This window comes from Stenotrophomonas sp. CFBP 13725 (assembly GCF_014841935.1).
GTDB lineage: Bacteria > Pseudomonadota > Gammaproteobacteria > Xanthomonadales > Xanthomonadaceae > Stenotrophomonas.
The window spans coordinates 172691-288033 of record NZ_JACYUV010000002.1 but is presented as its reverse complement, the minus strand read 5'-3'; the positions used below and the strand labels follow the sequence as shown (position 1 = coordinate 288033).

94 protein-coding genes, 3 tRNA genes and 2 pseudogenes (2 of these 99 running past the window's edge) are annotated in these 115343 nt (G+C 66.5%); 62 read left to right on the top strand and 37 right to left on the bottom strand.

Annotated features, from left to right (window positions below; genetic code table 11):
• From IFT65_RS04350 to IFT65_RS04305, 10 genes are all read right to left on the bottom strand, one after another.
• A protein-coding gene (locus IFT65_RS04350; protein WP_192080450.1) for an NAD-dependent succinate-semialdehyde dehydrogenase crosses the window boundary here: on the bottom strand, positions 1–194 show its 5' end (the start). It extends 1171 nt beyond the left edge of the window; the window shows 194 of its 1365 coding nt (coding positions 1–194); it begins with the start codon at positions 192–194; the stop codon falls past the left edge of the window.
• A 142-nt stretch (positions 195–336) separates the two neighbouring features.
• Complete coding sequence (locus IFT65_RS04345) at positions 337–1182, bottom strand: ABC transporter permease subunit (protein ID WP_188324500.1); 846 nt, start codon at positions 1180–1182, stop codon at positions 337–339.
• Complete coding sequence (locus IFT65_RS04340; RefSeq protein ID WP_188324501.1) at positions 1179–2090, bottom strand: ABC transporter permease subunit; 912 nt, start codon at positions 2088–2090, stop codon at positions 1179–1181. The genes IFT65_RS04345 and IFT65_RS04340 overlap by 4 nt, the downstream gene beginning before the upstream one ends.
• Positions 2087–3223, bottom strand: a complete 1137-nt coding sequence (gene potA / locus IFT65_RS04335; RefSeq protein WP_192080448.1) for a polyamine ABC transporter ATP-binding protein — start codon at positions 3221–3223, stop codon at positions 2087–2089. The genes IFT65_RS04340 and potA overlap by 4 nt, the downstream gene beginning before the upstream one ends.
• Before the next feature lie 174 nt (positions 3224–3397).
• Entirely contained in the window at positions 3398–4945 is a 1548-nt protein-coding gene (locus IFT65_RS04330) for an efflux transporter outer membrane subunit (RefSeq protein WP_192080446.1), read from the bottom strand.
• Positions 4945–6507, bottom strand: coding sequence for a DHA2 family efflux MFS transporter permease subunit (locus IFT65_RS04325; RefSeq protein WP_192080444.1), 1563 nt, complete (start codon positions 6505–6507; stop codon positions 4945–4947). The genes IFT65_RS04330 and IFT65_RS04325 overlap by 1 nt, the downstream gene beginning before the upstream one ends.
• Positions 6504–7679: an HlyD family secretion protein gene (locus IFT65_RS04320; RefSeq protein ID WP_192080442.1), complete on the bottom strand. Its 1176-nt coding sequence runs from the start codon at positions 7677–7679 to the stop codon at positions 6504–6506. The genes IFT65_RS04325 and IFT65_RS04320 overlap by 4 nt, the downstream gene beginning before the upstream one ends.
• Before the next feature lie 213 nt (positions 7680–7892).
• A complete protein-coding gene (locus IFT65_RS04315) occupies positions 7893–9008 on the bottom strand; it encodes a polyamine ABC transporter substrate-binding protein (protein WP_188324506.1) in 1116 nt (371 codons plus the stop codon).
• Between the two features lie 360 nt (positions 9009–9368).
• A complete protein-coding gene (locus tag IFT65_RS04310) occupies positions 9369–10766 on the bottom strand; it encodes a glutamine synthetase family protein (RefSeq protein ID WP_188324507.1) in 1398 nt (465 codons plus the stop codon).
• Positions 10763–11524, bottom strand: coding sequence for a gamma-glutamyl-gamma-aminobutyrate hydrolase family protein (locus IFT65_RS04305; protein ID WP_192080440.1), 762 nt, complete (start codon positions 11522–11524; stop codon positions 10763–10765). The genes IFT65_RS04310 and IFT65_RS04305 overlap by 4 nt, the downstream gene beginning before the upstream one ends.
• A gap of 102 nt (positions 11525–11626) precedes the next feature.
• Between IFT65_RS04305 and IFT65_RS04300 the strand changes: the two genes are divergently transcribed.
• The 3 genes from IFT65_RS04300 to IFT65_RS04290 all read left to right on the top strand — a co-directional run bounded on the left by IFT65_RS04300 (position 11627) and on the right by IFT65_RS04290 (position 14921).
• A complete protein-coding gene (locus IFT65_RS04300) occupies positions 11627–12928 on the top strand; it encodes an FAD-binding oxidoreductase (RefSeq protein ID WP_249405039.1) in 1302 nt (433 codons plus the stop codon).
• Between the two features lie 68 nt (positions 12929–12996).
• Positions 12997–14322: a diguanylate cyclase gene (locus IFT65_RS04295; RefSeq protein ID WP_192080437.1), complete on the top strand. Its 1326-nt coding sequence runs from the start codon at positions 12997–12999 to the stop codon at positions 14320–14322.
• A 137-nt stretch (positions 14323–14459) separates the two neighbouring features.
• Positions 14460–14921 carry a bacteriohemerythrin gene (locus IFT65_RS04290; RefSeq protein WP_188324511.1) on the top strand — a complete coding sequence of 154 codons (462 nt, stop codon included), beginning with the start codon at positions 14460–14462 and terminating at the stop codon, positions 14919–14921.
• On the opposite strand, the gene IFT65_RS04285 is transcribed toward IFT65_RS04290, so the two are convergent.
• Positions 14922–16214: an MFS transporter gene (locus IFT65_RS04285; protein WP_192080433.1), complete on the bottom strand. Its 1293-nt coding sequence runs from the start codon at positions 16212–16214 to the stop codon at positions 14922–14924.
• 694 nt (positions 16215–16908) lie between these two features.
• Between IFT65_RS04285 and IFT65_RS04280 the strand changes: the two genes are divergently transcribed.
• The 10 genes from IFT65_RS04280 (at position 16909) to IFT65_RS04235 (ending at position 28186) form a co-directional block, all read left to right on the top strand.
• Positions 16909–17322, top strand: a complete 414-nt coding sequence (locus IFT65_RS04280; protein ID WP_192080430.1) for a hypothetical protein — start codon at positions 16909–16911, stop codon at positions 17320–17322.
• A gap of 141 nt (positions 17323–17463) precedes the next feature.
• The gene (locus tag IFT65_RS04275; RefSeq protein WP_188324514.1) at positions 17464–18816 is read left to right on the top strand and encodes an aspartate aminotransferase family protein; all 1353 of its coding nucleotides are present in this window, start codon (positions 17464–17466) and stop codon (positions 18814–18816) included.
• A 63-nt stretch (positions 18817–18879) separates the two neighbouring features.
• Complete coding sequence (locus IFT65_RS04270; RefSeq protein WP_192080428.1) at positions 18880–19746, top strand: plasmid replication/partition related protein; 867 nt, start codon at positions 18880–18882, stop codon at positions 19744–19746.
• Positions 19747–20178: 432 nt separating this feature from the next.
• On the top strand, positions 20179–21480 hold the full coding sequence (locus tag IFT65_RS04265) for a DUF445 family protein (RefSeq protein WP_188324516.1): 1302 nt from the start codon (positions 20179–20181) through the stop codon (positions 21478–21480).
• Positions 21481–21754: 274 nt separating this feature from the next.
• Positions 21755–22894: a peptidoglycan DD-metalloendopeptidase family protein gene (locus IFT65_RS04260; RefSeq protein ID WP_192080426.1), complete on the top strand. Its 1140-nt coding sequence runs from the start codon at positions 21755–21757 to the stop codon at positions 22892–22894.
• Between the two features lie 66 nt (positions 22895–22960).
• Positions 22961–23347, top strand: coding sequence for a DUF4124 domain-containing protein (locus IFT65_RS04255; RefSeq protein ID WP_192080425.1), 387 nt, complete (start codon positions 22961–22963; stop codon positions 23345–23347).
• Positions 23348–23630: 283 nt separating this feature from the next.
• Complete coding sequence (locus IFT65_RS04250) at positions 23631–25853, top strand: TonB-dependent siderophore receptor (RefSeq protein WP_192080423.1); 2223 nt, start codon at positions 23631–23633, stop codon at positions 25851–25853.
• A gap of 55 nt (positions 25854–25908) precedes the next feature.
• The gene (locus IFT65_RS04245; protein ID WP_188324520.1) at positions 25909–26241 is read left to right on the top strand and encodes a DUF3649 domain-containing protein; all 333 of its coding nucleotides are present in this window, start codon (positions 25909–25911) and stop codon (positions 26239–26241) included.
• On the top strand, positions 26238–27860 hold the full coding sequence (locus IFT65_RS04240) for a PepSY-associated TM helix domain-containing protein (RefSeq protein WP_192080421.1): 1623 nt from the start codon (positions 26238–26240) through the stop codon (positions 27858–27860). Before IFT65_RS04245 ends, IFT65_RS04240 begins: the two co-directional genes overlap by 4 nt.
• The gene (locus tag IFT65_RS04235; RefSeq protein WP_192080419.1) at positions 27857–28186 is read left to right on the top strand and encodes a DUF3325 domain-containing protein; all 330 of its coding nucleotides are present in this window, start codon (positions 27857–27859) and stop codon (positions 28184–28186) included. Before IFT65_RS04240 ends, IFT65_RS04235 begins: the two co-directional genes overlap by 4 nt.
• 140 nt (positions 28187–28326) lie before the next feature.
• Here the strand turns inward: IFT65_RS04235 and rlmKL are convergent, their stop codons facing one another.
• Both rlmKL and IFT65_RS04225 read right to left on the bottom strand, forming a co-directional pair.
• Positions 28327–30462 (bottom strand): bifunctional 23S rRNA (guanine(2069)-N(7))-methyltransferase RlmK/23S rRNA (guanine(2445)-N(2))-methyltransferase RlmL, encoded by a 2136-nt coding sequence (rlmKL, locus tag IFT65_RS04230; protein ID WP_192080417.1) that lies wholly within the window; start codon positions 30460–30462, stop codon positions 28327–28329.
• A 206-nt stretch (positions 30463–30668) separates the two neighbouring features.
• Entirely contained in the window at positions 30669–31214 is a 546-nt protein-coding gene (locus tag IFT65_RS04225) for a hypothetical protein (protein WP_192080415.1), read from the bottom strand.
• A gap of 22 nt (positions 31215–31236) precedes the next feature.
• On the opposite strand from IFT65_RS04225, the gene IFT65_RS04220 reads away from it, so the two are divergent.
• Complete coding sequence (locus IFT65_RS04220) at positions 31237–31818, top strand: N-acetylmuramoyl-L-alanine amidase (RefSeq protein ID WP_192080413.1); 582 nt, start codon at positions 31237–31239, stop codon at positions 31816–31818.
• Between the two features lie 94 nt (positions 31819–31912).
• Here the strand turns inward: IFT65_RS04220 and IFT65_RS04215 are convergent, their stop codons facing one another.
• Positions 31913–32818 carry a sulfurtransferase gene (locus IFT65_RS04215; RefSeq protein WP_192080411.1) on the bottom strand — a complete coding sequence of 302 codons (906 nt, stop codon included), beginning with the start codon at positions 32816–32818 and terminating at the stop codon, positions 31913–31915.
• On the bottom strand, positions 32815–33597 hold the full coding sequence (locus tag IFT65_RS04210; RefSeq protein WP_342365861.1) for a CoA pyrophosphatase: 783 nt from the start codon (positions 33595–33597) through the stop codon (positions 32815–32817). Before IFT65_RS04210 ends, IFT65_RS04215 begins: the two co-directional genes overlap by 4 nt.
• Between IFT65_RS04210 and IFT65_RS18475 the strand changes: the two genes are divergently transcribed.
• Complete coding sequence (locus tag IFT65_RS18475; protein WP_197974026.1) at positions 33481–33783, top strand: hypothetical protein; 303 nt, start codon at positions 33481–33483, stop codon at positions 33781–33783. The two genes, IFT65_RS04210 and IFT65_RS18475, sit on opposite strands and share 117 nt — an antisense overlap.
• On the opposite strand, the gene IFT65_RS04205 is transcribed toward IFT65_RS18475, so the two are convergent.
• Positions 33776–34477, bottom strand: a complete 702-nt coding sequence (locus IFT65_RS04205; protein WP_192080407.1) for an FKBP-type peptidyl-prolyl cis-trans isomerase — start codon at positions 34475–34477, stop codon at positions 33776–33778. The two genes, IFT65_RS18475 and IFT65_RS04205, sit on opposite strands and share 8 nt — an antisense overlap.
• A 166-nt stretch (positions 34478–34643) precedes the next feature.
• On the opposite strand from IFT65_RS04205, the gene IFT65_RS04200 reads away from it, so the two are divergent.
• From IFT65_RS04200 to rnt, 11 genes are all read left to right on the top strand, one after another.
• Entirely contained in the window at positions 34644–35426 is a 783-nt protein-coding gene (locus tag IFT65_RS04200) for an enoyl-CoA hydratase-related protein (RefSeq protein WP_192080405.1), read from the top strand.
• Positions 35427–35429: 3 nt separating this feature from the next.
• Entirely contained in the window at positions 35430–35786 is a 357-nt protein-coding gene (locus IFT65_RS04195; RefSeq protein ID WP_192080403.1) for a hypothetical protein, read from the top strand.
• Positions 35787–35836: 50 nt separating this feature from the next.
• Positions 35837–36475, top strand: a complete 639-nt coding sequence (nth, locus tag IFT65_RS04190) for an endonuclease III (RefSeq protein ID WP_188324531.1) — start codon at positions 35837–35839, stop codon at positions 36473–36475.
• 183 nt (positions 36476–36658) lie between these two features.
• On the top strand, positions 36659–37870 hold the full coding sequence (locus IFT65_RS04185) for an OprO/OprP family phosphate-selective porin (RefSeq protein ID WP_188324532.1): 1212 nt from the start codon (positions 36659–36661) through the stop codon (positions 37868–37870).
• A 332-nt stretch (positions 37871–38202) separates the two neighbouring features.
• On the top strand, positions 38203–39222 hold the full coding sequence (gene pstS / locus IFT65_RS04180) for a phosphate ABC transporter substrate-binding protein PstS (RefSeq protein ID WP_192080401.1): 1020 nt from the start codon (positions 38203–38205) through the stop codon (positions 39220–39222).
• A 283-nt stretch (positions 39223–39505) separates the two neighbouring features.
• Positions 39506–40597, top strand: a complete 1092-nt coding sequence (pstS, locus tag IFT65_RS04175; protein WP_192080399.1) for a phosphate ABC transporter substrate-binding protein PstS — start codon at positions 39506–39508, stop codon at positions 40595–40597.
• Between the two features lie 85 nt (positions 40598–40682).
• Positions 40683–41651 (top strand): phosphate ABC transporter permease subunit PstC, encoded by a 969-nt coding sequence (pstC, locus tag IFT65_RS04170; protein ID WP_188324535.1) that lies wholly within the window; start codon positions 40683–40685, stop codon positions 41649–41651.
• A complete protein-coding gene (gene pstA, locus IFT65_RS04165; protein ID WP_188324536.1) occupies positions 41651–42514 on the top strand; it encodes a phosphate ABC transporter permease PstA in 864 nt (287 codons plus the stop codon). The genes pstC and pstA overlap by 1 nt, the downstream gene beginning before the upstream one ends.
• A 19-nt stretch (positions 42515–42533) precedes the next feature.
• Positions 42534–43364: a phosphate ABC transporter ATP-binding protein PstB gene (pstB, locus tag IFT65_RS04160; protein ID WP_192080397.1), complete on the top strand. Its 831-nt coding sequence runs from the start codon at positions 42534–42536 to the stop codon at positions 43362–43364.
• 32 nt (positions 43365–43396) lie between these two features.
• Positions 43397–44104, top strand: a complete 708-nt coding sequence (phoU, locus tag IFT65_RS04155) for a phosphate signaling complex protein PhoU (RefSeq protein WP_188324538.1) — start codon at positions 43397–43399, stop codon at positions 44102–44104.
• Positions 44105–44361: 257 nt separating this feature from the next.
• A complete protein-coding gene (rnt, locus tag IFT65_RS04150; RefSeq protein ID WP_188327320.1) occupies positions 44362–44946 on the top strand; it encodes a ribonuclease T in 585 nt (194 codons plus the stop codon).
• A 51-nt stretch (positions 44947–44997) separates the two neighbouring features.
• Here rnt and IFT65_RS04145 read toward each other — a convergent pair whose 3' ends face one another.
• The 3 genes from IFT65_RS04145 to IFT65_RS04135 form a co-directional block, all read right to left on the bottom strand.
• A complete protein-coding gene (locus IFT65_RS04145; protein ID WP_249405038.1) occupies positions 44998–47940 on the bottom strand; it encodes a ligand-binding sensor domain-containing diguanylate cyclase in 2943 nt (980 codons plus the stop codon).
• Positions 47941–48182: 242 nt separating this feature from the next.
• The gene (locus IFT65_RS04140) at positions 48183–49589 is read right to left on the bottom strand and encodes an ATP-binding protein (RefSeq protein ID WP_192080393.1); all 1407 of its coding nucleotides are present in this window, start codon (positions 49587–49589) and stop codon (positions 48183–48185) included.
• Positions 49586–50314, bottom strand: a complete 729-nt coding sequence (locus IFT65_RS04135) for a response regulator transcription factor (protein ID WP_192080732.1) — start codon at positions 50312–50314, stop codon at positions 49586–49588. Before IFT65_RS04135 ends, IFT65_RS04140 begins: the two co-directional genes overlap by 4 nt.
• A gap of 202 nt (positions 50315–50516) precedes the next feature.
• On the opposite strand from IFT65_RS04135, the gene IFT65_RS04130 reads away from it, so the two are divergent.
• From IFT65_RS04130 to IFT65_RS04120, 3 genes are read left to right on the top strand one after another with little or no spacing between them, the layout of a single operon-like run.
• Positions 50517–51755 carry an efflux RND transporter periplasmic adaptor subunit gene (locus tag IFT65_RS04130; RefSeq protein WP_192080391.1) on the top strand — a complete coding sequence of 413 codons (1239 nt, stop codon included), beginning with the start codon at positions 50517–50519 and terminating at the stop codon, positions 51753–51755.
• Positions 51756–51760: 5 nt separating this feature from the next.
• The gene (locus IFT65_RS04125; protein ID WP_192080731.1) at positions 51761–53719 is read left to right on the top strand and encodes a MacB family efflux pump subunit; all 1959 of its coding nucleotides are present in this window, start codon (positions 51761–51763) and stop codon (positions 53717–53719) included.
• Between the two features lie 8 nt (positions 53720–53727).
• The gene (locus IFT65_RS04120) at positions 53728–55161 is read left to right on the top strand and encodes a TolC family protein (RefSeq protein ID WP_249405037.1); all 1434 of its coding nucleotides are present in this window, start codon (positions 53728–53730) and stop codon (positions 55159–55161) included.
• Between the two features lie 183 nt (positions 55162–55344).
• Here IFT65_RS04120 and rlmB read toward each other — a convergent pair whose 3' ends face one another.
• Genes rlmB through rnr form a run of 3 tightly spaced genes read right to left on the bottom strand, consistent with a single transcriptional unit; the run spans position 55345 to position 59155 of the window.
• A complete protein-coding gene (gene rlmB / locus IFT65_RS04115) occupies positions 55345–56091 on the bottom strand; it encodes a 23S rRNA (guanosine(2251)-2'-O)-methyltransferase RlmB (RefSeq protein ID WP_101099975.1) in 747 nt (248 codons plus the stop codon).
• Positions 56092–56146: 55 nt separating this feature from the next.
• Positions 56147–56629, bottom strand: a complete 483-nt coding sequence (locus tag IFT65_RS04110) for a GFA family protein (protein WP_188324543.1) — start codon at positions 56627–56629, stop codon at positions 56147–56149.
• A gap of 57 nt (positions 56630–56686) precedes the next feature.
• Complete coding sequence (gene rnr, locus IFT65_RS04105) at positions 56687–59155, bottom strand: ribonuclease R (protein ID WP_192080386.1); 2469 nt, start codon at positions 59153–59155, stop codon at positions 56687–56689.
• A gap of 128 nt (positions 59156–59283) precedes the next feature.
• On the opposite strand from rnr, the gene IFT65_RS04100 reads away from it, so the two are divergent.
• Positions 59284–59370 (top strand) — tRNA-Leu (locus IFT65_RS04100).
• 142 nt (positions 59371–59512) lie between these two features.
• A tRNA-Leu gene (locus tag IFT65_RS04095) sits at positions 59513–59599 on the top strand.
• A 65-nt stretch (positions 59600–59664) separates the two neighbouring features.
• On the opposite strand, the gene IFT65_RS04090 is transcribed toward IFT65_RS04095, so the two are convergent.
• Positions 59665–60411, bottom strand: coding sequence for a sulfite exporter TauE/SafE family protein (locus IFT65_RS04090; RefSeq protein ID WP_192080384.1), 747 nt, complete (start codon positions 60409–60411; stop codon positions 59665–59667).
• Positions 60412–60503: 92 nt separating this feature from the next.
• Here IFT65_RS04090 and IFT65_RS04085 point away from each other — a divergent pair, with 92 nt between their 5' ends.
• Both IFT65_RS04085 and IFT65_RS04080 read left to right on the top strand, forming a co-directional pair.
• Positions 60504–61400 (top strand): LysR substrate-binding domain-containing protein, encoded by an 897-nt coding sequence (locus IFT65_RS04085; RefSeq protein WP_192080382.1) that lies wholly within the window; start codon positions 60504–60506, stop codon positions 61398–61400.
• A gap of 64 nt (positions 61401–61464) precedes the next feature.
• Positions 61465–61551 (top strand) — tRNA-Leu (locus tag IFT65_RS04080).
• Positions 61552–61662: 111 nt separating this feature from the next.
• Here the strand turns inward: IFT65_RS04080 and IFT65_RS04075 are convergent.
• From IFT65_RS04075 to IFT65_RS04060, 4 genes and pseudogenes are all read right to left on the bottom strand, one after another.
• Complete coding sequence (locus tag IFT65_RS04075; protein WP_188324548.1) at positions 61663–63246, bottom strand: DHA2 family efflux MFS transporter permease subunit; 1584 nt, start codon at positions 63244–63246, stop codon at positions 61663–61665.
• 96 nt (positions 63247–63342) lie between these two features.
• A pseudogene (emrA, locus tag IFT65_RS04070) lies at positions 63343–64503 on the bottom strand (multidrug efflux MFS transporter periplasmic adaptor subunit EmrA); the annotation flags it as partial.
• A gap of 11 nt (positions 64504–64514) precedes the next feature.
• Positions 64515–66008 (bottom strand): efflux transporter outer membrane subunit, encoded by a 1494-nt coding sequence (locus tag IFT65_RS04065; protein ID WP_192080379.1) that lies wholly within the window; start codon positions 66006–66008, stop codon positions 64515–64517.
• Positions 66005–66448, bottom strand: a complete 444-nt coding sequence (locus IFT65_RS04060; protein ID WP_188324551.1) for a MarR family transcriptional regulator — start codon at positions 66446–66448, stop codon at positions 66005–66007. Before IFT65_RS04060 ends, IFT65_RS04065 begins: the two co-directional genes overlap by 4 nt.
• A 241-nt stretch (positions 66449–66689) precedes the next feature.
• Between IFT65_RS04060 and IFT65_RS04055 the strand changes: the two genes are divergently transcribed.
• Both IFT65_RS04055 and parC read left to right on the top strand, forming a co-directional pair.
• On the top strand, positions 66690–67520 hold the full coding sequence (locus tag IFT65_RS04055) for a helix-turn-helix transcriptional regulator (protein ID WP_249405055.1): 831 nt from the start codon (positions 66690–66692) through the stop codon (positions 67518–67520).
• 58 nt (positions 67521–67578) lie between these two features.
• Positions 67579–69822, top strand: a complete 2244-nt coding sequence (gene parC, locus IFT65_RS04050) for a DNA topoisomerase IV subunit A (protein WP_192080375.1) — start codon at positions 67579–67581, stop codon at positions 69820–69822.
• A 317-nt stretch (positions 69823–70139) separates the two neighbouring features.
• Here parC and bfr read toward each other — a convergent pair whose 3' ends face one another.
• Positions 70140–70628 carry a bacterioferritin gene (gene bfr, locus IFT65_RS04045; RefSeq protein ID WP_188324554.1) on the bottom strand — a complete coding sequence of 163 codons (489 nt, stop codon included), beginning with the start codon at positions 70626–70628 and terminating at the stop codon, positions 70140–70142.
• A 151-nt stretch (positions 70629–70779) separates the two neighbouring features.
• Here bfr and IFT65_RS04040 point away from each other — a divergent pair, with 151 nt between their 5' ends.
• Positions 70780–73089, top strand: coding sequence for a penicillin acylase family protein (locus IFT65_RS04040; RefSeq protein WP_192080373.1), 2310 nt, complete (start codon positions 70780–70782; stop codon positions 73087–73089).
• A gap of 254 nt (positions 73090–73343) precedes the next feature.
• On the opposite strand, the gene asnB is transcribed toward IFT65_RS04040, so the two are convergent.
• Entirely contained in the window at positions 73344–75035 is a 1692-nt protein-coding gene (asnB, locus tag IFT65_RS04035) for an asparagine synthase B (protein ID WP_192080371.1), read from the bottom strand.
• Between the two features lie 551 nt (positions 75036–75586).
• On the opposite strand from asnB, the gene IFT65_RS04030 reads away from it, so the two are divergent.
• Positions 75587–76444, top strand: coding sequence for a tetratricopeptide repeat protein (locus tag IFT65_RS04030; RefSeq protein WP_192080369.1), 858 nt, complete (start codon positions 75587–75589; stop codon positions 76442–76444).
• A gap of 328 nt (positions 76445–76772) precedes the next feature.
• On the opposite strand, the gene dapE is transcribed toward IFT65_RS04030, so the two are convergent.
• Genes dapE through map form a run of 5 tightly spaced genes read right to left on the bottom strand, consistent with a single transcriptional unit; the run spans position 76773 to position 82759 of the window.
• The gene (gene dapE, locus IFT65_RS04025; RefSeq protein ID WP_188324558.1) at positions 76773–77903 is read right to left on the bottom strand and encodes a succinyl-diaminopimelate desuccinylase; all 1131 of its coding nucleotides are present in this window, start codon (positions 77901–77903) and stop codon (positions 76773–76775) included.
• Positions 77900–78262: a Spx/MgsR family RNA polymerase-binding regulatory protein gene (locus IFT65_RS04020; RefSeq protein WP_188324559.1), complete on the bottom strand. Its 363-nt coding sequence runs from the start codon at positions 78260–78262 to the stop codon at positions 77900–77902. Before IFT65_RS04020 ends, dapE begins: the two co-directional genes overlap by 4 nt.
• Positions 78263–78267: 5 nt before the next feature.
• The gene (gene dapD, locus IFT65_RS04015) at positions 78268–79344 is read right to left on the bottom strand and encodes a 2,3,4,5-tetrahydropyridine-2,6-dicarboxylate N-succinyltransferase (protein ID WP_188324560.1); all 1077 of its coding nucleotides are present in this window, start codon (positions 79342–79344) and stop codon (positions 78268–78270) included.
• A complete protein-coding gene (locus tag IFT65_RS04010; protein WP_192080367.1) occupies positions 79344–81980 on the bottom strand; it encodes a [protein-PII] uridylyltransferase in 2637 nt (878 codons plus the stop codon). Before IFT65_RS04010 ends, dapD begins: the two co-directional genes overlap by 1 nt.
• Before the next feature lie 2 nt (positions 81981–81982).
• Positions 81983–82759 (bottom strand): type I methionyl aminopeptidase, encoded by a 777-nt coding sequence (map, locus tag IFT65_RS04005; protein ID WP_197973995.1) that lies wholly within the window; start codon positions 82757–82759, stop codon positions 81983–81985.
• A 224-nt stretch (positions 82760–82983) separates the two neighbouring features.
• Here map and IFT65_RS04000 point away from each other — a divergent pair, with 224 nt between their 5' ends.
• From IFT65_RS04000 to IFT65_RS03890, 23 genes and pseudogenes are all read left to right on the top strand, one after another.
• Positions 82984–83526 (top strand): spore coat U domain-containing protein, encoded by a 543-nt coding sequence (locus IFT65_RS04000; RefSeq protein ID WP_192080363.1) that lies wholly within the window; start codon positions 82984–82986, stop codon positions 83524–83526.
• A gap of 14 nt (positions 83527–83540) precedes the next feature.
• Entirely contained in the window at positions 83541–84278 is a 738-nt protein-coding gene (locus IFT65_RS03995) for a molecular chaperone (RefSeq protein ID WP_192080362.1), read from the top strand.
• 7 nt (positions 84279–84285) lie between these two features.
• Positions 84286–86640, top strand: a complete 2355-nt coding sequence (locus IFT65_RS03990; protein WP_192080360.1) for a fimbria/pilus outer membrane usher protein — start codon at positions 84286–84288, stop codon at positions 86638–86640.
• Complete coding sequence (locus IFT65_RS03985) at positions 86637–87671, top strand: spore coat protein U domain-containing protein (protein ID WP_249405036.1); 1035 nt, start codon at positions 86637–86639, stop codon at positions 87669–87671. The genes IFT65_RS03990 and IFT65_RS03985 overlap by 4 nt, the downstream gene beginning before the upstream one ends.
• A gap of 79 nt (positions 87672–87750) precedes the next feature.
• Positions 87751–88035, top strand: coding sequence for a hypothetical protein (locus tag IFT65_RS03980; RefSeq protein WP_192080358.1), 285 nt, complete (start codon positions 87751–87753; stop codon positions 88033–88035).
• Positions 88035–88745, top strand: coding sequence for a fimbria/pilus periplasmic chaperone (locus IFT65_RS03975; RefSeq protein ID WP_192080356.1), 711 nt, complete (start codon positions 88035–88037; stop codon positions 88743–88745). The genes IFT65_RS03980 and IFT65_RS03975 overlap by 1 nt, the downstream gene beginning before the upstream one ends.
• 237 nt (positions 88746–88982) lie before the next feature.
• The gene (gene rpsB / locus IFT65_RS03970; protein ID WP_188324569.1) at positions 88983–89795 is read left to right on the top strand and encodes a 30S ribosomal protein S2; all 813 of its coding nucleotides are present in this window, start codon (positions 88983–88985) and stop codon (positions 89793–89795) included.
• Between the two features lie 124 nt (positions 89796–89919).
• Complete coding sequence (gene tsf / locus IFT65_RS03965; RefSeq protein ID WP_192080354.1) at positions 89920–90798, top strand: translation elongation factor Ts; 879 nt, start codon at positions 89920–89922, stop codon at positions 90796–90798.
• A gap of 280 nt (positions 90799–91078) precedes the next feature.
• Entirely contained in the window at positions 91079–92617 is a 1539-nt protein-coding gene (locus tag IFT65_RS03960; RefSeq protein ID WP_192080353.1) for a GGDEF domain-containing protein, read from the top strand.
• A 121-nt stretch (positions 92618–92738) separates the two neighbouring features.
• On the top strand, positions 92739–93473 hold the full coding sequence (pyrH, locus tag IFT65_RS03955; RefSeq protein ID WP_188324572.1) for a UMP kinase: 735 nt from the start codon (positions 92739–92741) through the stop codon (positions 93471–93473).
• A 90-nt stretch (positions 93474–93563) separates the two neighbouring features.
• Positions 93564–94121, top strand: a complete 558-nt coding sequence (gene frr, locus IFT65_RS03950) for a ribosome recycling factor (RefSeq protein ID WP_188324573.1) — start codon at positions 93564–93566, stop codon at positions 94119–94121.
• Positions 94122–94126: 5 nt separating this feature from the next.
• Positions 94127–94894, top strand: coding sequence for a polyprenyl diphosphate synthase (gene uppS / locus IFT65_RS03945; RefSeq protein WP_192080351.1), 768 nt, complete (start codon positions 94127–94129; stop codon positions 94892–94894).
• Positions 94891–95733 carry a phosphatidate cytidylyltransferase gene (locus IFT65_RS03940; RefSeq protein ID WP_192080349.1) on the top strand — a complete coding sequence of 281 codons (843 nt, stop codon included), beginning with the start codon at positions 94891–94893 and terminating at the stop codon, positions 95731–95733. The genes uppS and IFT65_RS03940 overlap by 4 nt, the downstream gene beginning before the upstream one ends.
• Before the next feature lie 2 nt (positions 95734–95735).
• Positions 95736–96926, top strand: a complete 1191-nt coding sequence (gene dxr, locus IFT65_RS03935; RefSeq protein ID WP_192080347.1) for a 1-deoxy-D-xylulose-5-phosphate reductoisomerase — start codon at positions 95736–95738, stop codon at positions 96924–96926.
• 37 nt (positions 96927–96963) lie between these two features.
• Positions 96964–98322 (top strand): RIP metalloprotease RseP, encoded by a 1359-nt coding sequence (rseP, locus tag IFT65_RS03930; RefSeq protein WP_192080345.1) that lies wholly within the window; start codon positions 96964–96966, stop codon positions 98320–98322.
• A gap of 89 nt (positions 98323–98411) precedes the next feature.
• Entirely contained in the window at positions 98412–100772 is a 2361-nt protein-coding gene (gene bamA, locus IFT65_RS03925) for an outer membrane protein assembly factor BamA (protein WP_192080343.1), read from the top strand.
• Positions 100773–101104: 332 nt separating this feature from the next.
• Complete coding sequence (lpxD, locus tag IFT65_RS03920) at positions 101105–102127, top strand: UDP-3-O-(3-hydroxymyristoyl)glucosamine N-acyltransferase (RefSeq protein WP_192080341.1); 1023 nt, start codon at positions 101105–101107, stop codon at positions 102125–102127.
• Positions 102124–102594, top strand: a complete 471-nt coding sequence (fabZ, locus tag IFT65_RS03915; protein ID WP_188324581.1) for a 3-hydroxyacyl-ACP dehydratase FabZ — start codon at positions 102124–102126, stop codon at positions 102592–102594. The genes lpxD and fabZ overlap by 4 nt, the downstream gene beginning before the upstream one ends.
• A gap of 19 nt (positions 102595–102613) precedes the next feature.
• Complete coding sequence (gene lpxA / locus IFT65_RS03910; RefSeq protein WP_188324582.1) at positions 102614–103405, top strand: acyl-ACP--UDP-N-acetylglucosamine O-acyltransferase; 792 nt, start codon at positions 102614–102616, stop codon at positions 103403–103405.
• A gap of 83 nt (positions 103406–103488) precedes the next feature.
• Positions 103489–104652 (top strand): annotated as a pseudogene (lpxB, locus tag IFT65_RS03905) (lipid-A-disaccharide synthase); the annotation flags it as partial.
• The gene (locus IFT65_RS03900; RefSeq protein ID WP_192080338.1) at positions 104649–105326 is read left to right on the top strand and encodes a ribonuclease HII; all 678 of its coding nucleotides are present in this window, start codon (positions 104649–104651) and stop codon (positions 105324–105326) included. The pseudogene lpxB and the gene IFT65_RS03900, both read left to right, overlap by 4 nt.
• A gap of 684 nt (positions 105327–106010) precedes the next feature.
• On the top strand, positions 106011–109589 hold the full coding sequence (dnaE, locus tag IFT65_RS03895) for a DNA polymerase III subunit alpha (RefSeq protein ID WP_192080336.1): 3579 nt from the start codon (positions 106011–106013) through the stop codon (positions 109587–109589).
• 74 nt (positions 109590–109663) lie between these two features.
• A complete protein-coding gene (locus IFT65_RS03890; protein ID WP_188324586.1) occupies positions 109664–110623 on the top strand; it encodes an acetyl-CoA carboxylase carboxyltransferase subunit alpha in 960 nt (319 codons plus the stop codon).
• A 620-nt stretch (positions 110624–111243) separates the two neighbouring features.
• Here IFT65_RS03890 and IFT65_RS03885 read toward each other — a convergent pair.
• Positions 111244–111699 (bottom strand): CopD family protein, encoded by a 456-nt coding sequence (locus tag IFT65_RS03885; protein ID WP_188324587.1) that lies wholly within the window; start codon positions 111697–111699, stop codon positions 111244–111246.
• 63 nt (positions 111700–111762) lie between these two features.
• Between IFT65_RS03885 and IFT65_RS03880 the strand changes: the two genes are divergently transcribed.
• Complete coding sequence (locus IFT65_RS03880) at positions 111763–112353, top strand: class I SAM-dependent methyltransferase (protein WP_192080729.1); 591 nt, start codon at positions 111763–111765, stop codon at positions 112351–112353.
• A 96-nt stretch (positions 112354–112449) separates the two neighbouring features.
• On the top strand, positions 112450–113757 hold the full coding sequence (gene phaZ / locus IFT65_RS03875) for a polyhydroxyalkanoate depolymerase (RefSeq protein WP_192080334.1): 1308 nt from the start codon (positions 112450–112452) through the stop codon (positions 113755–113757).
• Positions 113758–114147: 390 nt separating this feature from the next.
• Here phaZ and IFT65_RS03870 read toward each other — a convergent pair whose 3' ends face one another.
• A complete protein-coding gene (locus IFT65_RS03870; RefSeq protein WP_192080332.1) occupies positions 114148–115158 on the bottom strand; it encodes a sensor domain-containing protein in 1011 nt (336 codons plus the stop codon).
• Positions 115155–115343: the 3' portion of a PadR family transcriptional regulator gene (locus IFT65_RS03865; RefSeq protein ID WP_057508663.1), read on the bottom strand. Its footprint extends 177 nt past the window's final position; 189 of the gene's 366 nt are visible here — the last part of the coding sequence; its start codon lies beyond the right edge, outside the window; the stop codon is at positions 115155–115157. Before IFT65_RS03865 ends, IFT65_RS03870 begins: the two co-directional genes overlap by 4 nt.

Here is a 115343-nt window from a genome sequence, read left to right as displayed (position 1 = left end):
ATCTCATCGCGACGTGTACGCAGCTGCGTGGCGATCGCCCGCAGCACGTCGGCGCGCTGCGCCAGCGATTGTGCGGCCCAGCCCGGAAACGCAGCAGCGGCCGCGACCAGGCGCTGCTCGATACCCGCCTTGTCCAACAGCTCATGGCGGTAATCCACCTGCCCGGTGGTGGGGTTGACGATTTCAACAGTCATCGCAGGTCTCCTCGAATCAGGCGACCATTCTGCGCCGGCCCCCGTGAGCCAGACGTTGCCGGATCGGGCCACCCCACGCGACACAGTGTCGCGGCCTTCACCTGCCGTTACCGGGTGCGGCGATCCGATGCCCCGCTGGCCGTCAGCCGTTGTCCTGCCGTGCCATCAACAGGTCACGCTGGCGGCGTTTCTCGGCCCGCGCGGTGAAATACCAGCCGATGAACGCCGCCACCGCCACCGCCGACACCATCAACGTGGCCAGTGCATTGATCTTTGGGCTGATGCCCATCCGCACCGAGGCGAATACCTTCATCGGCAGCGTGGTGGAACTGGGCCCGGCCACGAAGCTGGCGATCACCACATCATCCAGTGACAGGGTGAAAGCCAGCAGCCAACCGGCCAGCAGCGCCGGCGCGATGATCGGCAAGGTGATCTTCAGGAACACGGTGAGCCGGCTGGCACCGAGGTCCATCGCGGCTTCCTCCAACGAGATGTCCAGCTCCTGCAGGCGCGAGGACAGCACCACGGTGACGAAGGACAGGGTAAAGGTAACGTGCGCGATCCAGATCGTCATCGCGCCGCGCGCCGGGAAGCCCGGGATGCCGCCCATCGACACCAGCAGCGTCATCAACGAAAAACCCAGGATGACATCGGGCATCACCAGCGGCGCGGTGATCAGCGCACTGAACGCGGACTTGCCACGGAAGCGTCGGAAACGGGTCATCACCATGGCCGCCATGGTCCCGAGCACGGTGGCAGCGCAGGCTGTCCAGAACGCCACTTTCAGGCTCATCCACAGCGCGTCCATCAACGCGCGGTCGTTGAACAGTTCGCCATACCAGCGCGTGGAGAAACCCGCCCACACCGTGGCCAGCCGTGAGCTGTTGAAGGAGAACACCATCAACAACAGGATCGGCAGGTACAGGAAGGCGAACCCCAGCGCCAACGCGCCCCAGCCCATCCAGCGGTAACCGCGCATCGTGCTCATGCCTGCTTTCCTTCCAGCACGCGCTGCTGGGACCGGTTGAACAGGAAAATCGGCACCAGCAGCAGCAACAGCATCACCACCGCCACCGAGGAAGCCACCGGCCAGTTACGGTTGTTGAAGAACTCACCCCACAGCACACGCCCGATCATCAGCGTGTCCGGCCCACCCAGCATTTCCGGGATCACGAACTCGCCCACCGCCGGGATCATCACCAGCATGCAGCCGGCGATGATGCCTGCCTTGGACAGCGGCAGAGTGATGCGCACGAACGCCTGCCACGGCTTGGCACCCAGGTCGTAGGCCGCTTCCAGCAGACGCTGGTCGTGCTTGACCAGGTTGGCATACAGCGGCAGCACCATGAACGGCAGATAGCAGTAAACGATGCCGATGTAAGCCGCCACCGGTGTGTAAAGGATGCGCAGCGGCTGGTCGATCAGACCGATCTTCAACAGCACCTGGTTGAGCAGGCCATTGCGGTCGAGGATGCCGATCCAGGCGTACACGCGGATCAGGAACGACGTCCACGAGGGCAGCACCACCAGCATCATCATCACGTTGCGGGTGGAGGGCTTCATGCGTGCGATGGCGTACGCCATCGGATAGCCGATGATCAACGTCAGCAACGTGGAAATCGCCGCGATCTTGAAACTGCTGGCATAGGCCAGGACGTACTGCTGGTCGCGTACCAGTTGCAGGTAGTTTTCCAGGTTGAGCTTGAGCGAGAACGCGCCGTCCACGTACTGCAGCAACCACGTGTAGGGCGGCGAGCCAACCTGGGTGTGGGCGAAGGAGATCATCAGGATCAGCGCGAACGGCACGGCGAAGAACAGCAGCAGCCACAGGTAGGGCACGCCGATCACCGCACTGCGTAGTCCGGGCAGCCAGCGCTTCGGGGCTGCCGCGCTCATGAGCTCAGCACCACGCCGTCGTTGTCGCGCCAGTGCACCCACACGGCGTCGCCCCAGGTCAGGCCATCACTGGCCCAGCGCTGCGAATTGGCGAAGTTCGCCATGACCGTGGCGCCGCTCGGCAGGCGCACGTGATAGACCGAGTGGCTGCCGAAGTAAGCGATATCTTCGATCACGCCCTGCGCCTTGTTGACGTGCCCCTCCGGCTCGTCCTTGCCGATTATGATTTTCTCTGGACGCACCGCGTAGGCCACGGGCTGGCCTTCGTAACCGGTGATGCCGTGTCCAATGTAGATTGGCGCCGGGAACGCCGAGGTGCGCACGGTGGCATGTTCCGGCAGGTCCTCGTCGATCACCCCTTCGAATGAATTCACCGAGCCGATGAAGCTGGCCACGAACCGATTGGCCGGCTGCTCGTAGACCTCATCCGGCTTGCCCACCTGCTGGATCCAGCCGGCATCCATGACCGCAATGCGGGTGGCCATGGTCATGGCTTCTTCCTGATCATGGGTGACCATCACGCAGGTCACTCCGGAGGTTTCGATGATGTTCACCAGCTCCAGCTGCATCTGCGAGCGCAGCTTCTTGTCCAGCGCGCCCATCGGCTCGTCCAGCAGCAGCAGTTTCGGGCCCTTGGCCAACGACCGCGCCAACGCAACGCGCTGCTGCTGGCCACCGGACAACTGATGGGGACGGCGCTTGGCCAACTGGGACATCTGCACCAGCTCCAGCATCTCGCCCACCCGCCGGCGGATCGCATCGCTGGCCATGCCGTCCTGCTTCAGGCCGAAGGCGATGTTCTGCTCCACGCTCATGTGCGGAAACAGCGCATAGGACTGGAACATCATGTTGACCGGCCGCTTGTACGGCGGCAGCGCGTCCAGGCGCTGTCCATCGACGACGATGCTGCCCTTGGTCGGGGTTTCAAAGCCGCCCAGGCAGCGCAGCAGGGTCGATTTGCCACTGCCTGACCCGCCGAGCAGCGCGAAGATCTCGCCCTTGCGCACATCCAGGTTGACGTCGTCCACGGCCACGAAGCCATCGAACTCCTTGCGCAGGTCACGGACGGACAGGTAGCCGGGCTCACCGTGGACATCGACGGCGGCGGCTTCCGGCTGGGCAACAACGGACATGGGGGGCTCCGACGGCGGTCAAGGGGATGGCGGCGCCATTCTAACGGCGGTGGTGCCGACGTGACATGACGGCAGCTGGCGCCTTGCGCCGATCGCGTCTGCACTGCGGTCGCGCGTGCTGGGGGCGTTCACCGCGCCACGGTACGGCGGGCGATGCAGGCCGTCAGCCACAGCTCATCGCGACACCGCCGCTTCCGGCGCTTCCTGCCAGCCCAATCCGAGGCTCTTCTGCAGCGCCACGTAGCGGACCAGCAGTTGCAGCTGCGCCTGGGCCAGCCCGTCCTGCGCATCGAGCTGCTGCCGTTGCACGTCCAGCAGATCGATCTGCGACGCGGCACCGGCCTGCCTGCGTTGCTGCATCAACCGGTCGGCACGCGTGGCCGACGCTTCGGCACGGGTGGTCGCCTGCACCTGCTGGCGCGCGGCGCCGAATCGCGCCAGCGCGGTGTTGGCATCCTGCAGCGCGGCCAGCACGGTGCCTTCATAGGCCGCCATGCGTGCCTCGTTGCCTGCCCGCGCCTGCGCGACACGCGCCTTGTTGCGGCCGAAATCGAAGACAGACCAGCGCAGGAACGGGGCGACGATCGTGGCTGCCGAATCCGAGCCCAGATCGGACAGCGAACCCGCGCCGGCGCCGACCGTGCCCAGCAAGGTCACCTGCGGAAAATAGGCTGTCAGCGCCTGGCCGATCTGCGCCGACGAAGCGGCCAGCTCGCGCTCCGCCTTGCGGATGTCCGGCCGCCGACGGATCAGGGCCGCCGCATCGTCCACGGCAATCCGCGCAGGCAACACAGGCAGTTCCGCGCCCTGCCCCAACCGCCCGTCCAGCGCGCCGGGCTCGCGTCCCACCATGAGCGCCAGCACATCGCGGGCCTCATCGGCCTGCGCCCTCAACGGCGGGATGCGTGCCTGCTGCTGCTCGCGCTGCGCCTGCGCGCGCTCGACCTGCAGGTCGGAATCGGCGCCGCGCTCGCGCCGTTGCCGTGACAGCCGCAACGCCTCATCGGCTGCCCGCAGGTTGTCCTCCGCCAGCGCGATGCGTTGCTGGCTGCTGCGGTAGCTCAGGTAGACCTGGGTAAGTTCGGCGGCAAGCTGCACCTGCGCATCGGCCAACGCCGCCGCATCGGCGCCGGCCTCGGCGGCCGCCTGCTCGGCAGCGCGCCGGCGCCGGCCGAACAGGTCCAGCTCCCAGCTTGCATCGAAGCCGACCACGTACAGTTCGGTGTCCAGGTCGACATCGGCGAACTGCTGCCGCAACTGCGCGGCCTCCTGCGGCCGGCCGTTGGCCTCGGCGACCTGGGCCACGTTCTCGCCCAGGCCCCGCACGCTGTCGTTCAGCGAATCCGGCGCCTGCACGTTCGCATAGCCAGCGGCAGCACCCACGCTTGGCAGCTGCTCGGCACGTCGCTGACGCTGCAGCGCGCGCGACGCCACCACCTTCGCCTGCGCCGCACGCAGATTGGGGCTGTTGCGCAACGCCTCGTCCACCAGTTCGTCCAGCAACGGATCGCGCAGCTCACGCCACCACTGGCTGGGCGGGGCCGCCGCCACCACGCCGGCCTGGTCGGCCCGCGGCAGCGCCGCCTGCGCGGTCGCCGGGCGGGCCACGTCCGGGCGCGTGTAGTCCGGCCCCAGCATGCAGCCGGCGAGCAGCAACGGCAGCAGCGCGAAAGACAGTGGGCGCAGCCGTGCAGCAGGTTGGAAGGAGTTCAATGGGGTCATCAGTGCATCGCCAGGGGAACGCCCTTCGGCAAGGGCTTGAGCAGGAAGACCAGTGGCAGCGTCGCCACCACGATCAGGCCGAAAATCCAGAACAGGTCGTTGTAGGCCATCACCATCGCCTGCATCTGCACGGTCTGCGCCAGCACGGCCATGCCCTGCATCGGGTCACCCAGCTGCTGGCCGTAAGCGCCCAGTGCATCCTGGGCTACCTGCGAATTGGCCGTGATACTGCTGCCGATGGCATCCACGTGCAGGGTGGTCCGGCGGTCCTGGAAGGTCGAGATGATGGCCAGGCCGATCGACCCGCCCAGGTTGCGGGCGGCGTTGAACAGGCCGGAGGCATCGCTGGTGAACTCGCGGGGAACCGAGGTGATGGCCGCCTGGTTGAGCGCCATCATGGCCAGCGCCAGGCCGCAGCCCTGCAGCAGCTGCCCCAACACGAAGTGCGGGCCGATGCTGTCCGGCGTCAGCCCCAGGTTGACGAAGCACGCCGCGGCGAAGCACAGCATGCCGCCGAACACCATGATCCGCACATCCACCGTTTCCAGCATCTTCGGCATCAGCGGCATCAGCAGGATGGTCGGCAGGCCCGCCAACAGCAGCACGTAGCCGGCCTGCTCGGTGTTGTAGCCGGCGATGATCGCCAGGAACTGCGGGATCATGTACATCACCCCGAACAGGATCATGCCCACCGCCATCACCATCACGAACACCGCGCCGAAGCTGCGGGTGAACAGGATTTTCAGGTGGATCACCGGCTCCTTGCTGGTGAACTGGGACAGCGCCAGCAAGGCGAACCCGGTCAGCGAAACCAGGCTCAGGATGATGATCAGCGTGGATTCGAACCAACGCTCGCGCTGCCCGTCCTCCAGTACCACCGTCAATGCGGACAACCCCGCCGTCATCCCGATGATGCCCAGCCAGTCGGCACGCAGCAGGCCCCACCAGTTGGATTTTTCATGCGGCAGGCCGAGCAGCAGCAGCGCGACCAGGCCGGCGCAGATCGGCACGTTGATGAAGAAGGCATAGTGCCAGCTCACGTTTTCCGTCAGCCAGCCGCCCAGCAGCGGACCAATGACCGGCCCGAGGATCACCGTCATGCCGAACAACGCGGTGCCCAGTGGCTGCTGTTTGGGAGGCAGCCGCGTACCGACGATGGTCAGCGCAGTGGGGATCAGCGCACCACCGGCGAAGCCCTGGCCGATGCGGCCCACGATCATCATGGGAAGGGTATCGGCGAAGCCACACATCACGGAAAACGCGGTGAACAAGGTGGCGCAGATCAGCAGGAAGGTGCGCAGCCCCAGCGTCCGCACGAACCAGCCGGTCAGCGGGATCATCACGATCTCCGACACCAGGAAGGCGGTGGATATCCACGTGCCTTCGGTGCCGCTGGCGCCGACTTCGCCCTGGATGGTCGGCAGCGCCGCGTTGACGATGGAAATGTCCAACGTCGCCATGAACGAGCCGATGGTGCCAGCGGCCACCGCCAGCCACGCGCCCGCGTCGGCCTTCTGCGGCGCCGCGTCGGCCGGCCCTGCACTGGCCGCGCTGCTGCTCATCGGTCCTTGCCGGCCTCGGCTTCGTCCTGGGTGCGCTCACGCGCGTCCTTGTTGCCCCGCGTATCCACGGTGACATCCACCGACATGCCCGGCACCAGCACCTGGCGCGCCTCGGTGCCTGCATCCACTTTGATCCGCACCGGCACGCGCTGCACTACCTTGGTGAAGTTGCCGGTCGCGTTCTGCGGTGGCAGCAGCGCGAACTGCGATCCGGTGCCCGGCGAGATGCTTTCTACCGTGCCGTGCAGATCCACGCCGGGCAGCGCGTCGACCTTGATGGTCGCGGGCTGACCGGGGCGCATCAGGCCCACTTGGGTTTCCTTGAAATTGGCCGCGATGTACAGCGATGCCACCGGCACCACGGTCATCGTGCGGGTGCCGGCGGCGACGAACTGGCCGACCTGCACCGTCTTGTTGCCGATGCGGCCGTCGATGCGCGCGCGCAGCTCCGTGTCTTCAAACGCGACCGCGGCCTGCGCGGCATCGGCCTGCGCTTGCTTCAACCCGGCCTGGGCCTGCTCCAGCTGCGCCTGACTGGCCTGTATCTGGCTCTGCGCCCCGGTGATCTGCGCCTGCGCCGCGTCGTACTGCGCCTGCGCCCGCTGCAGGTCATGGCGCAGGCTCTCCACGTGTTCATGGGTATCGGCACCGCTGGCAGCCAACGGCGCGAACCGGGCCACTTCGGCCTTGGCGAAACGCAGCGTGGCAGCGGCGGCGACGGACTGGGTGCGTGCCTGTATCAAGCTGGCCTGCTGGCCCTGCACACCCGCGGTCGATGCAGCAATATCGGCCTGGCGCACGGCAATGACCGCTTCGGCCTGGTCCAGGGTGGCGCGATAGGTACGCGGATCGATGCGCAGCAGGGGCTCACCGGCCTTCACCTGTTGGTTGTCCTGCACCAGCACTTCGGTCACATACCCGTTGATGCGCGGCGCCACGGCGACCGCGTCCGCCTGCAGATAGGCGTTGTTGGTGTCCTGCAGGTAACGCCCCACCAGCAGGTGGTAGAACAGCCAGATCACCAGCGCGGCAAGCACGAGGATGCCGCCGATGATCAGCGTCCAGCGCACTTTGGGATTCTTCAGCGGCGAGGGTTTCTTGTCTTCCGCCTCATGCTCGGGCGGGTCCTGCTGCGCGGGCGCATCGTTGTGCCGGCTGGGCTGTTCGCTCATCGTCTGGTCGCGGGGGTGGTCAGGTCCATACGCGACGGTAGGGGAAGCGATGCACAGAAAACGTGAAGTGCCTGGCCGAGCGCATACCGTTGAAAGGGGTCCCTTCCACTGAGGGGAAGGGATCCGTGTGCAGGGCTGCCGGGCCGGGCCGGGCCGCGAGCAGATCGCGCGGCCCCGGCATCCCGCCGAGCGTCGCTCGGCGCTACCGATGACTCAACGGCCGGTTTTGATTTCCGTCCACAAGCGGGTGTAGAGCTTGTCGGTTTCCGGCGTATTGATCGAGTAGGTGAACATCTTTTCCGCAACGTCCGCCGGCGGATAGATGGTCGGATCGGTGCGGATCGCTTCATCGACCAGCGCGGTGGCATCGGTCACCGGATTGGCGTAGTGGATGAAGTTGGTGTTGGCCGCCGCGACCTTCGGTTCCAGCAGGTAATTGATGAAGGCGTAGGCTGCCTCGGGGTGCTTGGCATCCTTCGGGATCGCCAGCATGTCGAACCACTGCGGCGCGCCTTCGCGCGGAATCGAGTACGCCACGTGGACGCCGTTGGCCGCTTCCTCGGCACGATCACGCGCCTGGATGATGTCACCCGACCAGCCCACCACCAGGCAGGTGCCGCCGTTGGCCAGCGACCCCACGTACTGCGACGAGTGGAAGTTCTGCACGTACGGGCGGATCGACTTCAGCAGTTCGGCCGCTTTCTGGATGTCGGCCGGATTGTTGCTGTGCGGGTCCAGCCCCAGGTAATGCATCGCCACCGGGATCATGTCGGCGGGCGTGTCCAGGAGGGTCACGCCGCAGTCCTTCATCTTGGCGATGTTCTCCGGCTTGAAGATCAGGTCCCAACTGTTGGCGATGTCGGCGCTGCCGCCGAAGCGCTCCTTCACCATGTCCACGTTGTAGCCGATGCCGGTGGTGCCGATCATGTACGGCACGCCGTACTTGTTGTCCGGATCCTGGGTGGCGATGCGCTCCATCACCTTCGGGTCCAGCTTGGCCAGGTTCGGGATCTTCGCCTTGTCCAGCGGCAGGAACACGCCGGCCTGGATCTGCCGGCCGAAGAAATTCAGCGTCGGCACCACCACGTCGTAGCCACTGTTGCCGGCCAGCAGCTTGGTCTCGACCATCTCGTCACTGTCGAACACATCGTAGGTGACCTTGATCCCGCTCTGCTTCTCGAAATCCGGGATGGTGTTTTCGGCGATGTAATCGCTGTAGTTGTAGACGTTCAGGACTTTGCTGTCCTGCGTGCTTCCCGCGCCATCACCGCCGCCACAGGCAGCAAGCAGGGCAACGGACAGACCGAGCGTGAGGGTACGCAGCTTCATGGGAGGGGGCTCCAGAAAAGGATGGGGGCCGATTCCGGCCAACAGACGGACCCAGCCTAACGCCCGGACGCCGGATCATCCAGTGACGCACGGGTGACGGATTGGCGACGGCGCTTCGGGCGGCCCGGTGACACGTCCGGTGACACGTCCGGTGACCCCACCGAATAAAACCGGAATCGGTAGCGCCGAGCCGTGCTCGGCGAGCGCGCAGCGCGGCCTGTGCCAGGCATCGCGGTGCCGGACGGATTCCGCCGAGCGTGGCTCGGCGCTACAACGGGGATGCTGCCCGCTCTGTAGCGCCGAGCCATGCTCGGCGGGACGTCTCCGGAGCACGGGACAACGGGCATCCGCTTTCAATGTCTAGACATTCAGCAGCAGGAACTCACGTTCCCACGAGCTGATCACCCGGAAGAACGTCTCGTATTCCTTTCGCTTCACCGAGATGTAGGCCTTGCAGAATCGCTCGCCCAACAGCGCCTGCAGCTCACTGCAGCGCTCCAGCCCGTCCAGCGCCTCACCCAGCGACCGTGGCAGGTTGTAGCCCAGCTCCTTGGCACTGCCACTGACCGGGGCATCCGGCGCCAGTTGGCCGCGCAGCCCCAGCAGCCCACAGGCCAGCGTCGCCGCCATCGCCAGGTAGGGATTGGCATCGGAGCCGGCGAACCGACTCTCCACCCGCATGTTGTCCGGTGTATCCATCGGGACCCGCAGGCCGCAGGTGCGGTTGTCGAACCCCCAGTGCACGTTGCTCGGCGAAACCTCGCCAAACACCAGCCGCCGGTAGGAATTCACGTTCGGCGCGAAGAACGCCATCGCCTGCGGGGCGAACTTCTGCAGCCCGCCCAGGTAATGACCGAACACCGGACTGAACTCGCCCTCGGCATTGCCTTCGCCGGCGAACACGTTGCTGCCATCACTGCGACGGAGCAGGCTCTGGTGGATGTGCATCGCACTGCCCGGCTCGTTCTCCATCGGCTTGGCCAGGAACGTGGCATACACCCCATGGCGCATCGCCGCCTCGCGCATGGTGCGCTTGAACAGGAAAACCTGGTCGGCCAGGTTCATCGCATCGGCGTGGGTGAAATTGACTTCCAGCTGCGCTGCACCGGACTCGTGGATCAGCGTATCCACGTCCAGCTTCATCGCATCCGCATAGTCATACATCAGGTCCAGGATCGGATCGAACTCGTTTACCGCATCGATGGAGTACGACTGCCGTGCTGTTTCCGGCCGTCCTGAACGACCCGCCGGCGGCAGCAGCGGAAAATCCGGATCGGTGTTCTTCTGCACCAGGAAGAACTCCAGCTCCGGTGCGACGACCGGTCGCAGGCCGAGTTCCTCGTACGCATCCAGCACCCGGCGCAACACATTGCGCGGGGCCAGCTCATGCGGCTTGCCGTCCTTGGTGTAGCAGTCGTGGATGATCTGCGCGGTCGGGTCGGTCGCCCACGGGACCACCCGCACGGTCTCGGGATCGGGCCGCAGCACCATGTCCGAATCCGACGGCGAGGTCAGCTCGTAATAGTCATCGGGGTAGTCGCCGGTCACCGTGGTGGCGAAGATACCCTCCGGCAACCGCGTGCCGTAATCGTGCGAGAACTTGTCCGCCGGGATGATCTTGCCGCGCGCAATGCCGGTGATGTCCGGCACCAGGCACTCCACCTCGGTGATGCGCCGCTCTTTCAACCAGCGCAGCAGGCTGCTTTCCTGTCCGTCGTCCACGGTCGGCGGTTTTCGCGAGCGGGTGTCCGTACTCATGGGGAATCCTGTTGAAGTCGTTGACGCTGCCGACAAGCATCGCCGAATGCGCGGAACACAGCGTGATAGAAGGGATTGTGGGTCACCCGCCATTCGGGATGCCACTGCACGCCGAGCACGAAACCATGACGGGGACTGCGTGCCGCTTCGACCAGTCCATCATCGGCGTGCGCCTCGGCCACCAAGCCGTCGGCCAGCACGGCGACGCCCTGCCCGTGCACGGAATTGACCACTGCCGAGCGGCTGCCGTGCCATTGCGACAGCCAGCCACCGGCAACCAGTGAAATGCTGTGCGCGGGGCCATACTGCGACTCGGCGGACGCCGCGTAATCCTCGCGGTGGTCATGCAGACCCTCCACCCGGTGCAGCCTGGGATGCAGGCTGCCACCCAGCGCCACGTTGAGTTCCTGGAAACCACGACAGATCGCCAACACCGGCAGGTCGATGCGCAACGCATGCTCCAGCAGCGAAAACGCACCGGCGTCGCGCGCCGCATCATGCAGGTTGCCGGGCCAGGTCTGCCCGCCGGGGTAATGATGGGGTTCGATGTTGCTGACGGCACCGGTCAGCAGCAGGCCGTGCAGCCGCCCGAGCCAGTCGCCGGCAGGCAGCGCGGGCTGCAGGGAGGGCAGCATCACCGGCGTCACCGCAGCGCCATCGACCAGAGCGCGCACATACTTCTCGCCGGCCATCAGGAAGCGGTGATGTCCCTGCAACGTGCTATCGGTCGGCAATCCCACAAGGGGAGGAAGGCGCATCTGCAAGTCCTCGGCGCTGCCGACACGGTAGCGCCGCATGATGACGCCAGCAAGCGCGGCATAGTCACACCCTTGCCGCGCCATCTGCGCCAGACTATGCGGATGGACCCTACGCATCCCCTGCGCGAAGACCCTTCCCTGCCGCCCAGCTGGTATGCCGCCAGTGTCGCGCCGCGCACGCCATTGCCCGCACTGGACGGCGATACCCATGCCGATGTCGCCATCCTGGGCGCAGGCTACACCGGGCTGTCCGCCGCGCTCGAGCTGGCATCGCGCGGACTCAAGGTGGTAGTGCTGGAAAGCTGCCGGGTAGGCTGGGGGGCCTCGGGCCGCAACGGTGGCCAGGTGCTGTCCGGCTATGGCTGCGAAGTCGATGTGCTGGAATCGCTGGTCGGCCCGGACGATGCGCGTACCTTGTTCGATCACTCACGCCAAGGCGTGCAACTGGTGCGGGATCGCATCGCGCACCACGGCATCGACTGTCACTGGGTTGCAGGCCACGCCAACGTACCGATCACCGCACGCCAGGCGCGCACCCTGCACCACGACATGGAGCGGCTGACCGGGCACTACGATTACCCCATGCAATGGTGGGACCAGGCCACCCTGCGCGAGCAGCTGGACAGCCCCCGCTACCGGGGTGCCATGTTCGATCCGCTCAGTGGTCACCTGCACCCATTGGCGTTCGCGCATGGCCTGGCCGACGCCGCCCTGGCCGCAGGCGCCACCGTCCACGAGCAGACGCCGGTGCTCGAACTGCAACGGCATCCGCGACCGGCGCTGCGCACGGCCACCGGCACCGTACACGCCGACCACGTGCTGCTGGCGGGCAACGCATGGCTGGAGGGCATCGCGCCCGAGCTGGAGCGCTACATCATGCCGGTGGGGACCTACATCGGCGCGACGCCGGTGCTCGGCGGCGAGCGTGCGCGCGCGTTGATCCGCAACGACATGGCCGTATCCGATACGGGGCTGGTGCTGGACTACTTCAGGCTCAGCCACGACCACCGCGTGGTGTTCGGCGGCGGTGCCAGCTATTCCTCGCGGCCACCACCGGGGCTGGCACAGGTGATGCAGCGCCGCCTGTGGCAGGTGTTCCCGCAGCTGCATGGCGTCCCGATGGAGTACCTGTGGGGCGGCTATGTGGACATCACCACCCGCCGCGCTCCGCATTGGGGACGACTCACCCCGGACATCTACTTTGCCCAAGGGTTTTCCGGCCATGGCGTAGCAGCGGCCAACCTGGCCGGTCAGGTCATCGCCGAGGCCATCGCAGGCCAGGCGGGACGACTGGATGTGTTCGAACGCATCCCCCAACGCCCCTTCCCGGGCGGCCGCCTGCTGCGGACGCCGCTGCTCGTAGCGACCATGGCATTTGTGAAGCTGCGCAATTTAATTTGGTGATGGAGTTCAAGTTTTTGAGCCGCAGGCCGCTAGTACCTACGACCCAGCCCGTTCCGAGCGCACGCCTCATGCCCGCCTTGCTGCAGGGCGCTTTCGAAAGCGACCCCGGTGTTGACCCCCTGCCCCAGCGCGTCCTGCTGGTGGAAAACTCCCGCACGTTCACCACCCTGGTGCGTGAGGCCATCGAGCAGCGGCTCGATGTGACCGTGACCGTGGCCTCCACGCTGGCCGAAGCCGGCCGGCTGCTGGAAGAACAACAGGGCTGGTTCCTGGTATTGACCGGCCTGGTGCTCGCCGATGGCGACCGCGACGGCGTGGTGGACTTCTTCGTGTCCCGAGGCATGCCGACCGTCGTGGTCAGCGGCGTGTACGACGAGGACGTGCGCCGACGCGTTCTGGAACAGAAAGTCATCGATTACGTGCTCAAGAACACACCGGGTAGCGTGGATTATCTGGTGTGGCTGGTGCAGCGGCTGGACCGCAACCGGCGCATCGCCGCACTGGTGGTGGACGATTCACCGTCCGCGCGCGGTTATGCCGCCGCGCTGCTGCGCATGTACGGCCATGAAGTGTACGAAGCCGCGGACGGCGAGCAGGGACTGGCCGCCATCGAGGCCCATCCGGCGATCCGGCTGGCTGTAGTGGACCAGGAAATGCCCGGCATGCAGGGCGTGGAGTTCACCCGCCGGCTGCGCATGCAGCGTTCGCGCGACAAGGTGGCGGTGATCGGCCTGTCCGGCAACACCGACGTCACCCTGATCCCGCGCTTCCTGAAGAACGGGGCCAACGATTTCCTGCGCAAGCCGTTCTCGCGCGAAGAGTTCTTCTGCCGTGTTTCGCAGAACGTGGACCAGCTTGAGCTGATCGGTACGCTGCAGGACCTGGCCACGCGCGACTTCCTGACCGGCCTGCCCAACCGCCGTTATTTCCTGGAACACAGCCAGCGCCAGCTGCCGCAGTTGCAGCAGGACGACGAGTGGGTGGCGGTGGCGATGGTCGACATCGACCATTTCAAGCACATCAACGACAGCTTCGGCCACGATGGCGGCGACGAAGCACTGCGCGCGTGCGCCGATGCCGTCGCGGCGCATGCACGCAGCGGCGATCTGGTGGCGCGTTTCGGTGGCGAAGAGTTCTGCCTGATGGTGCCGGGGCTGGACCCGGAGGGCGCGGTCTCCTACTTCGAAGCCTTGCGCCATGCGATCGCGATGCTGCGCGTGCCGATCGGCGACACCACGCTGCGCATGACCGTCAGCATCGGCTTGTGCTGCCTGCGGCCACGCCGTGACAGCCTGCATGCGTTGATCACCGAAGCCGACCGCCAGCTTTACCTGGCCAAGGCCGGTGGCCGCAACCGCGTATGCGGCGCCAACGCGGCAGCCACTGTCGCCTGAGGCAGACGCTCGGTAGTGCCGCGCACTGCCCGGCGCTACCGGTCACGTCGCCACGCCGTCATCCGCTTTGATCCAGATCAGTGCCCGGCGCTCTACAGCCGTCGACACTCGCGCCATCGGTCACATGGAGCGCGCACATGGCACTACTGGTCTGGCAGGACGACCTCAACATCGGCATCGACGTCATCGATCATCAGCACATGCGGATCGTGGAGATGCTCAACCAGCTGCATGTTGCCCAGCAGGGCGTGCAGCGCGCTGCCGTGGCGGACGTGATGGGGGAACTGGTGGATTACACCATGTCCCATTTCGCCTTCGAAGAGGAGCTGATGGAAGAAGCCGGCTACCCGTTCTGTGCCGCACACAAACGCGTGCACGAGATATTCGGCAAGCGCGTGTCGGATTACCGTCTGCGTTTCCAGGCGGGGGAGGATGTCACCGATGAACTGCGCAGCATGCTGTCGCGGTGGCTGTTCAACCATATCCGCGGCGATGACAAGGCGTACGCCGAGCAGGTGAAACAGCATCTCAACCAGTTCACCCGCCAGCACCAGGGCGGCACATGGCTGGGCCGCACGTTGAAACGCTTCTTCAGCTGATCAGCGCACGCGCCGCTGCAGCGCCAACAGGGCACAGATGGTGATCAGCGCGGCAATGCACAGGTAGTAGCCGACGGCCACCAGGCCGAAGCGTTCGGCCAGCCAGGTGGCCAGGTAGGGCGCGGGGGCCGCACCCAGGATGCCGGCCAGGTTGAACGACAACGAGGCCCCGGTGTAACGCACCTCCACCGGATAGATCTCGGCCAGGAAGGTGCCGCACGGACCGTAGGTGAGCCCCATCAGGAACAGGCCCAGCGACAGGAAGCCCAGCACCATCCACGGACTGCCGGCCTGGAACAGCGGCGCCAGCAACACCCCGAAGCCCACGATCAGGCCGCTGGCGATGATCATCGTGCGGCGCGTGCCCCAGCGGTCGCCGTAGCGCGCGGAAATGGGAATACCGGCGGCGAAGAACAGGATGCCGACCATCTGCAGCAGCAGGAACTGCTCGCGGCTGTAGCCCAGCACGGACGTACCATGACCCAACGCGAACACCGTCATCAGATAGAAAAGCACGAAGGTGGCGAACACGCCCAGCGTGCCCAGTACCATCGGCACGGCGTGCTCGCGCAGCACGGTCATCATCGGCAGCTTGACCCGCGCATGGGTATCGAGCGCTTTCTGGAACGCCGGCGTCTCGTGGATGTTCAGGCGCACCCACAGTCCCAGCCCGACCAGCAGCGCACTGGCGATGAACGGAATGCGCCAGCCCCACTGCAGGAAGTCGTCGGTCGACAACAGCCGCCCCAGCAACAGGAAAATGCCCGCAGACAACAGAAAGCCCAGCGGTGCACCCAACTGAGGAAACATGCCATACCACGCGCGTTTGCCCGGTGGCGCGTTCTCGGTTGCCAGCAGCACCGCCCCGCCCCACTCCCCGCCCAGCCCCAGGCCTTGGCCGAACCGGCACAGCGCCAGCAGCGCCGGTGCCCACAAGCCGATCTGCGCGTGCGTGGGCAACAGACCGATCAGTACCGTGGACAGCCCCATCGTCAGGAGCGCAGCGACCAGCGTGGCCTTGCGACCGATCCGGTCACCGAAGTGGCCGAACACCGCCGAGCCCACCGGACGCGCGATGAACGCGACCGCGAAGGTGGCCAGCGACTGCAGCAGCGCGGCCTGGTCACTGCTCTCCGGGAAGAACAGGTGCGGAAACACCAGCACCGCCGCCGTGGCGTAGATGTAGAAGTCGAAGAACTCGATGGTGGTGCCGATCAGGCTGGCCAGCAGCACGCGCCGCGGCGAATTGGCCGGCACGGGTGTGGGCGGAGCAGGTGCAACGGTGGACGACATGGAAGGGGAATCGCTGGGCAGGAAGCGTTCCGGATTCTGCCACGGGCTCCCGGCCGGGGGGCACATTGGTTTCAGCCGACACGGCCCGTGCGCGCGCGCACCTCGGTAGCGCCGAGCCACGCTCGGCGAGCGCAGCGGGCCCCTACAACGAACGCACCGCGTCACCCCGCGCGGATTGGCGCACACGCCGCGCCGTGATCGCCCCATACGAACCGCAACTTTGCCCATGGACGCAGACAGCGTCTTCTCCGCGGCACGCACACCCTTGGTAGCGCCGAGCCACGCTCGGCGAGCGCAGCGGCCCCCCAGCCGAACGTACCGCGTCACCCCGCGCGGATTGGCGCACCCGCCGCACACCCGCACAATCCGATCGCGACATGCTGCCAACCCCGTGATCGCCCAACACGAACCGCAACTTTGCCCATGGACGCAGGCAGCGTCACATCCGCACGATGATGACGCTGACGACGTAGAAGCGTCAGCCGGGATTGGCATCCCGTTCGTGACTTTCCTTGCACTCCGTTGCTGCCCTCATGGGCCCGGCGGAGAATGCACTGTCTTGCCGGTCATACGGCGGGCGGTGCGTGGGGATCCAGATCCGCCGGTTTTGGAAAGTCACGCCGGTATGCCAACCCGCATCGTCCGCCACCCTCGCCTCGGCGCAGGTGGCCTTCCTGCCGAGCGAGGTTGACCGATGTCCGACCAACTCCTGAGCGGTGCACGCCTGCATTCCCTGCTGGGCGACCGCATGCACGACCTGCCCCGTCCCTTCATCGACACGCTGGAGCGCATCCTGATGGCCAATGGCGTGCCACACCCGGCAGCGGGGCAGCGCCCTGCTCTGCAGCTCGTGTCTGCCTGCATTGACCGCCGCGACGACGACGCAACGCAACGCGCAGCGTCCGCTGTGACGTTGCCGGAACGCGCAGTGCCCGGCCTGCAGGAGGGCACCCGCCAGGCCTTGGACGCGATCCTGGAAATCCTGCACGCGGTACACGACAGCCAGCACGATGGCTCCAACGAGGTGCTGCTGTGCGAGCGTCTGGTCGAGGGCCTGATCGTCGCGGGACGGCAGCTGGTCAGGGAGGCCTCGCCCAGCGCGCGATGATCCCGTGTAGCGGCGTACTTCAGCGGGGGCAAGGCGTTCGTGCCGCGCGGGAACGCGGCCCTCATGCGCCGCGCACAGTGCAGACAGCGCCTCGACCCGCCCAGCGGTACCGTTCGCCTACCTGCCCCGCTGGAGCGTTCGATGCCTTCTTCCGCCGCCTCCCTCACCACGCTGGCCACCACACAACCGGAGACGCTGGACGCGTTCTGGATGCCGTTCACCGCCAACGCGCAGTACAAAGGCGCGCCGCGCATGCTGGTACGCGCCGAAGGCATGTACTACGAAGACGTGGACGGTCGGCAGATCCTGGATGGCACGGCCGGGCTGTGGTGCTGCAATGCCGGTCATGGGCGGAAGAAGATCGTCCAGGCCATCGCCGAACAGGCCGGTACGCTGGACTTCGCACCCACCTTCCAGATGGGATCGCCTTTGCCGTTCGTGCTCGCACAACGGCTCGCCGCGCTGGCGCCGGCAGGATTGAACCATGTGTTCTTCACCAATTCCGGCTCGGAAGCGGTGGACAGCGCGATGAAGATCATCCTCGCCCACCATCGCGCGCGCGGCGAGGGCCAGCGCACGCGCTTCATCGGGCGGGAAAAGGCCTATCACGGCGTCGGCTTCGGCGGCATGGCGATCGGCGGCTTGGCCAACAACCGCCGTCAGTTCGGCCTGCAGCTTGGCGGCACCGCCCACCTGCCACACACCCTCGATCTGCAGCGCAACGCGTTCACGCAGGGCCTGCCTCGGCATGGCGCCGAGCTGGCCGACGCACTGGAGCGACTGATCGCGCTGCACGACGCGTCCACCATCGCCGCGGTGTTTGTTGAACCCATCGCCGGGTCGGCCGGTGTCATCCTGCCCGCGCCCGGCTACCTGCAGCGGCTGCGCGAAATCTGCGATCACCACGGCATCGTGCTGGTGTTCGATGAAGTCATCACCGGCTTTGGCCGCGTCGGGATGCCCTTCGCGGCACAGCGTTTCGGCGTCACCCCTGACCTGATCACCTTCGCCAAGGCGGCCAGCAACGGCGCGGTGCCACTGGGCGGCGTGCTGGTCGCCGATGCCATCCATGCCAGCCTGCAGCAGGGCCCGGCCCAGTCGATCGACCTGTTCCACGGCTATACGTATTCCGGCCATCCATTGGCCTGCGCGGCCGCCTTGGCCACGTTGGAGGTGTATGCCGAAGAGCGCCTGTTCGAGCGTGCCATCGAACTGGGTGACCACTGGCAGCAGGCCCTGCATCGCCTGCACGACCTTCCCAACGTGATCGACATCCGCAACTTCGGCCTGGTGGGCGCGGTGGAGCTTGCGCCGCGCCGAGATGCCCCTGGCAGCCGCGGCCACGAGGTGTTCCGGCGATGTTTCCATGATGGCGACCTGCTGGTGCGCCAGACCGGCGACATCATCGCGTTGTCGCCGCCCCTGATCGTGGAACCGGCGCAGATCGACCGGATCGCCGACGTGCTGGGGGCCATGATCCGCGCCACCGCCTGAGCCGGGACGCGCCAGCGCGAGCCGGTACAATGGGCGGTTCCGCTCCACGACCGCCCGTTGCCCATGAACATCGTCGTCAAAGAAGAACTCAAGGCCTACATCGACCCGCTCACCGCGGACGAGTACGAAGCGCTGGAGCGCAGCATCCTGGCCGAAGGCTGCCGCGATGCGCTGGTGCTGTGGGGTGATGTACTGGTGGACGGACACAACCGGTACGGCATCTGCCAGAAGCACGACCTGCCGTTCAACACCGTGCAGAACACCCGCTTCCAGAGCATGGATGATGTCCACCTGTGGATGATCGAGCAGCACCTGGGCCGACGCAGCGTGTCCGACTTCCAGCGTGGTGAGCTGGCGCTGCGCAAGCGTGAGATCCTGGCTGCGCGCAAGCGCGTCGAGCAGGAGCAGCTGCAGCGCGAGAGCGATGGCACCAGCGAGGGCCAGGATGAGGACCAGGACAGCCCCCCGTGGGACCCGGCACCGACGTTCAGCCGTGCCGAACTGGCCCGCGAAGCCAAGCTGAGCAGCAACCAGATCAGCATGATCGAACGCATCCGTGCGCAGGCTGCGCCGGAAGTGGTCGAAGCGGTGAAGAACGGCCAGCTGTCGATCAGCGCGGCAGCCGCCGTGTCGTCGCTGCCGGAAGACGAACAACGTGCAGCCGCCACCGGTGGCAAGGACGAACTGAAGCAGGCCGCCAAGCGCGCGCGCGAAGCCAACCGCAAGCCACGCGCCGCCAAGCCGGACGCGGTGATCGAAGCTGATGCGGTCAGCGAGGATGAGCAGGCGCTGCGCGATGCCGAAGTGCTCACCGCCCTGGAGCAGCTGGGTGAAGGCCCGCCCGCGCTGCGCGCCCGCATTGTCAGCCTGACGCGTGAGAACGACGCCCTGCGCCAGCAGCTGGCGGCCCTGCGCGCCCAGTTGGCGTAGAGCCGACGGGCATACCCGACCGGTGGACCTGACCGGTGGACCCGACTGGTGGACCTGACTGGTGGACCCGACTGGTGGACCTGACTGGTGGACCCGACGGGTGGACCTGACTGGTGGACCCGACTGGTAGAGCCGACTGGTAGAGCCGACTTCAGTCGGCTGATGCTGGTTACCTCGTACAAACAGCAGCCGACTGAAGTCGGCTCTACCCGTCGGCTCTACCCGTCGGCTGACGTCGGTCGCCCCCACCCGCCGGCCGTCACCGTCAGCCGCATCGGTCGACCCCACCCGTCCACCATTACCGGCGACCGACTTCGGTCGCCCCCACCCCTCGGCCATCACCATCAGCCGCGTCGGTCGGCTCCACCTTCACCCGCCGCCCCGCCGCAGGCCGTCAACTGCGCCCAACATCCACCCCGTTAGACTGCGCGCATGAAGCCCTCCCTGCCCTCTGCTCCCCACGATCCTCGCCGCGCCCAACTGCGCCGGTTGAAGGCCATCGCCTTCGGCATGCTGCTGGTCATGCTGGCCGGATTCGCCGTCAGCCACTGGCAGGGAGAGCGCGGCGCCTGGGCATGGGTCTCTGCGTTCTGCGAGGCGGCCGCTGTCGGCGCGATGGCGGACTGGTTCGCCGTGGTGGCACTGTTCCGCCGCCCCATGGGCCTGCCGATTCCGCACACCGCCATCATCCCGCGCAGCAAGGAACGCATCGGCGACAGTCTGGCGGTATTCGTGCGCGATCAGTTCCTCGCCCCGGACATGCTGCTGGCACGATTGAAGGTGTTTGATCCGGCGGCACGCCTCGGCAGCTGGCTGTCCGCGCCGGAACAGGTACGCATGCTGGCCGATATGGCGCGCACGTGGGCGCTGCAGGCGCTGGACTTCTTCGATGAAACGGCCGTACGGCGGCAACTGCACGCGTTCGTGGTGCAGCAGTTGCGGCAGTGGAATGCGGCCTCCACCGCGGGTGAGCTGCTGGCCCTGCTGACCGCCGATGGCCGCCATCAGCGCGTACTGGACGAAGGCCTGCAACGCGTCGCACGATGGCTGGAGCAGCCGGAAGTGAAGGAGCGCGCATCGCAGCTGATCGTGCGCTACATCCAGCGTGAGTGGCCCACCCTGTCCAGCACCGTGAACTGGATCAAGCCGATCGACGAGATCGGCGACAGCCTGGCCGAGCGACTGGCAGGCGCAGTGCTTGAAGAAATGCAGCAGGTGCTCGCCGAACCGATGCATCCGCTGCGCCAGGATTACGAGGCCTGGCTGGGCAATTACGTACAGCGGCTGCGCGAAGACCCGGCGCTGGCCGAACGCATCGAGCAGTTGAAGCAGGAAATGATCGACCACCCGGCCTTGCAGGACTATGTGCAGGGGCTGTGGTCGCGCATCCACGCCAGCCTGCGCGCCGATCTGCAGAGTGAGACCTCCGCGTTGGCAGGCTATCTGGAACGCAGCATGGCGGCGCTGGGCCGCAGCCTGTCATCGGATCCGGCGCTGCGTGATGCGCTCAACCAGCATCTGCTGGAAGGTGCCCAGCGCTTGACCTCGCGCCTGCGCGATGGAGTCACCACGCATATCGCCCAAACGGTAAAAGGCTGGGACGAGCGCCACCTGGTGGAGCAGCTGGAGCTGAGCGTTGGCCGCGACCTGCAGTTCATCCGCTTCAACGGCACGCTGGTCGGTGGGCTGATCGGTCTGTTGCTGCATGCCGCCACGACGTTCCTGCCTGGGTAAGCCGCGTTGCGTACGGCGCGCGCGCAGGGCCGCGCCACCGATTGATCCTGAAGCAGAGACTGATGCCTGCGATCGATCTTTTCGACACCATCCGCTTTGTGATTAGCGACAAACTCCGCACCGTCGCACCCGCCTAGCATTGGCCGTGCCCGCCCGCCAACAGCGGCAGCAGCGAGCCAGTCCTTGATCACCCTGAGAGGCCCGCTTCGTGCAGGGCCAGGAGACGTTGCGGCCTGAACATCCCTGCCGCTCTGCCTCAGCCGGATCCCTCACCATGACCGTCTACAAGCGTCCTCTGTTCAGACCCTTGCTGCTTGCTGTTCTCTGTGCTGCGTCCACGCTGTCGATTGCGCACGCCAGCACGCCCTCCCTGCACAGCCAGCACCTTGTCTACCAGTACGACGAAATGTTTGATTTCGATATCGGCGAGTGGCTGGAAACGCATGCGCCACCACTGGCTGCGCAGGCAGAGACGCTTTCCCACTGGTCGGGCTACAGCGGGATCAGCCCGCGTGTGCTGCTTGCGCTGATGGAGCTGCAGACGGGCGTGTTGAGCTCCCCCCAGCCGAGTGCGGCGCGGCTGGAGCGGCCGTTTGGCACGCTTGTCGCCACGACGGGTTTCAGTGCGCAGTTGCGCGATGTTGCCGAGACGCTGCGCGATGCGATGTACGACGCCGCTGACAGAAGCACCGGTGGTCCTGTTGCGCTTTCTACCGGCAATCCGCTGCGTACGTTGTATGCACTGGCAGGAACCGAAAGCGTGCGTGCGGCGCAGTTGGCGGATATCGGATTCGTTGATGTCTACCGCCGTCTGTTCGGAACCGAGCCAACGCAGGTATCGCGTACGGCGCAGCCCCGCGCCGACGCTCCACCGACGAACCTGCTGCAGTTCCCCTACCCGCTCAACGCCCGCTGGTACGTCGGAGGAGCGCACACCAATTCCGGTAGCGGCAGCTTTCCGATGTCTTCGCTGGACATGGGCGTGGGCGGGTGGTGGGGCAGCGACCAGAGCCGCAACTGGGTATCCGCCTCCGCTGCCGGAAAATTCAAACGCCACTCTTCCTGCATGGCTGAAATCGTGCACGACGGGGGCTGGTCCACTACCTACTACCACCTGATGAACATCCGCCCCGCCACCGGCGACACCGTTACGGCCAACGACCCCATCGCGAACCCCGCGAACAGCCTGGTGCAGGCATTGTGCAATGGGGGTGCATCGACCGGCCCACACCTGCATTGGTCACTGAAGTCCAACGGAAGCCACCACCATCTGAACGGCATCACCCTGTCCAGCTACGTGATAACCGCCACGGGTTCCAGTTATGACGTCAATTGCCAACGCTTCAATCTCAGCCGAAACGGCAGTCGCTCCTGTTTCGGCTACTACACCAACATAGGTGTCGACGCTCCCTGAATAGGGTATTCTCCCGCGCATCGCGCGCCAAGGCGGTGCGCCGGGGGAACCATGACCAGGATGTTGGTGACGCTGGCGCTGTGCGCGCTGGCAACGCAGGCGCATGCGCAACGCGTGTACAAATGCAGCGACGGCAAGCAGACCATCTACCAGTCCGTGCCGTGCCCGAAAGAGCTGGACACCGGCATCAGCCGCCCTATCGTGCGCGACCCCAACCTGACCTCCGCCGACCGCGTGCGAGTGGCCCGCGAGACGTCGCAGGCGCGCCGTTGGGTCCGCGAAAGCGTCGGCTATGACCAGCCGGACATACGCGGCACGGTCATCGACAACGTCGTCGATGCGGAAGCGTGCGAGGACGCGCGCGTCCGCAAGGAAATGACCGAGGTGTTCACGGGACGCACGGCGCCCGAACGCGTCAACAAGGAAATCCACCGCGCGTGCGCGGTTCGCTGACCGACGGATGCGCCATCCGTTCGTCCATGGGACCGTACTGAAAACGCTTGCTTAACTAAATGCGAATACTTATCATTTAAGCATTGTCGTACGCCCAGCCAGTCAGTTGCGGATGCTCTGCTTCCGTCTCCGCCGCCCCGTGTACCCACACCACTGTCTGCCGCTCGGGCCCTGCGCCCGCGCGGCGACGATGGGAGCGGGCGCTGACTGCAGCGCTGAGCGCACGCGTCCACGCGGCCGCTTCCATCGCCGGCTTTTCTACCTGCATGGATACGCATCCCTCATGTCGTCCCCGTTCGTTGCACCCGCTCCATCGCGCCTCGCCGTCGCCATCACCAGCCTGCTGTTGGCCGCCACCGCCCACGCCGAGGCGCCTGCTGCCGATGCCGCGCGCACCCTCGATGCCGTACAGGTGACCGCCGACGGTGAAATCGACAACGGCTATACGGTGAAGCACGCGCGGACCGCGACCAAGCTGGACCTGTCGCTGCGCGAAACCCCGCAATCGGTGACCGTGATCACCCGCCAGCGCCTGGACGACATGGGCCTGTTCGCCCTGTCCGATGTGATGGCCCAGGTTACCGGCGTGCATGTGTCGGTCACCGACAGCGAACGCATCAACTATGTGTCGCGTGGCTACAACATCACCAATTTCCAGGTCGATGGCATGCTCAACACCTTCGGCGGTTCGATCAAGACCAACACCGACAGCGTGATCTACGAGCGTATCGAGGTGATCCGCGGTGCCACCGGCCTGACCACCGGTGCCGGCGATCCGTCGGGCACCATCAGCTTCGTGCGCAAGCGCCCGACCGACACCTTCCAGGCCGGGGCCAACCTGACCCTGGGTCGCTGGGGCAACCAACGCCTGGAAGCCGATCTCGGCGGCCCGGTGGCGCTGGACGGTCGCGTCCGCGCGCGCGTGGTTGCGGCCAAGCAGCAGAGCGATTCCTTCCGCGATGTCTACACGCTGGACAAAGACGTGTTCTACGGCATCGTGCAGGCCGACGTCACTGACAGCACACTGCTTGAACTGGGCTACGAGTACCAGTCACCGCATACCCGCGGTGTGACGTGGGGCGTGGTGCCGTACTGGGGCGCCGATGGCACGCCGGCGAACTTGCCGCGCTCGACCAACCTGTCCGCCTCGTGGAGCAGCTGGCCGATCATCGAGAAAACGCGTTTCATCCGCCTGGAACAGCAGCTCGGCAACGGCTGGTCGGCCAAAGCCAACGTCACCCATGCCGACCGCGATACCGACGGCAGCGTCTGGTACGGCGCATCCGGTTACCCGCGCCCCGATGGCACCGGCGTGGTGGCCTACATCTCGCACTTCAACGAAAAGAGCACGATGTCGGTGTTCGACCTCAACGTCAGTGGCCCGTTCAAGCTGTTCGGACGGGACCATGAACTGGTGTTCGGCGTGGGCCAGTCGGTGCGCAAGGGCGAATCGGACGCCATCGATTTCGACTACAGCGATGCCTACGCCAGGGTGCCGGACTGGCGACACTGGACCGGCGAGGTGCCGCGTCTGCCGGTGACCCGCCTGGGCTATCTCGCTTCGGAGAACGAGCTGAAGCAGCGCGCTGCCTATGTGGCCGCACGCCTGCAGCTGGCCGACCCGCTGCTGGCGGTGGTCGGTGCGCGCTACGGCAGCTGGGAAACCACGAGCTGGCGCTATACGCACGACACCGCGGGCGCGCTCACCGCCACCACGCGCACCGGCTACAAGCCCGACGACTCCCTGACCCCGTATCTGGGCCTGGTCTACGACTTCAATCGCAACTTCAGCGGTTATGTCAGCTACACCGACATCTTCCAGCCGCAGAACTACCGCGACCGCGACGGTGATTACCTGGAGCCGGTGGTCGGCAACATGTGGGAGGGCGGCCTGAAGGCGGAGTTCTTCGATGGCCTGCTCAATGCATCGGCCGCGGTCTTCGAGGGCGAGCAGGACAACGTGGCGGAGATCGATGATTCGGTGCCGCCGTCGTCGCTGCCCGATGGCAGCCAGGCCTATCGATCCACCGGCAAGGGCAACAAGGTGAAGGGGTGGGAACTGGAGACCCAGGGCAGCATCGGCGAGCACTGGAACCTGTCCGCCGGCTTCGCCCACACCACCATCCGCAACCGTGCCGGCGTGCTGCAGAAAACCACGACGCCGCAGGATACGTTCCGCCTCAACACCAGCTGGCGTCCGGGCGGCATCGAGGGCCGGTTCTGGCTGGGCGGTGGGGTTACCTGGCAGAGCGGCATCTGGAACAACAGCAGCAAGCCGCGCGCGGATTACCTGACCACGGGTCGGACCGAAACCGCGCGCATCGAACAGGACGCGTTCTACCTGGTCAACCTGTCGGCGGGCTATCGCTTCAACGAGAACTTCAGTGCCCAGCTCAATATCAACAACCTGCTGGACAAGGCGTACTACAACAATGTCGGCTTCTACCAGGGCGTTTATTGGGGCGAGCCGCGCAACGTCACCGTGACGCTGCGCTGGAAGCTCTGAACCCCCTCACGTTTCCCTGGGGCAGCACTGCCTCCAACCGCAACGCAGGATCACCGTGGACCGCTCGCCAACTTCCGCCAGCACGACCGCCAGCCCCCGCCTGGCCGCGTTCTTCGCCCGCCCCGGCTGGGGCGTGTTTTCGCGCAGCATGGCGGCCATTTTCGGTGGCTACGCGCTGGCCGCAGTGACCAGCGTGTTCTGTGCGCTCGTCGTGCCCGGCCCGCGCGGCCAGGCCGTGTTGACCGGCATGCTGGTCGCCATCGTGGTCTGCGCCTGCGCGGCCTTGTGGGCGTTCGCCACCCGCACCGCGCTGCGGGCGTGGGTCGGGATTCTGCTGCCCACCCTGCTCATGGCGGCGGTGGCACGGGCACTGGGAGCATGGGCATGAAGAACGGATTCCGCCAGTCGATGGCATGGCTGCATACCTGGACCGGATTGCTGGTCGGCTGGCTGCTGCTGTTGATTTTCATGGCCGGCACGGCGAGCTATTACCGCGAGGAAATCAGCCGCTGGATGCGCCCTGAGCTGCCGGCCACCACGGTCAGTACCGATGTCGCCGCCGAACGGGCAGTGGGTTACCTGCAGACCCATGCCGGCCAGGCCGAAACGTGGTTCGTCACCCTGCCCGATCCGCGCAACCCGGCCATGCGGATGTTCTGGCGCAACCCCGAATCGATGGTCAAGCCGCCGGTGGAAGGCGAGCGACGGCGGCGTGGCGGCGGTCGTTTCGGCGATGCGACCATTGATCCGAACACCGGCGAAAAACTGGAAGCACGCGAGACCCGCGGCGGCGAGTTCTTCTACCGCCTGCATTTCGACCTTCATTACATCCCGGTGTTGTGGGCGCGCTACCTGGTCGGTTTCTGCGCGATGTTCATGCTGGTGGCGATCATCACCGGTGTCATCACGCACAAGAAGATATTCAAGGACTTCTTCACCTTCCGCAAAGACAAGGGGCTGCGCTCCTGGCTGGATTTCCACAACGTCAGCGCGGTGATGGCGCTGCCGTACCACGCGATGATCACCTATACCGGCATCGTCACCCTGATGGTGATGTACCTGCCGTGGGGCGTGAAAGTGGCCTACCCGACCGACGAAGACGCGTTCTTCAGCGAGGCCTTCGGTGGCATGCCCGAGATCAGTGCGCCGGCCGAAGGACGCGCTGCCGCCCTGCCGATCCAGCAATTGCTCGACAGCGCGCGGACGCATTGGAAGGGCGTGGACGTGTCCGGGTTCAGCGTCACCAGCCCTGGCGCGGCCAATGCGGTGATCGACATCCGCCAGCGCGATGGCCGTCGCCTGTCCACCGATACGCCGGCGCTGCGCTATGACATGGTCAGCGGCGAACTGCTGATGGAGACGCCGGCGTCCGGCGCGGCCACCGCCACCCGTGGCGTGATGTATGGCCTGCACCTGGCACGCTTCGCCGACTGGGGCCTGCGTGCGCTGTTCTTCCTGTCCGGGCTGACCGGCTGCCTGATGGTGGCCAGCGGCGTGGTGCTGTGGGCGGTCAAGGAGCGCCCCAAGCACGCGAAGACCGGCAGGATCGGCTTCGGCCTGCGCCTCGTCGATGCATTGAACATCGGGGCGGTGGCCGGCCTGCCGATCGCGTTCGCGTCGTACTTCTGGGCCAACCGGCTGCTGCCGCTGCAGACCGCCGAGCGCGCCGATGCGGAAGTGAGCGTGTTCTTCTATGCGTGGGGCACCGCGTTGTTGGCCGCCTTCATCTGGCCCAAGCGCGTGATGTGGACGTGGCAGTTGTACCTGGGTGCGGCGCTGTTCGCGCTGTTGCCGCTGCTCAACGCACTGACCACCCACGCCCACCTGGGCGTCACGATTCCGGCCGGTGACTGGGTGCTGGCCGGCTTTGACCTGGTAATGCTGGCGTTCGGCGCCATGCTGGCGATGTGTGGCTGGCGCATGCAGCGCTGGACGCCGCCACTGACGGCCGCGGAGAAGAAGAAGCGCGCTGCCGCAGCCGCCGTTGCAGCGGAGGCGCAGGCATGATGCTGCTCGCCCTGTGCCTGTCCTTCAGTGCGTTCACCGCGCTGTCGCTGGCGATGGAAAAGCACCAGATGGACCTGCATGGACGGCAGGCCGCACCGGTGTCACGGAGACGCATGTGGTCCGTGCTGGGCTGGCTGCTGCTGGCGGCAGCCTTCGCCCTGTGCGTGGTCGATCATGGCTGGGCGCTGGGCCCGGTGCTGTGGCTGGGCGCGATGACCCTGGGGGGCCTCCTGCTGGCGTTTGGCCTGTACCCGTGGAAGCCACGCTGGATCGTGCCGCTGGCCGTGGCGTTGCCGGTGATGGGCCTGGTCGCGGCGGTGGTCTGACCAAGGCGATGGTCTGACCACGGCGCCGCTGCGCTCGCCGAGCATGGCTCGGCGCTACCACCGTGTTACCCCATGACGGCCGCCGGCCGTCATGCGTCATGTGCGACGGCAGTGACGGCCGCCGGCCGTCACTGAGCTGCTCACAGTGCGCGCAGTTCCCACGCGCGGTGGATGCGCGCGTTGCGCTCGAAATCCGGTCCGATGGTGCGCGGGCTGATCTCCCGGCAACTGGCGAACTCGGCAATCGCATTTTCTTCCAGCTTGAAGCGGCGGAAGTTGTTGGAGAAATACAGAACACCACCGGGCGCGAGGCGCGCAACGGCCGCACGCAGCATCCGCACCTGCTCGCGCTGGACATCGAAGTCTTCCGCACGAGCCGAGTTGGAGAAGGTCGGCGGATCGCAGAAGATCACGTCGTACAACCCTTCATCGGCCTCCAGCCACGCCATGGCGTCGGCCTGCACCAGCAGATGCTGGTTGCCGCCCTGCCCGTTCAACGCCAGGTTGTCGTAGCACCACTGCAGGTACGTGGCGGACAGATCCACGCTGGTCGTGCTGGCCGCCCCCGCCACCGCCGCCTGCACGCTGGCGACGCCGGTGTAGCAGAACAGATTGAGGAAGTGCTTGCCGCGGATCTGTTCGGCCATCGTCCGGCGCAGCGGGCGGTGGTCCAGGAACAGACCGGTGTCCAGGTAATCGAACAGGTTCACCCGCAGCAGCGCATCGTTTTCGCGCACGACCAGGAACTCATCCCGACGCTCGAAGCGGCCGTACTTGCTGCCGCCCTTGCCGCGCTCGCGCGACTTCAGCGCCACCTGTTCCGGCGGCACCTGGAATACCTCGCGCGCGGCCGACAGCAGCTCGTTGCGGCGACGGCGCACGTCATGCTCGGGAATGGTCGCCGGCGCGGCGTACTCCTGCACATGCAGGAACGTGCGGCCCTTGCCACCGTCCTCTTCGTATACGTCGATGGCGGCCGCATATTCCGGCAGGTCGGCATCGTAGGCGCGATAGCAGGTGATCTGCTCACGGCCACGCCACGTCTTGAATTTCTTCAGGTTCTTGCGGATACGGTTCGCCACCATCTGCGCGCCTTCGCTCAGCTCGCGCGGAATGGCCGGGTCACGCTTCGGCACGGCGACCGGATCGCAGACGATCAGCGCACATTCCAGTGCGCCATTGAACATCTGGTATTTCTTGCCAGCACGCAGGCCGGTAGCGAACGCCAGATCGTCATTGCCGCACAGCAGGCTGGCCCGCCATTGCGGCACCGCCTTCTGCAAGGCGTCGCCGAGGCGGCGGTACAGCGCCGGATCGGCCGCCAGGCGCTCGTCATAGGGCGGGTTGCAAACCACCGTACCGATGTCCAGCGGGGGGGCCGGCAGGTCGACGATGTCGGCGCGGGTGAAGGTGATGGCATGCGAAACACCAGCCACTTCCGCGTTCTCGCGTGCGGCCGCGATGGCGAGCGGATCGATGTCACTGCCGAACACCACCGGCTTCAGCGCGGCCAGGCCTGCGGTTTCACGCTCACGGGCTTCGGCCAGCAGGGTCTTCCAGTTGTCCTTGTCAAAACCCAGCCAACGGCTCGGCGGCAGGCTGCCATGGCGCATCAGACCGGGCGCCACGTCGGCGGCCATCAGGGCACCTTCGATCAGCAGGGTGCCGCTGCCGCACATGGGATCCAGCAGGCCGCCACCGGCCGCATGCAGGCGCGGCCACTGACCGCGCAGCAGCACGGCCGCCGCCAGGTTCTCACGCAGCGGCGCCTCATGCGCCGCGCCGCGCCAACCCCGGCGATGCAGCGGGCCGCCACCGAGATCGATGGAGATCGTCGCACGTCCCTTGCGCAAGGACAGGTTGATGCGGATATCCGGCAGGTCGGTGTTGACCGACGGACGTTCCAGTCCCTCACTGCGCATGCGATCGACGACCGCGTCCTTGATCCGCTGCGCGGCAAAGCGGGCGTGGGTGATCTTGTCGCCGGATACGTGCGCGTCCACGGCCAGGGTCATTTCCGGCTTCATGTGGTCCTGCCACGGCATCAGGTGCACGCCGTCGTACAGGGCCTGCTCATCCGGGCACTCGAACTCGGCCAGGGGCCACAGCACGCGGCTGGCCAGACGCGACCACAATATGACCCGCTGCGCCTGGGCCAGATCGCCCTCGGCATTGGCACCGGCGATGGTGGCAGTGGCCTTGGCAAGGCCCAGGGCCGACAGTTCGTCGGCAAGCAGGTATTCCAGGCCCTTGGCGCAGGAGACGAAGAAATTCACAGGATCGGTTTCGCAGGTGGGGCAGCCGCTTGCGCGGCGCAGGAACGGGCAGGCCCTGGCAACAGGCCCGCGCCCATGCCGGCGGCACGGGGACCCCATTGTAATCGCTGGCGCCCCTACCGGTCCGGCCCGCGCTGTGGCAACGCAGGCGGCCGGGTCACGTTGCCTCGCGCATCGGCCGGGTCCCGCCCTCTGCGCCTTTTACCTCAGATCCGGCGCAGCAAGGCCTCGAACGCGGCGGCCGACTCGGCGACGTGGTCATTAAGGCGGTGGCCGTCGTTGACCAGCAGCAGCGACGCAGAGCGGGCACCCGCCCAGGCGATGACCTCCGCTGCGGGGATCAGTTCGTCATGCCATGCGTGCACCACGCTGGTCGGCACATCGGCCGCATCCAACGCGGGCATGGGGCCCATGGACGTAGGCGGCACCATCAGGAACAGCCCCTTCACCGGCACATGCAGCGATGCAAGCGCGGAAACATAGGCGCCGAGGCTGGACCCGGCCAGGACCACCGGGCCGCGCGCGGCGGCCGACGCAGCCAGCGCGATCAGGCGCTGCAACCGGGCCGGCACATCACCTACGCGGCTGATGTCGGACTTCGCGTCCAGATCGGTGTAATCGGGCCGCTCGTGGCTCCAGCCCAGGCGGGTGGCGACCTCCGCCAGTGCGGTCACCTTGGTGGCCTCCGGGCCGCTTTCAAAGCCATGCGAAAGAATGCAGTGGCCGGTACTGTCTGGGAGATCATGATTCATGACGCAATGCTAGCATCGGCGCATGCCGAGTCTTCTGCTCCCCGACCTGCGGGTCGCGCCCCTGCCCTATCACGACCTGCTGCCCCTCCGCGCGACAGATGCGCTGGACATGGTGGTGATCCATTGCACTGAACTGCCGGACCTGGCGACGGCGCGGGAATACGGCGAGAAGGCGCTCTATCCCAGCGGCACGGGCAACAGCGGCCATTTCTACATCGACCGCGATGGCAGCGTGCACCAGTACGTAGCCCCGGATCGCAGCGCGCACCATGTGCGCGGGCTCAATGCGCAGTCGATCGGCATTGAGCTGGTCAACAGCGGACGCTACCCCGCGTGGTTCGACAGCCGTCGTCAGCAGATGCACGAGGCGTACCCCGAGGCACAGATCGCGTCGCTGCTGCGGCTGCTGCATGCACTGTGCGCACGCTACCCCTCGCTGCGGCGGATCGCCGGCCACGACGAGCTGGACCTGGAGCAGGTGCCGGCCACGGACAATGCCCAGGTGACCGTGCCGCGCAAGCGGGATCCCGGCCCGTTGTTCCCGTGGGACACCGTGCTGGCGACCCTATCGCTCGTCCGCGAGACGACCTCTCAGCCCCGGTAGCGCCGAGCCATGCTCGGCGGAGTGCGCGATCAGGCCGCTGCTGCGCTCGCCGACCATGGGTCGGCGCTACAGGACCGTGGCCGTTGCTATCGGCTCAGGCGCCCGTCGCCACGGGGCGGCCTTCGTCGCTGATCCAGCCACTCCACGAATCCGCGTAGATACGCGCACCGCCCAACCCGGCCGATTCCATCGCCAGCAACAGATGGCAGGCGGTAACGCCCGACCCACACATCAGCACCACCTGGGACGGTTCGTGCTGGCCGATCACCTGCTGCAGCTCCGCGCGCAACTCCTCCGCCGGCCGCAGATGGCCGTCGACCACATTCAACGCGAAGGGGCGATTGACCGCGCCTGGCACGTGACCGGCAATCGGGTCCAAGGGTTCGACTTCGCCCCGGAAACGTTCGTTCGCACGCGCATCCACCAACCACCCGGGACTGTGTTTCAGACGCGCTGCGACTTCGTCTGCGCTCGCGATCTGGGTGACATCCAGGCGTCCGGGATACGGGGGCAGGGGCGCAGGTGCGACCGCATCGGTCACCAGCGGCAATCCGGCGCGCTGCCATGCCGCCGCCCCGCCATCCAGCACGGCTGCCTGCCGATGTCCCATCAGGCGCAGCAGCCACCACAGGCGGGCGGCGGCCATGCTGCCTTCGGCCCCGTCATAGACCACCACCTGCGTGTCAGGGCCAATGCCCCAGCGCCCCAGCGTGGCCGCGAACACGTCACTGTCCGGCAGCGGATGACGGCCGTGGCCGGTCGTGCTCTTGTCTGACAGGTCGCGATCCAGGTCGGCGCGGACGGCACCCGGCAGATGGCCGACAGCAAACTGTGCCGCGCCCGATTGGTGATCTGCGAGGGAGAACCGCGCATCGACGATACGCAGGGCCGTGCCCGGCATCGCGCGCGCATCCACCAGGCGCACACCTTCCTGCGTCAATCCAGCCTGCAGGGACGCTACGTCCACGACAGTGGTCCACGGGGTATCGATCACGCTCATTGCAGTTGCTCCAGACGTCGACGCAGGTTGTACAGGATGGCCGCCGTGGCCCCCCAGATGCGGTGGCCCGGCCAGCCGTACTCCAGTACATGGCGGACGCGGCCACGATGGACTATTTCCACGTGCCGCAGGTTGTCGGCCGTCATCAGGTACTCGAGCGGCACTTCGAAGACATCAGCCACTTCGTCCGGTGACGGCACCGGCGTGAAGTGCGGATCGACAACCGCCACCACCGGCGTCACCCGATAACCGGTAATGGTGACGAACGGATCCAGATAGCCCAGCGCCTGTACCTGCTCGGCGGGGAGTGCGATTTCCTCGTTGCTTTCGCGCAGGGCGGCGGCCACTGCGTCGGCATCGTCCGGCTCGGTGCGCCCGCCAGGAAACCCTACCTGCCCGCCATGCTGGCGAAGGGTTTCCGTGCGTCGGGTGAGGATGACCTGGGCCCCGGTGGCACGCGGCACGATGCCCGCCAGCACCGCCGCTTCCACCAACGGACCGTCTGGCAGCAGATCGTCGAGCTCACTGCGATTCCAGCCATCGCCCATCGGCGGCGCGTGCAGCGGATGCAGCGCGCGCATCAACCGTCCATCGTCGGCCAGTGTTCCCGACAGTGACGCCCGAAGCTGCTCACGCAGGGGCAGGCGGTGATGCAGCACGTGGTGGCGTTCGCGCTCGCTCATCGACGACCATCGCGCAATTTCGTCGATATCGCGCAGGCAGCCGATGCAGGATCGATGATGATCAAGCTCGCATTTTCCAACGCAGGGACTGGGCACCGCACGCGTGTTTTCTTCCGTGGTCTGCACCGATGTAATTTACCGCGAAACGGCGAGGGAGGGATGGAAGGCAGCCGACTGAAGTCGGCTCTACCAGTCGGCTCTACCGGGCTGCCGAGCGGCATAAAAAACGCGCCGGTGGAAGCCACCGGCGCGTCGGGTCAAACGATGATGCGGATTACTTGACGCTGACCAGCTTGATCTCGAACTGCACGGCCACGTTCGGCGGGAACGGGGTACGCGGGTCGGCACCGTAGGCCTGTTCCGGCGGCAGGGTGACTTCCCACTTCGAGCCGGCCGGCATCTGCAGCAGCGTTTCGCGCATGGCCTTCATTTCCACTTCGCTCAGCTTCATGGCAGGAATCTGCTGGGCCGGGCGGGCTTCGGTCGGACGCTGGCCGTACGGGAACGGACCGGCCACTTCCAGCTGCACGCTGCTGGCCTGGGTCGGCTTGGCACCGGTGCCGGCTTCGATCACGCGGTACTGCACGCCGCTGGCAAGCGTCTGCACGCCCGACTTGGCCTTGTTGGTGGCCAGGAACTGCGTGCTCTTGGTCTTGTTCTCAGCCGCAGCCTTGTCGTACTCGGCCTTGGCGGCCTGTGCACGACCCTGCTCGCGCTTCTGGAACGCTTCAACGGCCGGCTTCAGCTGGTCGGCGGTGATCGCCGGCTGCTTCTTGGCGTAGGCGTCCTGCAGACCCTTCACCACCGAGTTGATGTCCAGCTGCTCACCGCGACCGGTCAGCTCCGCAAGGTTGTTGCCGTAGTCATAACCGAAGTAATAGCTCAGCTTGCCCTTTTCGGACGCGACGTCCTGGGCGAAGGCATTGCCCGTCAGGGCCAGGGCCGCAACGGCGACCGCGATAGAACGCAACTTCATCAAACAATTCTCCAGGGGTGGTAACTCAGGGGGCGTTTTCGCCGCCCTGAGGCGACGGGTTAGGATAGCGGTCGCACGGGTGATCCGCTACTGACGACGTAGGCTTTGACCTGTCTGCGTTTCAAGAGTTCAACATCACTGTTTTTTAACGTTCAGGAGCACCTGCGTGTCACATTCCCCGATCATCGTCGCTGACCGCGGTGCCGTGCGCACGCTGACCGTGAACCGGCCGGACAAGCTGAATGCCCTCGACGGCGCGACCCTGCGGGCGCTGTCGGAGGCCTTCACCGCCGCCTGCGAGGCTGACAGCGTAAGGGTCGTGGTGCTGACCGGCGCGGGGCAGAAGGCGTTCGTGGCCGGTGCCGACATCAGCGAAATGAGCGGACTCAGCGCTGTGCAGGGACGCGATTTCTCGCTGCTGGGACAGCGCCTGATGCGTCAGATCGAGCGCATGCCCAAGCCCGTGATGGCCCGGATCAACGGCTTCGCGCTGGGGGGTGGGTTGGAGTTGGCGATGGCCTGCCATCTGCGCATCGCGGCTGATAGCGCCAGATTGGGCCTGCCCGAGATCACTCTCGGCCTGATTCCCGGGTTCGGCGGCAGCCAGCGCCTGCTGCGCCTGTGCGGGCGCGCGGCCACGCTGGAACTGTGCCTGCTGGGCAGCCCGGTTGACGCCAACCGAGCGCTTCACCTCGGTCTGGTCAACGAGGTGGTTTCCGCCGACGCGCTGGATGCGCGGGTGGATGAGCGCGCCGACCAGTTGGCGCGCGCCGCGCCATTGGCCGTCCGGGCGCTACTGGACGCGGTTCACGTGGGCGGCGAATGCAGCCTGGAGGCGGGCCTGGACTACGAAAGTGCGCAGTTCGGCCTGCTGTTTGCCACCGATGACATGCGCGAGGGCACCCGCGCCTTCCTTGAGCGTCGCCCCGCCCACTTCGAGGGTCGCTGACGGATGGCCCGCCGACCGGACCCCGTGGCGCTGTACGAGCGGCTGCAGGCTGATGACCTGGACGGTGCGCTGCTGGCCGGGCTGATGGACTACGTGCCCGATGCGGCCGATGCCCGCCAGCTCCCCGGCCATGCGGACCTGCCCGATCGCCTGCAGGCGGTGCAGCGCCAGTTGCAGCGCGCCTGGCAGGCACGAGAACGGTACCGCGACCGTGCCGTACGGCTGGCGCGACGTGATGCCGAACGCGATGCGCGGCGTTCGCCGCCCCCTGCCCCCGACCACTTCCCCGCCCTGCCCTCTGCCGCTGCCGCCATCCTGGCGCGGGCGAAGGCGCGTGCGGCCGCGCCGCGGGGGTCGTGATGGCGGTTGCAGGTTTGCCCACGCGCACGGCTGCGCGGCGCACGACGAAGATGCCACGCGCCGATGTGCTGGAAATGTTCACCCGGCTGCGCGAACTCAACCCCCATCCGAAAACCGAGCTGGAATACAGCAGTCCGTTCGAACTGCTGGTGGCCGTCGCGCTGTCTGCGCAGGCCACCGATGTCGGCGTCAACAAGGCGACCCGGCGCCTTTTTCCGGTGGCCAACACGCCACAGGCGATTCTCGACCTGGGGGAGGAAGGGCTGAAGCCGTATATCTCCACCATCGGATTGTTCAACGCCAAAGCGAAGAATGTGATCGCCGCCTGCAGGCTGCTGGTGGAGCAGCACGGCAGCGTGGTGCCGGAGGACCGTGCCGCCTTGGAGGCCCTGCCGGGAGTGGGGCGCAAGACGGCCAACGTGGTGCTCAATACGGCGTTCGGCCAGCCGACGATGGCCGTCGACACCCACATTTTCCGCGTATCCAACCGTACCGGCCTTGCCCCGGGCAAAGACGTGCGTGCGGTCGAAGACGGTCTGATGAAAGCCATCCCTGCCGAATTCCTGCTCGACGCGCATCACTGGCTGATCCTGCATGGACGGTACGTGTGCAAAGCGCGCAAACCCGATTGTCCGCAGTGCGTCATCCGTGACCTCTGCCGCTTCAAGGACAAGACCGCGTCGGTCTGATCCGCCGCGCAGACTGCCATCGCCGCGCCATCCGGACGTCACAACCACAGGGCATCAATAGCTCCGGCGAAGAGGGGCAAGGGGTGCTGCGGGCGCACGGCGTTCGCAAACTGTCACATTTACGCAATCTTCACGTTCTAGCCTGCGCGCATCTTCCCACCTGCCTGCAAGGCTACTCTCTCCATGAAACTGCATCGCCAACTTCTCACTGCGGCCGTTGCGGCTGCGCTGTTCGTGCCGGCCGCCCACGCTGAAGTGGCCATCGATGTGATCGGCGGTTCGGAGATCACGTTCGAAGGCCTCGTCCAGGCCGACGGCAACTGGTTCGACAACGATGTAGCCGACCTCAATGGCGGCGATGCAGCCAACGGCAAGGACAGCGAATTCGAGCTGCGCCGTGCCGAGCTGGTGCTCAAGGGCAAGGGCCCGGGCAACGTGGAATGGGTGGTCGGGTATGACGCCAAGGCCGACAAGTTCCTCGACACCAACGTGAAGTACAAGCTGGGCGGCAACAGCAACCACTTCGTGCAGCTGGGCCAGTACAAGCAGCCCAACAGCCTGGAAGAACTGTCCAGCACCAAGAACAACGACTTCATCTCGAAGGCCGCCGTGACCAACACCTACGCGGTGGCCCGTCGCCTCGGTGGCGCGTGGGGCTATGCACAGGACAACTGGTCGGTGACGGCCAGCGCGTTCGGTCGCGAGCTGACCCGCAACCTTGCGCACGGCAGCGGTTACGGTGCACGCGGTACCTTCGCGCCGATCAACGAAAAGGGCCAGGTCCTGCATTTCGGCCTGAGCTACGTGGCGTATGACACCGACGCCGATACCCTGCGCGTGCGTGCCCGTCCCAACGCCGACCTGGCCACCGTGCGCCTGGTCGACAGCGGCAACATGGTCGACACCGACCGCGTGACCACGCTGGGCCTGGAAGCGATGTACATCGGCGGCCCGTTCAAGGCCCAGAGCGAGTACTACAGCAGCAAGGCCAAGCGCCTGGCCAACGACAACTACACCAGTGACGGTTACTACGTCAGCGGCCTGTGGAACATCACCGGCGAAAGCTGGGGCTACAAGGGTGGCGTACCGGGCACCGGCCTGCCGGACAACCCCGCCGGCGGCATGTGGCAGCTGGGCGCGCGTTTCGACCATATGGATCTCAACGACGGCAACCTGAGCGCGAACCCCGTCGCCGGTCGTCCGCCGATCGTGGACGGCGTGCTGGGCGGCAAGATGGATATCTGGACCGTGGGCGTGAACTATTACTGGCGCTCCAACACCAAGTTCGCCCTGAACTACGTGATGGTGGACAGCCAGAAGTACAGCTCCAGCGCACGCGGCTTCGTCAATGACGATCCGAACATCCTGGAAGCCCGCGCGCAGTTCTTCTGGTAAGACCTGCAGCACGTGAAAATGGAAGGGCACGGCATGACGCCGTGCCCTTCCGCGTTTGCGGCCCGCGCGTTTGGTAGAGCCGACTTCAGTCGGCTGCGGCGGCGTTTGGTAGAGCCGACTTCAGTCGGCTGCGGCGGCCAGCCGACTGAAGTCGGCTCTACCCTGGGGGCTGCGCCAGCCGACTGAAGTCGGCTCTACCCCTGGCTCTGCCCGCCTCTGGCGACGCTGTCATCGATGCGTCATGTGACAGACGCGGCGGTGTCACGCAATCGTTATGGAATGTGCACCGACACGACGGGTAATCGCCCGTCTACCACCCAGGAGCCATTCCCGTGATCCACGCCTTCAAGTCGCGCGCCGCCGTTGCCATCCTCGCCGCGTCGTCCGTCTTCGCCGCCAACGCTGCCGATGTGACCGGTGCCGGCGCGTCCTTCATCTTCCCGGTGATGTCCAAGTGGTCGGCCGACTACACCGTGGCCACCGGCAAGAAGGTCAACTACCAGTCCATCGGCTCCGGTGGTGGCATCGCGCAGATCAAGGCCGCCACGGTGGACTTCGGCTCGTCCGACGCCCCGTTGAAGCCGGAAGAACTCGCTGCTGCCGGCCTGGCCCAGTTCCCGTCGGTGATCGGCGGCGTGGTGCCGGTGCTCAACGTGGCCGGTGTTGCACCGGGCGCGCTGAAGCTGGATGGCCCCACTCTGGCCAACATCTTCCTCGGCAAGATCAAGACCTGGAACGACCCGGCCATCGCCGCGCTGAACCCGGGCCTGACCCTGCCGTCGGCCAAGATCACCATCGTGCACCGCTCCGACGGTTCGGGCACCACCTTCAACTTCGTCAACTATCTGTCCAAGGTCAGCCCGGAGTGGAAGACCAAGGTCGGTGAAGGCACCTCGGTCCAGTGGCCGGCCGGCATCGGTGGCAAGGGCAACGAAGGCGTCGCCGCGTACGTGAAGCAGATCAAGGGCGGCATCGGCTACGTCGAGCTGTCCTACGCGCTGCAGAACAAGATGTCCTATGCGTCGATGAAGAATGCCGCCGGCAACGTCGTGCAGCCGTCGGACACCACCTTCGCCGCCGCGGCCGCCAGCGCCGATTGGGCCAACGCCAAGGATTTCTACCTGGTGATGACCAATGCACCGGGCGCCCAGGCCTGGCCGATCACCGCCACCAACTTCATCCTGGTGCGCAAGCAGCCGCGCAACGTGGCCAACGCGAAGGCAACGCAGGACTTCTTCCGCTGGATCTACAAGAGCGGTGACGAGCAGGCCAAGCAGCTGGACTACGTGCCGCTGCCGGACACCCTGGTCCGCCAGATCGAGACCTACTGGACGCAGAACCTGAAGTACTGATACACCCAAGGGCACGGGGCCAGCGGAGACTCTCTCCCTCCGCTGGCTCCACCGGGCGCGCGATCCCTCAGGATCCCGCGCCTTTTTTTGTTCCAGGACGCGCTCGAATCCGCGCAGTTCGACCGCTTCCCCGCTGCGGCCAGTACCCGCCAACACCGTGAAAAGCCCGTCAAACCGTGACGTGGGCTTCGCCCGTGACCTGAGTCATCAGGCTGTAACAAAAACATCATTTCATAGCCGCAACCGCCGGATGGACCGGCAACTTCCCGCTATGGAGTGACGCATGAATCTGCAGAAGGCCGGCCTGGCCACCCTTTCCCTGGCCATCGCCCTCGGCCTGTCGGCCTGCGGCGGCAGCGAGTCGCCGACCGCCCAGCAGCCCGCCGCCGGTGCAACCGCCGCCGCCCCGGCCGCCGGTGACAAGGTCAGCGCCGAAGTGTCCGGTGCCGGCGCTTCCTTCATCTTCCCGCTGGTGTCCAAGTGGTCGGCCGATTACAACGCCGCCACCGGCGCCAAGATCAACTATCAGTCCATCGGCTCCGGCGGCGGCATCGCCCAGATCAAGGCCGGCACCGTCGACTTCGGTTCCTCCGACAAGCCGCTGAGCAGCGAAGAGCTGGCGCAGGCCGGGCTGGCCCAGTTCCCGTCCGCCATCGGCGGCGTGGTGCCGGTCGTCAACATCGAGGGCCTGGAGCCGGGCAAGCTGCGCCTGAGCGGCACCCTGCTGGCGGACATCTTCCTGGGCAAGATCAAGACGTGGAACGACCCGGCCATCGTCGCCGCGAACCCGGGCGTCACCTTGCCGGACGGCAAGATCACCCTGGTCCACCGTTCGGACGGTTCGGGCACCACCTTCAACTTCACCAACTACCTGTCCAAGGTCAGTGCGGACTGGAAGGGCAAGGTCGGCGAAGGCACGTCGGTACAGTGGCCCGACGGCGTGGGCGGCAAGGGCAACGAAGGCGTCGCCTCGTACGTGAAGCAGATCAAGGGCTCCATCGGCTATGTCGAGCTGGCCTATGCGCTGCAGAACAGCATGCCGTACAGCGCGATGCAGAACGCTGCGGGCAGCTGGGTGCAGCCGAGTGCTGAAACCTTCGCCGCCGCGGCCGCCAGCGCCGATTGGGCGAGTGCCAAGGACTTCAACCTGGTCATCACCAATGCGCCGGGCGAGCAGGCATGGCCGATCACCGCGACCAACTTCATGCTGATGCAGAAGAAGCCGAAGGACGCCAAGCGCAACCAGGATGCCCTGGCGTTCTTCAAGTGGGCCTTCGAAAGCGGCCAGACGCAGGCCAACGAACTGCACTACGTACCGCTGCCGGCCGAACTGGTCACCCAGATCGAAGCCTACTGGGGTACCGAACTGAAGTGATGCAGGAACGGTGCCCGCCCTGCGCGGGCACCGTCCTTTTCCACCCCGCGTCACCCCGCCCCCTACTGGCCGCGTCGCCCATCCCATGAATGCCATCGCACAGCCTGCAGCCGCACCTTCCACGCGTGATACGCGTGATGCCCGCAACGACCGCCTGTTCCGATGGGTGCTGGTCGGCACCGTCATCTTCGTCCTCGCTGCCCTCGCCTGCGCCGCGCTGTCGATGCTCTGGGGCGGCCGTCATGCCCTGGAAGCCCAAGGGCTGAGTTTCTTCTATTCCGCCGAATGGAACCCGGTGGAGAACAAGTTCGGCGCACTCGCGCCGATCTACGGCACCCTGGTGACCGCGCTGATCGCGATGGTCATCGCCGTGCCGGTGAGCTTCGGCATCGCCTTCTTCCTCACCGAAGTCGCCCCGCGCTGGCTGCGTGGGCCGGTCGGTACCGCCATCGAACTGCTGGCCGGCATCCCCTCGATCATCTACGGCATGTGGGGCTTGTTCGTGCTGGTGCCGGTGATGACCGAGTACGTGACGCCGTTCCTCAACGAGACACTGGGCGAGTGGCCGATCATCGGGCCGATGTTCCAGGGCCCACCGCTCGGCATCGGCATGCTGACCGCCGGCTTCGTGCTGGCGATCATGGTGATCCCCTTCATCTCCTCGGTGATGCGCGAAGTGTTCCTGACCGTGCCTACCCGCCTGAAGGAGTCGGCGTATGCGCTGGGCTCGACCAAGTGGGAAGTCAGCTGGGACATCGTGCTGCCCTACACCCGCTCGGCGGTGATCGGCGGCATCTTCCTGGGCCTGGGCCGCGCTCTGGGCGAGACCATGGCAGTCGCCTTCGTCATCGGCAACAGCGTGCGCTTGTCGCCGTCGCTGCTGGAGCCGGGCACCACCATCGCCGCGTTGATCGCCAATGACTTCGGCGAGGCCACCGAGACCTACCGCTCCGCCCTGCTGCTGCTCGGCTTCGTGCTGTTCATCGTCACCTTCGTGGTGCTGGCCATCGCCCGCCTGATGTTGATGCGTCTGTCCCGCAAGGAGGGCAACTGATGTCCACCGCCGCTCAATCCCTGTACCTGCGCCGCCGCATCGGCAATATCGTTGCGATCCTGATGTCGGTGGCCACGGCGCTGTTCGGCCTGTTCTTCCTGGGCTGGATCCTGTGGACGCTGTTCTCCAAGGGTCTCCCGGGCATCAACTGGGCACTGTTCACCCAGTCCACCCCGCCGCCCATGCAGGAAGGCGGCCTGGCCAATGCCTTCTACGGCACCGCCGTGATGTGTGCCATGGCCATCGGCATCGGCACCCCGCTGGGCGTGCTGGCCGGCACCTGGCTGGCCGAGTACGGCAACTTCCGCAAGGCGGGCACGGTCGTGCGCTTCGTCAACGACATCCTGCTGTCGGCCCCGTCCATCGTGCTCGGCCTGTTCGTCTACACGCTGTTCGTGATGCAGACCGGCGGCAGCTTCTCCGCCTTCGCCGGTGCGCTGGCACTGGCCTTCATCGTGCTGCCGGTGGTGGTGCGCACTACCGACGAGATGTTGCGCCTGGTGCCCTCGCAGATGCGCGAAGCGGCCCTTTCGCTGGGCATCCCGCAGTGGAAGGTCACCGTGCAGGTGCTGTACCGCAGTGCATCCGCTGGCATCGTCACCGGCATCCTGCTGGCCCTGGCGCGCATTTCCGGCGAAACCGCCCCGCTGCTGTTCACTGCCTTCGGCAACCAGTACTGGAGCAGCAACGTGTTCCAGCCGATGGCCTCGGTGCCGGTGGTGATGAACCAGTTCGCCGGCAGCCCGTACGAATCCTGGCAGGTGCTGGCCTGGGCCGGCGCCCTGGTGCTGACCGTCTTCGTGCTGCTCATCAGCCTCAGCGCACGCGGCATCCTGCTGCGCAATCGTATCTCCCATGACTGACCTTTCCGCGGACACTGCCATGAACGATCTTTCCAATGCCGTGCCGATGCAGCGCATCGTGGTCCCGGCCTCGCATGAATCGCTTGCCACCCCGGCGCCGGTCAAGCTGGCTGCGCGCGGGCTGGACTTCTACTACGACAAGTTCCACGCCCTGAAGGGCATCAACCTGGAAGTGCCGGAGAAGCGCGTCACCGCGCTGATCGGACCGTCCGGCTGCGGCAAGTCCACCCTGCTGCGCATCTTCAACCGCATTTATGCGCTGTATCCGAAGCTGGAAGCGCGTGGCGAAGTGCTGTTGGATGGCGAAGACATCCTGTCGCCGAAATATCCGATGAACCGACTGCGCAGCAAGGTCGGCATGGTGTTCCAGAAGCCGGTGCCGTTCCCGATGACCATCTTCGAGAACGTGGCCTACGGCATCCGCCACCACGAGAAGCTGTCCAAGGCGGACATGAACGACCGTGTGGAAAGCGCGCTGCGCCAGGGCGCGTTGTGGGATGAAGTGAAGGACAAGCTGGGCCAGAGTGCGCTGGGGCTGTCCGGCGGTCAGCAGCAGCGCCTGTGCATCGCACGTGCCGTCGCCCTGCGTCCGGACGTGCTGTTGCTGGACGAGCCGACGTCCGCGCTCGACCCGATTTCCACCAGCCGCATCGAGCAGCTGGTGGAAGAGTTGAAGCACGACTACACCATCGTCATCGTCACCCACAACATGCAGCAGGCCGCGCGCGTTTCCGATTACACCGCCTTCATGTACCTGGGCGACCTTATCGAGCACGACCGCACCGAAGTGATCTTCTCGCAGCCCAGCAAGCAGCAGACCGAAGACTACATCACCGGCCGGTTCGGCTGATCCGTCGAACCACCCCATCCGAGAGCACCGACATGAATCTACCCAACGACCACATCGTCAAGAGCTACGACGAAGAGCAGCAGCGCCTGGTGGCCGAGATCGTGCGCATGGGCGAGATGGCCGTCGCGCAGCTGGAGGCGTCGATGGACGTCATCGAGAAGCGCGACGAAAGTGCCGCCCGCCGCATCATCGCCAACGACGAAGCCATCGATGCGCTGGAGCAGCAGATCAGCCATGACGTCATGCGCTTGTCGCTGCGTGGCCCGATGGCCCGCGACCTGCGCGAGATCCTTGCCGGCCTGCGCATTCCGGCCGATATCGAGCGCATCGGCGACTACGCGGCCAACGTCGCCAAGCGCTCCATCGCGCTGGGCAAGGTCCCGCCGTTGCCGCAGATCCAAGGCCTGCGTGCACTGGGCCGGTTGGCGGCAGTGCAGGTCCGTCGCGCCATCGAGGCGTATCGCGACAATGACGTCGAAGCGGCGCTGGCGCTGCGCGAAGACGATGCACGGCTGGACGCACAGTACACCGCGCTGTTCCGCGAGCTGCTGACCTACATGATGGAAGACCCGCGCAACATCACCCCGTGCACCCACCTGCTGTTCATGGCCAAGAACCTGGAGCGTGTGGGCGACCACGCCACCAACATCGCCGAGAATGTGTGGTTCCTGGTGCATGGCGAGCAACCGCTGCCGCCGCGCGAGAAGCGCGACGAAACCTCCAGCGCCGGGGAACCCTGAGCGCGGGAAGGTCTGCAACCGCGCCCCCCACGGCGCGGCCCGTGGGCGCGCGATGGCACGCCCTCCGCCTGCGGCCGGGGGATGCGCAGCGCTTCGTTGCTCGCAGGGCAGCGGCCGGAAAGGTGCGCTGGCGCACGCAGATGGCCCGTACTGACACCGGGTCTGCGAGGCCGCTCTGTTAGAATTCACCCATGAACGATGTCCCCCTGCCTGTACCCGCTCCCTCCGATGCACCACCTGCTGCCATGCACCGGGTGATGTCCCAGCGCTTCCGAGGCTTCCTGCCCGTCGTGGTGGACGTGGAAACCGGCGGGTTCGACTGCCGGCGCAATGCGCTGCTGGAGATCGCGGCGGTGCCCATCGAAATGGACGAGAACGGCCTGCTGTATCCCGGCGAGACCGCAAGCGCGCATGTCGTGCCGGCGCCGGGGCTGGAGATCGATCCGAAATCGCTGGAAATCACCGGCATCATCCTTGACCACCCGTTCCGCCTGGCCAAGGAAGAGAAACCTGCGCTGGACCACATTTTCAGCCCGGTGCGTGCGGCGATGAAGAAGTACGGCTGCCAGCGCGCGATCCTGGTCGGTCACAACGCCCATTTCGACCTGGGCTTCGTCAACGCCGCCGTCGAGCGCGTTGGCCACAAGCGCAACCCCTTCCACCCCTTCAGCGTGTTCGACACCGTCACCCTGGCCGGTATCGCCTACGGCCAGACCGTGCTGGCGCGCGCCGCGACAGCGGCCGGGCTGGGGTGGGATGCGGACGAGGCCCACAGTGCGGTGTATGACACCGAGCAGACCGCCAAGCTGTTCTGCACCATCGCCAACGCCTGGCCGCGCTGAGCGCGGGGACAAGGTGGAATGCGTGGATCAGCATCGGCTGACCCGGGTGGATCAGCCGACGCTGGTCCGGTCGCGGCCGTCGCGCTTGGCGCTGTAGAGGGCCCGGTCAGCGCGCTGGTACAGCAGTTTGGGCGTGCGGTCAGTGGCGTCCAGTTCGACCAGGCCCGCACTGAAGGTCACCCGCAGGTCGGCGATGCCGGCCCAGTCCGGGTGCGCGTGGAACAGACCGTGCAGACGCGCGCAGACCTGTTCGGCTTCGTCCAGCCGGGTGTCGTTGAGCAGCAGCGCGAACTCCTCGCCGCCGGTGCGCGCCGGCATGTCCGAATCCCGGCATGCCGACGCCAGAAGCTGCGCGACCTCGGCCAGCACGACGTCGCCCACGCTGTGCGAGTACTGATCGTTGACGGCCTTGAAGTGATCCACATCCAGCACCACCAGGCACAAGGGATGGCCGCTGCGCTGTGAGCGGGCGAAGTCACGCGCCAACGTTTCGTCGAACGCCCGCCGGTTCGGCAGCCCGGTCAGCGCGTCCTCGCGCGCCTGCCGTTCGAACTGCTCGGATTGCAGTGCCAGGCGATCCACCAGCTGGGTCTTCTCCGAGTTCAGCGCCTGCAGGTGGACGGTCTGTGCCTGCAGGTCACGCGTCGCCTCATCCACCAGCTTCGCCAGGCGGATGTTCGACCGCTTGTAGCGGTTGATCAGGAACCGGTACAACGCCACCAGCGCGGCCAACAGCAGCAGGGCGGCCACGGCCTGCACACTGTGCCGCTGCCACCAGAACGGTTCGACGCTGAAATTCCATACCGCCTCACTGTCACTCCAGGCACCGCCGGGGTGGGCGGCGGAGACATGCAGCGTGTAGGTGCCCGGTGGCAGGCCGATGAATTCGACGCTGCGCTGCTGCCCACGCTCCACCCATCCGTTGTCCAGGCCTTCCAGACGCGTGCGGTAGCGGATGCGTTCGGACATCAGGTAGCTCAGTCCAACGAAACTCACGGTCAGCCGGCGCCCCCCTTCAATGTGGTTGCGTTCGGCCCCCTCCCAGTGGATCGGCGCGCCGTCCACCTGCACGCTTTCGATGGCGGCAGGGGGCGCCAGCCGCTCGCGGAACCGCTGCAGGCGCAGGGGATCCACCGTACTGAGTCCACCGGCGGTGACGACCCAGAACGTCCCGTCCTGGCGTAACAGGGCGGCCGGGCCCGAGCTGCCGTTGGCCTGCGAATTGGCCATGCCGTCGATTTCGTTGTAACGCTCCACGTCCACGCGCGGCGCGCGACCGTCGGCGACCTCGTTGAGCATGCCCATGTCGGTGCGCAGCACGCCGCGGTTGCTGCTGATCCAGACGTTGCCGACCCGATCAGGGACCAGCTGGAAGACGGTGTCCACCGGCATCCCCTGCTCCAGGCCGACCCGCGACAGCTTTCCGTCCTGATAGCGGTACAGGCCGCGATCGCTGCTGATCCACATCGCATCGCCGATCTGCTGGAAGCCGAACACGCTGCGACCGCCGCCCAACGGGGCCAGGTCGATGGACTGCACGTGATCCCCCCGCAATACCTTGATGCCTTCGATCGTGCCGATCCACAGGTTGCCCTGCCTGTCGTGCGCCAAGGCGGTCACCAGGCCGCCCGGCATGCCCGGCACCCGCGGCACGCTGACGCCCTGCGCATCGATCCGCACGACACCTTTCTGGGTACCGGCCCATACCTCGCCCCGCGCGTCGATGCTGATGGCGCGCACATTGCCCCCCGGCATGCCGTCGCTGGTATCGAAGGTGTGCTTCGGCTTGCCCTGCGCGTCGAGACGGAACACGCCGTCACCGAACGTGCCGACCCAGACGTCACCGTCGCGACCCTGCGCCAGGCTCAGTACCGAAGGGGCCTTGCCGCCGCGGTTGTGCAGGATCACCGGCGCGAAGTGACCGTCCGGTGCACGCCGGTCCAGGCCGCTGGCGCTGCCCACCCACAGGCCGCGCGCATGGTCTTCCAGCACCGTGCGGATGTAATCACCGCTCAGTCCGTCGCGCTCGGTGTAACTGGCAAACAGGGTCTCGCGCAGTCGGTACAGACCGCCGTTGGCGCCCACCCAGATGCTGCCCTCGGCGTCTTCGCGCAGGCTGACCACGCGGCCGCCCGGCAGGTTCAGCCCCGCCGGCAGGCGTTCGAGTCCGTGCCGTGAAATCCGCAGCAGGCCCTGGTTCTCCGTACCAAGCCACAAATCACCATGGCGATCCTGCAGCATGGCGGTCAGGTGGATCTGCCCGGGCAAGCGGTGCATCAGTTGCGGCACGTCATCCTGCATCCGGTAGATCCGCTCGCCGCCGACGATCCACATCACGCCGTCTGGCGCGCGATACGGCCAGACCAGTCCGCGGCCCAGGTCCCATGCCGCAGGCGCGCGCTTCAGTTCGCCATCGGCCTCGCGCAGCACCAGGCCGTCCAGCGTGCCGATCCAGACCCTGTCCTGTGCGTCGACGACCAGCTTGGTGAAATTGAGGGCCAGCGGCAGGTCCGGCGGAGGCGGCTGGTAGACCATCTGCCCATCGGGGCCGAGATACCCCACACCCTTGCCTTCGTACAACAGCCACAGGCGCCCGTGGCTGTCCATATGCATGGCCTGCACGAGCACCTGGGGGGTGTCATCCTGGCGCTTCCAGACCTGCCAGCGGCCATCCGCGGAACGACGGGTGATGTTGCCGCGTGAATCGCTGATCCACAGCCCGCCCTGCCGATCGACCAGCAGCGCACCCACGCCATTGTCGAGCAGCCCCGGCCGCGTGCTGCGGTCGAACACGGTGAAGTCCAGTCCGTTGTAGCGCACCAGGCCTTCCCAGGTGGCGAACCACAGATGGCCTTCCGGCGTCTGCGCGATGTCGCGCAGTGAGTTGTGCGGCAACCCGTTGCGCGAGGTCCACACGTCGATGGCGTAGTCACGCAGGGGCGGTGAACCGCCTTCCTGGGCCGCTGCGCGCGCACAGGCCAGCAGCGCCAGCATGGCGAGCAGGACGCACAGGCCCAGGCGCAGAACGCCCGCTGATGGCCCACCGCGCCGCCACGCGGTGGCTGGATTCCCCCGACACCTCATCGCCGCACGGTGTCTCCGGGCACGCCGCAGGACCGGCGCACACACACGGTGGCGCACCGGGCACCCTTGCTGGCAGGGGCGGACAGGGTGTTTTTCATCGGGCTGACGCTGGGAGGATGTGCGCATGATAGGCAAATCCGCGCCGCCGTGTGTCAACCGTGCCCGCGCGCCGCGGCCACGACCGGTGCCGCCCAGTACACCACGGCATCCAGCCCGCCACCCTCCCGGTTGTGCAGGCTGACCTTCGCCCCGTCCTTGCCCGCCAGTGCGCGGGCAATGGTGAGCCCCAGTCCAGCGCCACCGGTCTGCCGCGAGCGCGAGGTTTCCAGCCGCACGAAGGGATCGAACACGCTCAGCAGCTCATCCTCGGCCAAGCCCGGCCCGCGGTCGCTGATCACCACCCGCACGCCCTTGCCATCGCGCTCGGCGCGCACGCTGGCGCTGTGGCCATACATCAGGGCGTTGTCGAGCAGGTTGGAAAACAGGCGCCGCATCGCCAGCGGGCGCAGCATCAGCACCGCCGCACACCCACTTTCGAAACGCGCGTCCGCGCCGGCTTCCGCCGCGTCTTCCACCAGACTTTCCAGCAACGAGTCCAGGTCCAAGGGCGCGCGCTGCTCGGCGCTTTCGGCGCTGCGGGCCAGCTCCAGGCCCTCACGGATCAAGGCCTGCATCGCTGCCAGGTCGGCGACCAGCCGCTCGCGCAGGCCCTCGTCCTCTACGTTCTCCAAGCGCAGGCGCAACCGGGTCACCGGCGTCTGCAGGTCATGCGTGATCGCGGCCAGCATGTGCGTGCGCTCGGCAAGGTGCCGCTGCAACTGCTGCTGCATGGCATTGAAGGCTTCAGCGGCGTGCTGGACCTCCAGCGGGCCGGCGACGGCCATCGGCGCCCGGTGCAGGTCCACGCCCAGTTCCTGCGCGGCGCCGGCCAACCGCCGCAAGGGCGCGCTGGCCATCCTCGCCACCACGTAGGCCAGCACCGCGATCGCCAACACCAGCAGCGTCAGGAACAAGGGGTCGACCGCCAGCACGCCATTGTGTGCCACCGCAGGCGACTCCAGCGCCAGCGCCAACGACGCACCGTCGGACAAGGTCAGTTGCACCGCCCGGCAGCGCGGTGGGATGAAGGCGGGGTCGCGCTCGCGGGGCGGTCGGCCACGATGCCCGTCGGACGGCGGCAGCAGATCTTTCAGCCGCGGCAGGCAGGCCCGGAACGAGGTGAAGCGTACCTGCGCGCTGGCCACCGGTCCGGGACGTGCGGCCAGTACGCCCATCAACGCGTCGTCCGGTCGCCCCTGCCGTGCGTCCGGCAGCAGGCGGCGCACACTGGGGCCGCCGGCATCCAGCAACCGCTCACGCAGCTCCGGATTGCCGTCCAGCAGATTCACGTAGCCCTGCAACCGGTCGGCGATGCGGTTGAGGTTCTGCCGCTCGAACTCCTGTTGCCGTTTCGCACCGGCCAGCATCGTCGCACCGATCGCCGCCACGCCCATGCCCAGCAGCAGGATCACGAACAGGCGCCCCACCATCGAGGACAGGAAGCGACGCAACCGGTTCATTCCAGGGTGACCGCCGCCGCCAGTACGTAGCCTTCGTTGCGCACGGTCTTGATCAGCCCATCCGGACTGCCATCATCGGCCAGCTTGTTGCGCAACCGGCTGACCTGCAGATCGATCGCCCGATCCTGCGACTCATAGTTGCGCCCGCTGCTGAGCGCCACCAGCTGCTCCCGCGACAGCACCTTGTTGGCATGGCCGACGAACACCCGCAGCAGGCGGAACTCGGCACCGGACAGCACCACCACCCGCCCATCGGGATCCACCAGATGGCGGTGCTCCAGATCGAACGTCCAGCGCGAAAAGCGCGCACGGCGGATCGCCAGCGGCTCCAGGTTGGCAGGCAAGGCTTCGGTCCGGCGCAGTACGTTGCGGATGCGCGCCAGCAGCTCGCGCGGTTCGAACGGCTTGGCCAGATAATCGTCGGCGCCCATCTCCAGACCGAGCACGCGATCGATGGGTTCGGCACGCGCGGTCAGCATGATCACAGGCGTGGAGGATCGCGCGCGCAGATCGCGGCACAGGGTCAGGCCGTCTTCGCGCGGCAGGTTCAGGTCAAGCACGATCAGGTCGACGTGCTCCCGCTCCAGCACCTGGCGCATGGCAGCGCCGTCGGCGGCGGTACTGACCTGATAGCCGGCACGTCCCAGCTGTTCGGCCAGCAGGTTGCGGATGTCGTTGTCGTCATCGACGATGAGCAGGCGGTGCATCGGGTTGGCGGTCTCCATGTCGGCATCATCCCCTGTCGGCAGCTGAACCGCACGCAGGCCAATGCGTTGCACTGTATCCAGCGGCATACGTGATACACATTGAAACAGACAAGGCGCTGCAATGTTACACATGGACACACGCTGAGGATTGAGCCTGCAGGGCAAGCGTCACCACAATGGATGCGACGCCGCTGGAGCGGCTTGCCGAGTATCACCGATCGTGAACTTCCACCTGCTGCCCAGAACCCGTCGCGGTCGCCTGCTGCTGTCCCTCCTCGTGGTGGTGCTGCTTGCCATCGGCGCGTGGTTCTTCCTGCGCAAGCCCGCGGCACCTGCCCTGGCGACCTCGCCGGCCACGCGTGGCGATGTCGAACAGACCGTCGAGGCGACCGGCGTGATCGATGCCTACAAGCTGGTCAGCGTGGGCGCGCAGGCGTCCGGCCAAGTGAAGTCACTGAAGGTGCAGCTGGGCGACACGGTGAAGGAAGGCGACCTGATCGCCGAAATCGACGCGACGACCCAGCAGAACACGGTACTGCGGGCAGAAGCCACGCTGCAGCAGCAGCGCGCCCAGCTGGCGGTACAGCAGGCCAGCCTGCGGCAGAGCGAGCTGAACTTCGCGCGCCAGCAGGAGATGCTTGCCGCCGAAGCGACCTCGCGACAGGAATACGATGCGGCCGAGGCGGCGCTGAAGACGGCCCGCGCACAGATCCAGTCGAACCAGGCCCAGATCAAGGGCAGCGAAACCGAGGTGGCGACCGCGCGCGCCAACCTGGCCTACACCCGCATCACCGCACCGATGGATGGCACCGTGGTGGCAGTGGTCACCGAAGAAGGCCGCACGGTCAACGCCAACCAGACCGCCCCGACCATCGTGATGCTGGCGCGCCTCGACCTGGTCACGGTCAATGCGGAAATCTCCGAAGCCGACGTGGTCAAGATCAAGGCGGGCATGCCGGTGTACTTCACCACCCTGGGTGAGCCGGACCGGAAGTATCACGCCAAACTCCGGCAGATCAATCCGGCACCGGCCTCCATCTCCAGCGACAGCGCGTCCAGCTCCAGCAGTTCGTCCAGTTCGTCCAGCGCGGTCTACTACAACGCGCTGTTCGATGTGGAAAATCCCGACGGCACGCTGCGCATCGACATGACCGCGCAGGTTTCGGTACTGCTCAAGCAAGCCAAGGGGGTGATCCTGGTGCCGTCGGTGGCATTGGGTGCAAAGACGCGCGACGGCCAGCAGGTGGTCCGCGTGGTCGGTGAGGACGGCCAACCGCAGCCGCGGCGGGTGAAGGTGGGCATCAACAACGGTGCCAACGCGGAGATCCTGTCCGGGCTCGCCGAAGGCGACCGCGTGGTGGTCGGCGAAGGCGGCGGCGCGGCCGCGAGCGGTGGCGGTGCGCGCGGTGGTCCCAGCATGCGCATGGGTCCGGGGATGGGCGGCGGGCCGCGTCGATGAATACCGTGGGCTCTTCCAGCGTCCTGCTGCGGCTGCGCGACCTACGCCGCGAATTCCCAGCCGGCGATGAAACCATCGCCGTGCTGCGCGACGTCAACCTGGATATCCATGCCGGTGAAATGGTCGCCATCGTCGGCCAGTCCGGCTCGGGCAAATCCACCCTGATGAACATCCTGGGCTGCCTGGATCGGCCGACGCGCGGCAGTTATCAGGTGGCTGGTCGCGAGACCGGCAGCATGGGTCCGGACGCCTTGGCCGAACTGCGTCGAGAGCACTTCGGTTTCATCTTCCAGCGCTATCACCTGTTGGGCGACCTGGATGCACGGGGCAACGTGGAAGTTCCTGCGATCTATGCCGGCAACCCCAGCGAACAACGCAGCGCGCGCGCGGTGCAGCTGCTGCAGCGCCTGGGGCTGGGCGACCGCATGCAGCACAAGCCCGGGCAGCTGTCCGGCGGCCAGCAGCAGCGCGTGTCCATCGCGCGTGCGCTGATGAACGGCGGCGAGGTGATCCTGGCCGACGAACCGACCGGCGCACTGGATACCCGCTCGGGTGAGGAAGTGATGGGCATCCTGGGCGAACTGCACGCCGAAGGCCACACCATCATCATCGTCACCCACGACATGAGCGTGGCCGAGCACGCCCAGCGCATCATCGAGATCCGCGACGGCGAAATCATCGCCGACCGCATCAACGAGAACGCGCCCCGATTCCGCGCACAGCGCGCACCGAGCATCGACGCCGGCAAGGGCAACAGCTGGCGCGCGGCCCGCGACCGTTTCACCGAAGCCTTCCGCATGGCGCTGCTGGCGATGAACGCTCATCGCCTGCGCACCTTCCTGACGATGCTCGGCATCATCATCGGCATCGCGTCGGTGGTCTCGGTCGTGGCGCTGGGCAACGGGTCGCAGCAGCAGATCCTGCAGAACATCAGCTCGTTGGGCACCAACACGATCGATGTCTATCCAGGGCGTGGTTTCGGTGACATGCGTTCGGCACGGGTGCAGACGCTCAAGGCAAGCGATGCCTACGCGTTGGCCGAGCAAAGCTATGTAGACAGCGCCACGCCCAACGTCTCCACATCGGTGACAGCACGGTTCCGCAACCTGTCCGCCACCGCATCGGTGAGCGGGGTCGGCGAACAGTTCTTCCGGGTCAAGGGCGTCAGCCTGGTAAGCGGCAGCTTCTTCGATGCGGACGCGGTGAGATCGCTGGCGCAGGTGGCGGTCATCGACGAAAACACGAAGACCCAGTTCTTCCCGGACAGCGATCCGATCGGTCAGGTGATCCTGCTCGGCAACGTGCCGGCGCGGGTGGTTGGCGTGGCAAAGCGGCAGAGTTTCGGCTTCGGTGGCAGCACCAGCCTGAGCGTCTGGGTGCCCTACACCACCGCGATGTCGCGCATGCTCGGCCAGAACCATATCTCTGGCATCACCGTGCGGGTGAAGGACGATACGCCGATGGACGCTGCGCAGGCCGCGATCACCAACCTGCTCACCCTGCGCCATGGCACCGAGGACGTGTTCCTCAGCAACAGCGCGGAGATCCGCCAGACCATCGAACAGACCACGCGCACGATGACCCTGCTGATCGGCGCCATCGCCGCCATCGCGCTGCTGGTCGGCGGCATCGGCGTCATGAACATCATGCTGGTGTCGGTGACCGAGCGCACCCGCGAGATCGGGGTACGCATGGCGGTGGGCGCACGCCAGAGCGACATCCGTCAACAGTTCCTGATCGAAGCGGTACTGGTCTGCCTGCTGGGTGGTCTGATCGGCGTCAGCCTGGCGCTGGGGCTGGGATGGGCCTTCGGTCGTCTGTCCAGCGAGTACCTGATGGTGTTCTCCACCAGTTCCATCGTGGCGGCGTTTGCCTGCTCCACCCTGATCGGCGTCGCCTTCGGATTCCTGCCTGCGCGCAGCGCCGCGCAGCTGGACCCGGTCGACGCCCTTGCACGCGAATGAGGACCACCATGACGTTTTCCTGCTCGACCCCTGTGCGCGTGCTGTTGGCCAGCGCGCTGCTAACTTCATTGGCCGCATGCGCCACCGCGGGCCGCTATCCGGTGCAGGCTGCAGCGGTACCGTCCAGCTACGGTGCCGACAGTGCCAGCCTTGCTGCAGGCACCACCCTGCCCACCAGTGGACTGGACCGGCCGCGCGCCGACGTGCGCGCCGACCGCTGGTGGACGGCATTCGGCGATGAGCGGCTCGACCGCCTGGTCACGCAGGTGCTTGCCGCCAACAACGACCTCGCCGTCGCCGGCCTCAACGTCCAGCGCGCACGCCTGGAGGCCGGGCTGGCGAACAACGCACTCTGGCCGAATCCGTCGCTTTCCGGCGTCAGCACCAACAGCTCGCGCGCCATCGACCGCAGTGACGATTGGCGTTCGAGTGACTACGCCACCAACGTATCGCTGCAGTGGGAAGTCGACCTGTGGGGCAAGCTGCGCACGCAGCGCGATATCGCGGTGTGGTCCGCGCAGGCCAGCGAAGAAGACCGACAGAACACCGCGTTGATCGCGATCAGCGACGCGGTGAACTACTACTGGAATCTCGCCTATCTCAACCAGTCGATTGGTTCGGCTGCTGCAGACATGGCGCGGTTGGTGAGAACGCTGGAGCTGGTGCAGGCGCGATTCGATGCGGGGGCTGCATCCGGCTTGGAAGTGCGCCAGGCGCGACAGGGTCTGGAGGCACAGCGCGTCACGCAGTCGGCGTTGGAGCAGCAGCGGGTGGAAGCGCGCAACGCGCTGACGGTGCTGCTGGATGGCCAGGCCTGGTCGCAGGCGGATGAGCCGCAGAGCCTGTCGGGCGCGACCAGTCCACCGCTTGAAGCGGGCCTGCCCGCCGACCTGCTGGCGCGCCGCCCGGACCTGCGGGCGGCCGAGTTGGGTCTGCGCAACAGCCTGAAACAGATCAAGGTGACCGCTGCCAGCTATTACCCCACGCTGAGCCTGAACGGTAGCGTGGGCACCAGCGGGCCGACCCTGGGGGATGTGCTGCGCAATCCCGTGGCGACGCTGGGCGCGGGGCTCACCCTGCCCTTCCTCAACGTGCAAAAGGCACAGCTGAACACCGATCTGGCCGGTACCGATTACCAGATCGCCGCGACCCGCTTCCGCAAGACCCTGTACACGGCACTGTCGGAAGTGGACAACGCGCTGTCGGCGCGGGACCAGTTGGCGATCCAGGTCGCGGCGTCGCAGGCATCGTTCGATGAGGCCGTGGCGGTGGAGCGGGCCGAGGAGGTGCGTTACCGCGTCGGCGCCACCGCCCTGCGCGACTGGCTGCTGGCGCAGCAGACCCGGCGCGGTGCGGAGCTGGCGCTGGCAGGCGTACGGCGAAGCCAGTTGATCAACGATGTCACCCTGTTCAAGGCATTGGGCGGCAGCGCAGCCCGGTAGTGACGGCCGCTGGCCGTCTGGTTTCTCGCCCTGGTGGATGACGCACGTTGCGTTACCGCTGCGCTCGCCGAGCATGGCTCGGCGCTACTCGTTGCGATTCAACTGCACGGCGTGGCACCGGTAGCGCCGAGCCATGCTCGGCGGAATGCCTCAACGTGATGCGGCGCTACCGGGCCCAGCCACTCAACCGCGCTGGCGTACCACTTCGAACAGGCTCACGCCGGTGGCCACCGACACGTTCAGGCTCTCGATCTCACCCGGCATCGGGATCTTGACCAGACCGTCGCAGTTCTCGCGGGTCAGGCGGCGCAGGCCGTCGGCTTCGCCGCCCAGTACCAGCGCGATGTTGCCCTTCAGGTCCAGGTCGTACAGCGACGCGGTTGCTTCGCCGGCCAGACCGTAAATCCACACACCCTGCTTCTGCAGGTCCTTCAGGCAGCGCGACAGGTTGGTCACCGCGACCACCGGTATCCGATCAGCCGCGCCGGCCGAGGTCTTGCGCACGGTCGCGTTGACCGTGGCCGACTTGTCCTTCGGAATGATCACCGCCGTCGCACCCGCAGCGGCGGCACTGCGCAGGCAGGCGCCCAGATTGTGCGGATCCTGTACTTCGTCCAGCACCAGCAGCAGCGCCTTGCCCTCGGCTGCCTCCACGAGAGCTTCCAGCTCATTCTCGTTGTACGTGCGCGCTGCCGCGTAACGCGCGGCCACGCCTTGATGCCGCACCGATCCGCCGACACCGTCCAGCGCCTGGCTGTTCACCTTGCGCACGTCGATACCCTTCCGGCGCGCGTTCTCCTCGATCTCGACCAGCCGCGGATTCTTCGCCCCGGCCTCGACCAGGACTTCGCGGACGTTCTCGGCGTCGTTCTCGATGGAAGAGGCGACGGCGTTGACGCCGACGATCCACTGGCTGCTCTTGCTGCTCATGCGCGGCGTGACCGGTAAGGGGGGTGGGTATGGTAGAGCATCTGGCGGACAGGGGTCAGCGGCTCTGCGGCGGCCAGTGCGGTGTGTCGTGGTCCGGATGCTGGTGTGACACGATGCGGGCGAGGAAATCCAGCGCTTCCCCATCCTGCTCGGTCCGCGTGGACGGCAGCGCGCCCAGCGTGTCGACGAACGGCAGCTGCGCCTCCATGCCGTATTGGCGGGTCGGCGGCAACCGCTCCGGCTGGTCGAACGCACCGGCGGCCACCGCGATCCCGTCCGGGGCCTCGTAGGTCAGCGGCGTCCCGCAGAGCGCACAGAACCCCCGCTGGACCAGATTCGACGATTGGAAATGGGTCGGCTGGCCCCGGGTCCAGCTGAACTGCGCGCCGCGTACCGACACCAACGGCGCGTAATACGCGCCGAAGGCCTTCTGGCACATCCGGCAATGGCAGATCGAGCTGTCCGTCAGCTCGCCACGGACTTCGAAGCGGACGGCACCGCACTGGCAACCGCCACTGTGTTCGGGTTGGCCCTGCATCGTTCTCGTCTCCTCTGCTGCGGACGCCGAGCGTGGCTCGGCGCTACCCGCGATGTCTCAGTACTTCTTCTTGCTGCGCTTGGCCGGCTTGCCGTGCTCGGGCAGCGGTGCCGCGCGCGGCGCCTCTTCTTCCTCGCCCTTGTGCTCGACCAGACGGAAGTCGATCTTGCGCTCTTCCATGCTGGCCTTGAGCACCAGTACGCGGACGCTGTCGCCCAACCGGTAACTTGTGCCGCGACGCTCACCGCCCAGCGTTTTGCGCACCGCATCGAACTTGTAATAGTCATGCGGCAGCTGGGTGACATGCACCAGACCCTGCACCTTGGAATCGGTCAGCTCGACGAACAGGCCGAAGCTGGTGACACCACTGATCACGCCGTCGAACTGGCCGCCGACATGCTTTTCCATCCAGGCAGCGCGGTAGCGCTCGTCCACCTCGCGCTCGGCCTCGTCCGCACGGCGCTCGCGCTCGGAACACTGCAGTGCCAGCGCGGCCATCTCGCGCGCGGTGTAGAGGTACTTGTCCGCGCGTGCGCCGGTGAGTGCGTGCTTGATCGCACGGTGCACCAGCAGATCGGGGTAACGACGGATCGGCGAGGTGAAATGCGCGTACGCCTCCAGGGCCAGCCCGAAGTGGCCATTGTTGTCGGGGTGGTACACCGCCATGCTCTGGCTGCGCAGCAACACCGACTCCAGCAGCGCCGCATCGGGGCGATCACGGATCTTCTTCAACAGCTTCGTGTAGTCGCCCGGCACCACCTTCGACCACGGCGGCAGGCTCAGCTTGAATTCCTTCAGGAACTCCAGCAGGTCCGCGAACTTGGTTTCCGGCGGCTTGTCATGCACGCGGTACGGGGCCGGTACGCCGTTGGCCAGCAGGTAGCGCGCGGCCTCCACGTTGGCGGCGATCATGCATTCTTCGATCAGCTTGTGCGCATCGTTGCGCATCAGCATGCCGGCCTGCGTGACCTCACCGGTATTGTCCAGCACGAAGCGGACTTCACTGGATTCGAACTCAATGGCACCGCGCTTGCTGCGTGCCTTGGCCAGCACGTGATACAGCTGGTACAGGCGCTCGACCTGCGGCAAAAGCGGACCGATCACTGCCTTGGCACCGGCATCGTCCTCACCCACGGCCTGCCACACCTGGGTGTAGGTCAGTCGCGCGTGTGAGTTCATCACCGCTTCGTAGAATTTCGAGCTGCTGACCTGGCCATCGCGATCCACCTGCATGTCACAGACGAAGCACATGCGGTCGACCTTCGGCATCAACGAGCAGATACCGTTGGACAGGGTTTCCGGCAACATCGGCACGACGAAGCCCGGGAAGTACACCGAGGTCGCGCGCTTCTGTGCTTCATCGTCCAATGGCGTGCCAGGACGCACATAATTGGACACATCGGCGATTGCCACCACCAGCCGGAATCCGTTGGCATTGGGCTCGCAGAACACCGCGTCATCGAAGTCCTTCGCATCTTCGCCATCGATGGTGACCAGCGGCGTCGTGCGCAGGTCCACCCGATTGCCGATCATCTGCGGCTCGACCACCAACGGCACCGAAGCGGCCTCATCCAGCACCTCCTGCGGGAACTCGAACGGCAGTTCGTGGCCGTGGATGGCGGTCTCCACCACCAGCGAGGCAGTCAGCCTGTCGCCCAGCACGGCAATGATGCGCCCGATCGGCGGCCGACGGCTGTCCGGCGCCTGGGTCAGTTCGCACACCACCAACTGGCCGTCACGCGCGCCGCCGATCTGGTCCGGCGGCACCTGCACGTTGCGCTGGATGCGCTTGTCATCAGGCACCACATAGTTGATGCCCATTTCCACGCTGAAGCGACCGATCAGGCGGGTCATGCCGCGCTCAAGCACGCGGGCGATGCTGCCTTCGCGGCGGCCGCGGTGATCGATACCGGTCACGTTGGCCAGCACCTTGTCGCCGTGCATGACCTTGCGCATTTCATACGGCGGCAGGAACAGATCCTCACCACCCTCCACCGGGCGCAGGAAGCCGAACCCTTCCGGGTTGGCGATCACCACGCCAGTGACCAGGTTCAATGCCTGGATGGGCGCGAACCCGCCGCGCCGGTTCTGCACCAGCTGGCCATCACGGACCATCGCACCCAGTCGGCGCGACAGCGCCTCGGCACGGTCCGGAGCACTCAGGCCAAGACGGGCACCGACTTCCTCGGCGGTCTGCGGGCCTTCGCAGCGCTCCAGCAGGGCAAGGATCGCCTCACGGCTGGCGATGGGCTGTTCGTATTTTTCTGCTTCGCGCGCGGCATGCGGATCATCGACCGGCGCGCCCAGTGGCGGCAACGGGCGGCGGCCACGCGGGGGGGACGGGGCCGGCCCGCGTCGGCTGTTGCCTCGCGACGGGGCCGGAGCACCGGCATTGCCGGTCAGGCTGTCCGGCATCCACGGCGGCAGACTCTTCTTCTTCGGGCCCTTGGGCGAGCCAGCGGGGGCGCCCGAGGGCGGCGTCGTGCGGGAGCTCTTCCCGCCCTTGCTTGGTTTTTTGGTATTCATCGCCCTCCATGGTAGCCGCTGTGGGCGTGCAGAACGGGTCATGGCCAGCCGTAAATGAATGGCCGCCGCAATTTGACGAAAACCGTTGACAACGGCTCGCGGCATCTTCAAAATCGCCCGTTCTGCAAGCCCAGATGGCGGAATTGGTAGACGCACTAGCTTCAGGTGCTAGCGGGGGCAACTTCGTGGAGGTTCGAGTCCTCTTCTGGGCACCAAAACAAACAACCCTCGCGGAAGCGGGGGTTTTTTGTTGGCCGCGATCCGGGGGGCTGGATCGCACTTTCGTCCGATCACGCGCATCAGCGCTCACACGTGTTGACAGCCCCTGTCCACGTCCTCATAATTCGCCCCCTCGATGCCCAGGTGGCGGAATTGGTAGACGCACTAGCTTCAGGTGCTAGCGGGGGCAACTTCGTGGAGGTTCGAGTCCTCTCCTGGGCACCATCGATAAAAAGAACCCCGCTGACGCGGGGTTTTTTTTTGCCTGTTTTCCCCGGTCGGGTACAACGTCACCAGAAGGGACGCGTGGCCAGTTCGATCCCGAGCAGCAACAGGAAGCCCAGAAAGCACAGGCGGAATGCCTTCGCGCTGATGCGGCCCCGGATTTTCTGCCCCAGCCACATTCCCGCCAGCGCCGGCGCGATGGCCAGCGCACTCAGGCCCAACTGCTGCACACCAAAGGCGCCGTGCACCAGAAGACCACTGGTCAAGGAAATCGTGGACACCGTGAAGGCCAGCCCCAGCGCCTGCACCAGTTCGTCCCGATCCAGCCCCAGTGACTGCAGGTAAGGCCCCGCCGGCATGACAAAGACGCCGGTAGCGCCGGTGACCACGCCAGACACCGCGCCGACCAGCGGCGACAGCCAGCGTTCCTTGCTGGCGGGCACCCGGAACGCGGGAGCAAAGGCGGAGTACACCGCATAGAGGATCAACGCCACACCCAGCGCCATGCCCGACCATCGCGGCTCGACACGGACCAGCAGCGCAGCACCAGCGACGGTCGCCACCACCACGCCGAGCATCATCGGCCACAGCCGCCGGACGATACGGCCGAGCGAGGGTCCGGCGATGATCTGCCACACATTGGTCACCAAGGTGGGAACGAACAGCAGGGAGGCCGCCGCCACCGGGGACAATGCACTGCCCAGCAGGCCCATCGCCACGGTAGGCAGGCCCATCCCCGTCACGCCCTTGACCACCCCGGCCAAGACGAACACCCCGATGAGCAGGACATAGAAGTACAGCGAATCGTTCATGGCGCCATTAGGACCTGCCCTGCCCCTTTGGCACAATGCGGGATTCCCCACCGAGCCTTCGGCTGCACCGAAGGCAGACACGAGGTTCCAGCATGCGGATGGACCTGGCGGATCTGCGCCTGTTCTTGCTGGTGGTCGACGCCGGCACCATCACTGCCGGTGCCAGCCGCGCCCACCTGGCCCTGGCATCAGCAAGCGAACGGCTGCGGACGATGGAACGCGAGGCCGGCATCGCGCTGCTTGTACGCCATCCGCGTGGCGTCACCACGACCGAGGCCGGCGAAGCGCTTGCCCACCATGCGCGCCTGATGCTGCGGCAGCAGTCCCTGTTGCGCGAGGAACTGCAGGAGTTCGCCAGTGGCGCGCGCGGCACCCTGCACCTGTATGCCAATACCGGAGCGCTGACCACCTTTCTGCCGGGGCGGCTGGCGCCGTGGATGGCCGCGCGTCCGCGCCTGCAGGTCGACCTGAAAGAACGCACCAGCGTGGAGATCGTGCGCGCCGTGCGCGGCGGCCAAGCCGAAGCGGGCATCACCTCCAATGCAGTGGACAGTACGCCCCTGCACCTGCAGCCGGTCGCGGATGATCCGCTGATGCTGATCTTGCCGCCTGCCCATCGGTTCGCCCACCGCGCCTCGCTCTCGTTCGTGGACGTACTCGGTGAGGACTTCGTGGCGCTGGCCGATGGCAATGCGCTGCAGGAACATATCGAAGACCACGCGCGCGCTTTGGGGCGCGTCCTGTCACCCCGGATCCGCATGAAGACCTTTGAAGGCGTATGCGAGATGGTCGGGCACGGCATCGGCGTCGGCATCGCACCCCGATCAATCTGTCGGCAGCATCGGCGTCGCTACGGCTTCCACGCCATCGCACTGGACGATGCCTGGGCACGCCGCCAGCTGAGCCTGTGCTTCGTTCGCTGGAACGGGCTGTCGCGTTCGATGCAGAGCCTGCTGCTGCACCTCGGCGGGCACGCCGTGGATGACTAGCAGGACGGCATTGAAATCTTGTTGACATGAATTAATTCGTTGCCCATAATTCTCCTCCTGAGTCGCCCAGGTGGCGGAATTGGTAGACGCACTAGCTTCAGGTGCTAGCGGGGGCAACTTCGTGGAGGTTCGAGTCCTCTCCTGGGCACCACGACTCAGAAAATGATCAAACCCGCGCAAGCGGGTTTTTTCATGTCCGGCGTTCGGGTTTCATGCCGGTGGAGAAAAGCGCCGAGCGGGGCTCGGCGCTACCGATACGGGATCAGTGACCGCCCGCGGCGGCGGAACTGCCTGCGCCCGCGCCGAACGGCGGCTTGGCCAGCCACAGGAACGCGATGATGGCCAGGAAGATCCAGCCCAGCAGGAAGAAGATGTCATTGAAGCCCATCTGCGATGCCTGATGGTTGATCATCGTGTTCAGTGCTGCCGCGCCGTGCTGCAGGTCGCCCTGCCCCATCGCGGTGACCTGTTCCTGCATGCCTGGCCGGTACACGGAGATGTGCTCGGTGATGTCCGCATGATGCACTTGCGTGCGGCGCGCCCACAGCCACGTGGTCAGTGACGCGGCAAAGCTGCCGCCCAGCGTACGCAGGAAGGTGGCCAGCCCGGAACCCGCGGCGATCTCGCGCCCGTCCAGGTCCGACAGCAGGATCTGCAGCACGGGCATGAAGAACAGCGCCACGCCAACGCCCATCAGCAGCTGCACGCCTGCTACATGCTGGAAGTCCACCTGCAGGTTGAAGTCCGAACGCATGAAGCTGGTGAAGGACAGGAAGACGAAGGCCACCGTCGCCAGCATGCGCATGTCGAAGCGCGACGCGTACTTGCCCACGAACGGCGTCATGATCACCGGCAGGATGCCGATCGGCGCGGTCGCCAGGCCGGCCCAGATCGCGGTGTAGCCCATGTCCCGCTGCAACCACTGCGGAATGAGCAACGACACGCTGAAGAACGCGGCGTACGCCACCACCATCGCCATCGTGCCCGCGCGGAAATTGCGATGGCGGAACAACCGCAGGTCGACGATGGGGTCCTTGTCGGTCAGCTCCCAGATCAGGAACACGGCCAAGGCCACGACAGACACGCACGCCAGCGCGACGATCATCGGCGAACTGAACCAGTCTTCGTCGTTGCCCAGATCCAGCACCAGCTGCAGGGCGCCGACACCGATCACCAGCGTGACCAGGCCGACGTAATCCATCTTCGGCTTTTCGATCTGCTCCGGCCGCCCCTTCATCTGGTTGCCGACCACCAGCGCCGCGAAAATGCCCAACGGCACGTTGATCAGGAAGATCCATTCCCAGCTGTAGTTGTCGGTGATCCAGCCGCCCAGGATCGGCCCGCAGATGGGTGCCACCACGGTGATCATGGCCAACAGGGCCAGCGCCTGGCCGCGTTTCTCACGCGGATAGATCGACACCAGCAGCGACTGGGTGATCGGGTACATCGGGCCGGCGACGAAGCCCTGCAGGGCGCGTGACACCACCAGCATGCCCATGCTCTGGGCAAGGCCGCACAACAGCGAGGCAATGGTGAAGGCCAATGTGGCCCATACAAACAGCTTGGTTTCGCCGAAGCGGCGGCTCATCCAGCCGGTCAAGGGCAGCGCGATCGCGGTGCTGACCGCGAACGAGGTGATGACCCATGTCGCCTGCTGCGAGCTGGCGCCGAGATTGCCGGCGATGGTCGGCAGCGACACATTGGCGATGGTGGTGTCGAGCACCTGCATGAACGACGCCATCGCCAGGCCAGCCGTGCACAAGGCGATGTTGGGTGGCAGGAAGCCAGCGGCCGGGGCCGCCGGTGCACCCGGCGTACCGGGTGCGGCAGGGGCTTGGGAAGACATGGGCCGTCAGCCTGCCTTGGCTGTGCGCGGCGGCGTGGCCGGCGCGGTGGAGGGCGACGGACGGCCCGCAGCCGACACCACCGGCGCACCGGCCGTCTGCGGCAGGTTGCCCTGGATGATCGTATGGATCATGTCGTCGGCATCATGCAGCTGCTTGGCATACACGTCCGTGTCGAACACCGAACCGGTCGCTGCCTGGCTGGGCAGCACTTCGCCCTTCTGGTCACGCAAGCTGACCTCGGCCTTCATCGACAGGCCGATGCGCAGCGGGTGCTCGGCCAACTGCTTGGCATCGATGGCGATGCGCACCGGCACGCGCTGCACGATCTTGATCCAGTTGCCGCTGGCGTTCTGTGCCGGCAGCAGCGAGAACGCCGAGCCGGTACCCATGCCCAGGCTGGTCAGGCGTCCCTTGTAGCTGACATCGCCGCCATACAGATCCGAACGCAGCTCCACTTCCTGGCCCAGGCGCATGTGCCGCAGCTGGGTTTCCTTGAAGTTGGCTTCCACCCACATCTGATCGGTGGGCACCACCGCCATCAGCGCATTGCCCGGCTGCACGCGCTGGCCGACCTGCACCGAGCGACGCGCCACGTAGCCGGTGACCGGCGAGACGATGCCGGCGCGCGCATTGTTGAGCCACGCCTGGCGCAGCTGCGCAGCGGCGGCCTGCACGTCGGGCTGGGTGGCGATCACCGTGTCATCGACCAGTGCGCGGCTGCGTTCGAACGTCTCGCGCGAACCGGCAACGGCGGCTTCCGCAGCGGCCAGTTCATTGCGCGCATGCGACAGCTCTTCATCGGAAATGGCGCCGGTGGCGGCCAGGTCCTTGCGGCGGGCGAAATCATCGCGTGCGCGCTTCAACGTGACCTGCCGTGCATTCAACTCGGCCTGTGCACCTTCGGCGCTGCGGTACAGGCCACGCACCTGGCGCACCGTACCGGCAAGCTGGGCTTCTGCCTGTTGCAGCGCTACCTCGGTATCGGCTGGATCCAGCTGTACCAGCAACTGACCGCGCTCGACACGCATGCCATCGTCGGCCGCGATACCGACCACCGTGCCGGTGATCAGCGGGGTGATCTGCACCTGGTTGCCGCCCACGTAGGCGTCGTCGGTTTCTTCGAACCAGCGGCCGAACATGAAATACCACAGGGCCGCTGCGGCGATCAGCAGCAGCACGATCACAAGCAGTCCGCGCAGCAGCTTGCCGCGACGGCTGGGAGCGGCGGGCGCCGCGGGGGTAGAGGTCTGGCTCATGGGAGATGTCTTCAGGAATGCGAGGAATCGGAAAGAGGGGCAGCACGCACGGTGTCATCGGCAGCCGGCTGGAAGCCGCCGCCCAACGCCTGGCTGAGACGCACCGATGACAACAGCTGCTGCGACTGCAGGCCGGCCAGCCGCTGCTGCGCCTGCAGCAGGGTGGACTGCGCGGTCAGTACATCCAGATAGCCGCCGATGCCGGCGCGATACCGCTGGTCAGCCAGACCGTGCGCAGCGCGCGCGGTATCCACCGCCTGCTGCTGCGACTGCGCCTGCTGCTGCAGCGAGCGCACCGCGTTGACCTGGTCGGCCACCTGGTGCAATGCGTCCACCAGCCCTTGGTTGTACGTGGCGACGGCGAGGTCGTACTCGGCGTCACGGCTGTCCAGGCCCGCGCGCAGACGCCCACCCTCGAAGATCGGCAGGCTCAGCGCCGGGCCGATGTAGGCAAACGTGGATTCGCGCTGCAGCAGGTCGCCGAGGTTCGGTGCGACGACGCCGGCCAGCGCGGTGAGATTCAGGCTCGGATAGAACGCCGCCTTGGCCGCATCGATCTGCCGGCCGGCCGCTTCCACCCGCCAGCGTGCCGCCACGATGTCCGGGCGGCGCCCCAGCAGTTCGCTGGGCAACACGCCCGGCAGCTGCAGCGCCATCGGGTCCAATGCATGCGGACGCCCAATCTGCAGGCCCCGGTCCGGCCCCTGCCCGACCAGCGCCGCCAGTGCGGTACGCCCTTCATCAATCTGCTGCTGGGCGGCCTGCAGCTGCTGCTGCGCCGCCGGTACGCGCGATTCGGCCTGGCGCACCTGCAGGTCACTGTCGATGCCGGCGGCGCGGCGCTGGCGGGTGAGCTGCAGGGTTTTCTGCGAACGCGCCAACTCTTCCTCGGCCACATCGTGCAACTGCCATGCGTAGGCCAGCCCGGCGTAAGCCTGGGCGATGTTGGAGGACAGATTCAGGCGCGCCGCCTGCGCGTCGATCTCCGCCGCATGCGCGCTGTCCACCGCCGCTTCCCAGGTGGCGCGCTTGCCGCCCCACAGGTCCACGCCGTAGCTGAAGTTGAGGGCGAGCTGGCTGCTGCCCACGTAGTGACCGCCGGTTTCATCGCCCAGCATGGATTCGGGCAGGCGCAGACCCGTATAGCCGCCGGATACCGAGAGACTGGGCAACTGGTCGGCACGCGCGCCCCCCACCTGCGATCGTGCCTGGCGCAGCCGCGCATCGGCCGCATCCAGGCTGGGGTGGCTGGCCAACCCTTCTTCGATCAGGGCATCCAGCTGCGGGTCCCCCAGTGCTTTCCACCAGTCCTGCGCGGGGAAGCCGGCCGCGCCCAGCGAGGCGCCCGTCAACGTGCGGCTGCTGTGCAGCGCATCGGCATCCAACAGCGCGCCGTGCGGCTGCAGCCCGCGGCTGCTGGCACAGGCGGCGAGTGCCAACACCAGGCCGGCCAACAACAGGGGCCGGCCCTGGCGCCATGTAGAAACAAGAAGGATGGAAGTCATGGGGTCGTCAATGAGTCGCGGATTCGGGTCAACAGGGAGAGCAGCTGCGCACGTTCGTCGGCGCTGAGCTCGCGGGAGGCGTAATCGATCACATCCTCGCCGCGCTTCTGCAGGCGAGCCCACAGCGCGCGACCTTCATCGGTCAGCACGATCTGCAGCGCACGCCGGTCCATCGCATGTGCTTCGCGGCGCACACAGCCCAGCGCCTCCAGCTTGTCCAGCAGGCGCGTCACCGCGCTGGGCACCTGGTCGATGGCCTTGGCCAGTTCGTTCGCCGTGCACGGTGCGGTCCGGGACAGGACCTTCAGGCCGATGTAATGGGTGAAATTGAGGCCGAGGTTCTCTTCGGCCATGGAAGCGTCCAACTGCCGGACCAGGCCATCGCGCACCTGGCGCAACAACAGGCCGAAACTGGGAGGTGTTGTATCGGGACAGATCATGCCGCACATTCTCTTCCAAAAAATATATTTCTCAATGGAAATATTCGATCTGGCACCGAATGCTGTGTTGCAACAATGTGAGTGATCGGGAGACGGCTACCTTAATGAGCGTGCGCGCTGGCCCGGTAGTACAATCCAGCCAATGAATGGTGTTATCGAGCCACTTGTGGCCCTTATCAGTCCACCGGACGTGCCGCTGCCGGTACGCCAGGGTCCGGACGTCGTGGCCGCCCGGCAGGTGATGCGGGAAAGCGCGCTGGAGTGGTTCGAGCGCCTCGATGGCCTGCCCGTGGTGGGCTTCCACATCGACAGTGCGAAGGGGTTGGCGCATGAGGTGGATTGGCATGCCCATGGCCGCGCCCAGCTTATCTGCGTGGAAAGTGGTCTGCTGACCACGCGTACGCGTCACGGCACGTGGTCGCTGGCGCCCGGCTCGGCGGGCTGGATGCCTGCGGGCGAACCGCACACCGTGGCCATTGACGGGCCTCTGCGGGGCTGGGGCATGGTGCTGGCGCCGACGTTGTGCCATGACCTGCCCGCTGATCCCTGTGTGATCGGCATCTCCCCCCTGCTGCAGGCCGTGGCCTTGCGGGTATGCGAATGGACACCTGCCGAGCGCGTCACTTCGCGCCAGCAGCACCTGGTGGAGGTGCTGCTTGACGAGCTGCGCACGGCCCCGCGACAACGGATGCACCTGCCCATGCCGCGCGACAGGCGCCTGCTGAAGATCGCCTCGCAGCTGCTCGCCGACCCCGCCGATGACCGCAGTCTTGCGCAATGGGCCGCGTGGGCAGGCCTGTCGACCCGTTCATTGACCCGCCATTTCCGCGAGGAGACCACGCTCAGCTTCGCCCATTGGCGGCAACAGGCCCGCCTGGCCGAGGCACTGCGCCAGCTCAGCGAGGGACGGCCGGTGGCCGATATCGCCCACGGGCTGGGCTTCAGCAGTTCCAGCGCGTTCGTCACGGTGTTCCGCCGCCACTTCGGCGTGCCGCCGGGACGCTATCTTGCACGGGCAGCGCAGGGACTCGATCCACCGCGCGGCTTGGCTTCTCCGGCCGCATCCGGATAATCACCCTATTGCGAGGGCGACGGCCGTCGCCGCCTCCGAACACAGGTAACAACCCCGCATGACCGATCTTGCCCGCCCCGTCTTCCACGGCTTCGAACAGCTGCCGCTGCGCGAATATGCCGAGCGCGCCTACCTCGACTACTCGATGTATGTGGTCCTGGACCGTGCGCTGCCCTTCCTCGGCGACGGCCTCAAGCCCGTGCAGCGCCGCATCATCTATGCGATGAGCGAGCTGGGCTTGAACGCAGGCTCCAAACCGAAGAAGTCCGCGCGCACCGTCGGCGATGTCATCGGCAAGTACCATCCGCATGGCGACAGCGCCTGCTACGAGGCACTGGTGCTGATGGCCCAGCCGTTCTCGTACCGCTATCCCCTGATCGAAGGCCAGGGCAACTTCGGTTCCAGCGATGACCCGAAGTCGTTCGCCGCGATGCGCTACACCGAATCCAAGCTGACCCCGATCGCGGAAGTGCTGCTGGGCGAGCTCGGCCACGGCACGACCGACTGGACGCCGAACTTCGACGGCACCATGCAGGAGCCGACCTGGATGCCGGCGCGGCTGCCGCACCTGCTGCTCAACGGCACTACCGGCATCGCCGTGGGCATGGCCACCGATGTGCCCCCGCATAATCTCAACGAGATCGTCAGCGCGCTGCTGCATCTGCTGGAAGATCCCGATGCCAGCGTGCGCGACCTGTGCGAGCACGTGAAGGGGCCGGACTACCCGTCCAACGCGGAGATCATCACCCCCGCCGCCGATCTGCTGCACCTGTATGAAACCGGCCACGGCAGCGTGCGTGCGCGGTCGACCTACCTGAAAGAGAACGGCAACGTGGTGGTCAACGCCCTGCCCTTCCAGGTGTCGCCGTCCAAGGTGATCGAACAGATCGCCGCACAGATGCGGGCCAAGAAGCTGCCGTGGATCGAAGACGTGCGCGATGAGTCCGACCACGCCAACCCGGTACGGGTGGTGCTGGTGCCGCGTTCCAACCGCGTCGATGCCGACCAGCTGATGGGCCACCTGTTCGCCACCACGGACATGGAACGCAGCTACCGGGTGAACCTCAACGTGATCGGCCTGGACGGCCGCCCGCAGGTGAAGAACCTCAAGACCCTGCTCAGCGAATGGCTGGCGTTCCGCAGCAGCACCGTGGTCCGCCGCCTGCAGCATCGCCTGCAGAAGGTCGAGCGTCGCCTGCACCTGTTGGAAGGCCTGCTGGTCGCCTTCCTCAACCTGGATGAAGTGATCCACATCATCCGGACCGAAGACGAACCGAAGGCCGCACTGATCGCGCGCTTCGGCCTGTCCGACGACCAGGCCGAGTACATCCTGGAAACCAAGCTGAAGCAGCTTGCGCGCCTGGAAGAAATGAAGATCCGCGGCGAGCAGGATGAGCTGGCCAAAGAGCGCGACAAGATCCTCGGCATCCTGGACAGCAAGGCCAAGCTGAAGAAGCTGATCAAGGACGAACTGACGGCCGATGCCAAGAAGTTCGGCGACGCACGTCGTTCGCCGCTGGTGCAGCGCGGTGCGGCGCAGGCCATCGATGAAACCGAGCTGGTACCGAGCGAGCCGATGACCGTCGTGCTGTCGGAGAAGGGCTGGATCCGCGCGGCCAAGGGCCACGACGTGGACCCGTCATCGCTGAACTACCGCGACGGTGACAGCCTGTTGGCTTCGGTCCGCGCCCGCAGCACGCAGCAGGTCGCCTTCCTCGACAGTGAAGGCCGCGCCTATTCCACCGCGGTGCACACCCTGCCTTCGGCCCGCGGCAATGGCGAGCCGCTGACCGGGCGCTTTTCGCCTGCATCGGGGACGAGTTTCGTCACCCTGGCGAGCGCCGAACCGACCGGACGCTTCGTGCTGGCCTCCACGCACGGCTATGGCTTCGTGACCCGCTTCGAGAACCTGATCGGCCGCAACAAGGCCGGCAAGGCGATGCTGAACCTGGCGTCGGGCTCGTCGGTGCTGCAGCCGGCCGTATTGGCCAACGTGGACACCGACCGCATCGTCGCTGTGACCAGTTCGGGCAACCTGCTGGCGATCGCCGCCAGCGACCTGCCGGAACTGGACAAGGGCAAGGGCAACAAGATCATCGAGATCCCGAAAGCCAAGCTGGCCACCGAGCGGGTGGTGGCAGTGGTGGCGATCAGCCCTGGCCAGACCCTGCAGGTCCGCAGCGGACAGCGCACGATGGGCCTGAAGTTCAGCGAGCTCGACACCTACCTGGGCACGCGTGCCACGCGCGGCCACCTGCTGCCGCGCGGCTGGCAGAAGGTGGAAGGGCTGTCGGTGGAGTGAGCTGACTCCGTGCTGCCTGCGGGTAGAGCCGACTTCAGTCGGCTGGTCTCTGGTAGAGCCGACTTCAGTCGGCTGGTCCGGAGAAGCCGACTAAAGTCGGCTCTACCAGTCAGCCCCACCAGTCGGTGCCACCCGTCGCCCCCACCAAACGGTGTGACCCGTCGCCCCACCAGTCGGTGCCACCCGTCAGCCCCACCCATCGGTGCCGCCCATCAGCCCCGCCAATCAGCTCCACCAACGCATTGTCAGACACAAAAAAGCCGGGGAATCCCCGGCTTTTTCATTGCTGGCTGGCGCGAGGCTGGCTGGCTACACGGTCAGTGCGCGACAGCGCCCTTGCCGTCGATCTTGCTCAGCTGGTAAAGCTCCAGGCCGATGCGCTGGATCAGACCCAGCTGCTGCTCCAGCCACCACGCGTGGTCTTCCTCGGTGTCCTTCAGCTGTACCAGCAACATGTCGCGGCTGACATAGTCACCGTTGGCTTCGCACAGCTTCATGCCGGCAGCCAGGTTGTTGCGCACCGCGTACTCGGTATCCAGGTCCTTGCGCAGCATCTCCTCGACGGTGACGCCGGGCTCGAAGGCGTGCGCGCGCATGTCCGGGTCGCCGCCCAGGAACAGGATGCGCCGCAGCAGCGCATCGGCATGCTCGGTCTCTTCCTGCATTTCGTGGTTCAGGCGTTCGTACAGCGCGAACAGGCCCTGGTCCTCGTAACGGCGGGAATGGATGAAGTACTGGTCGCGGGCGGCAAGCTCGCCGCGCAACAGTTCTTTCAGGCAGGCGATGACGTCCGGATTGCCTTTCATGGGGGATGCTCCTGTGACTCGATGACGCCATGGTGCCCTATCCAGAAATACGGTGATCTAATCGGAATCAATCGCAGTCGCGTCTCTCCTGCGATCTGTCCTGAAGGGTGGCTACAATCGGTTCACCCCCGGTCCGGCAAGGAAGCGTCCCATGCGTCGATGGTTGTTGCGCTTGTTCTGGTTGTTCGTCGTCGTGCTGGTGGCTGCGGGTAGTTCGGCATGGTGGATGCTGCGTGGCAGCCTGGCGCCGCTGGACGGCGAGGCCTCCCTTACCGGGCTGCAGGCACCGGTGACGATCACCCGCGATGCATTGGGGGTCGTGACCCTCGAAGGCAGCAGCCAGATCGATGTCATGCGCGCGCTGGGCCAGGTGCATGCGCAGGAACGCGGCTTCGAGATGGACCTGATGCGGCGCAGTGCCGCCGGTGAATTGTCCGCCCTGTTCGGTCCTGCTGCACTGGATCTGGACAAGCGCATGCGCGTGCATCGCCTGCGTGACCGGGCAGCGCGCGAGCCGGTCAGTGCCGAGCTGCGCGCGTACGTCGAGGGCGTGAACGAGGGCATGTCCGGGCTGCGCGTGCGGCCCTGGCCCTATCTGCTGCTGCGCCAGCGCCCCACCCCGTGGCAGGCCAGCGACAGCCTGCTGACCGGCTATGCCATGTACGCCGACCTGCAGGATCCTTCGAACCAGAACGAGCTGGCCTACCGTCGCCTGCGCGAGGTGATGCCACCCGCGCTGTATGGGCTGCTCAGCCACGGCGGCAGCAGCTGGGACGCACCGTTGATGGGTGATGCGCGCGGCGATGCGACGCTGCCCGGTGCCGAGGTGCTGGACCTGCGCGCACTGCCCTCCGGGCCGGTGGCCCCTGCTGCGGAAAAGGACGTCACCGGCAGCAACAATTTCGCCGTGGCCGGCGCGCTGACGGCGGATGGCCGCGCCATCCTGGCCGACGACATGCACCTGGGACAGCGCGCCCCGAATATCTGGTTCCGCGTGCGCCTGCGCTACCCCGATGCCCAGGCACCGGGTGGGCGGGTGGATGTCAGTGGGTTCTCACTGCCCGGCCTGCCCGCCATCGTCGTCGGCAGCAACGGCCACGTCGCCTGGGGCTTCACCAACAGCTTCATCGATACCGCCGATTTCCAGCCGGTCCCCGCAGGGGCCTCGATGACCGAACATCGCGAACGCATCGAGGTGGCAGGCGGCGATCCCGTGGACTTCATCGTGCGCGAGACGGCGTGGGGGCCGGTGCTGCATCAGCGTCCTGATGGCTCGGGCGAGGCACTGCGCTGGGTCGCACACCAGCCCGGTGCGATCAGCCTGGCGCTCGCTGATCTGGCGCGCGCGGGAGACCTGGACGCCGCGCTGCGCGTCGCCGACCGCACGCGCATTCCGGCGCAGAATCTGTTGCTGGCCGACAGCAGTGGACGCATCGCGTGGCGACTGCTGGGTGCACGGCCTGCGCGCACGGCTGACTGCCTGCCGGCCGACATGCATGCGCTGCCGCATGCCGGTTGCGCCGCGTGGACGATCCGCAGTGATGCAGCCCCTTCGTTGATCGATCCCCCCGGGCAGCGACTGTGGACCGCCAACGGGCGTGTGCTGGAGGGTGCCGAGCTGACGATTGCCGGTGACGCAGGGTATGACCTCGGTGCACGTGCGGGACAGATCCGCGATGCACTGCAGGCCAGCGAGCGCTTCACGGAGAAAGACCTGCTGGCCATCCAGCTCGACGATCGGGCGTTGTTCCTGCAGCGCTGGTGGGTCGTGCTACGCACTGTGGTGAAGGATTCGCGGGATCCAGCGCTGCAACGGCTGGAAGCCGTCACCCGCGTCTGGGACGGCCATGCGTCCGTGGATTCGGTGAGCTACCGGATGGTCCGCGGATTCCGTGGCAGGGTGCAGGATGCCGTATCCGCCGGACTGTTGGCACCGGCGAAACAGGCACTGGGCGAGGAATGGCTGGAGCCGAATCTGGTGCAGTTCGAAGGGGTGCTGTGGCCGTTGGTCAGTCAGCGCCCGGCGCATCTGCTGCCGGCGACGTATGCCACGTGGGATGCCCTGCTGATCGATGCGGCGAAGGGCCTGGAAACCAGTCTGTCCGCGCAGGGACCGCTGGCCGAGCGCACGTGGGGCGAACGCAATACGGCGGCGATCTGTCACCCGATCAGCCGCGCGCTACCTGCGCTGGCGCAGCGCTGGCTGTGCATGCCAGCCGATCCGCTGCCTGGCGACAACAACATGCCGCGTGTGCAAGGTCCCGCCTTCGGTGCATCGCAGCGCATGGTGGTATCACCCGGGCACGAAGCCGACGGCATCATCCACATGCCGGGCGGCCAGAGCGGACATCCCCTGTCACCGTTCTGGGCCGCCGGCCACGACGACTACGTGCACGGCCGCCCCACCCCGTTCCTGCCGGGTCCGACCACACACACACTGACCCTGAAGCCCGCACCCTGATCCGGTAGAGCCGACGTGGTAGAGCCGACTTCAGTCGGCTGTCGTTGCCATCACGTCTCCGGCAACGCGTTCCGGTTGCCACCGCTGCGCTCGCCGAGCACGGCTCGGCGCTACCGGGCGACCGGTGAACGGGCTTTGGTAGCGCCGAGCCGTGCTCGGCGGAACGGGTCAGCGCGTGTGGTCTGGGTGCAGCCGACTGAAGTCGGCTCTACCCGGCGGATCTGCCCCGCCAGGGCAGCGCCGAATCGGACGGGTTATGCCAGCGCGGATTCGTGCACGCCGGCAATCGCGCGGCCTGACGGGTCTGCCGCGTTGGCGAAGCTGGCATCCCACGCAATGGCCGCAGGCGACGAGCAGGCGATCGACTTGCCACCGGGCACCGTTTCGGCGGCGGCATGGCTGGGGAAATACTGCTCGAACACGTGGCGGTAGTAATACGCTTCCTTGGTCTGCGGTGGATTGTGCGGGAAGCGCTTGTCCGCCGCAGCCAGTACCCGGTCGCTGACCTGCGCCTCGGCGTGCGCCTTCAGGCCGTCGATCCACCCATAGCCCACGCCATCGCTGAACTGCTCTTTCTGACGCCACAGGATGCTGTCCGGCAGGTAACCTTCGAACGCTGCGCGCAGCACGCCCTTCTCCACCCGGCGCCCGCCAGATGCATCGCTACCCACCATCTTGTGCACGGCATCGAAACGCATCGCCACATCGAGGAACTCGCGGTCCAGGAACGGCACGCGCGGCTCGACCCCCCACGCCATCATCGACTTGTTCGCGCGCAGGCAGTCGTAGTTGCTCAGCGCATCGAGCTTGCGCACCAGCTCGGCATGGAACTCACGTGCATCCGGCGCCTTGTGGAAGTACAGGTAGCCCCCGAAGATTTCGTCACTGCCCTCGCCCGACAGCACCATCTTCACCCCCATCGCCTTGATCCGACGTGCGAGCAGAAACATCGGCGTCGACGCCCGGATGGTGGTGACATCATAGGTCTCGATATGACGGATCACCTCGGGCAGGACGTCCAGACCTTCTTCGAAGGTGTATTCAAAGCCGTGGTGCACGGTGCCCAACGCTTCGGCGGCGATGGCCGCGGCGGCCAGGTCGGGTGAGCCCTTCAGGCCGATGGCGAAGGAATGCAGGCGCGGCCACCACGCCTCGCTCTCGCCGCCGTCTTCAATGCGCCTGCGCGCATAACGCGCCGCCACGGCGGCCACCAGTGACGAATCCAGTCCGCCGGAGAGCAGGACGCCGTACGGCACATCGCTCATCAACTGGCGTTCAACCGCACGCTCAAAGGCAACGCGCAGTTCGGCCAGATCCACCGGCGTGCCCTGCACGGCGTCGTAGTCACGCCAGGACGGCTGGTAATAGCGCACCAGTTCATCGCTGGCGCTGTCGTAGAAGTGGCCGGGTGGGAACTGCGCGGCGTCCGCACAGGTGTCGACCAATGCCTTCAGCTCGGACGCCACCCGCAGCCTTCCCTGCGCGTCATGGCCCCAGTACAGCGGCACCACGCCGATCGGGTCGCGCGCGATCAACACGCGCGCCGCCGCCTTATCCCACAGGGCGAAGGCGAAGATGCCGTTGAGACGTTCCAGCCAGCGCGTCGGATCACCCTCGCGGTACAGCGCATTGATGACCTCGCAGTCCGAACCGGTCTGGAACGCGTACGGCTGGGTGAGCTCGGCCTTCAGTTGCTGGTGGTTGTAGATTTCGCCGTTGACCGCCAGCGCCAGTTCTCCGTCTTCGGACAGCAGCGGCTGCGAGCCGCCGGCCGGGTCAACGATGGCGAGGCGCTCGTGCACCAGCAGGGCGCCGTCATCGAGATAGACCCCGCTCCAATCCGGTCCGCGATGACGCTGACGCTGCGAGGATTCCAGCGCGTGGCGACGCAGCGCGGGGAGGTCGTCGCCGGCCTGCAGGCCGAATATTCCGAAGATCGAACACATGGGGTGCAACTCCTGTTTGGGGGTGTATACGCGATGGGGGTGTTCGACCGGCCACCTTGGCCCGGGGTCCGCTCCGGGCACAAAAAAACCCGCATCGGCCGATGCGGGTTTCTGGTGTCCGGGTATGATGGTGCTTTATCTACCCTGGGCGCAGTCCCGCATCGGCCGCGCACGATTATTCGCGCGCAGATTATTGCGGTTGGTGGTGGTGACGGCGGTGGCGAGGTGGCGGTGCATGGGATTGAACGTAGCGCGCCTGTGCGGCGGGTGCAACTGTTGCGTTGGCAACGAACGGTCATCGAGCGGCGGAGCCCCTCGCGGTGGCGGGCCGAGAAACGGGCTGCGGCGTGGACCGGACGGGGAGGCAATGCGGGGCACGCGTGAATCCGTCCATGGAGCTCTTCGCGGCTCCTGCCGCTCAAGGCCCCGCATTCCCTCCCCGTCCGGCCCCTGACAGATTCCGATGGCCGCCAGCCGCGGAAAAAAGATGAAGTGCGGGAGCGCGCGATGCGATCGGGACCGTGGGCGCCGTTGCGCGGATAATGGGTGGGATGAAACTACGTATCTTGCCTTTCGGCCTTGTCATCATGGTGCTGCTTCAGGCCTGCAGCAGTGTGCCGCGTACGCCTGTCGCCCGCGCTGCGCAGATCGAGCGGGAGGCCGCAGATGGGCGTGTCGATAGTGCATTGGAGGCGGCCCAGCGCTATGAAATATTCAATGATCCGCGCGCGGTGTACTGGTACGAGCGCGCTGCGGCGGTGACGCCACGCACCTTTGATACCACGCGCGCCGAGTCGGCACTGGGGCGCATCTGGGAGAGTGGTCAACTGCTGCACGGTGATGGCCCGGATATCGTGCAGGCGTCGCCGTTGCGGGCGTCGCCGCGTCGCGCGGAACGCGCGTATCGCGCTTCGGCCGAGCACGGAAATGCGTTGGCGATGCTGGAACTGGCGCGGTTCCACCGACTCCAGGGCGATGCGCGGCTAGCACTGCGCTGGGACCTGCGGGCAACGGTGTACAACCACATGTCCTCGGAATCTTCTCGACTGCCACAGGCCGTCGCACCGCAGCACGGACAGGAGCATCCGTTGGTCACCGATATCCGGGCACGTGCGCAGGCCGGGGATGTGGAGGCTCAGGTGGATCTGGGCGCACTGTTTGAGACCGGTATCGGACTGGAGCGCGATGGCGTTCAGGCACTCCAGTGGTATCAGCGGGCCGGCAACCGGGGCAACGTTTACGGGCAGTACTTCAGCGGATTGCTGCTGGGTCGTGGCCGGGCGGGCGTGACGCGCGATCTGGATGCAGCCGCCGGGTGGTTCGCAAAGGCCCATGCGCAGGATTTTCACCTGGCCGGCGAGGCGATATGGCGCAAAAGTATAGAGCCGCCGTTCTGGACGTTCGACTGACGCGCGGTCGACGCCGCGGCCGCCGCTGCGCTCGCCGAGCGTGGCTCGGCGCTACCGGGTGACCGGTGAACGGGCTTTGGTAGCGCCGAGCCGTGCTCGGCGGAATGGGTCAGCGCGCGTGGGTGGGGGCAGCCGACTGAAGTCGGCTCTACCACGCGCGGTCGACGCTGCGGCCGCCGCTGCGCTCGCCGAGCGTGGCTCGGCGCTACCGGGCGAGCGGTGAATGGGCTTTGGTAGCGCCGAGCCGTGCTCGGCGGAATGGGTCAGCGCGCGCGGGTTGGGGCAGCCGACTGAAGTCGGCTCTACCCGGCGGCTCTACCAAGCGGCTCTATCCCGCCAGCAGGCGCTCGACCAGACGCTGGTACAGCGCGGGCAGCGCCTCCAGATCGGCGAGGGCTACGTTTTCGTCCACTTGATGGATGCTGGCGTTGACCGGCCCCACTTCGATGCACTGTGCGCCCAGCGGGGCGATGAAGCGTGCGTCGGAGGTACCGCCCCCGGTGCTCTCTTCCGGTGCGGCACCGGCAAACTCGCCCAGTACCTCGCGCGCTACGCGACGCAGCGTGCCTTCCGGCGTATAGAACGGCTCGCCGCTGCGGTGCCAGGCCAGCGTGTAGTCCAAGTCATGCCGATCCAGCAGCGCGGCGATCTCCCGCTCCAGCTTGTCCGCGTTCCAATGCGGGTTGTAACGCAGATTGAAGTCCACCTGGAGGTGGCCCGGAATCACGTTGTTGGCCCCGGTACCGGCCTGGATGTTGGACACCTGCAGACTGGTCGGTGGAAAACTTTCGAAGCCATCATCCCAGTGACGCGCCGCCAGCTCGGCCAGTGCCGGGGCAGCGAGATGGATCGGATTGCGTGCTTTCTCCGGGTAGGCCACGTGGCCCTGTACACCCTGCACACGCAGTTTTGCCGACAGGCTGCCGCGTCGGCCCACCCGCAACAGATCGCCCAGGCGCGCAGTGGACGACGGCTCGCCGGTTATGCACCAGTCGATGCGCTGGCCGCGTTCGGCGAACAAGCGCGCGACGTGGCGAACGCCGTCGATGGCATCGCCCTCCTCGTCGCTGGTCAACAGCACCGCCAAGGTGCCTGGATGATCAGGATGTGCGGCAACGAACTGCTCTGCAGCGATCACGAACGCGGCCACGCTGCCTTTCATGTCTGCAGCGCCACGCCCATACAGCACGCCATCGCGGACCGTCGGAACAAAGGGATCGCTGGCCCAGTCCGCGGCGGGGCCGGTGGGCACCACATCGGTGTGGCCGAGCAGCACCAGCACCGGCGCTCCGCTGCCATGGGTGGCCCACAGGTTGTCGACCTCGCCCAGCCGCAGGTGCTCGCAGGAAAAACCAGCCGCCTGCAGGCGGCCGCCGATCAGTTGCTGGCAGCCGGCGTCTTCCGGCGTGACCGACGGGCGCGCGATCAGATCGCAGGCCAGCTCCAGCACCGCGCTCACGCACCGACTCCGAAGCGTGCCTTGAAGCCGTTGTCGGTGAATCCCTGGCTGACCGTGCCGTCCCCGGTCACGACCACCGGACGTTTGATCAGCTGTGGATACTCGCGCAGCAGCAGCTTCCATTCCGCATCTGAGGCGGCTGCCTTGCGGTTGTCCGGCAACTGCCGCCACGTGGTCGAAGACCGGTTCACCATGGCGCCCAGGCCGCCCAGCTGCGCCGCCCAGGCCATCAAGGTATCCGGGTCCGGCTTGGCGTCGCGGTAATCAACGAATACGTAAGGAACGGCGAAGCGGTCGAGCCACTTCGTCGCCTTCTTGCAGGTATCGCAGTTCTTCAGCCCGTAGACGGTCGTGGTCATCGCGATCAGTCAGCCAGGCCGCGCAGCAGGTCATTGACGCTGGTCTTGCTGCGGGTCCTGGCGTCCACCTGCTTGACGATCACCGCGCAGTACAGCGAATGGCTGCCATCGGCGGACGGCAGCGACCCGGACACCACCACGCTGTACGGCGGAATGTAGCCGTAGCTGACTTCGCCGGTGGCGCGGTTGTAGATGCGGGTGCTCTGGCTCAGGAAGACGCCCATGCCGATCACGCTGTGATGGCCGACGACCACGCCCTCCACCACTTCCGAACGCGCGCCGATGAAGCAATGGTCTTCGATGATCGTCGGGCTGGCCTGCAGCGGTTCCAGCACGCCGCCGATGCCGGCGCCCCCGGACAGATGGCAGTGTTGGCCGATCTGCGCGCACGATCCCACCGTGGCCCACGTATCGACCATGGTGCCTTCGCCCACATAGGCGCCAATATTGGTGAAGCTCGGCATGAGCACGACGTCCTTGCCGAAATACGTACCGCGGCGTGCGATCGCACCTGGCACCACGCGCACGCCGCCACGGCGGAACTTCGCTTCATCGTAACCGGCGAAGCGCGATTCCACCTTGTCCCAGAACGGCGCAGGACGTGCGTCGACCACCGCCATGTCGTTGACCCGGAAATACAGCAGCACGGCTTTCTTCAGCCACTCGTTGACCTTCCAGCCGCCCTGCCCGTCGGGCTCGGCCACGCGGAATTCGCCGCTTTCCAGCCCGTCGATGACCCGGTTGACCAGCGGCTTGGTGGATCCTTCAAGCTCGTGCAGCGTCAGCGTGGCACGGCGCTCGAATGCGCTTTCGATACCGAACTTCAGCTCCGACACACCCGGCGCCGGCGGCTTGCGCAGCGACTTGCGCGCGATGTTGTCCGCCCGCGCCTTCTCGACCGGCACCTTCTTGCTCACGGCCTTGCGTGCCGCCGGCTTCTTCGTTGCTGCCGCTGCCGGTGCCGCCTTGGCGACCTTGGCCGTGCCGGCGGCCTTCTTCTTCGCTGACGCGGTCGGGGTGGCAACGGGTGCCTGACCCGCCTTCGGCTGGGGGGACGCTTTCTTGCTCGGCTTGGTGGCCATCAGGGGGTATCTCCGGCGTTTCTGTCAGGGTCCAGGCAGGACAACATCGCGTCCTGCAACTGCTGCCTGGCGGTTTCATCAAGGGGGAGGTCGTGCTCATCACTGATCACGAAGGTGTCTTCGGCGCGTTCGCCGAACGTGGCAATGCGTGCATCGTGCACACGCAGGCCCTGGTTGCGCAGCACGTGCGCCACATCGGCCAGCAGGCCGGGGCGGTCCGGTGCCACCAGGCTGAAACGGGTTCCTGCTGCTTCGCCAGCCTCATCGCGGAACTCGATGCGCGGGGCGAAACGGAAGTGGCGAAGCTGACGGGGAATGGCCCGACGCGAGGGACGCAGCTGCGACAGATCGCCCGACAGCGCGTCGCGCAGGGCAACCTCCAGCCGCAGCGGGTCGCCATCGGCGTAGGTGTCGGCCGGATTGACTTCGAACGTATCGAAGATCGTGTCCGACGGGCCGTCCAGCACGCGCGCGCGGTGGATGCCGTAGCCCTTGCGGTCCAGCGTCATGACGATGGCCGCGAACAGACCATCACGGTCGGGCGAATGCACGAACACTTCCAGCGCCGGGTCGTCGACGCTGATCGGTCGCACCTTCACCAGCGTATGCCCCTGGCGCACGGGCACCAATGCGGCCGCCTGCCAGGCCAACTGTTCCGGGCGCAGGCGGATGAAGCTTTCATCGGGCATCACCGCGAACTGGCGGTCGATGGTGGCGTCGTCGTAGCCATGCTCGCGCACCAGTTGGCGCACGGTATCGCGTGCTTCGGCAACCCGCTCGGCTGCTGGCAGCGGCGGCTCCAGGCCCTCGCGCAGCGCGCGACGGGTTGCGAAATACAGATCAGCGAGCAGCCGGTCTTTCCACGCATTCCAGAGCTTGGGGCTGGTGCCGGCGATATCCGCGCAGGTGAGCAGGTACAGATAATCCAGCCGCTCACGGGTGGCCACCAGGCTGGCAAAGCGATGGATCACTGCCGGGTCGGAGATGTCCTGCTTCTGCGCGGTCACCGACATGCGCAGGTGCTGTTCCACCAGCCACGCCACCAGATCGGTGTCCGCTGCACCCAGTTCGAGTGCCTGGCAGAACTGCCGTGCATCCACCGCGCCAAGCTCGGAATGATCTCCGCCTCGACCTTTGGCGATGTCGTGGAACAGCCCGGCCAGCAGCAGGAGCTCCGGCCGCCGCAGACGCGGCCACACTTCGTGAGCGATGGAGAACCGCTCCGCCGCGCGGCTGCTGGAAAATTCGCCGATGTTCCGCAGCACCATCAGGGTGTGCTGGTCCACGGTGTAGACATGGAACAGATCGAACTGCATCCGCCCGCTCACCTGCGCAAACGCGGGAATCCATTGCCCCAGCACGCCCAGCCGGGCCATGCGCGACAGCGTATCCACCGGTCGTGGCTGGCGCAGCAGCGACAGGAACTGCTGGCGGGCGGCCTGGGTCGCGTGCTCGAAGCTGGGCAACTGCGGCAGGGCTTCTGCCAAGGCACGTGCAGTCAGTGAGTGCAGCCCGCGTACCTGCGCGTTGTTGGCCCAACTGGAAAACAGGGAGAAAATCGCGCTGATGTCATCGCCGGGCCAGTGCGCATCATTGGCCGCCAGGTAACCGCGGCGCAGCGAGAAGCCGACGGTCAGCGGCTCGGGCACGGCTTCGCCGTCGAACTGTTCTTCGAAGCGCTGCAGCAGCCGGTCGCTGATCCGGCGCACCACCGACGCGGCGCGGTAGAAGCCCTGCATCATCTTCTCGACGCCCAGGCTCTCGACATCGTCGGCGAAGCCCAGGCGCGCGGCCAACGTTTTCTGGTAGTCGAAACGCAGGCGCTCTTCGGGCCGACCGGCAACCAGGTGCAGGCCGTAACGCAGCCCGGCCAGCACGCCGCGTTCGCGGTGCAGCGCAGCGGCCTCGTCGGCGCCCAGATGGCCCAGGCCGACCAGCGCCTCCAGGTCACGTACGCCAAACGCACGAAGCGCCATCCAGCCCAGCGTATTGAGATCACGCAGCCCGCCCGGTCCGTCCTTCAGATCCGGCTCCAGGTTGTCGGCGGTATCGCCAAAGCGCGCATGACGCGTGCGCAGCTCGTCCAGCTTGGCCAGGAAGAAAGCGCGTGGCGGCCACAAGGTGCCATCACTCATCGCCTGCCGCAGCGCGCGTCGCGCCGCATCGCCGGCCACCAGCGGGCGGGCTTCGATCAGTGCCGTCAGCACGGTCTGGTCGGCCGCGGCCTCACGGCATTGCTGCAGCGACCGCACCGCATGGCTGACCGGCAGCCCACAATCCCACAACAGGGCGAACAGCCGTGACAGCCCGGCTTCTGCCGCGTGCTGCGCGCTGGTTTCGCCCAGCACGAGCACATCGACGTCCGAACGCGGGAACAATTCGCCGCGCCCATAGCCGCCCACGGCGAACATCGCCAATGTATCGCCGGGCGGCATGCAGCGCTGCCACGCCAGGCGGATCAGGTGGTCCGCCGCGCGTGCGCGCAGCGCAAGCAGGCGCTCGATGCGGTCACCCTGGTCGAAGCGCCGATGCAGCCGCGCATCGGCCTGCTGCAGCGCCTGACGCGCCGCAGCGGCCCAGTCGGCATCCGGAGCCGAGTCTGCCGGCGCGTCCAGCATCGAACCCGCCGGCAACATCGTCAGGCGACCTGCGATTCGCCGGGGGACAGGGTCAGTACGTCAACACCGGTCTCGGTGACCGCGACCATGTGTTCCCACTGCGCCGACAACTTGCGATCCTTGGTCACCACGGTCCAGCCATCGGGCAGCACCTTGTTGTAGCGGGTGCCCTCGTTGATCATCGGTTCGATGGTGAAGGTCATGCCCGGCTGCAGCACCAGGCCCTGGCCGGGGCGGCCGTAGTGCACCACCTGCGGCTCGTCGTGGTAGACCTTGCCGATGCCGTGGCCGCAGTACTCGCGCACCACGCTGAAGCGCTCGCCCTCGGCATAGCTCTGGATCGCATGACCGATGTCACCCAGCGTTGCGCCCGGCTTCACTGCACGGATGCCGCGCCACATGGCCTCATAGGTCGCATCGACCAGGCGCTTGGCCATGACCGACGGCGTACCGACGTAATACATGCGGCTGGTATCGCCGTGCCAGCCGTCCTTGATCACGGTGACGTCGATGTTGACGATGTCGCCGTCCTTCAACACCTTCGCTTCGCTCGGGATGCCGTGGCAGATCACGTTGTTGACCGAGGTGCACACGCTCTTCGGGAAGCCACGGTAGCCGACGTTGGCCGGCACGGTCTTCTGCACGTTGACGATGTGATCATGGCAGATGCGGTCCAGCTCTTCGGTGGTGACACCGGGCTTGACGAAGGGCGTGACGATGTCCAGCACCTCACTGGCCAGACGGCCAGCCTCACGCATCAGTTCGATTTCCTGGGGGGTTTTCAGATTTACGCTCATGGGGACCATTATCGCCGATCCGGCGCCGATGCTGAACGGGTTCCTGCACGGACCGACAGCGCGGGTTTGGACTCACCGCTCGCAGGCGATCGGTCAAAACTGTGACGCAGGTCTGGATGCGCTCACTCCGTGCCCACGGCGGATTGTTATAAACGACGTGCAACAACGCGTTCGACTGCATCGCCCCGGTTCAGGACCCTGAAGGGTCCAAGGAGATCCCGCCCATGCGCTCTACTCGTAGTTTCCGCCGTCTCGCCCTCAGTGGACTGACCCTCTGCCTCGCAGCTGCGGCCCTGCCCGCCTTCGCGCAGAACAGCGTCACGTTCAATGTGCGTATCGCCATCACGACGTCGTGCACCATTGCCGCGGCTGCCCCTACCGACGTCGATTTCGGCACCGTGGCGTCCACGGCCACCGCACCGGTGCTGGCCCAAGGCACCATCACCGCGCAGTGCTCCGCGCTGACGCCCTACTCGATCGCCCTGAACGCCGGCAGCAACGCCGCGACCGCCGGTGATGTCACCACCCGCCGCATGCGCAACGTCGATGCAGGCGTGACCACCAACAACTTCGTCGGCTATCAGCTGTACCAGGACGCGGGACGCACCAACGTCTGGGGCGCTACGACGGCCACCAACACCGTTGCCGCAGTGGGCACGGGGCTGCCACAGGCCTACAACGTGTACGGCCGCGTGCTCAATCCCAGCGTGAACAACGCCGCGGCCGGTTCCTACCTGGATACGGTCACCGCCACGATCACCTACTGAAGAGGGTGATCGCGATGGTCATTGAACGATGCCGATGGCACACCATCGGCCTGGCGGCGCTGTGCGCGCTGCTTATCCCGCTCGACGCGCTTGCCGCCAGCCTGCAGGTGGCGCCCACGCGGATCGAGCTGCGCCCGGGCCAGACCAGCGAGGCGCTGTGGCTGACCAATACCGGTACGGCCCCCATGCAGGTCCAGGTGCGCGTCTTCCAGTGGCTGCAGTCCGACGGACAGGACCAGTTGCTCGAAACGCGGGATATCCAGCCCAGCCCCCCGGTGCATGACATCGCCGCGGGACAGCAGCAGTTAGTGCGGCTGGTGCGCATGGGAGAAACGGATGAGACGCGCCAGCGCGCGTACCGGGTGGTCGTTGACGAGCTCCCCCGCCTGGATCCGGATGCCAAGGGCATGCAGTTCGTGCTGCGCTATTCCGTCCCCCTGTTCCTGCAGCCGGCTGACGCCGCCAAGCTGCAGCCCCGGCTGAGCGCGCGCCCCCTCCCCATGGCCGATGGCAGCCCGGGCATCGAGGTACGCAACGAGGGCGATGGCCATGCCCAGCTGGCCGACGTGGCGCTGGGCGATCCGCAGCGCCCCCGGATCGTACGGCCGGGTCTGGTGGGCTATGTCCTGCCCGGCCAGGTCATGCACTGGACACTGGACACCGCCTCCCTGCCGGAAGCGGCCTCGTTCTCGGCGAAGATAAATGGCGAACCGGCGCAGACGCCGCTGCCTGCGACGGCACCGGCTCGCTGAGGCCGCCATGCGCATCCTGCTCGGCCTGGTGCCGGCGAGCGCCTACGCCGCCGACGTGGTCGCCACCGGCGCCATGCCGGATGCGCTGTTGCCGCCTCCCACCCCGCTCACCGCCAGCCAGTCGCTGTACCTGGAGGTCAGCCTGAACCAGGCACCGCGCGGCCTGTTGCCCTTCACCGACGACCACGGGCGACTGCAGGCCAGTCCCCAGGTGCTGCGCCAGCTCGGCTTTCCCGCGCGCGGTGATGCACCGGTCTATCTGGACCAGTTGATGGGGGTACAGGTGCGCTATGACGCGCGCATGCAGACGCTCGCGCTGGATGCGCCGCTGGACGCGTTGCAGTTGCCCACCACGGCAGTGGGCGCACGCCCGGCGGACATTCCCGTGGCCAGCTCCAGCCCCGGCGTCCTGCTCAATTACGATCTCTACGGCACGCACGTCGCAGATCTGTCCAGCCTGGCGCTGACATCGGAAGTACGTCTGTTCGGCATCGGCCGTGGCACGTTGTCCAACCTTGCCCTGCAGCGCAGGTTCCAGGACGGTGACGCGCGACGTTGGCGCAGCGACAGCGTGCGCCTGGACACACGTTGGACCCTGGATTTCCCGCAGCAGGCGGTCACGCTGGAAGTCGGCGATTTTTACAGCGGCTTTCTCGACTGGAGTCGTCCGGTGCGCATGGGCGGGTTGCAGATCGGGCGCAACTACGGCCTGCAGCCCTACCGCGTGTTATCGCCCACGCCCAGCTTCCTTGGCCAGGCCGTGGTGCCCAGCAACGTCGAGCTGTACGTGGACGGGCTGCGCCAGTACAGCGGGGCCGTGCCGGTAGGCCCGTTCCAGCTGGCGACGCAGCCGGGCATCAGCGGCACCGGTACCGCGCAGGTGGTCATCACGGATGCGTTCGGCCGCACGCGCACCGTGGACTTCGATTTCTATGGCACCCAGCAACTGCTGGCGCGGGGCCTGACCGACTGGTCAGTGGGCGTGGGCCGTCTGCGCGAGGACTACGGGGTGCGTTCTTTCGCCTACGACAACCGCACCCTGGCCAGTGCGACCTGGCGGCATGGCGTCAGCGACGGGTTCACCGCCGAAGCCCATGCCGAGGCCGGTGGCGGGCTGCGCACGGCCGGGGTGGGCGGCGGCTGGCTGGCAGGTCGCGCCGGGGTGGTCACCCTGGCCTATGCACGCAGCGCGCTGGGGGCGCTGGAGGGCGGGCAGTACTCGGTGGGCTACAACTGGAACAACCGGCGCTACAACCTCAACCTGCTCAGTCGCCGCACCCACGGCGATTACCGCGACCTGGGCGCCCTGCAGGACAGCCTGCCAGCGGACATCACCGAGCAGGCCACGTTCGGCGTCAGCCTGGACCGGCTGGGTGCGTTCAGTGCCAGCTACCTGCGCTTGCGCCAGGCGGAAGGCCAGGACGACCGCTACGCCAGCGTGTTCTGGTCGCGCACCTTCGCCCAGCGCTGGTCGGCCTATGTGTCGGTGAACCAGAACCTGAGCGACGGCGGCGACCGCAGTATCTACGCCTCGGTGGCGACGACCCTGGGGCGTGACCGACAAGCCAGCGCCGCCGTGCAGCACAACGGGGGCGAGGCGCTGTACAGCGTGGACGTCTCGCAACCCGTGCCCGGCGACGGGGGTGGCAATGGCATGGGCTGGCGCGTGCAGGCGCGCCAGGGTGACCGCGGCACCGGCGGGCTCGCAGAGGCCGGCTGGCTGACCCCGACCGGCCGCTACGCGCTGGGGGCGGTGCATGAGGGCGGCAGCACCTATGGCTACGCCAACGCCGGTGGCGCGCTGGTGTGGATGGGCGGCCACCTGTTCGCCGCGCGCGAGGTCAACGATGCCTTCGCGGTGGTGTCCACGGGGGGCATCGAAGGCGTGCCCGTGCGGCTGGAAAACCGTCCCGTCGGCATCACCAACCGACGCGGCCTGCTGCTGGTCAGCCCGCTGCTGTCCTGGCAGCGCAACCGCCTGTCCATCGATACCCTGGGCCTGCCGGCAGACATCGCCGCCGAGCGCGTGGACGATTGGGTGACGCCGAGTCAGGGCGCCGGACTGGGCGTGAGCTTCGGATTGCGGCGCAGTCGCGCGGTGCAGCTGGTCGTGCACGATGTCGCCGGGCAACCGCTGCCCGCAGGGAGCGTGGCGCGGTTTGGCGAGCAGGGTGACGCCGTGGTCGGCTATGACGGCGCGCTGTACATCCAGGACCTGCCCAGCAACGGCAGGTTGGACATCGCCACCAGCGAAGGACGCTGCGTGCTTACCGTACCGCCCCTCCCGGTCGCAGCCGACGGTGCCATTCCACGCCTCGGTCCGCTTGCCTGCCAGCCGGTGGCCGACGGGGACGTGCAATGAACCGCATGGGGCTGCCCGGCATCCTGGTGCTGCTCATGCTGTTGGCCTGGCCGCGTGCTGCCCACGCCGACACGACATGCACCGCCACCGCCACGGCCGTAGCCTTCGGCAATGTGGGCAACATGGCGGGCTCGGCCACGCCCGCCAGCATGGGCATCAGCATCACGTGTGCCACCAGCGGACTGACCGTGCTGGCCAATGTCCGCGTGCGCCTGTGCGTGGGCATCGGCAGCGGCAGCGCCGGCACCACCCTTCTGCCAACCCGGCAACTGGCCAATGCCAGCGGCGATACGCTGGCGTTCCAGCTGTACACCGACGCGGCCCAGCAGGTGCCGTGGGGCCTGCTGCAGGGAGGTGCGCCGCCCGCGCAGGACCTGCAGATCAGCTACTCCGCCCCGCTGCTCGGCGGCAGCACCACCACATCCACCACCGTGTACGGGCTTGTCCCCGCCAACCAGTCGTTGGCCACGGGCACCTACAGCAGCAGCTTCAACCAGGCCAATGTCACCTTGACCTATGCCTACAACGAAGTAGTCATCGGCACACCGACCATGCCGGCCAGTTGCACCGCCCCGGCCGCCACCAACCGCAAGACCGCCATCAACAGCTTTCCTTTCACCGCCACCGCCACGGTGCTGCCCCAGTGCGGCAGCTATCTGGTGACCGACATGGATTTCGGCAGCGCGGCAGGACGCATCGGCAGTGCCATCGACCAGACCGCCCAGCTGACCCTCACCTGCGTGCGCCGCACGCCGTTCAACGTCTCCCTGGACAACGGCCTGTACGCATCCGCAGGCACGCGCCGGATGCGCCATGCCACCAGCAGCACCGCCTTCATTCCCTACGAGCTGTACCGCAATGCCGCGCGTACCCAGCGCTGGGGCAACGCGATCGGTACCGATACCGTCGCCGGCACCGGCACCGGCGTTGCCCAGCAGATCACCATCCACGGACGTGCCCCCGCCACCAGCGGCGCCCTGCCAGTGGCCGGCAACTACAGTGATCGGATAACGGTGACCATCACTTACTGATCAACCGCCCTCGTTGCCGGTTAAAGCGCGCTCTGTCACAGCCGATATCCCGTCAGGTATCGGCTGCAGGAGAACGAGGATGGGTCATCACACAGGGCGGAGCCTGCTGGCCGCCATGGCCGTCCTGTACGCAGCCGGCGCTGGCGCTTCGGCGTCGGACACTCTGCGCCTGCGCATGCAGATCGTGGAAAGCTGCACCGATCCCGCACCGGCCCGGACGGCCCCGACCGACAGCCGCGTCCAGTGCAGCGCGCCGCACCGGCGTGGCGAACCGGCGCGCTTTCCCGCACAGCTGCAACGCCTCGCACCGCCACAGCGCCCCGGCGAACGCAGCGAGCGCGGCGCGGACACGGTGGTGTTCTGATGCGGCAGCGCGTGCCCGTTGCCGCCACCCTGGCCTTGTTGGCAGCGACCGGCGTTGCGCCGCGCACCCTGGCACTGGAACTTCAACCGACCACGCTGCAGCTGGCACAGGGGCAGGCCCAGGGGGAACTCTGGCTGGGCAACCCCGGCCCTGAGCCGTGGGCCGGCCGGATCCAGATCCTGCACTGGGTGCAGACCGAAGGACGCGATGCCCTGCAGCCGAGCGCGGACGTGGTCGCCAGCCCTGCGCTGCCACGCCTGCCGGGTGGCACGCGCCAACGTATCCGGCTGGTGTTGCCACACCCCCTTCCTGCAGGCGTCGAACGCGCGTATCGCGTGCTGGTGGAACCCACCGACCCCCGCCTGCCCCGGTACTCACTGCCCTTGTTCATCACACCTGCGGGGCCGACTGGCAAGGCGACCCTGCAGGTAGGCGTGCAACGTCGCACCGCCGACGCGTCCTGCCTGTACCTGCATAATCCGGACCTGCGCAGGGCGCGGCTGGCCGATCTGGCTTTCGTTGATCGCGACGGCGGGATCCAGGTGTTGCAGTCCGGACTGGCCGGCTATGTACTGCCCGGCGCCTCGGTGTGCTGGGACCTGCCACAGCGGGCTGACCACTATGCAGGCGGGCGGTTCCAGGCCCGACGCGATGGCGCCGATAGCGGGCTCCTTGCCGAGATTGCAGTGGCCGCCAGCAGCGGGCTATAATCCGCGGATTCCTGCCGCATCCGTGCGCGGGACATCGTCCACACCGGACGTCACCGGTGAATCCACACCCATTGTCCCGATCCGTGCCGGGGTGCCCCGCAAGGGGTTCGGCCACGGAGACGATGGGGAAGCCCAACCCCGGAACCATTCATGCGCGCCCGCGCCGTCCCGCACACTTTCCGCGGGCGTCCTCCAGGGGACATCGGTGCACGCAGGTTCCCTGTCAGGAGTAATGCAATGCCCCAGATCACCATGCGCCAGATGCTTGAAGCCGGCGTCCATTTCGGCCACCAGACCCGTTACTGGAACCCGAAAATGGCTCCGTACATCTTCGGTGCCCGCGGCAAGATCCACATCATCAACCTGGAAAAGACCGTCCCGCTGTTCAACGATGCGATGAACTTCATCTCCTCGATCGCACAGAAGCGCGGCATCATCCTGTTCCTGGGCACCAAGCGCAGCGCGCGTGAGTCGATCCGCGAAGAAGCCGAGCGTTGCGGCATGCCGTTCATGAACCAGCGTTGGCTGGGCGGCACCCTGACCAACTTCCGTACCGTGAAGCAGTCGGTTGCCCGCCTGAAGGAACTGGAAGCCGGTGAGAACGACGGCAGCTTCGAGAAGCTGGTCAAGCACGAAGTGCTGGGCCTGCGTCGCGAGCGCGACAAGCTGGAAGCCTCGCTGGGCGGCATCAAGGACATGAACCGTCTGCCCGACGCGATCTTCGTCATCGATATCGGCCACGAAGACATCGCCATCAAGGAAGCCAAGAAGCTCGGCATCCCGGTGATCGCCGTGGTTGATACCAACTACAACCCGGAACTGGTCGATTACGCCATCCCGGGCAACGACGATGCCATCCGCGCCGTGCAGCTGTACGCCCGCGCTGCAGCTGACTCCGTGCTGGAAGGCAAGGCGGCTGCTCCGCATTCGGCCACCGTGCGCGAAGAAGAGTTCGCCGACGCTGCCGCTGAAGGCGAAGAGGCCAAGCCGGCCCGTCGCGCTCCGGCCAAGAAGGCTGCCGAGAAGAAGTCGGGCGAAGCCCAGGCCTGATCCAGGCCCCCGGTGGGCGCCCTGCGCCCACCTCCCCTGCATGTCGCCACTGGCGGCTGACAGGGCCATGTCATACGGGCCGGCCATCATGCCGGCCCAACCCCTTTCTTTCTGAGGAAATCCCATGGAAATCACTGCTTCCCTGGTCAAGGAACTGCGCGAGCGCACCGGCGCCGGCATGATGGAGTGCAAGAAGGCGCTCGTCGAAAACAACGGCGACATCGAGCTGTCCATCGAAGCGCTGCGCAAGTCGGGTCTGGCCAAGGCCGACAAGAAGGCTGACCGCGTTGCGGCCGAAGGCATCATCCGCGCCGCACAGAACGGCGGCACCGCGGTGCTGGTCGAAATCAACTCCGAAACCGACTTCGTCGCCAAGGATGAGAACTTCACCAACTTCGCCGATTCGGTCGTTGCTGCCGCACTGTCCTCGGGCGCTGCCGACATCGCAACCCTGAACGACGTCAAGCTGGCGTCGGGCGAGACCATCAACGAGACCCGCGCTGCGGTGATCGCCAAGGTCGGTGAGAAGGTCGACGTGCGTCGCATCGTGCGCCTGGAAAGCACCCACAACGTGGCCGCCTACGTCCACGGTGGCCGCATCGGCGTGCTGGTGGAACTGGCCGGCGGCGACGCCGAGCTGGCCCGTGGCCTGGCCATGCACGTGGCAGCGATGAACCCGCCGCACAACAAGGCGGCCGATGTGCCGGCCGAGTTCGTTGCCAAGGAAAAGGAAATCGAGCTGGCCAAGATGACCGACAAGGACAAGGCCAAGCCGGCCGACATCCTCGAGAAGATCATCAGCGGCAAGATCGCCAAGATCGTCAACGAAGTGACCCTGTACGGCCAGCCGTACGTGCTGGACACCAACCAGTCGGTCGAGCAGGTACTGAAGGCCGCGGGTGCCGAAGTGATCGGCTTCCAGCGTCTGGCCGTCGGCGAAGGCATCGAGAAGGTGGTGGAAGACTACGCCGCCGAAGTGATGAAGCAGGCTGGCCTGGCCTGATCGCCCGGTTGACCTGATTCACGGAAAAGCCGCGCTCTGCGCGGCTTTTTTTTGTTTCCCACGATGCCGGTCGCGTTCGCTATCGCCGCGCCATGCTTGGCAGGATCCTCGAACGCCGCTGCGCTCGCCGACCGTGGGTCGGCGCTACCCACCGCGGCGCCTTTGCGTTATGTGGCGTTCGGACCGATACTCTTTCCAGGGGAGTTCGTAGGGTGCAAGGGGCATTACGCAGATCTGTGACGGAACCCCTATCCCGCCACATGTGAATGAACGACCCGATATGCCTCCTGAGCTGACAGCCGTCCTGGCGCTCTGCCGCAATCTTCCGTCGCCCCCCGGCATTGCCCTGCGCATCATCGAACTTGCCCAGGATCCCGAAGCGGACATCACCACCGCCGCCGACATCATCGCCATCGACATGGCGCTGAGTGCTCGCATGCTGCGTATCGCCAATTCGCCGCTGTATGCCAGCCGCCGCCGGATAGAAAACCTCGGCCAGGCGCTGACCATGCTGGGCCTGAACGCGACCATCAGCCTTGCCCTTGGATTCACCGTGACCCAGGGCCTGCTGGCCCGCGACAGTGGCAATGGCCATGACCTGCGCGAACGCGTCTGGCGTCGCAGCATCCTCAGTGCGCTGGCCGCCAGCCAGCTAGGCCAGGCCCGCGGCCTGCGCCGACTGGAAGAACTGATGCTGGCCGGTCTGCTGCAGGATATCGGCATCCTCGCCCTGCTGCAGTCACACGCGGACACCTACCAGCCGCTGCTGCGCGAGGCGGATGACAACGCCGCCCTGCTGGCCGCCGAGCGCACGCAGCTGCAGTGCACGCATGCGGACGTCGGCACGTGGATGGCCGGCCAGTGGGACCTGCCGCGCTACCTTGCCGAGTCCATCGCCCACAGCGAGGACGCCACGCTGTCCGACGACCATTTCCAGGCCTGTGTGCAGCTCTCCGGCACCGTGGCGGACATCTGGCTCGACACCGATCCTGACGCGGCCCGCGAACGCGCCTTGGCCCAGGTGCATGCGCGGCTTGGGCTGGACAGTGCGCAGTTCGACCAGGTGCTGGCAAAAATCAGCGAGGCGCTGCCGACCATCGCCAGCCTGTTCGACACCGCCCCCACCACGCCCACGCGCGTACAGCTGCTCATCGACCACGCACAGGAACTTGCCACGCTGCGCAACCTGCGTCAGCTGCAGGATGCCGAGCAGGCCCGGCGCCGCGCCGATGAGTTCGAAGCGCGCGCCAAGCGGCTGACCGAGCAGTCGCACCGCGATGCACTGACCGGCGTCCTCAACCGCCGCCAGCTGGAAGCCGTGCTGGAGCAGGAATTCCTGCGCGCGACGCGGCATGGCTGGCCGCTGTCGGTGGCCTTCATCGACTTGGACGACTTCAAGAAGATCAACGATGCGCATGGTCACCTGACCGGCGACGAAGTGCTGCGCGAGTTCGCCGGCAACCTGCAGGGCAAGCTGCGCACCAGCGATACGGTCGCGCGTTTTGGTGGCGAAGAGTTCGTCGCCCTGCTGCCGAACACCACCGAATCGGTCGCGCTGGATGTGATCCGCCGCGTACTGGCCAGCATCGTCATCACGCCGATGGCCATGAGCGAAGGCGGCCCACTGTTCGTCACGTTCTCCGCCGGCGTCGCGACCCAAGGGGGTTACGAGCGTTTCGCCGATGTGCAGGACCTGCTGCGCGCTGCCGATGACGTGCTGTACCGCTCCAAGAACCTGGGCCGCAACCGCGTCATCGCCCGCTCGCCCAGCGACGAGCCGTTCACCCGGGCCACGATGGAAAGCGGCAGCGCGGCCTGAACCCAGGCTCGCCAGCACACCGCCTTGGTGGCGCTGCACATGCCGCAGTGCACGAAAAGACTACAGCGGGGGCCCGCTTGCCAGTAGAATCTGCCGGGAATTCACGCATACCGAGGCCCCCATGTCCAAGCTCACCTATCGCCGCATCCTGTTGAAACTTTCCGGGGAGGCGCTGATGGGAGACGAGGACTACGGCATCGACCCCAAGGTCATCAACCGCCTCGCCCGTGAAGTCATCGAAGCGCAGCAGGCGGGCGCGGAGATCGCCCTGGTCATCGGCGGCGGCAACATCTTCCGCGGCGCCGGCCTGGCAGCGGGCGGCATGGACCGGGTGACCGGCGACCAGATGGGCATGCTGGCCACGGTGATCAACGCCCTGGCGATGCAGGATGCGCTCGAGAAAGTCGGCGCCAAGGCGCGGGTGATGAGCGCGATCAAGATCAACGACGTGTGCGAGGACTACATCCGCCGCCGCGCCATCCGCCACCTGGAAAAGGGCCGTCTGGTGATTTTCGCCGCCGGCGTGGGCAGCCCCTTCTTCACCACCGATTCGGGTGCCGCCCTGCGCGCCATCGAGATCGGTGCCGACCTGCTGCTGAAGGCCACCAAGGTCGATGGCGTCTACGACAAAGACCCGAACAAGTACGACGACGCCGTGCGCTTCGACAGCCTGACCTATGACGATGTCATCACCCGCGGCCTGGAGGTGATGGACACCGCCGCCTTCGCACTGGCGCGTGACAGCGACCTGCCGCTGCGCGTGTTCGACATGAGCCAGCCGGGCGAACTGCTGAAGATCCTGCACGGCGAGAACATCGGCACCCTGGTGCGCGGCCGCAACACGCCGGCCAACTGAGCGGCGGATGCACGGACGGGGCCGCACGGTCCCGGCTGGGGCCCTATTCGCCTATAATCGCCCGATTCCAGTACTACCCAGGATCGGGCGATGCTCAACGACATCAAGCAGAACGCGCGCGAGCGCATGACCAAGAGCATCGAAGCTCTGCGTCAAACCCTGACAGCCATCCGCACCGGCCGCGCCTCGCCGGCGCTGTTGAATGGCATTTCGGTGCTTGCCTATGGCACGCAGTCCCCGCTGGACAACGTGGCCTCCATCAGCGTTTCTGAAGGCCGCTCGCTGGTGATCTCGGTGTTCGACAAAGGCCTCGTCGCCGCGGTCGAGAAGTCGATCTACGCGTCCGACCTGGGCCTGACCCCGACCGTGGTCGGCACCGTCATCCGCCTCAACCTGCCGCCGCTCACCGAAGAGCGCCGCAAGGAACTGGCCAAGACCGTGGGCAAGGAAGGCGAGGAAACCAAGGTTTCCATCCGCAACATCCGTCGTGATGCCAACCAGGAAGTGGCCAAGCTGCTCAAGGACAAGGAAATCACCGAGGACGACAAGAAGCGCGCCGAAGACGACATCCAGAAGCTGACCGACAACAGCATCAAGGACGTCGACAAGGTGGTTGCCGAGAAGGAAAAGGAACTGATGGCGGTCTGAAGCAGATGCCTTCAGTCCCTCCACCGTTGCCAAGCGCGCTGCCGCGCCACGTTGCCATCATCATGGATGGCAACGGGCGTTGGGCACAGCAGCGCCGCCGCCCGCGCATGATCGGCCACCGCGCCGGCGCGCGCGCGGTCAACCGCACCATCGACCGTTGCCTGGAACTCGGTATTCCGGCGCTCACCCTGTTCGCGTTTTCCAGCGAGAACTGGGGCCGCCCGGACGACGAAGTACAGTCGTTGATGAAGCTGTTCCTGCACGCATTGGATCGCGAGGTGGACGAGCTGCATCGGCGCGGCGTGCGCGTGCGTTTCATCGGCGAGCGCGAGCGCTTCGGCGCTTCGCTGGTCAGCCGCATGCAGCTGGCCGAGCAACGCACCGCGGACAACCGTGCCATGACCCTGTGCATCGCCGCCAGCTACGGTGGCCGCCAGGATATCGCACGGGCCGCCCGCATCCTGGCGCAGGAAGTGGCTGCTGGCCGCCTGCTGCCGGAACAGATCGACGAGCATCTGCTCGGCACGCATGTCGCCCTGGCGGACATGCCGGCGCCGGACCTGTTCATCCGTACCGGCGGTGACACCCGCATCAGCAATTTCCTGCTCTGGCAGCTTGCCTACACCGAGCTGTGGTTCACCGACGTGCTGTGGCCGGATTTCGATGCCGACCAGCTGCAGCTTGCCCTGGACACCTATGCCAGCCGTGAGCGCCGCTTCGGGCTGACCAGCGCCCAGATCGCCGCTCTCGCCACCGAGACGTCCAGCCCATGACCAAGACCCGAGTCCTCGCCGCGCTGATCATGGCGCCGACGGCCATTGCCGCCATCCTGCTGCTGCCCAGCCAGTGGCTCGCCGCTGCCGCCGCCGCGGTCTTCCTGATCGGCCTGTGGGAGTGGCTGAAGCTGGCCGGCGTGGAAGACACGCTGGCCCGCACCACCCTGCTGCTGCTCAACCTCGTGCTGATGGTGCTGGTGGTCTGGGATCGCGATGCGTCGCTGTTCCTGTTCCGCGTCGCCGCCCTGATCGGTGTCGGCTGGTGGCTGCTGGCCCTGCTGTGGCTGCGTTTCTTCAACTTCGGCGCGCAGCCGGACAGTCATGCGCGCGCCCTCAAGCTGCTCGCCGGCACGTTGGCGGTGCTGCCGGCCTGGGCCTCGCTGGTGCTGCTGCACGCCTCCAGTGACCAGGGCCACCTGTGGCTGCTGACCGCACTGGCCGTGGTGTGGGCTGCCGACTCCGGCGCCTACTTCGCGGGCCGCACCTTCGGCAAGCACAAGCTGGCGCCGCGCATCAGCCCCAACAAGACCTGGGAAGGCCTGTTCGGCGGCCTGGTCGCCGGTCTGATCGTCGCGACCGCCTTCGGCCTGGGCTTCGGCGTCGCCGACTGGACGCTGGTCACCGTGGCGCAGTTGCCGTGGCTGCTGCTGGTGACCACCGTGGCGGTGTTCGCCTCGGTGCTGGGCGACCTGTTCGAGAGCCTGCTCAAGCGCCACGCGGGCGCCAAGGACTCCGGCCACATCATCCCCGGCCATGGCGGCGTGCTGGACCGGGTCGACGGCGTGTTGGCCGCCCTGCCGGTGTTCGCCATCGGCAAGGAAATCTTCGGGCTCTGACCATGCATGCCTCCCCTGCCCTGCGCCGTGTCGCCGTCTTCGGCGCCACCGGCTCCATCGGCGCCTCTGCGCTGGATGTCATCGCCCGTCACCCGGACCGGTTCCAGCCCACGGTGCTGGCGGCCGGCTCGCAGGTCGATGCGTTGCTGGCCCTGTGCCGCGCGCATCGCCCCCTGCATGCGGTGATCGCCGATGAAGCGCTGTATGCACGCCTGCGCGACGGCCTGCGCGACGCCGGCCTGGCGACCACCGCCCACGCCGGCGATGCCGCCCTGGATGCACTGGCTGCCGGAGACACCTGCGATACGGTGATCGCCGCGATCGTCGGTGCGGCCGGGCTGTCGTCCACGCTGGCCGCCGCGCGGGCCGGCAAACGCATCCTGCTGGCCAACAAGGAATCGCTGGTGCTGGCCGGCGAACTGCTGATGCGCACCGCGCAGCAGGCAGACGCCGAGATCATCCCGATCGACAGCGAACACAGCGCCATCTTCCAGTGCCTGCGCTCGCGCGATGCCAGCCTGGACGGTGCCGGCGTGCGCCGCATCCTGCTGACCGCATCCGGTGGCCCCTTCCGTGGCCGCAGCCGCGCCGAGCTGGAGCAGGTCACCCCGGCGCAGGCCGTTGCCCATCCGAAATGGTCGATGGGCCCCAAGATTTCGGTCGATTCAGCCACCCTGATGAACAAGGGGCTGGAAGTCATCGAAGCCCACCACCTGTTCGGGGTACCCGCCGCGCGCATCGAGGTACTGGTGCATCCGCAGAGTCTGGTGCACTCCCTGGTGGAGTTCGTGGACGGGTCCACGCTGGCGCAACTGGGCCTGCCGGACATGCGCACCACCCTGGCCGTGGGCCTGGGCTGGCCGCAGCGCATTGATGCCGGCGTTGGCGGGCTGGATCTGCTGCGCCAGGGCCGGCTGGACTTCGAAGCCCCCGATACCGACGCGTTCCCGTGCCTGGCCTTGGCCTGGCACGCGATGCGGGCCGGCGGCACGGCGCCGGCGGTGCTGAACGCGGCCAATGAAGAGGCTGTTTCAGCGTTTCTTCAGGGAAGGGTAGGCTTTCTGGCCATTCCTGCCTTGGTGGATAACGCGCTCTCAACACTGCCGGTCGAGCCTGCCGATACACTGGGCGGCCTGCTCGCCGCTGACCAGCGTGCCCGTTTGATCACCCGGACTGCCATCGAAGCCCTCTGAATGCCGCCCTGCCCTGCCGCCACCACTGCGCTCTCCCATGACTGAGTTCCTCGGATCGGTGTGGTGGATGATCGTCAGCCTGGGCCTGCTCGTGACCATTCATGAGTTCGGGCACTACTGGGTTGCGCGCCGCTGCGGGGTCAAGGTGCTGCGCTTTTCCGTCGGCTTCGGTAAGCCGCTGTGGTCGCGCCGCGACCGCCATGGCACCGAGTTCGCCATTGCCGCCATTCCGCTCGGCGGCTACGTGAAGATGCTTGATGAGCGTGAGGTGGAGGTCCATCCGCACGAGCGCGGCCAGGCCTTCAACCATAAGACCGTCTGGCAGCGCATCGCGGTGGTCGCCGCCGGTCCGCTGGCCAACCTGCTGCTGTGCATGCTGCTGCTGTGGGCGATGTTCGTGATCGGCAAGCAGGACTATTCGGCCACGGTCGGCCGCGCCACCGGCATGGCCCAGGTGGCCGGGCTGCAGGGCGGCGAGCGCATCCTGTCGGTCGACGGACGCTCGGTCGCCACCGTCGGCGAGGCCAGCATGGCGCTGACCGCCGCCGCCATGGACCGTCATGACGTGACCCTCCAGGTAGTGGATGCGCAGGAACGTCGTCATCAGCGCACTCTGCCGCTGTCCCAGCTGCCGGCGGGCTTCGATGAACGCCGCGTCGCCCCGTTGGCCGGCATCAACTGGCAGTTCTGGCTGCAACCCGCGTTGGTGGACCGGCTGGTGGACGATTCCGCCGTGCGCGGCGTGCTGCAGCCGGGCGACCTGATCGTGGCCGTGGACGGCGAGCGGATAGATGCCGCCGACCAGGTCTATCCGGCCGTACAGGCGCTGGGCAAGCGCGGCGGCCCGGGCATGATCGACGTGCTGCGCGGTGGCGAGCGCCTGGCCCTGGAAGTCGCGCCACGACAAGGCCTGGACGGCAACAGACAGCCGGTCTGGCAACTCGGCATCGGTTTCAGTGAGGCGCACGCCCCGGTTTACGACACCGTGCTGAAGTACGGCCCGCTGGCCGCGGTGCCCGTGGCGATCAGCGAAACCGGGCGCATGGCCTCCGACTCCCTCGGGATGATGCGCCGCATCGTCACCGGCAATGCCTCGCTGCAGAACGTTTCCGGCCCCGTCACCATTGCCCGGGTGGCCAATGTTTCCGCGCAACGGGGGGTGGATTGGTTCCTTCAGTTCCTCGCCCTGCTGTCGCTCAGCCTGTGCATCATCAACCTGCTGCCCATTCCCGTCTTGGACGGAGGGCACCTGCTGTATTACCTTATCGAGTTGGTCAAGGGCAGCCCGCTGAGCGAGCGTGCCATGGCGGCCGGCCAGTTTGTCGGTCTCGCGCTGCTGGCCGGGCTGATGGGATTGGCGTTCTACAACGACATCCTCGGCCTGGTCACGCGATGAACATGGGCTCTGTAATGAACTTTTTCCTGCTGTCGCCGTCTACAACGTCGGCATTCCGCACTACGCAATCGACCTCTACCGGACGTGACATGACGCGACTCCCGAACCGCCGCCTGCTGGCCCTCGCCCTCGCTGTTGGAATCGGCGCCCCCGCACTGGCGCAGGCTGCCGCCCCCTTCACGGTCAGCGACATCCGCGTGGACGGCCTGCAGCGCATCAGCTCCGGCACCGTGTTCACCTACCTGCCGGTGGAACGTGGCCAGGCGCTCACCGACGCCAAGGTCAGCGAAACCATCCGTGCCCTGTACAAGACCGGCTTCTTCGAAGACGTCCAGCTGGACCGCCAGGGCGACATCCTGGTGGTCACGGTCAAGGAGCGTCCGGCGATCAACAAGCTCACCGTCACCGGCAACAAGGACATCAAGTCCGACCAGCTGCTGAAGGGCCTGAGCGACATCGGCCTGACCGAAGGCGGCACGTTCGACCGCCTGAGCCTGGACCGCGTGACGCAGGAACTGCGTCGCCAGTACAACGACCGCGGCAAATACAACGTGGAAATCACCCCGACGGTGAGCCCGCTGGACCGCAACCGGGTCGATATCGCGATCACCATCAAGGAAGGCAAGGCGGCCAAGATCCGCCACGTCAACCTGATCGGTACCGAGAAATACCCGGCCGAAGACATCCTGGACACGTGGGAATCGAAGGAGCACAACTGGGCGTCGTGGTACCGCCGTGATGACCAGTACTCCAAGGAAAAGATGTCCGGCGACCTGGAGAAACTGAACTCCTGGTACCTGGACCGCGGCTACGTGGACTTCAGCATCGACTCCACCCAGGTGTCGATCAGCCCCGACAAGCGCGACATGTTCATCAGCGCCGGCGTCACCGAAGGCGAGCAGTACAAGATCTCCGAGATCAAGGTCAGCGGCGATACCGTGCTGCCGCAGGAAGACGTCGAGCGCATGGTCATCCAGAAGTCGGGTGACACGTTCTCGCGCGCCCTGCTGGAATTCAGCTCGAACAGCATCACCAATTCGCTGTCGAACATCGGCTATGCCTTTGCCAAGGTGAACCCGATCCCGACCACCAACCGTGCCGACCGCACGGTGGCGATCAACATGCAGGTCGTGCCGGGTCCGCGCGTGTCCGTGCGGCAGATCCAGTTCCGCGGCAACACGCGCACCTCCGATGAAGTGCTGCGTCGCGAAATGCGCCAGTTCGAGAACAGCTGGTACTCGCAGGCCGCCATCGACCGTTCCAAGATCCGCCTGCAGCGCCTGGGCTACTTCGAAGCGGTGGATGTGCAGTCCACCCCGGTCACCGGCAGCAACGACCAGGTCGACGTGGTGTACAACGTCAAGGAAACCACGTCAGGCAGCTTCGTGTTCGGCCTGGGTTACTCGCAGTCGTACGGCATGACCACCTCGGTGCAGCTGTCGCAGAACAACTTCCTGGGCGGCGGCAACCGCGTGTCGGTGGAAGCCTCGCGCAGCAGCTACCTGCAGCGTTATGGCTTCAGCTACACCAATCCGTACTTCACCGATGACGGCGTGTCGCTGGGCTACAACCTGTCGTGGCGCGAGCTCGATTACTCCGACTTCAACACGGCGCAGTACAACAGCACCAACGGTGCAGCGCAGGTGGTGTTCGGCGTGCCGATCACCGAGACCGATACGGTCTCGCTGATGTTCGGTATCGATAGCAACCAGATCCAGACGTATGGCAGCACGCCGGCTTCGATCAGGGACTACATCAATGCGGTGGGGCATCAGACCTTCCACGCTTGGCGTACCGAGCTTGGCTGGGCGCGTGACTCGCGCAATGACTACTTCATGCCCACCCGCGGTACTTATCAGCGCGTAGGCTTGGAAACGACTCTGCCTGGGTCGACCGTTGAGTACTACAAGCTGAACTACCAGATCAGCAAGTACTGGCCGATCATTCCGTCCCTCGTCATCAACACCCGTTTCGAAGTCGGCTACGGCGATAGTTACGGGAACGACGTGTCGCGCGTTGTGACCGAGGCGGATGGCACCCAGCGCGTGATTACCGCCTCCGGCCTGCCGTTCTACGAGAATTTCTACGCAGGCGGCACCAACTCGGTACGTGGCTTCGAGGACAACACTCTGGGTCCGCGCGAAGTCACACCCGGCTATCCGAATGGCCAGCCGCTCGGCGGCTCCCTCAAAACGGTGGGCTCGGTGGAAGCGTACTTCCCGCGCCTGTTCGACAGCCCGTCGGCCCGCGTCTCAGCGTTTTTGGACTTCGGCAACGTATACAACGGCACGGACAACTTCAAGGCCAACGAACTGCGTGTGTCCACCGGTGTGGCCCTGCTGTGGCGCGCCCCGGTCGGCCCGATCTCGATCAGCTACGCCTTCCCGCTCAAGAAGGAAGACGGCGACGAAGTCGAACGCCTGCAGTTCACGTTCGGCGGTCAGTTCTAAGCAGTCCGCACGAAACAACAGAAACGCCGGGCATTGCCCGGCGTTTCTGTTTGGCAGCTCCGGGTCGCGCCGAGCCATGCTTGGCCGGCTCATGCAGCGGCAACACGCCCTCCCGTTTCAAGGCACCCCGCGCTTCGCGCTCGCCGAGCATGGCTCGGCGCTACGGCGTCGGCGGGCGTGGCGAACACGCGTCGGTGGGCGTGGCGGACACGGCTACGTGGGCGTGCCGAATGTGGCGAGTGACCGGTGAAACGGCACCGGGGCCCTCGTCCTGACCGCCCTGGTGGGGGCAGTAACATGACCGTTGTCACGCCACACGGTAAACTCCCCGCGTGAATACTCCTACCTACTCCGCCCAGCAACTCGCCGAGCAGTTCGGCCTGCAGGTCCATGGCGATGCCTCCACCGTGATCGGTGGCGTGGCGACGCTGGCCCATGCCGGACCGGCCCAGCTCACCTTCCTGGCCAATCCCCGCTACCGTGTGCAGCTGGCCGACAGCCAGGCCGGCATCGTGGTGCTGCGTGCCGAGGATGCCGAGTCCGCGCCCGGCACGGCGCTGGTCGCCAAGGACCCGTACAACACGTTCGCCCGCATCGCGGCACTGTTCGATGTAGCCCCCACCCGCCCGCCGGGCATCCATCCCAGCGCGGTCATCGACCCCAGCGCACAGGTGGCCGCCAGTGCCCATGTCGGGCCCTTCGTCATCATTGGCGAGCGCAGCGTGATCGGCGAGAACTGCATCATCGGCGCGGGCAGCGTGATCGGCGAAGACTGCAGCCTGGACAGCGGCTGCGAACTCATCGCGCGGGTCACCCTGGTCACCCGGGTGAAGCTGGGCAAGCGGGTACGCATCCATCCCGGCGCCGTGCTCGGCGCCGATGGATTCGGCCTGGCCATGGACGCGGGCAAGTGGATCAAGGTTCCGCAGCTCGGTGGTGTGCGCATCGGCGACGACTGCGAGATCGGCGCCAATACCTGCGTGGACCGTGGCGCCCTGGAGGACACCGTGCTGGCTGAAGACGTGCGCCTGGACAACCTGGTGCAGGTCGCCCACAACGTGCAGATCGGCGCGCATTCGGCGATTGCCGGCTGCACGGGAATCGCCGGCAGCGCGAAGATCGGCCGTTACTGCCTGCTTGGCGGGGCCGTCGGCGTGGTGGGCCATCTTGAAATCTGCGACAAAGTCGTGGTCACCGGTAAATCGGTGGTCCGCAACTCCATTACCGAGCCGGGCGAGTATTCCTCCGGCACGCCGTTGACCGACAACCGCACGTGGCGCAAGAACGCCGCGCGCTTCAAACAGCTCGATGCGCTGGCCCGTCGCATCCTGTCTGTGAGCAAGGAGAAGGAATGAGCCAGGAACAGACCCCGTCGGACATCGACCTGCCCGACATCGCCCAGATCCGGGCCTTGATCCCGCACCGCTACCCTTTCCTGCTGGTGGACAAGGTGGTGTCGCTCGACTTCGAGAAGCGCAAGATCGTCGCCCGCAAGAACGTCAGCATCAACGAGCCGTTCTTCCAGGGCCATTTCCCCGAACAGCCGATCATGCCCGGCGTGCTGATCATCGAAGCCATGGCGCAGGCGGGCGGCGTGCTCACCCAGCTCACGCTGGGCCGGGATGCGCAGTCCAAGCTGTTCTACATGGTGAAGGTGGACAATGTCCGCTTCAGCGACAAGGTGGTCCCCGGCGATGTGCTGGAGATGCACGTGGAGATCAAGCGCGTGATCCGCAACATGGCGGTGTACGACTGCAAGGCCTTCGTCGACGGCAGGATCGTCGCCTGCGCCGAAGTCATGTGTGCCGGCACCCGCGAATAACCTACAAGGAGGACCACCGATGAGCGGACACGCTCCGTTGATCCACCCCACGGCAGTGATCGATCCGTCGGCGAAGCTCGCCGACGGCGTCCGCGTGGGCGCATTCACCCTGATCGGGGCCGATGTTGAAATCGGCGAAAACACCGAGATCGGCCCGCATTGCAGCATCCACGGCCCGACCCGTATCGGCCGCGACAACCGGTTCATCGGCCACGCCGCCATCGGTGGCGAGCCGCAGGACAAGAAATACAACGCCGAAAAGACCGAGCTGGTGATGGGCGACCGCAATGTCATCCGCGAGTTCGTCACCATCAACCGGGGTACCGGCGGTGGCGGTGGCATAACCACCGTCGGTGATGACAACTGGATGCTGGCGTACACCCACGTCGCGCACGATTGCCACGTCGGCAGCCACTGTGTGTTCTCCAACAACACCACGCTGGCCGGCCACGTGACCGTGGGCGACCATGTGATCATCAGCGGCTTCGCCGGTGCCCACCAGTTCTGCCGTATCGGCGCGCATGCTTTCCTGGGCATGGGGGCGCTGACCAATGGCGATGTCCCGCCGTTCACCATGGTCGGCAGTGATTCGCTGGGCCGTCCGCGCGGCATCAACAGCGAAGGCCTGAAACGCCGCGGCTTCGACGCCGAGCGCATCGCCAGCATCAAGCGCGCGTACCGCACCCTGTACGTTGCCGGCCTGCCGCTGGCCGAGGCCAAGGTGCAACTGGCCGAGCAGGCGCGCAGCAGCGAAGACGTCAAGGCGCTGCTGGAGTTCATCGAACAGGCCGAGCGGCCGCTGCTGCGATGAACCAGACCACGCTGCCGCCCACGGCCGAGGTCATCCTGTTGCGTGAAGCACCGGCTGCCAGCGCCCCCGCGCGTGTCGATACGCGTCCGCTGCGCGTGGCGCTGGTGGCGGGCGAAGCATCAGGTGACCAGCTGGGCGCAGGGTTGGTACGCGAGTTGAAGGCACGCTTCCCCAATGCAGAGTTTGCTGGCATCGGCGGTGACGGCATGCGCCATGCGGGCTGCCAGACCTGGTTCGACGCCAGCGAGTTGGCCGTGATGGGGCTGACCGAAGTGCTGCGCCATCTGCCGCGGTTGCTGAAGCTGCGTTCGCAGTTCCGCCAGCGCGTGCTGGAGTGGCAGCCTGATGTGTTCATCGGTATCGACGCGCCCGACTTCAACCTGGGCGTGGAGCGCTGGCTGAAGCAGCGCGGCATCCGCACCGTGCACTACGTCAGCCCCTCGGTGTGGGCATGGCGCGAGAAACGCGCGGAGAAGATCGGCGAGAGCGCGGACCTGGTGCTGTGCCTCTTCCCGATGGAGCCGCCCATCTATGCGCGGCACGGCATCGATGCGCGGTTTGTCGGCCACCCGATGGCCGATGACATCCCGATGCACGTGGATCGCGAGCAGGCGCGCGCCGACCTGGGCCTGCCGTCCAATGCGAAAGTGCTGGCGGTGCTGCCGGGCAGCCGGCTGGGCGAAATCAGCCGACTGGGCGAGCCCTTCTTCGAGGCGGCCTGGCAGGTATGCGAACGCATTCCCGGATTGCACGTCGTCGTGCCGGCCGCGAATGCCGCGTGCCGTCAGTTGATCGACCAGCAGCTCTCCCGCTCTGCGTTCCCTGTGGTGCATTCCCATGTGCTGGACGGGCAGGCGCGCACCGCGATGATCGCCGCCGACGTGGTGGTGCTCGCTTCGGGCACGGCCACGCTGGAGGCGATGCTGGTGAAGCGCCCCATGGTGGTCGGCTACCGGGTCAACGAGCTGACCTACCGGCTGGTCAAGGCGCTGGGCCTGCTGAAGGTCGATCGCTATGCCCTGCCGAACATCCTGGCCAACAAGGATCTGGCGCCGGAACTGATGCAGCACGATTGCGTGCCGGAAAAGCTGGCCGCTGCGATCCAGCAGTGGTTCGACCATCCGCAGAAAAGCATCGACCTGCAGGCCACGTATCAACAGTTGCACAGCCTGCTGCGGCGTGATGCCTCGGCCCGCGCGGCCGATGCCGTGGCCGAGCTGGTGGCGCGCGATGTGGTGCCCCGGTGAGCCGTCGTGCTGCCGCTGCCGCGACGATGACGCTGTTCAGCGGCAACGCAGCGGCAACCGTGGTCGTGCAGCGTATCGCCGGCGTGGATGAGGCCGGTCGCGGCCCGTTGGCCGGCCCGGTGTCCGTGGCTGCGGTGGTGTTCGATCCTGCGCGGCCGCGCATCAACGGCCTGGACGATTCCAAACAGTTGACCGCGGCCCGCCGTGACCAGTTGTACGACCGCATCATCGACCGTGCGCTGGCGTGGCATGTGGTCCTGGTCGATGCCCCCACCGTGGACCGGCTGAACATCTATCAGGCGACGCTGCAGGGCATGCGCGAGGTGGTGGCTGCGGTTGCGCACGCGGCCGATCTGGCACGCATCGATGGCAACGTGGTGCCCAAGGGTCTGGTGCTTCCGGGCGAAGCGTTGATCGGGGGCGACGCCATCGACCGCGCGATCATGGCCGCTTCGATCCTCGCCAAGGTCAGCCGTGACCGTTACATGCAGCGCGTGCACGAGCGGTTCCCGCATTTCGGCTTCGACCAGCACAAGGGGTATGGCACGCCCATGCATCTGGCGGCATTGCGCGAACACGGACCGTGTCTGGAACACCGGCGCAGCTTCGCGCCTGTGCGGGAGTGCCTGGCCGCGCCGGTTGCTGCTCCTTTGGAGATGGCGCTGGCGCTGTAGGTGGGTCGAACGGGTGAGACCCCCTCGCGGTGGCTCTGACAGCGGGTTCCGAGCTTGGGGCCGGGCGGTGGGGCTGGGACGGGGGACGGCAAGGGCCGCATCCATGCGTGCCTCGTTTCGCGCCATCCATGGCGCTCAACGCCCCCACCCAGCCGCACCGCCCGGCCCCCTGACAGGTTCCGTGGCCGCCAGCCGCGTAGTAAAAAAAAGAGAAAAGCGGTAGCGCCGACCCATGGTCGGCGAGCGCAGCGGGCCGTTGGCGGGGACATTCCGCCGACCATGGGTCGGCGCTACCGCAGGCATCGTTGACCCGTCTGGTGAAGGGAGCCCCTGAGTCAGGGGCGGCCGCGAAGCGGCGGGGTGTGGGTGCCGGTGAGACGGGGCCCGCGGTTTGCGCAGCAAAGCGTGGGAGCGGCAGCGCGAATGCGATGACGTGGCCCGTGCCGCGAAGCGGCGGGGTGTGGGTGCCGGTGAGACGGGGCCCACGGTTTGCGCAGCAAAGCGTGGGAGCGGCAGCGCGAATGCGATGACGTGGACCCGCGCAGCGCGCCCCTTCCTCTACGTCAAGACCTTGTCCGTACAGGTCACCGCCGGTACCCTGAGCGGGCACTCCTGCGCACCTGTGACCCCGGCGGCCGTTCCTACGCCTGCTCCCGGGGCCGGTGCGCTCCAACCTGGTCCGGCATGTCCAACTCCCGTTTCGTCCATCTCCACGTCCACACCGAATTTTCGCTGGCGGATTCCACCATCCGTGTGCCGGCGAAGCCGGAACAGGCTGACCCGAAGAAAGCCAAACAGGCCAACCTGCTGTCGCGCTCGGTCGAGCTCGGGCTGCCCGCGCTGGCAGTCACCGATCTGAACAACCTGTTCGCCCTGGTGAAGTTCTACAAGGCGGCTGAAGGCGTGGGCATCAAGCCGATCGCCGGCGCCGACGTGATGATCGCCGAGGAAGGCCAGGATCCGTGGCGGATGACCCTGCTGTGCCGCGACCGCGAAGGCTATCTCAGCCTGTCCCGGCTGCTCACGCGTGCCTGGATGGAGGGCCATCGCCCGGAAGGCGGCGTCGCGGTGCATCCGGAATGGCTGAAGGCCGGCTGCCAGAACCTGTTCGCGCTTACCGGCCGTGAAAGCCTCGCCGGACGTCTCGCTGCGGCAGGCAAACATGAGCTTGCCGAGCAGCAACTGGCTGACTGGCAGCGCGTGTTCGGCGATGGACTGCACCTGGAACTGACCCGCACCGGCCGCGACGGCGAAGAAGCCTTCAACCAGTTCGCGCTGATGGCAGCGGGCCAGCGTGGCCTGCCGGTCATCGCCAGCAACGATGTGCGCTTCCTGCAACCGACCGATTTCAACGCGCACGAAGCGCGCGTGTGCATCGCCTCCGGTCGCGTGCTGGATGACCCCAAGCGCCCGCGGGACTACAGCGACCAGCAGTACCTGAAGTCGGCCGAGGAGATGTGCGCGCTGTTCGCCGACATCCCTGATGCCATCGACAATACGCGTGCGCTGGCAGAGCGCTGCAACATCGAGATGCGGCTGGGCACCTACTTCCTGCCCAACTACCCGGTGCCCGACGACGAGACGCTGGACAGCTGGATCCGCAGCGAGTCGCGCAAGGGCCTGGCACTGCGCCTGGAAAAGAACCCGGTTGCTGCGGGCATGACCGCGCAGGACTACAGCGAGCGTCTGGAATTCGAGCTGGATACCATCATCAAGATGGGCTTCCCCGGTTACTTCCTGATCGTGGCGGACTTCATCCAGTGGGGCAAGAACCAGGGCATCCCGATCGGGCCCGGCCGTGGTTCGGGTGCCGGTTCGCTGGTGGCGTGGGCGCTGCAGATCACTGATCTGGATCCCCTGCCCTACAACCTGCTGTTCGAGCGCTTCCTCAACCCGGAACGCGTGTCGATGCCCGACTTCGACATCGACTTCTGCATGGACCGCCGCGACGAAGTCATCGACTACGTCGCGCGCAAGTACGGCCGCGAGCGGGTCAGCCAGATCATCACCTACGGCACCATGGCGGCCAAGGCCGTGGTGCGTGACTGCGGTCGCGTGCTGGGCTTCCCGTACGGCCTGGTCGATGGCGTGGCCAAGCTGATTCCGAACATCCTCGGCATTTCGCTGAAGGATGCGATGGGGGAAGGCAAGGACAGCGAGATGGCCTCGCCGGAACTCATCCAGCGCTACCAGAGCGAAGACGATGTCCGCGACCTGATCGATCTGGCGCGCCAGCTGGAAGACCTGACCCGCAATGCCGGCAAGCATGCCGGTGGCGTGGTCATCGCCCCCGAACCACTGGCCGAGTTCTGCCCGCTGTTCGCCGAACACGATGAAAACGGCATCGGCCGCAACCCGGTCACCCAGTTCGACAAGAACGATGTGGAAGAAATCGGCCTGGTGAAGTTCGACTTCCTGGGCCTGCGCACGCTGACCATCATCGACTGGGCAGTGAAGGCGATCAACAAGCGCCACGAGCGCGCCGGCATTCCGCCGGTGGATATCGCCGCGCTGCCGCTGGATGATGCGGCGACCTACAAGGACATCTTCGCCTCCGGCAACACCGGCGCGGTGTTCCAGTTCGAATCCTCCGGCATGCGCCGCCTGCTGAAGGACGCCAAGCCCGATCGGTTCGAAGACCTGATCGCCCTGGTGTCGCTGTATCGCCCCGGCCCGATGGACCTCATTCCCTCCTTCGTCGACCGCAAACATGGGCGCGAGGATGTGGAGTATCCCGATCCGCGCACCGAACGCATCCTGCGCGACACCTACGGCATCATGGTGTATCAGGAACAGGTGATGCAGATGGCGCAGATCGTCGGCGGCTACTCGCTGGGCGGCGCCGATCTGCTGCGTCGCGCGATGGGCAAGAAGGTGCCGGCCGAGATGGCCAAGCATCGCGAAATCTTCCGCGAGGGCGCGGCCAAGGACGGTGTAGGCGAAGCCAAGGCCGATGCGATCTTCGACCTGATGGAGAAGTTCGCCGGCTACGGTTTCAACAAGTCGCACGCTGCCGCCTACGCGCTGGTGAGTTACCAGACCGCATGGCTGAAACGCCATTATCCCGCCGAGTTCATGGCCGCCACGCTGTCCTCGGACATGGACAACACCGAGAAGGTCGTCGGCTTCCTCGACGAGGTGCGCAACCTCGGCCTGACCGTGCTGCCGCCGAAGGTGAACCAGTCCGCCTACATGTTCGAGGCCGCCACGCCGGACACCATCCAGTACGGTCTGGGAGCGATCAAGGGCGTGGGCCAGGGCGCCTGCGAGGCCGTGGTCGATGAGCGCCTGCAGAAGGGCGCGTACACCAACCTGCTGGATTTCTGCACGCGTATCGGCTCGGCCAAGCTCAACCGGCGCACGCTGGAGGCGATGATCAACTGCGGTGCGCTGGACGAACTGGGCCGCAACCGCGCGTCGTTGATGCTGCAGCTACCGGAGGTGATCAAGGCCACCGAGCAGATGGCGCGCGAGCGTGCATCGGGCCAGAACTCGCTGTTCGGTGGACCGGACCCGAGTGCGCCGGCAATCCACCTGGAACTGCAGGAGACCGACGAATGGCCGCTGCTGCAGCGGCTCACCGGCGAGCGCGACACGCTGGGGTTCTATCTCAGCGGACATCCGTTCGACCCGCATCGGGACGATGTGCGTGATCTGGTCGGCACCGATCTGGGCGCCGTGGAAAAAATCTGGAGTGCCAACAGCGGCGGTGGTGGCGGTGAAAAGCGCTGGCGCCCGGAGGTACAGACGGTACTGGCCGGTCAGGTGGTTGGCGTGCGCCGCAAGGGCGAAAGCCAGATCTTCATCCAGCTGGAAGATGGTCGCGGCCGGGTGGAATGCAGTGCGTTCTCCGATGCGATGGCCGAGTTCGGCCACCTGATGACCAAGGACCGCATCCTGGTGGTCAAGGGCGGCCTGCGCGAAGACGAGTTCAATGGCGGCTTCGCCCTGCGCATCCGCCAGTGCTGGGATTTCGACGAGGTCTGTGCCAACTACGCCACCCGGCTTTCACTGCGCGTGGACCTGCGCCGTGAACGCCCCGTGTGGCAGCGCCTGAACGCGCTGCTGGACCGGCATCGCCCCGGCCGTACGCCCCTGCGCCTGGACCTGCTGTTGAAGGACGAGGAAGGCTCTCTCGCAGGCATGCTGGACGTGGGCGGCGAAAGCGCGGTGCGCATCGATTCCAAGCTGATCGACGCCCTGCGCGCCGACCCGGCAATCCGCACCCTGAAGGTGCGCTACAGCCCGCCCTGGGCGAGCTGACCAGACGACGGCGTACGGGGCATCTGCACGCATTCGGCTAAACTCCCCCTCTTCACTTCACACGACGGCTTCCGATGAATCCGAACTACCTCGACTTCGAGCAACCCATCGCCGACCTGGAAGCCAAGATCCAGGAACTGCGCAGCGCCAGTGCCGGTCCGGCGGTCAACGTCGAAGCCGAAGTGAATACCTTGCGCGACAAGCTGCGCGTGCGCACCGCGCAGATCTTCCGCAACCTGACCACCTGGCAGATCCTGCAGCTCGCCCGGCACCCGTCGCGTCCGTATACCGCGGACTACATCCGCCTGTTCTGCGACGAGTTCCAGGAACTGGCCGGTGACCGCGCGTTCGCCGATGACAAGGCGATCATGGGCGGCCTGGCCCGCATCGGCGGCCGTTCGGTGATGCTGATCGGTCACCAGAAGGGCCGTGACACCAAGGAAAAGATCAAGCGCAATTTCGGCATGCCCAAGCCGGAGGGCTACCGCAAGGCATTGCGCCTGATGAAGATGGCAGAGCGTTTCGGCCTGCCGGTGCTGACCCTGATCGACACCGCCGGCGCATGGCCGGGCATCGATGCCGAATCCCGTGGCCAGTCCGAAGCGATCGCCCGCAACCTGCTGGAGATGGCCGAGCTGAAAGTGCCGGTGATCTGCACGGTGATCGGCGAAGGCGGGTCCGGCGGCGCGCTGGCGCTGGGCGTGGGTGATCGGACGATCATGCTGGAATACAGCGTGTACTCGACCATCACGCCGGAAGGCTGCGCCTCGATCCTGTGGAAGGACGCGGGCAAGGCCAAGGAAGCCGCCGAGCAGCTGGGCATGACCGCGCCGCGGTTGAAGGGCCTGGGGTTGATCGACAAAGTGGTGCGTGAGCCCACCGGCGGCGCCCATCGCAACCCCAACCAGATGGCCAAGCGCCTGAAGGCCGTGCTGCTGAACGAGCTGGACGCCCTGCAGGCCCTGCCGACCGACGAACTGCTGGCCCGACGCTACACGCGTCTGCGCAGCTACGGTACGTACGAAGCCGCGTAAACCGCGGCCGCGCTGCGGCGGCTTTTCCATCCGGCACCCCCACCCCTGACGCAGGCCGCGCTGCGCGCTCGCCGAGCGTGGCGGTCCGGCACGCACCGCGCCGCACTTGCACTGGTAGCGCCGAGCCGTGCTCGGCGGCACTTCGTTCCGGCCCCCACACACCTGACGCAGGCCGCGCTGTGCGCTCGCCGAGCGTGGCTCGGCGCTACCGTCGCGGTCCGGCCCGCAGCGCGCTGCACTTGCTCGGGTAGCGCCGAGCCGTGCTCGGCGGCTTTTCGATCCGGCATCCCCACCCCTGACGCAGGCCGCGCTGTGCGCTCGCCGAGCGTGGCGGTCCGGCACGCACCGCGCCGCACTTGCACTGGTAGCGCCGAGCCGTGCTCGGCGGCACTTCGTTCCGGCACCCACACATCTGACGCAGGCCGCGCTGCGCGCTCGCCGAGCGTGGCTCGGCGCTACCGTTGCGGTCCGGCCGGCAGCGCGCTGCACTTGCACGGGTAGCGCCGAGCCGTGCTCGGCGGCACTTCGATCCGGCATCCCCTACCCCTGACGCAGGCCGCGCTGCGCGCTCGCCGAGCGTGGCTCGGCGCTACCGCGCGAGACCCGGCGGCAGCAACTCGTCAGAACGGCTTGGCCACCACCAGCCAGACGATCGGGATGAAGGCCAACAAGGGGATTTCGTTGATCCAGCGCAATGCGACCGGCGAGGGCAGCGCGCGGCCCTTGGCCACGCCCTTGAGCAGGCGCCCGGTCCAGATGAAATAGGCCAGCAGCAGCACCACCAGACCCAACTTCGCATGCAACCAACCGGCACCGCCCGGCGCCACCATCGTGGGGAAATCCGGAATCATTCGGTATCCCATCCACAGGACCAGCCCCAGCACGAACGCCAGACCGAACATCGCGTGCCCGAAGCGATAAAGGCGCCGCCCCATCAGCTGCAGGCGCTCGCTCACCGCAACCTGCCCGGCGGTCTCGGCAATGTTCACCAGGATGCGCGGCAGGTAGAACACCGTCGCCATCCAGGCCACCACGAACACGAGATGGAAAGTCTTGACCCAGAAGTACGACTGCATGCGCTTGCTCCGGTGGCTGGCGTAGGATGAACGCCATTTTCACCGATGCGCAGACCCACGTACATGGACAAGACCTACGACGCCGCCTATTTCCAGCATTGGTACAGCCGCGCCGACATCGGCGGTAGCGCCCGCTTGGCGCGCAAGGTGGCCTTGGCCGTCGCCACCGCCGAGTACTACCTGGAGCGGCCGATCCGCACCGTGCTGGATATCGGATGTGGCGAAGGCGCGTGGCGCGCGCCACTGATGAAACTGCGCCCAAAGCTGCACTACCTCGGTTTCGACAGCAGCGATTACGCCGTGCAGCGCTATGGCCGCACGCGCAACCTGCGTCCTGCGGCCTTCGGTGACTTCGCGTGGCTGCGGCCGTGTGCACCGGTCGACCTGCTCATCTGCTCGGACGTGATGCATTACGTGCCGGACCGCGAACTGCGCGCAGGCATGGCAGGACTGGGTGAGCTCACTGGTGGCGTGGCCTTCCTCGAAACCTTTGCCGCGGAAGACGAATTCGAGGGCGATCATGAGGGTTTCCACGCACGTCCGGCCCGTTGGTACCGGCGCGAGCTGGTCAAACAGGGCCTGGTGCCCGTTGGCTCGCATTGCTGGCTCGGACCGCCGTTGGCAACGGATGCATCCGCGCTGGAAAAGGCATGAGGGCAAGCGCCCCGCCTTGCCGCGCCCAATTAATATACCGGCCGGCCTGATCGGTTATGCTGCGCGGCAACATATGACCATACATATTGAGTCAGTATGCTCTACCAACTGCACGAATTGACCCGCAACCTGCTCGCCCCTTGGGTACATCAGGCGCAGGCGAATGCCCACTTCTTCAACAATCCCGGCCACTGGTGGTCGCAGATGCCCGGGGCCGACCGGCTGGCCGCGATGAACGAGCTGTTTCATCGCGTGGGCAAGGATTACGAAAAGCCGGAGTGGGGCATCAACGAAATCGACGTGGATGGCGAACGCGTGCCGATCGTGGTCCACGAAGAAGTCAGCAAGCCGTTCTGCAAGCTGCTGCGGTTCAAGCGTCACAGCAACGAAGCTGACCAGTTGCACACGATGTTGAACCAGCCGTTCGTGCTGGTCGTTGCACCGTTGTCCGGCCACCACGCGACGCTGCTGCGCGATACGGTGCGCACGCTGCTGCGCGATCACCGGGTGTATGTCACCGACTGGGTCGACGCGCGCATGGTGCCTGGCAGCGAAGGCGAGTTCGGCCTTGAAGATTACGTCGACTATATCCAGGAGTTCATCCGCCACCTTGGCGTGGAGCGCCTGCATGTGGTCAGCGTCTGCCAGCCCACCGTGCCCGTGCTGGCGGCGGTTTCGCTGATGGCCAGCCGCGGCGAACCCACGCCGAAGTCGCTGGTGATGATGGGGGGACCCATCGATGCGCGCTGCAGCCCCACCGCCGTGAACAACCTGGCCACCCAGAATCCGTTGTCCTGGTTTGAGAACAACGTCATCCACACGGTGCCGCCGGGTTATCCCGGTGCGGGTCGCCGCGTGTATCCGGGCTTCCTGCAGCACGCCGGCTTCCTGTCCATGAACCCGAACCGGCACTTCAGTTCGCACTGGGATTTCTACACCGATCTGGTGAAGGGCGATCTGGAAGATGCCGACGCGCACCGTCGTTTCTACGACGAGTACAACGCCGTGCTGGACATGCCGGCGAAGTATTACCTGGACACCATCAGCGTGGTCTTCCAGGACTTCCTGCTGCCGCGCGGGGAGTGGTTCATCAAGGGCGAAAAGGTGGACCCGTCGGCGATCCGCGATACCGCCCTGTTGAGCATCGAAGGCGAGCTGGACGATATCGCGGGACTGGGGCAGACCGAAGCGGCGCAATCGCTGTGCACGGGCATTGATGCCAGCCGCCGCGAACACTTCATCGTCGAAGGCGCAGGTCATTACGGCATCTTCAGCGGCCGCCGCTGGCGTGAAGTGGTGTACCCGAAGGTGCGTGATTTCTTCGCCGCCAATGCCGAAGCACCGGCAGCGTCGAAGCCGAAGAAGAAGAGCAACGTCACCCCGCTGCGGCGGAAAGCCGGCTGAGCATCATCCCGTAGCGCCGAGCCACGCTCGGCGAGCGCGCAGCGCGGCCGGTGTCAGGCCAAAGTCCCGGACCGGACAGCCGCCGAGCACGGCTCGGCGCTACCCTGCCGTGCGACGGCCGTGGATCGCAAACGGCACACACGAAATCGCACTGGTAGCGCCGAGCCACGCTCGGCGAGCGCGCAGCGCGGCCGGTATCAGGCGCCAAGGTCCGGGACCGGAAAGCCGCCGAGCGTGGCTCGGCGCTCCCCTGCCGCGCGGTGGACTGGATCGCAAACGGCAAACGCGGGATAGCACTGGTAGCGCCGAGCCACACTCGGCGAGCGCGCAGCGCGGCCGGTGTCAGGCGCCAAGGTGCCGGACCGGACAGCCGCCGAGCCACGCTCGGCGTTATAGCCGCACCAGCAGATGCTTTGCCAGCGTGCCGTGCAGACGCCCCACGCCGCGTGCCAGATGCAGCGTGGCAAACAGCAACAGCACACCGACCACCGCGAGGACCGGCGTGGCCCATGCGCCCTCCAACAGGGGCAGGCCTTGGATCGTCAAGCCGGAATAATCGCCCGGCACCAAGGCCGCTACCGGTGACCAGATGAAGGCCAGCGACACCGCCAGCAGCGTGGTGGCCACGGTGAAATACACGATGCCCAGCGGCAGCATCAACACGAAGTACAGCAAGGTCAGCCACGTGCGCCCGTCGGTGAACATGTCACCGATCCGCTGCAGCCAGCTGCGGCTGCGGTCGCTGTAACGCGGGCGCCGCGGCATGCGCTCGCCCAGCAGCGCCTCCACCAACCGTCCTTCCAGCAACGCCAGGCCGCGAACCGAGCCGAAGAACAGCACGGCGACCGGAATGCCGATGATCAGGATCAGCAGCCCCACCGACAACGACAGCCCGGTGACCACCCACGTAAAGAAGAACGTGCCCGTGGCCAGCGAGAGCAGCATGTAGAGCAGCGCGCCGTAGGTGTGCGGATCCACCACGACGCCGAAGAAGCGCGCAGCGAGCGAACGCGACGGCGGTGGCGACGGGTCACCGTCCCGGCCATTCGGCGGGGTGATGCTGGCTGCCGGCGTAACTGAAGGCGCGACCTGCGCAGCCACCACCCGGGTACCGAGCGGCGTACTGGGCGTACGCAGCGCACGGCTGACGGTGATCTCCGTTTCACGGTAGATATCGGCCACTTCTTCCGGCGCACCGTAGCTGCCGGCGACGTCGGCGATCACCTCCGCTTCGCTGCGGCCCGGCTGTGCAGCCAGCTCCGAACGCAGGTATTCCTCGGCGTCATACAACGCGTCCTGCACCATCGCCGGGTCGGCGCCACGCAGTGCTGCGCGCAACTGCACCAGGTAGTCGGGAATGGTCGCTGGCAGGGTCCTGCCCAGGGTGTGTTCGGTGTTCATTGCAGTACGCCCTCCAGTACGGAATCGACGGAATCGCGGGTGGCACGCCATGCCTGGATCCATTGCTCCAGCACGGCGCGTCCCTGCTCGGTGATGCGGTAGTAGCGCCGCGGTGGGCCGCTGGTGGATGGCTCTACGTGGCTTTGCAGCAGGCCGGCCCCTTCCAGGTTGCGCAGCACCGGGTA

Bases quoted from the DNA above. Each gene is read 5' to 3' on its own strand.
- IFT65_RS04345 (WP_188324500.1), bottom strand. From the start codon at position 1,182: ATGAGCACGATGCGCGGTTACCGCTGGATGGGCTGGGGCGCGTTGGCG.
- IFT65_RS04340 (WP_188324501.1), bottom strand. From the start codon at position 2,090: ATGAGCGCGGCAGCCCCGAAGCGCTGGCTGCCCGGACTACGCAGTGCG.
- potA (WP_192080448.1), bottom strand. From the start codon at position 3,223: ATGTCCGTTGTTGCCCAGCCGGAAGCCGCCGCCGTCGATGTCCACGGT.
- IFT65_RS04330 (WP_192080446.1), bottom strand. From the start codon at position 4,945: ATGACCCCATTGAACTCCTTCCAACCTGCTGCACGGCTGCGCCCACTG.
- IFT65_RS04325 (WP_192080444.1), bottom strand. From the start codon at position 6,507: ATGAGCAGCAGCGCGGCCAGTGCAGGGCCGGCCGACGCGGCGCCGCAG.
- IFT65_RS04320 (WP_192080442.1), bottom strand. From the start codon at position 7,679: ATGAGCGAACAGCCCAGCCGGCACAACGATGCGCCCGCGCAGCAGGAC.
- IFT65_RS04315 (WP_188324506.1), bottom strand. From the start codon at position 9,008: ATGAAGCTGCGTACCCTCACGCTCGGTCTGTCCGTTGCCCTGCTTGCT.
- IFT65_RS04310 (WP_188324507.1), bottom strand. From the start codon at position 10,766: ATGAGTACGGACACCCGCTCGCGAAAACCGCCGACCGTGGACGACGGA.
- IFT65_RS04305 (WP_192080440.1), bottom strand. From the start codon at position 11,524: ATGCGCCTTCCTCCCCTTGTGGGATTGCCGACCGATAGCACGTTGCAG.
- IFT65_RS04300 (WP_249405039.1), top strand. From the start codon at position 11,627: ATGGACCCTACGCATCCCCTGCGCGAAGACCCTTCCCTGCCGCCCAGC.
- IFT65_RS04295 (WP_192080437.1), top strand. From the start codon at position 12,997: ATGCCCGCCTTGCTGCAGGGCGCTTTCGAAAGCGACCCCGGTGTTGAC.
- IFT65_RS04290 (WP_188324511.1), top strand. From the start codon at position 14,460: ATGGCACTACTGGTCTGGCAGGACGACCTCAACATCGGCATCGACGTC.
- IFT65_RS04285 (WP_192080433.1), bottom strand. From the start codon at position 16,214: ATGTCGTCCACCGTTGCACCTGCTCCGCCCACACCCGTGCCGGCCAAT.
- IFT65_RS04280 (WP_192080430.1), top strand. From the start codon at position 16,909: ATGTCCGACCAACTCCTGAGCGGTGCACGCCTGCATTCCCTGCTGGGC.
- IFT65_RS04275 (WP_188324514.1), top strand. From the start codon at position 17,464: ATGCCTTCTTCCGCCGCCTCCCTCACCACGCTGGCCACCACACAACCG.
- IFT65_RS04270 (WP_192080428.1), top strand. From the start codon at position 18,880: ATGAACATCGTCGTCAAAGAAGAACTCAAGGCCTACATCGACCCGCTC.
- IFT65_RS04265 (WP_188324516.1), top strand. From the start codon at position 20,179: ATGAAGCCCTCCCTGCCCTCTGCTCCCCACGATCCTCGCCGCGCCCAA.
- IFT65_RS04260 (WP_192080426.1), top strand. From the start codon at position 21,755: ATGACCGTCTACAAGCGTCCTCTGTTCAGACCCTTGCTGCTTGCTGTT.
- IFT65_RS04250 (WP_192080423.1), top strand. From the start codon at position 23,631: ATGTCGTCCCCGTTCGTTGCACCCGCTCCATCGCGCCTCGCCGTCGCC.
- IFT65_RS04240 (WP_192080421.1), top strand. From the start codon at position 26,238: ATGAAGAACGGATTCCGCCAGTCGATGGCATGGCTGCATACCTGGACC.
- IFT65_RS04235 (WP_192080419.1), top strand. From the start codon at position 27,857: ATGATGCTGCTCGCCCTGTGCCTGTCCTTCAGTGCGTTCACCGCGCTG.
- IFT65_RS04225 (WP_192080415.1), bottom strand. From the start codon at position 31,214: ATGAATCATGATCTCCCAGACAGTACCGGCCACTGCATTCTTTCGCAT.
- IFT65_RS04220 (WP_192080413.1), top strand. From the start codon at position 31,237: ATGCCGAGTCTTCTGCTCCCCGACCTGCGGGTCGCGCCCCTGCCCTAT.
- IFT65_RS04215 (WP_192080411.1), bottom strand. From the start codon at position 32,818: ATGAGCGTGATCGATACCCCGTGGACCACTGTCGTGGACGTAGCGTCC.
- IFT65_RS04205 (WP_192080407.1), bottom strand. From the start codon at position 34,477: ATGAAGTTGCGTTCTATCGCGGTCGCCGTTGCGGCCCTGGCCCTGACG.
- IFT65_RS04195 (WP_192080403.1), top strand. From the start codon at position 35,430: ATGGCCCGCCGACCGGACCCCGTGGCGCTGTACGAGCGGCTGCAGGCT.
- nth (WP_188324531.1), top strand. From the start codon at position 35,837: ATGCCACGCGCCGATGTGCTGGAAATGTTCACCCGGCTGCGCGAACTC.
- IFT65_RS04185 (WP_188324532.1), top strand. From the start codon at position 36,659: ATGAAACTGCATCGCCAACTTCTCACTGCGGCCGTTGCGGCTGCGCTG.
- pstS (WP_192080399.1), top strand. From the start codon at position 39,506: ATGAATCTGCAGAAGGCCGGCCTGGCCACCCTTTCCCTGGCCATCGCC.
- pstC (WP_188324535.1), top strand. From the start codon at position 40,683: ATGAATGCCATCGCACAGCCTGCAGCCGCACCTTCCACGCGTGATACG.
- pstA (WP_188324536.1), top strand. From the start codon at position 41,651: ATGTCCACCGCCGCTCAATCCCTGTACCTGCGCCGCCGCATCGGCAAT.
- pstB (WP_192080397.1), top strand. From the start codon at position 42,534: ATGAACGATCTTTCCAATGCCGTGCCGATGCAGCGCATCGTGGTCCCG.
- phoU (WP_188324538.1), top strand. From the start codon at position 43,397: ATGAATCTACCCAACGACCACATCGTCAAGAGCTACGACGAAGAGCAG.
- rnt (WP_188327320.1), top strand. From the start codon at position 44,362: ATGTCCCAGCGCTTCCGAGGCTTCCTGCCCGTCGTGGTGGACGTGGAA.
- IFT65_RS04145 (WP_249405038.1), bottom strand. From the start codon at position 47,940: ATGCTGGCGCTGCTGGCCTGTGCGCGCGCAGCGGCCCAGGAAGGCGGT.
- IFT65_RS04140 (WP_192080393.1), bottom strand. From the start codon at position 49,589: ATGAACCGGTTGCGTCGCTTCCTGTCCTCGATGGTGGGGCGCCTGTTC.
- IFT65_RS04135 (WP_192080732.1), bottom strand. From the start codon at position 50,314: ATGGAGACCGCCAACCCGATGCACCGCCTGCTCATCGTCGATGACGAC.
- IFT65_RS04120 (WP_249405037.1), top strand. From the start codon at position 53,728: ATGACGTTTTCCTGCTCGACCCCTGTGCGCGTGCTGTTGGCCAGCGCG.
- rlmB (WP_101099975.1), bottom strand. From the start codon at position 56,091: ATGAGCAGCAAGAGCAGCCAGTGGATCGTCGGCGTCAACGCCGTCGCC.
- IFT65_RS04110 (WP_188324543.1), bottom strand. From the start codon at position 56,629: ATGCAGGGCCAACCCGAACACAGTGGCGGTTGCCAGTGCGGTGCCGTC.
- rnr (WP_192080386.1), bottom strand. From the start codon at position 59,155: ATGAATACCAAAAAACCAAGCAAGGGCGGGAAGAGCTCCCGCACGACG.
- IFT65_RS04090 (WP_192080384.1), bottom strand. From the start codon at position 60,411: ATGAACGATTCGCTGTACTTCTATGTCCTGCTCATCGGGGTGTTCGTC.
- IFT65_RS04085 (WP_192080382.1), top strand. From the start codon at position 60,504: ATGCGGATGGACCTGGCGGATCTGCGCCTGTTCTTGCTGGTGGTCGAC.
- IFT65_RS04075 (WP_188324548.1), bottom strand. From the start codon at position 63,246: ATGTCTTCCCAAGCCCCTGCCGCACCCGGTACGCCGGGTGCACCGGCG.
- IFT65_RS04065 (WP_192080379.1), bottom strand. From the start codon at position 66,008: ATGACTTCCATCCTTCTTGTTTCTACATGGCGCCAGGGCCGGCCCCTG.
- IFT65_RS04060 (WP_188324551.1), bottom strand. From the start codon at position 66,448: ATGATCTGTCCCGATACAACACCTCCCAGTTTCGGCCTGTTGTTGCGC.
- IFT65_RS04055 (WP_249405055.1), top strand. From the start codon at position 66,690: ATGCGGGAAAGCGCGCTGGAGTGGTTCGAGCGCCTCGATGGCCTGCCC.
- parC (WP_192080375.1), top strand. From the start codon at position 67,579: ATGACCGATCTTGCCCGCCCCGTCTTCCACGGCTTCGAACAGCTGCCG.
- bfr (WP_188324554.1), bottom strand. From the start codon at position 70,628: ATGAAAGGCAATCCGGACGTCATCGCCTGCCTGAAAGAACTGTTGCGC.
- IFT65_RS04040 (WP_192080373.1), top strand. From the start codon at position 70,780: ATGCGTCGATGGTTGTTGCGCTTGTTCTGGTTGTTCGTCGTCGTGCTG.
- asnB (WP_192080371.1), bottom strand. From the start codon at position 75,035: ATGTGTTCGATCTTCGGAATATTCGGCCTGCAGGCCGGCGACGACCTC.
- IFT65_RS04030 (WP_192080369.1), top strand. From the start codon at position 75,587: ATGAAACTACGTATCTTGCCTTTCGGCCTTGTCATCATGGTGCTGCTT.
- IFT65_RS04020 (WP_188324559.1), bottom strand. From the start codon at position 78,262: ATGACCACGACCGTCTACGGGCTGAAGAACTGCGATACCTGCAAGAAG.
- dapD (WP_188324560.1), bottom strand. From the start codon at position 79,344: ATGGCCACCAAGCCGAGCAAGAAAGCGTCCCCCCAGCCGAAGGCGGGT.
- IFT65_RS04010 (WP_192080367.1), bottom strand. From the start codon at position 81,980: ATGTTGCCGGCGGGTTCGATGCTGGACGCGCCGGCAGACTCGGCTCCG.
- map (WP_197973995.1), bottom strand. From the start codon at position 82,759: ATGAGCGTAAATCTGAAAACCCCCCAGGAAATCGAACTGATGCGTGAG.
- IFT65_RS04000 (WP_192080363.1), top strand. From the start codon at position 82,984: ATGCGCTCTACTCGTAGTTTCCGCCGTCTCGCCCTCAGTGGACTGACC.
- IFT65_RS03995 (WP_192080362.1), top strand. From the start codon at position 83,541: ATGGTCATTGAACGATGCCGATGGCACACCATCGGCCTGGCGGCGCTG.
- IFT65_RS03990 (WP_192080360.1), top strand. From the start codon at position 84,286: ATGCGCATCCTGCTCGGCCTGGTGCCGGCGAGCGCCTACGCCGCCGAC.
- IFT65_RS03985 (WP_249405036.1), top strand. From the start codon at position 86,637: ATGAACCGCATGGGGCTGCCCGGCATCCTGGTGCTGCTCATGCTGTTG.
- IFT65_RS03980 (WP_192080358.1), top strand. From the start codon at position 87,751: ATGGGTCATCACACAGGGCGGAGCCTGCTGGCCGCCATGGCCGTCCTG.
- IFT65_RS03975 (WP_192080356.1), top strand. From the start codon at position 88,035: ATGCGGCAGCGCGTGCCCGTTGCCGCCACCCTGGCCTTGTTGGCAGCG.
- rpsB (WP_188324569.1), top strand. From the start codon at position 88,983: ATGCCCCAGATCACCATGCGCCAGATGCTTGAAGCCGGCGTCCATTTC.
- tsf (WP_192080354.1), top strand. From the start codon at position 89,920: ATGGAAATCACTGCTTCCCTGGTCAAGGAACTGCGCGAGCGCACCGGC.
- IFT65_RS03960 (WP_192080353.1), top strand. From the start codon at position 91,079: ATGCCTCCTGAGCTGACAGCCGTCCTGGCGCTCTGCCGCAATCTTCCG.
- pyrH (WP_188324572.1), top strand. From the start codon at position 92,739: ATGTCCAAGCTCACCTATCGCCGCATCCTGTTGAAACTTTCCGGGGAG.
- frr (WP_188324573.1), top strand. From the start codon at position 93,564: ATGCTCAACGACATCAAGCAGAACGCGCGCGAGCGCATGACCAAGAGC.
- uppS (WP_192080351.1), top strand. From the start codon at position 94,127: ATGCCTTCAGTCCCTCCACCGTTGCCAAGCGCGCTGCCGCGCCACGTT.
- IFT65_RS03940 (WP_192080349.1), top strand. From the start codon at position 94,891: ATGACCAAGACCCGAGTCCTCGCCGCGCTGATCATGGCGCCGACGGCC.
- dxr (WP_192080347.1), top strand. From the start codon at position 95,736: ATGCATGCCTCCCCTGCCCTGCGCCGTGTCGCCGTCTTCGGCGCCACC.
- rseP (WP_192080345.1), top strand. From the start codon at position 96,964: ATGACTGAGTTCCTCGGATCGGTGTGGTGGATGATCGTCAGCCTGGGC.
- bamA (WP_192080343.1), top strand. From the start codon at position 98,412: ATGACGCGACTCCCGAACCGCCGCCTGCTGGCCCTCGCCCTCGCTGTT.
- fabZ (WP_188324581.1), top strand. From the start codon at position 102,124: ATGAGCCAGGAACAGACCCCGTCGGACATCGACCTGCCCGACATCGCC.
- lpxA (WP_188324582.1), top strand. From the start codon at position 102,614: ATGAGCGGACACGCTCCGTTGATCCACCCCACGGCAGTGATCGATCCG.
- dnaE (WP_192080336.1), top strand. From the start codon at position 106,011: ATGTCCAACTCCCGTTTCGTCCATCTCCACGTCCACACCGAATTTTCG.
- IFT65_RS03890 (WP_188324586.1), top strand. From the start codon at position 109,664: ATGAATCCGAACTACCTCGACTTCGAGCAACCCATCGCCGACCTGGAA.
- IFT65_RS03885 (WP_188324587.1), bottom strand. From the start codon at position 111,699: ATGCAGTCGTACTTCTGGGTCAAGACTTTCCATCTCGTGTTCGTGGTG.
- IFT65_RS03880 (WP_192080729.1), top strand. From the start codon at position 111,763: ATGGACAAGACCTACGACGCCGCCTATTTCCAGCATTGGTACAGCCGC.
- phaZ (WP_192080334.1), top strand. From the start codon at position 112,450: ATGCTCTACCAACTGCACGAATTGACCCGCAACCTGCTCGCCCCTTGG.
- IFT65_RS03870 (WP_192080332.1), bottom strand. From the start codon at position 115,158: ATGAACACCGAACACACCCTGGGCAGGACCCTGCCAGCGACCATTCCC.